Origin of the sequence: Vibrio sp. MA40-2 (genome assembly GCF_047302445.1) — a bacterium.
Taxonomy (GTDB): Bacteria; Pseudomonadota; Gammaproteobacteria; order Enterobacterales; family Vibrionaceae; genus Vibrio.
The window spans coordinates 2,594,693-2,710,035 of the sequence record NZ_CP178628.1; the positions used below are offsets into that span (position 1 = coordinate 2,594,693).

General features: G+C 38.4%; 92 protein-coding genes, 5 tRNA genes and 1 other annotated feature (2 of these 98 running past the window's edge). Of the genes, 44 read left to right on the forward strand and 53 right to left on the reverse strand.

The window, feature by feature from the left end:
* The 18 genes from ACLKML_RS19240 to ACLKML_RS19325 form a co-directional block, all read right to left on the reverse strand.
* A protein-coding gene (locus ACLKML_RS19240; protein ID WP_413284577.1) for a hypothetical protein crosses the window boundary here: on the reverse strand, positions 1 to 2,443 show its 5' portion. The gene continues 65 nt to the left of window position 1, outside the view; only the first 2,443 of its 2,508 coding nucleotides appear in the window; the start codon lies at positions 2,441 to 2,443; its stop codon lies off the left edge, out of view.
* A 111-nt stretch (positions 2,444 to 2,554) separates the two neighbouring features.
* Positions 2,555 to 3,601: an acyltransferase family protein gene (locus tag ACLKML_RS19245; protein WP_413284578.1), complete on the reverse strand. Its 1,047-nt coding sequence runs from the start codon at positions 3,599 to 3,601 to the stop codon at positions 2,555 to 2,557.
* Positions 3,602 to 3,607: 6 nt separating this feature from the next.
* The gene (locus ACLKML_RS19250) at positions 3,608 to 4,636 is read right to left on the reverse strand and encodes an acyltransferase family protein (protein WP_413284579.1); all 1,029 of its coding nucleotides are present in this window, start codon (positions 4,634 to 4,636) and stop codon (positions 3,608 to 3,610) included.
* A 143-nt stretch (positions 4,637 to 4,779) separates the two neighbouring features.
* Positions 4,780 to 6,057: a VpsF family polysaccharide biosynthesis protein gene (locus tag ACLKML_RS19255; RefSeq protein ID WP_413284580.1), complete on the reverse strand. Its 1,278-nt coding sequence runs from the start codon at positions 6,055 to 6,057 to the stop codon at positions 4,780 to 4,782.
* The gene (locus tag ACLKML_RS19260) at positions 6,050 to 7,447 is read right to left on the reverse strand and encodes a lipopolysaccharide biosynthesis protein (protein WP_413284581.1); all 1,398 of its coding nucleotides are present in this window, start codon (positions 7,445 to 7,447) and stop codon (positions 6,050 to 6,052) included. The genes ACLKML_RS19255 and ACLKML_RS19260 overlap by 8 nt, the downstream gene beginning before the upstream one ends.
* Positions 7,448 to 7,544: 97 nt before the next feature.
* The gene (locus tag ACLKML_RS19265; protein WP_413284582.1) at positions 7,545 to 8,735 is read right to left on the reverse strand and encodes a glycosyltransferase family 4 protein; all 1,191 of its coding nucleotides are present in this window, start codon (positions 8,733 to 8,735) and stop codon (positions 7,545 to 7,547) included.
* Between the two features lie 23 nt (positions 8,736 to 8,758).
* Entirely contained in the window at positions 8,759 to 9,856 is a 1,098-nt protein-coding gene (locus ACLKML_RS19270; RefSeq protein WP_413284583.1) for a glycosyltransferase family 4 protein, read from the reverse strand.
* Entirely contained in the window at positions 9,853 to 10,995 is a 1,143-nt protein-coding gene (locus tag ACLKML_RS19275) for a glycosyltransferase (protein WP_413284584.1), read from the reverse strand. Before ACLKML_RS19275 ends, ACLKML_RS19270 begins: the two co-directional genes overlap by 4 nt.
* Positions 10,995 to 11,804, reverse strand: a complete 810-nt coding sequence (locus ACLKML_RS19280; protein WP_413284585.1) for a WecB/TagA/CpsF family glycosyltransferase — start codon at positions 11,802 to 11,804, stop codon at positions 10,995 to 10,997. The genes ACLKML_RS19275 and ACLKML_RS19280 overlap by 1 nt, the downstream gene beginning before the upstream one ends.
* Positions 11,805 to 11,868: 64 nt before the next feature.
* On the reverse strand, positions 11,869 to 14,064 hold the full coding sequence (locus ACLKML_RS19285) for a GumC family protein (RefSeq protein WP_413284586.1): 2,196 nt from the start codon (positions 14,062 to 14,064) through the stop codon (positions 11,869 to 11,871).
* A 61-nt stretch (positions 14,065 to 14,125) separates the two neighbouring features.
* Complete coding sequence (locus ACLKML_RS19290; protein ID WP_413284587.1) at positions 14,126 to 14,689, reverse strand: polysaccharide biosynthesis/export family protein; 564 nt, start codon at positions 14,687 to 14,689, stop codon at positions 14,126 to 14,128.
* A 44-nt stretch (positions 14,690 to 14,733) separates the two neighbouring features.
* On the reverse strand, positions 14,734 to 16,143 hold the full coding sequence (locus tag ACLKML_RS19295) for an undecaprenyl-phosphate glucose phosphotransferase (RefSeq protein WP_413284588.1): 1,410 nt from the start codon (positions 16,141 to 16,143) through the stop codon (positions 14,734 to 14,736).
* A gap of 657 nt (positions 16,144 to 16,800) precedes the next feature.
* Positions 16,801 to 17,250: a low molecular weight protein-tyrosine-phosphatase gene (locus ACLKML_RS19300; protein WP_413284589.1), complete on the reverse strand. Its 450-nt coding sequence runs from the start codon at positions 17,248 to 17,250 to the stop codon at positions 16,801 to 16,803.
* A 228-nt stretch (positions 17,251 to 17,478) separates the two neighbouring features.
* Positions 17,479 to 18,639, reverse strand: coding sequence for an XrtA/PEP-CTERM system-associated ATPase (locus ACLKML_RS19305; protein ID WP_413284590.1), 1,161 nt, complete (start codon positions 18,637 to 18,639; stop codon positions 17,479 to 17,481).
* 2 nt (positions 18,640 to 18,641) lie between these two features.
* Positions 18,642 to 20,114, reverse strand: coding sequence for a TIGR03016 family PEP-CTERM system-associated outer membrane protein (locus ACLKML_RS19310; RefSeq protein WP_413284591.1), 1,473 nt, complete (start codon positions 20,112 to 20,114; stop codon positions 18,642 to 18,644).
* Positions 20,071 to 21,021: an XrtA-associated tyrosine autokinase gene (locus ACLKML_RS19315; protein ID WP_413284592.1), complete on the reverse strand. Its 951-nt coding sequence runs from the start codon at positions 21,019 to 21,021 to the stop codon at positions 20,071 to 20,073. Before ACLKML_RS19315 ends, ACLKML_RS19310 begins: the two co-directional genes overlap by 44 nt.
* Positions 21,021 to 22,631, reverse strand: a complete 1,611-nt coding sequence (locus ACLKML_RS19320; protein ID WP_413284593.1) for an XrtA system polysaccharide chain length determinant — start codon at positions 22,629 to 22,631, stop codon at positions 21,021 to 21,023. Before ACLKML_RS19320 ends, ACLKML_RS19315 begins: the two co-directional genes overlap by 1 nt.
* 18 nt (positions 22,632 to 22,649) lie before the next feature.
* Positions 22,650 to 23,330, reverse strand: coding sequence for an XrtA/PEP-CTERM system exopolysaccharide export protein (locus ACLKML_RS19325; RefSeq protein ID WP_413284594.1), 681 nt, complete (start codon positions 23,328 to 23,330; stop codon positions 22,650 to 22,652).
* Between the two features lie 611 nt (positions 23,331 to 23,941).
* Between ACLKML_RS19325 and ACLKML_RS19330 the strand changes: the two genes are divergently transcribed.
* The 8 genes from ACLKML_RS19330 (at position 23,942) to ACLKML_RS19365 (ending at position 34,447) form a co-directional block, all read left to right on the forward strand.
* Positions 23,942 to 25,363 (forward strand): TIGR03013 family XrtA/PEP-CTERM system glycosyltransferase, encoded by a 1,422-nt coding sequence (locus ACLKML_RS19330; protein ID WP_413284595.1) that lies wholly within the window; start codon positions 23,942 to 23,944, stop codon positions 25,361 to 25,363.
* Positions 25,364 to 25,472: 109 nt separating this feature from the next.
* Positions 25,473 to 26,354 (forward strand): XrtA system polysaccharide deacetylase, encoded by an 882-nt coding sequence (locus ACLKML_RS19335; protein ID WP_413284596.1) that lies wholly within the window; start codon positions 25,473 to 25,475, stop codon positions 26,352 to 26,354.
* Complete coding sequence (locus tag ACLKML_RS19340) at positions 26,320 to 27,363, forward strand: FemAB family XrtA/PEP-CTERM system-associated protein (protein ID WP_413284597.1); 1,044 nt, start codon at positions 26,320 to 26,322, stop codon at positions 27,361 to 27,363. Before ACLKML_RS19335 ends, ACLKML_RS19340 begins: the two co-directional genes overlap by 35 nt.
* 12 nt (positions 27,364 to 27,375) lie before the next feature.
* Positions 27,376 to 28,626: a TIGR03087 family PEP-CTERM/XrtA system glycosyltransferase gene (locus ACLKML_RS19345; protein ID WP_413284598.1), complete on the forward strand. Its 1,251-nt coding sequence runs from the start codon at positions 27,376 to 27,378 to the stop codon at positions 28,624 to 28,626.
* Positions 28,619 to 30,121, forward strand: coding sequence for an exosortase A (gene xrtA / locus ACLKML_RS19350; protein WP_413284599.1), 1,503 nt, complete (start codon positions 28,619 to 28,621; stop codon positions 30,119 to 30,121). The genes ACLKML_RS19345 and xrtA overlap by 8 nt, the downstream gene beginning before the upstream one ends.
* 9 nt (positions 30,122 to 30,130) lie before the next feature.
* Positions 30,131 to 32,011, forward strand: a complete 1,881-nt coding sequence (locus ACLKML_RS19355; RefSeq protein WP_413284600.1) for an XrtA/PEP-CTERM system amidotransferase — start codon at positions 30,131 to 30,133, stop codon at positions 32,009 to 32,011.
* A gap of 6 nt (positions 32,012 to 32,017) precedes the next feature.
* Positions 32,018 to 33,208 carry a glycosyltransferase family 4 protein gene (locus tag ACLKML_RS19360; protein WP_413284601.1) on the forward strand — a complete coding sequence of 397 codons (1,191 nt, stop codon included), beginning with the start codon at positions 32,018 to 32,020 and terminating at the stop codon, positions 33,206 to 33,208.
* Positions 33,209 to 33,316: 108 nt separating this feature from the next.
* The gene (locus tag ACLKML_RS19365) at positions 33,317 to 34,447 is read left to right on the forward strand and encodes a glycosyltransferase family 4 protein (protein ID WP_413284602.1); all 1,131 of its coding nucleotides are present in this window, start codon (positions 33,317 to 33,319) and stop codon (positions 34,445 to 34,447) included.
* Between the two features lie 126 nt (positions 34,448 to 34,573).
* On the opposite strand, the gene ACLKML_RS19370 is transcribed toward ACLKML_RS19365, so the two are convergent.
* Together ACLKML_RS19370 and ACLKML_RS19375 are read right to left on the reverse strand one after the other, a co-directional pair.
* The gene (locus tag ACLKML_RS19370) at positions 34,574 to 35,896 is read right to left on the reverse strand and encodes a putative O-glycosylation ligase, exosortase A system-associated (RefSeq protein WP_413284603.1); all 1,323 of its coding nucleotides are present in this window, start codon (positions 35,894 to 35,896) and stop codon (positions 34,574 to 34,576) included.
* Positions 35,897 to 36,000: 104 nt separating this feature from the next.
* Positions 36,001 to 37,128 carry a glycosyltransferase gene (locus tag ACLKML_RS19375; protein ID WP_413284604.1) on the reverse strand — a complete coding sequence of 376 codons (1,128 nt, stop codon included), beginning with the start codon at positions 37,126 to 37,128 and terminating at the stop codon, positions 36,001 to 36,003.
* Between the two features lie 333 nt (positions 37,129 to 37,461).
* Between ACLKML_RS19375 and ACLKML_RS19380 the strand changes: the two genes are divergently transcribed.
* From ACLKML_RS19380 to ACLKML_RS19390, 3 genes are read left to right on the forward strand one after another with little or no spacing between them, the layout of a single operon-like run.
* A complete protein-coding gene (locus ACLKML_RS19380; RefSeq protein WP_413284605.1) occupies positions 37,462 to 38,379 on the forward strand; it encodes a hypothetical protein in 918 nt (305 codons plus the stop codon).
* Positions 38,380 to 38,433: 54 nt separating this feature from the next.
* The gene (locus tag ACLKML_RS19385) at positions 38,434 to 39,528 is read left to right on the forward strand and encodes a glycosyltransferase family 4 protein (protein WP_413284606.1); all 1,095 of its coding nucleotides are present in this window, start codon (positions 38,434 to 38,436) and stop codon (positions 39,526 to 39,528) included.
* A 20-nt stretch (positions 39,529 to 39,548) separates the two neighbouring features.
* Entirely contained in the window at positions 39,549 to 40,217 is a 669-nt protein-coding gene (locus ACLKML_RS19390; RefSeq protein ID WP_413284607.1) for a sulfotransferase family 2 domain-containing protein, read from the forward strand.
* Positions 40,218 to 40,264: 47 nt separating this feature from the next.
* On the opposite strand, the gene ACLKML_RS19395 is transcribed toward ACLKML_RS19390, so the two are convergent.
* The 7 genes from ACLKML_RS19395 to ACLKML_RS19425 form a co-directional block, all read right to left on the reverse strand.
* Positions 40,265 to 41,752, reverse strand: a complete 1,488-nt coding sequence (locus ACLKML_RS19395; RefSeq protein WP_413284608.1) for an oligosaccharide flippase family protein — start codon at positions 41,750 to 41,752, stop codon at positions 40,265 to 40,267.
* Between the two features lie 107 nt (positions 41,753 to 41,859).
* Positions 41,860 to 42,645: a sulfotransferase family protein gene (locus ACLKML_RS19400; RefSeq protein WP_413284609.1), complete on the reverse strand. Its 786-nt coding sequence runs from the start codon at positions 42,643 to 42,645 to the stop codon at positions 41,860 to 41,862.
* 95 nt (positions 42,646 to 42,740) lie between these two features.
* Positions 42,741 to 43,733 carry a glycosyltransferase gene (locus ACLKML_RS19405; protein ID WP_413284610.1) on the reverse strand — a complete coding sequence of 331 codons (993 nt, stop codon included), beginning with the start codon at positions 43,731 to 43,733 and terminating at the stop codon, positions 42,741 to 42,743.
* A gap of 13 nt (positions 43,734 to 43,746) precedes the next feature.
* Entirely contained in the window at positions 43,747 to 44,697 is a 951-nt protein-coding gene (locus tag ACLKML_RS19410; RefSeq protein WP_413284611.1) for a hypothetical protein, read from the reverse strand.
* Positions 44,697 to 46,457, reverse strand: a complete 1,761-nt coding sequence (locus tag ACLKML_RS19415; protein WP_413284612.1) for an ATP-grasp domain-containing protein — start codon at positions 46,455 to 46,457, stop codon at positions 44,697 to 44,699. Before ACLKML_RS19415 ends, ACLKML_RS19410 begins: the two co-directional genes overlap by 1 nt.
* A gap of 244 nt (positions 46,458 to 46,701) precedes the next feature.
* The gene (locus ACLKML_RS19420) at positions 46,702 to 48,198 is read right to left on the reverse strand and encodes an oligosaccharide flippase family protein (RefSeq protein ID WP_413284613.1); all 1,497 of its coding nucleotides are present in this window, start codon (positions 48,196 to 48,198) and stop codon (positions 46,702 to 46,704) included.
* A gap of 127 nt (positions 48,199 to 48,325) precedes the next feature.
* Entirely contained in the window at positions 48,326 to 49,456 is a 1,131-nt protein-coding gene (locus ACLKML_RS19425; protein WP_413285933.1) for a GNAT family N-acetyltransferase, read from the reverse strand.
* A 207-nt stretch (positions 49,457 to 49,663) separates the two neighbouring features.
* Here ACLKML_RS19425 and prsT point away from each other — a divergent pair, with 207 nt between their 5' ends.
* The 3 genes from prsT (at position 49,664) to ACLKML_RS19440 (ending at position 53,673) form a co-directional block, all read left to right on the forward strand.
* Positions 49,664 to 52,429: an XrtA/PEP-CTERM system TPR-repeat protein PrsT gene (gene prsT / locus ACLKML_RS19430; protein ID WP_413284614.1), complete on the forward strand. Its 2,766-nt coding sequence runs from the start codon at positions 49,664 to 49,666 to the stop codon at positions 52,427 to 52,429.
* A gap of 81 nt (positions 52,430 to 52,510) precedes the next feature.
* Entirely contained in the window at positions 52,511 to 53,272 is a 762-nt protein-coding gene (locus ACLKML_RS19435; protein ID WP_413284615.1) for a S1 family peptidase, read from the forward strand.
* Positions 53,269 to 53,673 carry a VanZ family protein gene (locus ACLKML_RS19440; protein WP_413284616.1) on the forward strand — a complete coding sequence of 135 codons (405 nt, stop codon included), beginning with the start codon at positions 53,269 to 53,271 and terminating at the stop codon, positions 53,671 to 53,673. Before ACLKML_RS19435 ends, ACLKML_RS19440 begins: the two co-directional genes overlap by 4 nt.
* Here the strand turns inward: ACLKML_RS19440 and ACLKML_RS19445 are convergent.
* From ACLKML_RS19445 to ACLKML_RS19455, 3 genes are all read right to left on the reverse strand, one after another.
* The gene (locus ACLKML_RS19445) at positions 53,633 to 54,718 is read right to left on the reverse strand and encodes a hypothetical protein (RefSeq protein ID WP_413284617.1); all 1,086 of its coding nucleotides are present in this window, start codon (positions 54,716 to 54,718) and stop codon (positions 53,633 to 53,635) included. The two genes, ACLKML_RS19440 and ACLKML_RS19445, sit on opposite strands and share 41 nt — an antisense overlap.
* Before the next feature lie 92 nt (positions 54,719 to 54,810).
* Entirely contained in the window at positions 54,811 to 55,695 is an 885-nt protein-coding gene (locus tag ACLKML_RS19450; protein ID WP_413284618.1) for a ThiF family adenylyltransferase, read from the reverse strand.
* A 119-nt stretch (positions 55,696 to 55,814) separates the two neighbouring features.
* Entirely contained in the window at positions 55,815 to 56,726 is a 912-nt protein-coding gene (locus ACLKML_RS19455; RefSeq protein ID WP_413284619.1) for an N-acyl amino acid synthase FeeM domain-containing protein, read from the reverse strand.
* A gap of 701 nt (positions 56,727 to 57,427) precedes the next feature.
* On the opposite strand from ACLKML_RS19455, the gene ACLKML_RS19460 reads away from it, so the two are divergent.
* The 8 genes from ACLKML_RS19460 to ACLKML_RS19495 all read left to right on the forward strand — a co-directional run bounded on the left by ACLKML_RS19460 (position 57,428) and on the right by ACLKML_RS19495 (position 66,849).
* On the forward strand, positions 57,428 to 58,318 hold the full coding sequence (locus tag ACLKML_RS19460) for a PEP-CTERM sorting domain-containing protein (RefSeq protein ID WP_413284620.1): 891 nt from the start codon (positions 57,428 to 57,430) through the stop codon (positions 58,316 to 58,318).
* Between the two features lie 243 nt (positions 58,319 to 58,561).
* Positions 58,562 to 60,604, forward strand: a complete 2,043-nt coding sequence (prsK, locus tag ACLKML_RS19465) for an XrtA/PEP-CTERM system histidine kinase PrsK (protein ID WP_413284621.1) — start codon at positions 58,562 to 58,564, stop codon at positions 60,602 to 60,604.
* A 123-nt stretch (positions 60,605 to 60,727) separates the two neighbouring features.
* Complete coding sequence (prsR, locus tag ACLKML_RS19470) at positions 60,728 to 62,068, forward strand: PEP-CTERM-box response regulator transcription factor (protein WP_413284622.1); 1,341 nt, start codon at positions 60,728 to 60,730, stop codon at positions 62,066 to 62,068.
* Between the two features lie 85 nt (positions 62,069 to 62,153).
* Positions 62,154 to 62,906 carry a hypothetical protein gene (locus tag ACLKML_RS19475; RefSeq protein WP_413284623.1) on the forward strand — a complete coding sequence of 251 codons (753 nt, stop codon included), beginning with the start codon at positions 62,154 to 62,156 and terminating at the stop codon, positions 62,904 to 62,906.
* A 43-nt stretch (positions 62,907 to 62,949) separates the two neighbouring features.
* Positions 62,950 to 63,207, forward strand: a complete 258-nt coding sequence (locus tag ACLKML_RS19480) for a hypothetical protein (RefSeq protein ID WP_413284624.1) — start codon at positions 62,950 to 62,952, stop codon at positions 63,205 to 63,207.
* A 24-nt stretch (positions 63,208 to 63,231) separates the two neighbouring features.
* Positions 63,232 to 64,134, forward strand: a complete 903-nt coding sequence (locus ACLKML_RS19485) for an HprK-related kinase A (RefSeq protein WP_413284625.1) — start codon at positions 63,232 to 63,234, stop codon at positions 64,132 to 64,134.
* Positions 64,127 to 65,224: a nucleotidyltransferase family protein gene (locus ACLKML_RS19490; protein WP_413284626.1), complete on the forward strand. Its 1,098-nt coding sequence runs from the start codon at positions 64,127 to 64,129 to the stop codon at positions 65,222 to 65,224. Before ACLKML_RS19485 ends, ACLKML_RS19490 begins: the two co-directional genes overlap by 8 nt.
* Positions 65,225 to 65,388: 164 nt before the next feature.
* Complete coding sequence (locus ACLKML_RS19495) at positions 65,389 to 66,849, forward strand: chondroitinase-B domain-containing protein (protein ID WP_413284627.1); 1,461 nt, start codon at positions 65,389 to 65,391, stop codon at positions 66,847 to 66,849.
* 93 nt (positions 66,850 to 66,942) lie between these two features.
* Here the strand turns inward: ACLKML_RS19495 and ACLKML_RS19500 are convergent, their stop codons facing one another.
* The 3 genes from ACLKML_RS19500 to ACLKML_RS19510 all read right to left on the reverse strand — a co-directional run bounded on the left by ACLKML_RS19500 (position 66,943) and on the right by ACLKML_RS19510 (position 71,575).
* Entirely contained in the window at positions 66,943 to 68,151 is a 1,209-nt protein-coding gene (locus ACLKML_RS19500; RefSeq protein ID WP_413284628.1) for a hypothetical protein, read from the reverse strand.
* A gap of 14 nt (positions 68,152 to 68,165) precedes the next feature.
* Positions 68,166 to 68,957 (reverse strand): outer membrane lipoprotein-sorting protein, encoded by a 792-nt coding sequence (locus tag ACLKML_RS19505; protein WP_413285934.1) that lies wholly within the window; start codon positions 68,955 to 68,957, stop codon positions 68,166 to 68,168.
* A gap of 284 nt (positions 68,958 to 69,241) precedes the next feature.
* On the reverse strand, positions 69,242 to 71,575 hold the full coding sequence (locus ACLKML_RS19510) for an efflux RND transporter permease subunit (protein ID WP_413284629.1): 2,334 nt from the start codon (positions 71,573 to 71,575) through the stop codon (positions 69,242 to 69,244).
* Between the two features lie 459 nt (positions 71,576 to 72,034).
* Between ACLKML_RS19510 and ACLKML_RS19515 the strand changes: the two genes are divergently transcribed.
* A complete protein-coding gene (locus ACLKML_RS19515) occupies positions 72,035 to 73,777 on the forward strand; it encodes a methyl-accepting chemotaxis protein (RefSeq protein WP_413284630.1) in 1,743 nt (580 codons plus the stop codon).
* Between the two features lie 222 nt (positions 73,778 to 73,999).
* Here the strand turns inward: ACLKML_RS19515 and ACLKML_RS19520 are convergent, their stop codons facing one another.
* Positions 74,000 to 75,673: an EAL domain-containing protein gene (locus tag ACLKML_RS19520; protein WP_413284631.1), complete on the reverse strand. Its 1,674-nt coding sequence runs from the start codon at positions 75,671 to 75,673 to the stop codon at positions 74,000 to 74,002.
* Positions 75,674 to 76,193: 520 nt separating this feature from the next.
* Here ACLKML_RS19520 and ACLKML_RS19525 point away from each other — a divergent pair.
* Positions 76,194 to 76,733 (forward strand): hypothetical protein, encoded by a 540-nt coding sequence (locus ACLKML_RS19525; RefSeq protein ID WP_413284632.1) that lies wholly within the window; start codon positions 76,194 to 76,196, stop codon positions 76,731 to 76,733.
* An 82-nt stretch (positions 76,734 to 76,815) separates the two neighbouring features.
* Here the strand turns inward: ACLKML_RS19525 and ACLKML_RS19530 are convergent.
* The 4 genes from ACLKML_RS19530 to ACLKML_RS19545 form a co-directional block, all read right to left on the reverse strand.
* Positions 76,816 to 76,902: transfer RNA gene (locus ACLKML_RS19530), tRNA-Leu, on the reverse strand.
* Positions 76,903 to 77,446: 544 nt separating this feature from the next.
* Positions 77,447 to 77,522: transfer RNA gene (locus ACLKML_RS19535), tRNA-Gly, on the reverse strand.
* A gap of 33 nt (positions 77,523 to 77,555) precedes the next feature.
* Positions 77,556 to 77,642: transfer RNA gene (locus ACLKML_RS19540), tRNA-Leu, on the reverse strand.
* Positions 77,643 to 77,869: 227 nt separating this feature from the next.
* Positions 77,870 to 79,111, reverse strand: coding sequence for an HDOD domain-containing protein (locus tag ACLKML_RS19545; protein WP_413284633.1), 1,242 nt, complete (start codon positions 79,109 to 79,111; stop codon positions 77,870 to 77,872).
* A gap of 304 nt (positions 79,112 to 79,415) precedes the next feature.
* On the opposite strand from ACLKML_RS19545, the gene ACLKML_RS19550 reads away from it, so the two are divergent.
* Complete coding sequence (locus ACLKML_RS19550) at positions 79,416 to 79,718, forward strand: isoamylase early set domain-containing protein (RefSeq protein ID WP_413284634.1); 303 nt, start codon at positions 79,416 to 79,418, stop codon at positions 79,716 to 79,718.
* A 184-nt stretch (positions 79,719 to 79,902) separates the two neighbouring features.
* On the opposite strand, the gene ACLKML_RS19555 is transcribed toward ACLKML_RS19550, so the two are convergent.
* The 5 genes from ACLKML_RS19555 to uvrY all read right to left on the reverse strand — a co-directional run bounded on the left by ACLKML_RS19555 (position 79,903) and on the right by uvrY (position 83,448).
* Positions 79,903 to 79,978 (reverse strand) — tRNA-Gly (locus ACLKML_RS19555).
* Between the two features lie 22 nt (positions 79,979 to 80,000).
* A tRNA-Cys gene (locus ACLKML_RS19560) sits at positions 80,001 to 80,074 on the reverse strand.
* A gap of 292 nt (positions 80,075 to 80,366) precedes the next feature.
* On the reverse strand, positions 80,367 to 80,924 hold the full coding sequence (gene pgsA / locus ACLKML_RS19565) for a CDP-diacylglycerol--glycerol-3-phosphate 3-phosphatidyltransferase (RefSeq protein ID WP_413284635.1): 558 nt from the start codon (positions 80,922 to 80,924) through the stop codon (positions 80,367 to 80,369).
* Positions 80,925 to 80,971: 47 nt separating this feature from the next.
* A complete protein-coding gene (uvrC, locus tag ACLKML_RS19570) occupies positions 80,972 to 82,804 on the reverse strand; it encodes an excinuclease ABC subunit UvrC (protein WP_413284636.1) in 1,833 nt (610 codons plus the stop codon).
* The gene (gene uvrY, locus ACLKML_RS19575; protein WP_317715217.1) at positions 82,804 to 83,448 is read right to left on the reverse strand and encodes a UvrY/SirA/GacA family response regulator transcription factor; all 645 of its coding nucleotides are present in this window, start codon (positions 83,446 to 83,448) and stop codon (positions 82,804 to 82,806) included. The genes uvrC and uvrY overlap by 1 nt, the downstream gene beginning before the upstream one ends.
* A gap of 303 nt (positions 83,449 to 83,751) precedes the next feature.
* Between uvrY and ACLKML_RS19580 the strand changes: the two genes are divergently transcribed.
* On the forward strand, positions 83,752 to 86,151 hold the full coding sequence (locus ACLKML_RS19580; protein ID WP_413284637.1) for a DNA polymerase II: 2,400 nt from the start codon (positions 83,752 to 83,754) through the stop codon (positions 86,149 to 86,151).
* A gap of 56 nt (positions 86,152 to 86,207) precedes the next feature.
* Here ACLKML_RS19580 and ACLKML_RS19585 read toward each other — a convergent pair whose 3' ends face one another.
* Positions 86,208 to 86,975 (reverse strand): nucleotidyltransferase domain-containing protein, encoded by a 768-nt coding sequence (locus ACLKML_RS19585; RefSeq protein ID WP_413285935.1) that lies wholly within the window; start codon positions 86,973 to 86,975, stop codon positions 86,208 to 86,210.
* 231 nt (positions 86,976 to 87,206) lie between these two features.
* On the opposite strand from ACLKML_RS19585, the gene yeiP reads away from it, so the two are divergent.
* Both yeiP and ACLKML_RS19595 read left to right on the forward strand, forming a co-directional pair.
* Positions 87,207 to 87,776 carry an elongation factor P-like protein YeiP gene (gene yeiP / locus ACLKML_RS19590; protein ID WP_413284638.1) on the forward strand — a complete coding sequence of 190 codons (570 nt, stop codon included), beginning with the start codon at positions 87,207 to 87,209 and terminating at the stop codon, positions 87,774 to 87,776.
* 9 nt (positions 87,777 to 87,785) lie between these two features.
* A complete protein-coding gene (locus tag ACLKML_RS19595; protein ID WP_413284639.1) occupies positions 87,786 to 88,124 on the forward strand; it encodes an HI1450 family dsDNA-mimic protein in 339 nt (112 codons plus the stop codon).
* A 60-nt stretch (positions 88,125 to 88,184) separates the two neighbouring features.
* On the opposite strand, the gene rluB is transcribed toward ACLKML_RS19595, so the two are convergent.
* From rluB to rnm, 5 genes are all read right to left on the reverse strand, one after another.
* Positions 88,185 to 89,075: a 23S rRNA pseudouridine(2605) synthase RluB gene (gene rluB, locus ACLKML_RS19600; protein ID WP_413284640.1), complete on the reverse strand. Its 891-nt coding sequence runs from the start codon at positions 89,073 to 89,075 to the stop codon at positions 88,185 to 88,187.
* Positions 89,076 to 89,513: 438 nt separating this feature from the next.
* Positions 89,514 to 90,473, reverse strand: coding sequence for a transposase (locus ACLKML_RS19605; protein WP_413284641.1), 960 nt, complete (start codon positions 90,471 to 90,473; stop codon positions 89,514 to 89,516).
* A 272-nt stretch (positions 90,474 to 90,745) separates the two neighbouring features.
* Positions 90,746 to 92,653, reverse strand: coding sequence for a methyl-accepting chemotaxis protein (locus tag ACLKML_RS19610; protein WP_413284642.1), 1,908 nt, complete (start codon positions 92,651 to 92,653; stop codon positions 90,746 to 90,748).
* Positions 92,654 to 92,922: 269 nt separating this feature from the next.
* The gene (locus tag ACLKML_RS19615) at positions 92,923 to 93,543 is read right to left on the reverse strand and encodes an L-threonylcarbamoyladenylate synthase (protein ID WP_413284643.1); all 621 of its coding nucleotides are present in this window, start codon (positions 93,541 to 93,543) and stop codon (positions 92,923 to 92,925) included.
* Between the two features lie 12 nt (positions 93,544 to 93,555).
* Positions 93,556 to 94,419, reverse strand: a complete 864-nt coding sequence (gene rnm / locus ACLKML_RS19620; protein ID WP_413284644.1) for an RNase RNM — start codon at positions 94,417 to 94,419, stop codon at positions 93,556 to 93,558.
* A 116-nt stretch (positions 94,420 to 94,535) separates the two neighbouring features.
* Positions 94,536 to 94,636 (forward strand) — a sequence feature (Trp leader region).
* 206 nt (positions 94,637 to 94,842) lie between these two features.
* Here rnm and ACLKML_RS19625 point away from each other — a divergent pair.
* From ACLKML_RS19625 to ACLKML_RS19690, 14 genes are all read left to right on the forward strand, one after another.
* Positions 94,843 to 96,408 carry an anthranilate synthase component 1 gene (locus ACLKML_RS19625; RefSeq protein WP_413284645.1) on the forward strand — a complete coding sequence of 522 codons (1,566 nt, stop codon included), beginning with the start codon at positions 94,843 to 94,845 and terminating at the stop codon, positions 96,406 to 96,408.
* 5 nt (positions 96,409 to 96,413) lie between these two features.
* On the forward strand, positions 96,414 to 97,004 hold the full coding sequence (locus tag ACLKML_RS19630) for an aminodeoxychorismate/anthranilate synthase component II (protein ID WP_413284646.1): 591 nt from the start codon (positions 96,414 to 96,416) through the stop codon (positions 97,002 to 97,004).
* Positions 97,005 to 97,137: 133 nt separating this feature from the next.
* Positions 97,138 to 98,136 (forward strand): anthranilate phosphoribosyltransferase, encoded by a 999-nt coding sequence (gene trpD, locus ACLKML_RS19635; RefSeq protein ID WP_413285936.1) that lies wholly within the window; start codon positions 97,138 to 97,140, stop codon positions 98,134 to 98,136.
* A gap of 2 nt (positions 98,137 to 98,138) precedes the next feature.
* The gene (trpCF, locus tag ACLKML_RS19640) at positions 98,139 to 99,536 is read left to right on the forward strand and encodes a bifunctional indole-3-glycerol-phosphate synthase TrpC/phosphoribosylanthranilate isomerase TrpF (protein ID WP_413284647.1); all 1,398 of its coding nucleotides are present in this window, start codon (positions 98,139 to 98,141) and stop codon (positions 99,534 to 99,536) included.
* An 18-nt stretch (positions 99,537 to 99,554) separates the two neighbouring features.
* Positions 99,555 to 100,745 (forward strand): tryptophan synthase subunit beta, encoded by a 1,191-nt coding sequence (trpB, locus tag ACLKML_RS19645; protein WP_413284648.1) that lies wholly within the window; start codon positions 99,555 to 99,557, stop codon positions 100,743 to 100,745.
* Positions 100,745 to 101,554, forward strand: a complete 810-nt coding sequence (trpA, locus tag ACLKML_RS19650) for a tryptophan synthase subunit alpha (RefSeq protein ID WP_413284649.1) — start codon at positions 100,745 to 100,747, stop codon at positions 101,552 to 101,554. The genes trpB and trpA overlap by 1 nt, the downstream gene beginning before the upstream one ends.
* A gap of 160 nt (positions 101,555 to 101,714) precedes the next feature.
* The gene (locus ACLKML_RS19655) at positions 101,715 to 102,251 is read left to right on the forward strand and encodes a septation protein A (protein ID WP_413284650.1); all 537 of its coding nucleotides are present in this window, start codon (positions 101,715 to 101,717) and stop codon (positions 102,249 to 102,251) included.
* Positions 102,252 to 102,315: 64 nt separating this feature from the next.
* Entirely contained in the window at positions 102,316 to 102,720 is a 405-nt protein-coding gene (yciA, locus tag ACLKML_RS19660; protein WP_413284651.1) for an acyl-CoA thioester hydrolase YciA, read from the forward strand.
* A gap of 153 nt (positions 102,721 to 102,873) precedes the next feature.
* Complete coding sequence (locus ACLKML_RS19665; RefSeq protein WP_413284652.1) at positions 102,874 to 103,170, forward strand: YciI family protein; 297 nt, start codon at positions 102,874 to 102,876, stop codon at positions 103,168 to 103,170.
* Between the two features lie 2 nt (positions 103,171 to 103,172).
* Positions 103,173 to 103,592, forward strand: coding sequence for a GspS/AspS pilotin family protein (locus ACLKML_RS19670; protein ID WP_413284653.1), 420 nt, complete (start codon positions 103,173 to 103,175; stop codon positions 103,590 to 103,592).
* 186 nt (positions 103,593 to 103,778) lie between these two features.
* Positions 103,779 to 104,921 (forward strand): ABC transporter substrate-binding protein, encoded by a 1,143-nt coding sequence (locus ACLKML_RS19675; RefSeq protein ID WP_413284654.1) that lies wholly within the window; start codon positions 103,779 to 103,781, stop codon positions 104,919 to 104,921.
* A gap of 8 nt (positions 104,922 to 104,929) precedes the next feature.
* Positions 104,930 to 106,615, forward strand: a complete 1,686-nt coding sequence (locus ACLKML_RS19680; protein WP_413284655.1) for an ABC transporter permease — start codon at positions 104,930 to 104,932, stop codon at positions 106,613 to 106,615.
* A complete protein-coding gene (locus tag ACLKML_RS19685; RefSeq protein ID WP_413284656.1) occupies positions 106,581 to 107,228 on the forward strand; it encodes an ATP-binding cassette domain-containing protein in 648 nt (215 codons plus the stop codon). The genes ACLKML_RS19680 and ACLKML_RS19685 overlap by 35 nt, the downstream gene beginning before the upstream one ends.
* Positions 107,222 to 107,893 (forward strand): CDP-alcohol phosphatidyltransferase family protein, encoded by a 672-nt coding sequence (locus tag ACLKML_RS19690; protein ID WP_413284657.1) that lies wholly within the window; start codon positions 107,222 to 107,224, stop codon positions 107,891 to 107,893. The genes ACLKML_RS19685 and ACLKML_RS19690 overlap by 7 nt, the downstream gene beginning before the upstream one ends.
* Positions 107,894 to 107,985: 92 nt before the next feature.
* On the opposite strand, the gene ACLKML_RS19695 is transcribed toward ACLKML_RS19690, so the two are convergent.
* The 3 genes from ACLKML_RS19695 to ACLKML_RS19705 form a co-directional block, all read right to left on the reverse strand.
* Complete coding sequence (locus tag ACLKML_RS19695; protein WP_413284658.1) at positions 107,986 to 108,918, reverse strand: class I SAM-dependent methyltransferase; 933 nt, start codon at positions 108,916 to 108,918, stop codon at positions 107,986 to 107,988.
* 3 nt (positions 108,919 to 108,921) lie between these two features.
* Positions 108,922 to 109,602, reverse strand: a complete 681-nt coding sequence (locus tag ACLKML_RS19700) for a TIGR01621 family pseudouridine synthase (RefSeq protein ID WP_413284659.1) — start codon at positions 109,600 to 109,602, stop codon at positions 108,922 to 108,924.
* Between the two features lie 221 nt (positions 109,603 to 109,823).
* The gene (locus ACLKML_RS19705; protein ID WP_413284660.1) at positions 109,824 to 111,158 is read right to left on the reverse strand and encodes a sodium-dependent transporter; all 1,335 of its coding nucleotides are present in this window, start codon (positions 111,156 to 111,158) and stop codon (positions 109,824 to 109,826) included.
* Positions 111,159 to 111,613: 455 nt separating this feature from the next.
* Between ACLKML_RS19705 and cls the strand changes: the two genes are divergently transcribed.
* Both cls and ACLKML_RS19715 read left to right on the forward strand, forming a co-directional pair.
* Positions 111,614 to 113,068 (forward strand): cardiolipin synthase, encoded by a 1,455-nt coding sequence (cls, locus tag ACLKML_RS19710; RefSeq protein WP_413284661.1) that lies wholly within the window; start codon positions 111,614 to 111,616, stop codon positions 113,066 to 113,068.
* 154 nt (positions 113,069 to 113,222) lie between these two features.
* A complete protein-coding gene (locus tag ACLKML_RS19715) occupies positions 113,223 to 114,410 on the forward strand; it encodes a cystathionine beta-lyase (RefSeq protein WP_413284662.1) in 1,188 nt (395 codons plus the stop codon).
* Positions 114,411 to 114,539: 129 nt separating this feature from the next.
* Here the strand turns inward: ACLKML_RS19715 and ACLKML_RS19720 are convergent, their stop codons facing one another.
* Positions 114,540 to 115,343 carry the 3' portion of an HD domain-containing phosphohydrolase gene (locus tag ACLKML_RS19720; protein WP_413284663.1) on the reverse strand. It continues 342 nt past the right edge of the window, so 804 of the gene's 1,146 nt are visible here — the last part of the coding sequence; its start codon lies beyond the right edge, outside the window; the stop codon is at positions 114,540 to 114,542.

Consider the following 115,343-nt stretch of genomic DNA (forward strand, 5'->3'; position numbering starts at 1 on the left):
TCAGAAAGCAATCAACCATTTCTGGATTTATATCAGTAAAACGACGCTCGTTTAAACCGATAAAGAACGCATGTATTTTAATCAAAGTATCTGTATTTAATTGCTGAGTTCGACCATTTACCGCCAACGTATAGCGTCCATCACCATGACACGACAAAGCCAAACTAATATCACCATCTAAAGGTGATTGAGGCAATGATATTTGTTGTTCCTCTAACTGCAAAACAATTTGTTCGAAACCATCATTATCCCACCAAAACAATTCTAATTTTTGTTTATCAGTTGTAGCTGTTTCATCGACATTATCATAATACGCCATCGCAAGAGGCTTAACAGATTTTGTTGTGCTATTTTCTTTAAAATCAGTGCCCTGTAATTTATCAACATTTCGTAAATAGAAACGGAAATCACCGATTCTCATCAGTACCGTCCATTGTTGAGTGGAAAATACTTTGTCCACTTCATTAGGGTTAACTTGCAACGCGTCTTCTAGAGTATCGTCTTTCGACGCTACCACACTACCAAGACAAGATAGTTGATTTAACTGCAACCCCATTTGATTAACAAAATCAAAGCGCAAGTTATCCAGCTGTCGACCAAAAGTGCCAGTAGAATCTTTACACCGTATAAAATCGACACCAATACCTTTCTTCTGCGTAGCGCGTAGCGGTTCAAAACGATTTATATAAACGTAACTATCCGGGTGAATGTAACCGTATAAAGTGTTACTTTTTTTAGGTGGTGTTAAATGAGAAATATTATCTAGTTGCAACTCAATCTGCGCTTTATTATCGGCAATCTGACTATGTAGCGGCACAAAATCGGCTTTGGTTCCCGCGCAATCCAGCTTGAATTTTCCACCTACCTCAACACTCTTTCCATTCCAAGAAGCAAGGTCGATAAAATGCTTGCCTTGGAAATTATCAAATTTAATATCAACATCATAATTGTAACTAGGCTGATCACTTTCGCCGAGATACATTCTGGCTTTCGAATCGATCAAGTGCAATCGTGAATGAAACAGAGTGTCGACTCCTTTGCTCAACAACACTTTAGCATCGAGCTGTTGGATAATACTGCGATTACCCCACGTTAAATTTGCTCGACCAAGTAATTGAATCAACCCTTTATTGCATTTTACTACACGCCCACCTGAAATATGTAGATCACCATTACGCGCAAGTATGGCGGGAAATTCTGGAAATGAATAACGGCCATGACCAACATTCTCGATAGTGACATTGTCTAATAGTACAGAAGAATCTTGCATATACCCTGCGACAGCCATGTTAGAAGGGCTGGTGATTCGAGTATCACGCAGGGTAAACGTTTTGTTTTTACCGCCATTAGTGATAATGGCATCGCCCAAACGAAGAAACTCTTGTTCGTTCTGCCAATAGCTTACATCACAGTCGAAATAACAGTTTTCAACGGTATAATTACCACCAATATCAGTTTGCTGAGTTTCAGCCCACGATGCTTGATGCTCAACTGCGATCAAAGTTCGAATACAGGAACTTTGTGAAATAGTAACGTCAGACCAAATACCCATATAAGCAACATTATAAATATCAGCACAATGACAGTTTCGAATGATAGCTTTGGATTTTACGGCATAATTTGAGCCCATGCCGACAATATCAATAAAGTTAGCCGGTTGATATTTTGCTTTACGATGACCAGATTGAGCACCATAACAATCTTCTGCAATCATCAATTCAGCAAATGCCAACACAATACAGCTATTCAACACATTATAAACTTGTACATTATTAACTTTTATAATGCGAGCACCTGAGAGGCGAACACCACCTATGTGATATTGGTAACTCTCATTCCTTTTTAGGCCAATTTTCCCATCAGGTTCATCACCAATGATAGTAATATCTTGCAATTGAACAAAATCAAGTATGCGAGAGTTCTCATATCCGATAGCAGCGGGGTCGTCACTTCCGGAGCGTTTAGTAATGAACGACCAACACTCTTTACCACTTTTCTGATCGCCAACATTAAACAAATTCCAATCTTTAGTATCTTTTCCTGTCAGCTTATCTTGTGTTAAATAAAATGGAGCATTCATACCCCCACCCACAATACGAAACCAAAGCCCTCTTCTAGCGGGAATGATTACTCGCGCTAAGCCAGAATAAGAATGATCGTTCTCTTCACCAATATTAATACGCACACTTATATTAGGTAGAATTAACGTACCCCCGCCAAAAGACGCCATATAAGCTAAGGTTCGATTAATAATATTGATTGGTGTATTTTTGTATGAATCTAGAGAAAATCCCGCATCTTCAATGGTAAAAACTCGATGACCTTCGACATCGATTTGTTTATCCAAGCTTTGAATAACTTGTGAACAAGCAACAGATTGTGTCAGACTCGTACCGACCAAAGTACCTACCGCAGCCTTAGTAAGAAAATCCCTTCTTTTCATAATGTTATCTCTTTTATAACGGTTACTAGTCCATGTAAAAAAGCAAAATAAGCCACTGTGATATTCAATTAAACCAATTGTCTATGTTACAACGTGTCGCCACCGCCAGACTTAACGACCAATCAAATATTGGCTGTATTTACCAAACACCTTTCTTATACACATCGATATAACGATGCAAGAAATGAAAATACATATTCCTAAGAGGATATAAGCAAACCACGTTTCAACATGACCAAACAATTTCTTATAAACTTGAATCAATATGGGATGTAAAAAATAGATAGAAAAGCTATGCGTCGCCACAATATTTAGCAATTTCACTTCATGATTAAGTAGTACTTGAAATACGACAAGTAACACTGGAATAAAAAACAGTTTCTGGATAAACATCAAATCTAAATCAGAATATACAAACCATTCTTTATGATAAGATCCCAAATCATGTTGGATTGATTGATAAAAAAGAAAAAGTAAGAAAAATAACAACGTAACTGAAAAAACCAGTTTCAACTTGAGATAACTTAGAATTAATTTTTCGTATTGAAAATATAGAATACCGATAAAAAAAACTGGCAGGTAATAAAAAAAAGACTGAAAATTATTAATATTATCAATAGATCTATGTGAAAAAATAGAAATTAAAACAAAAAAAATCAAAATCAAAATTTTATATAGCACATCACAATTAGCATAATACCGCCACAATGGCGACAATAAAAAAACAACTAAAATAAAAGGCATAAACCAATAACCGGTAAGAGCTTTTCCTGTTAATAAGTACTTTAAAAAAGGAACAAAAAAAACATCAAACCATTCATTGCCCGAGGGTAAGAAAAATCCGTCATAGATATTAGGCTGCTTAATAATCCAATATACCGTAGGTAGAAAAGACATAACAATATAAGGAATAGCGATAACATAAAATTTTTGACGTATAAACACTTTATAATTGAAATTCTTCAAAGTGGAAAAACAGAAAAAATATCCAGAGATAAAAACAAAAAGGACTGTACCATCAAAAACTATATTTAAAAATAAAAACTCAAATATATCATCTATTTTAAGATCGGATAAGAATAAGACATGCCCTAAAACGATTAGGAACATCCCTAACGCACGGACATTCTCGAAATAATACTTATAGTCGTCTTTCATTTAATTTTACCCTAAAACATATCTAGAGTGGCGACCAATCAATTTTTTACCGGTGAGTGCTACCGCCCAACAACAACAAAAGACAAGCGTCGTTAAAGATAAAAAATATAAAAATGAGTCATATTCAAGCCCAACAGCCCTTTTATAAATTGCGATGATCAAAGGATGTAATAAATAGATACTAAAGCTAGCTTTGGCAATGTAGTCAAGAATTGCTACCCGATAGTTCATATAACGTTCTAAAACTAAAAACATCAAAACGGCTAGAAAACTACGTTCAATAGAATTGATATTTGCACCTTGATAAGAAAACATAGGTTTATGTAGATTTCCTGGTACATCCAAAAAATACACCTGAATAACCATAAAAATAATAGAAAAAAAGAAACAGATTTTTATAAGAGCACCTTGATGTACTGATATCCAAGATGCATGTATTTGGCAATAACACCCTAATAAAAATACCGGTATAAAATAAAACAGTGCTTGAATTGGATTCATGTTATCTTCTGCTCGCCAAACAAAAAGTGAAATCGAGTATAAGATTAACAAGCATATTGTTTGAGTTTTGGTTTCAGTTCTACAAAAACGAATAAGTAGTGGGCTAATCAAAAACACTAAAAATATAAAAGGAATATACCAATATCCAGTTAAAACTCGACCATACAACAAATACATGAAAAATGGCTTAACGACTTCACTCCATAAACCTGTATTGTTGTCAAAAAAATATTCGCCGTACGGTTGCTTTGTAATGATAGCTAAAATAATAACTGGCAATGAAATTGCTATGTATGGTGAACCAATGTTAACAAGCTTCAATTTCAAAAACCTTAAATAATTAAATTTATCTAACCAAACGCAACCAAAAAGGTAACCACTAATAAATAAAAAGAAGAATGTCCCACCGGATATATAATGTTTAACAAAAATATCTAAAGAAGAATCCGCTTGCCACCCTGAAATCCAATAACAATGAGACAAGACTATTAATAATATAGAAAACGCACGATAATTATTAATACTAAATAGCATGTTAACCTCCAAAAAACCTAGATTCCATTGAACTTACCTACATCTTACGCATTAAAAATTTTATATAGAGCGATCTTAAAAATAAATATAACAACTAGATATTAAAACAAATTACCACCACAAAACAGAACCTTTATAATACACTAATCATAAGAATCGTCATGGATATTAATAGCACCGCTTACAACAAATAAAGTCACCATAAGAAACTGCGAAAGCAATAATGTTTTAACACTCAACCCTACACCTGATGAAAGTATTAAAGCAAATGCAACACATACCCAAATAATATAATTACCAATATATTTTATGAGTAATTTGGATAAATATAAAAGCAACGCAAATAATGGCACTGATGTTATACACCCCCAACTTAAGATAATAGCGATCCAAAAAACCTCCACACCATAAGTAGTACCAAAAAAGACTTGCCTTTCGAATAACTCTTTATCGTAATCACCAAATAATACCGACGAGATTGGAGTATCAAATAAAATTTGTAATGCAACTAACCGTGTTTCAGCACTACCATTATCATCATTGATACGAGCTAATAGATTGTCAAATAGACCAAGATTATAAGCAAATAATATTATGAGAGGCATTGAAAATAGGGATACCAAGAAAAAAATTATATTTCTATGACTAATACCTTGCTTTAGCGTTTTAGTTAACGAAGACACCCCCATGCAACCGACCAGAACTATAGTTACAGCAATGGCTGTTCTACCTCCAAAGGCAGGTAATGACGCCCAAGAGGTAACTAAACATATCTTTTCTAATTTAGTTAAGGCTATTACTCGCGATCGAGCGGTCAAACCTATTACAGTTAGAGCAGCAATCATTGTTGCTGTCAATGGATGTCCATATAATGCTACCGAACGAGAAAAATCCCATTCGCTAATATCCAGCAATTCTCCCTCTAACACTGAAAAATAATTTTTAGGAATAATATGATGAGAGAAAACATACTCATAGATTGAGATCACCCCATTGATGGTAATTATATAAATACAAACCTTATGAAGAAATTTTTTCTGTGACATAGAACAATGAAAATATATAGCTAACATCAGCATAGGACACAACCAAGTAGTAATGATTATAGTCATTGGTTGCTTTAAAATAATGGTGACGTATAAAAAACATAAGATACAAATAACTAACCACCAAAATATGGTTTTCACCAACAAAATATTTTTTATACCAGGAAGCCCTTGCTTAACAAAAACCATAGTAAAACAAAGAAATATAAAATAAAACTGAGGGTGTAATTTATATATAAAACTAGCGTAAGAATCTCCAAATGGATAATTAAATAGCATTAACACATCAGATGACAACGTAATCAACGAAATTACAGAAGCTGCAAAAAAAATAAAGGCCAATCTAGGTAAGTCTTCATCGTATTCACTAAGCATATTTTAGTACATCCCCTTTTTTATAAAACGGATACATAACTAAGATATAGATAGTCGAACCTAACAAAACTAACGAGATAACGCCCAGCCAACCACTTGGTACGAGATCTCGTGACGCTTCGATGCCTAAAGACATGGTTAAAACAGACAAACCGGTTATAAAAAATGATTTAAACGGAAAAATTAAACCCCTAAAGCCAACTAGATATACGAGCATTGCCAACATTACCGCACCGGAAGCAATAACCATAGAAATGACTCCACCAACAAAGCCAAATGCACCAACCATCCACCAAGAGCTGAAAGCGACAACAACGGCCAAAGTTAAATCAACTAAAATTAATGGCTTGGTTCTCGCAACCACCAAAAAATAATGATTACAATAATGATAAATGACCGCAAAAAGACCACCGGATAATAGAGCCCAAGGAAAAGTCAACAGAGCGGATGCCTGAAAATTTTCAGAAATTGCTAAAGGTAAAAATTCATCTTTAATCATATAAACGCCTACTAATGCAGGCAACATTACCGCTATCAAAAGTGAAAAATTATCGCCTAGCTGTTGCATTGCCGCTTTTTCGCCTTCGTCTCTCATTTTTTTCATCGCTAATGGTAAAGCAGCTGGAGAAACGAGCATTGACGCTAAATTGGCCGCTCGTTGACCTAAACCAAAACCGACGGCAAATTCACCAACAGCGGCTAGCCCCAAGTTCCATTCCACAACGAATCTAGAAATGTTCAATGCATTCCAAGAGAAAATACCAGCAACCAATAATGGAACACCATAAGAGAAAGCCTTGTGTATAACACTTTTGGATATCATCTTAAAAACAAGGTTGGACGTAGCGCAAAAATAAGCGATAGATAAACATTCACCAATAATAAAACCTACGATAAGATAAATTATGTCATCGCCAAAATTTTCTAATAAAATCAAACTAATCAACAAGCCAACACAAGGACCAGACAGCGAGCAAATATTAAAACCAATAGCTTTTCCTTTTATTGAGAACATAACGGAAAAATATTGATTCAAACTTCTCAAAGCCATATAAAAGGCAACGAAGCTATAAAATGCCCAACTGAACTCTGAACCAAACCAAAACCATAAAGTGAAAAATGAGAGGACTATTTGTATAGCGGTTAACAAAACAAGAAATAAATCAGAGTCACACCAACTTTCTTCTGATTCACCATAATAACGAATAGTATAATGAGCCCACCAACCAAATACGATTTTTTGTGCTAACTCTTGAAATACAGCAAATAATGTAATTAAGCCTATCGTTTCAGCCGAGCAGTAATACGTCCAAGCAATAATAGAAGCAAATTGCGCTAAAGGTGCAAACAGCTGAGCAGGCAGGAATTGTAATGAGCGTTTAATTAACATAAGTAATCTATCTAACCATCATATTTCAATTGAATTGCTGCTTGAATTTGTTTGGTGATACAAATAACAAACGAAAAGAATACACAATATCTCGATATCATACTAAACCCAGATGCATTTCAAATAACCGGTTCATTTGCTTACTGGCTTTAAAAGGCGATATCTTAGCGTTAACGCTTTCAGGTGTGATTGAGCCTTTTTGAATCTTTTCCCAGACGCTTAATATCTCATCGGCCATTAGGTCTGCTGCATCATCTTGATTGACAGAGAGCATAGTGCCGCACTGCCCATCTTCAAATGTGTTGGCCATTTGATCTAACTTTAACGAAACGACAGGACGACCACTGCATACCGCTTCCATCACATAAACTGGCCATCCTTCAAACGTTGAAGTGACTAAACCGACATGCATTTGTGGCCAAAGTTGTGATATTTCTGCCGACTGTTTATAGCCATGCAAAATAACTTTGTCTTTTACTTTCTGGTATTCAGGGAATTGATTAGTATCAGATACACCGACATAGTGAAACTCAACTTTACCATCCAGTTTCTTAGACAGTATGCCGACGATATCAAACATCATGTCTGGACGTTTAAAAATATCTAAACGTCCTGCGAAGGCCAATTTAAGTATTCCATCTGAACAATCATAAGGGGTCGGTTTAAATAACGTGTCATCAACGCTAACCGTCATATAATTGATATCTTGCGCTTTTCGAGGGTAATCTTTTTTGAGCCTTTCTGTTTGCGCTGAGCTAACAGAAATAACTTTATTAGCAGAAAGAATGGCGCGTTTCTCATTAAACTTATTAATAAACCATAGTTTACTAATAAGGGAGTCGAAATTACTGCCCTTGGGAATATCACCATGAGTAAGTAACACATGATCGAAACCCAATAATTTACATATCCAAGAAAATTCATACCGTTGAATTTCAACTGTCGACTTTTGTTCTTTATACAGGCTTTTTAATTTCTTTCGATACTTTAATAGCGCCATAAAATAGTTAAAGGTTAAAGATTGAAATACGTTACTGGCGACTTTATTAATCTCTTGACGCTGCGTATGCATAACAGGTAGAAATTGGTATTCACGCCCAGTCGAACTTTTTAATGCCACTAATTTCCCCAATTCAAGCGTGTTACTTTCATCTACGCCAACAAAAATTAGGTCAATATTTTGCGGTGCTAATTTAATTACATGACGTATATGAGTCTCTATCCCACCTACTTTTGTTCCTGTAGGATCAAAAGGATGTATGGATATTAATCTATGTATTCCATTCATGGTCATTCTTTCCCTAACTTTCTTTAGATTGCATTCAAAAATACTTGTTCCGTCTGCTTCGCTGCTTTAGTCCAACTAAACTGAGATTCGTTTTGAGTGGCTTTATTGGATAAGTCTTCAAACTGTTCTGGATTACTGATTACATTTGCTATCGAGTCAGCAAGCGCTTCTGCATCGCCTAATGGAAAAAACTGAGCGCCTTGCCCTGCCACTTCTCTTAGTACCGCAATATCGGTAGCAATAACTGGTACACCATATTTCTGCGCTTCCAATACTGGTAATCCGAATCCTTCGTAAAACGACGGAAAGGCCAAAAATTTAGCTTTAGAGTATTTTTCGACTAATTGTTGTTCTGATAAATAACCCACAGTAAAAGGCCCTTCTTTCAGACCATATTGATTAGCAAACGTGGTTAAATATCCGACAGGATCTCTTCCCGTATGAATTATCTTTACTGGTGTACCTCGATATTCCAGTAGCTTCATCGCTCTAATGAGAACTTCCGCCCCTTTATTCGGTGATACACTTGCGACGAATAAACCGTAGTCTTCTCTTTCCCGATGCACAAATTCACCATTCAAACAGGCGGCTTCTTTCACGACCGTCGTTTTATGTCGAAATTTTTCATGGTATTTAATCAGGTCATTTTGAGTATTATTAGATACACAAATGGTTTTTTTTGCTCTCTTTAAGGTCGATGGAAAAAACATTCTCCACCAAAGACGATGATGAAATTTGTATGACGAAGGAGAAACATCAAAATACAAGTCGTGAACCACATTAACTAACGGAGGCATTCCGGGTCCATCGATACCAGCTAAAGGATTTGGATTAAACTCCAAATCCACCTTATATTGGCGAGCATACTTCCTTACTCGGCTAAACTGGGACAAGATATTCTTCGGGGTAGACTCAATATACGGCAAGGTAACCACCGTCAGTCCTTTTCCTTTTAACATATCTGGTAACTTATTTTCATCCCAACAAGTTAGCATTACATAAGTAAATTGCTCACTATCCAGGAGTTTATTCAACAGATAAAATAGATAATTGGAAATACCAGAAATTTTGTTGCCTGGTTCCAAAAGATGATTGACTAAAATAACCGGCTTTTTATTCACGATTTATGTCCTTTTAATCGTTGCAAAACAACATGCTGGTCTTTTTCCGCTTCTTGATTCCAAGACATCACGTTTGCACAAGATTGTTCTGCTGCAGTAGCAAGCCAAGTTGGATCGCTAAACTGAGTAATAATTTGCTCGACTGCGTGGTCAACCTTATCTAAATCAATCAGCAATCCACTGCTGCCTAGCACTTCACGGTAAACTTCGATATCAGATGCTACTACGGCAATCCCGCCATATTGAACTTCTAATAAAGGTAACCCTAACCCCTCATCATGTGATGTAGAAAGAAAGAATGAACATTGAGCGATAAGATCTTTTACTGTGTCACTGCTTGCGTAACCATGGCAGACGATACCTTGTGTCGATTGAAGCAGATCGGCATCTTCTCCCCACCCTATACGACCAACAATATGTAACTCTATATTGTCGCCTAATTTTTGTCGCAAGGCATTGAATAAGCGGACTGCCCCTGAATAGTTTTTACGAGGTTCCACGGTACCAATCATTAGTATTTTCAGTTTGTTTAACTCAAACTCTTCATAGCGTGAGTGGTTATTTTCGACCGCAAAAACATTTCTCACTTTGGGTCGATAAGTAATGATTTCAGCATCTTTTTTACAAAATGGTATCAATTCGTTTTTGGTTTTTATCGAATTAACAAAAAAAGTGTCTAAATGTCGAACGGCAAAAGCAAGCGACGGCCTCATGTAATACTTTGCTCTAAAATTCAGCTCTTCAGTGCGAGTTAACAAAAACAGATCGTGAATATAGGGAATAACTCTCTTACCAGTTAATAACGACAATAAAATACTAGGTGGAAAGCCCGGAGTAATCACAATGGCTTTCGTATGACGCAATGCCCCAATGACCATTCCAAACCACTGCTGGATTATCATCAACCCGATATTTCCACCTCGGACATGTTGAATTTTACTGTTGTCGTTTGGTTGAGCCGAACCCTCTTTACTGGCAATACTGTCTTCACTAGTAAACTTATCAGCAGACTGCCTCTCTAATGACAGAGCTTCAGCAGAAAACAATTCTTCTGTGATACGTTCTAATCCAGTGGTATGGCGTCCCAAATGAGTGCAATCAATAATTAAATCAGGATGTCTATCGTTGTGAAAATCCATTAACTTAAGCCCCTTTTGTGCTGTTTCATTTCCTTTAATGCAACGCCTAAGAACACCCAAGAGTTAACAAGATATCGTTTAGCAAGACGTTTAGGCTCGCTAGATAAACGCCAAAACCATTCCATTTTAATATTTTGTACCCATAGCGGTGCACGTTTTTTTACACCAGCAAAAAAATCCAGCCCTGCACCAAAACCAAAACCAAGCATGTTCGGAAGCTCATTTCGATAGGTATACATCCATTTTTCTGATTTAGGAGCACCAACACCAAAAAACAGATGCGTAGTATCTAATGCGTTAATCTGTTGTATAAGTTGTTGGTTATACGACGGATCGTTTTCGAAACCAAAATCGGGGACAACCACACGCTGCTCAGCGTTTGAAAAGCCATTATTGTTAAGCCAATTAGACAAAAACTCAGCAGTTTGAGTAGAAGAACAGACAAAAAATGGACTATGGACATCAACGGTAAGTCTATCCATTATCGCTGGGAATAAATCAGCGCCAGTAATACGTCCTGGAATATCCACATCACAATATCTGAGCAGTTTCACTACGGGGAAGCCATCGGCGGTAAGTAACCATGCATTTTGACATAACTCTTTAAACTGCGGGTCTTTTGTCATAGTAACAACATGGTCGACATTCGGCGTGACCAATAGCTGCAATTCTCTAGGCGATTGCTGCTGAGTTAAAGTCCGTTGGTCTTCACGAGTACTAAGCACTTGTTCATTAACAATGATATCCACTATGTTATCTACATTTTCCGTACAGAATTCTAACCCTAGAATGCGTCTACTTTTTTTCATATCCAACTTCTAATTGTTATTTTCTAAAAAGATAAAGTAGACGAATCCACTTCAATTAAGTGCGCTAGTTAGCAGCGTCGCCGTACTGACTGTATTCGCCATAACCATAATCAGACAGAGCGATTTTTGCGTTAACCTGATTAATCACTACCCCGTCAATTTTTATATGGTGAGCAAGCAATTTCGATATCGCGCTTCGAACAACTTGTTGCTTAGTTGAATTTGCTTTAGTAACTAACAACACTGATTTCGTTAACTGACTAACAATTAAAGAATCACTCACGGGCAAAGTTGGAGGCGTATCAATGACAATTCGGTCAAACTTGCTTTCCAATGTCGTTAATAATTGGGCAAACGCTTTCGAGCTTAGTAGCTCTTGTGGATTTGGAGTTACCATACCCGCAGGCAAAATCGTTAAGCCAGATTGCTCATCAGACAGGAGACAATCATCTAAATGTGAGCCCATCAATAGATGATTGGTAAGCCCCTGTTGGTACTTTTTATAACCAAAACGCGAAGCAATGGAAGGTTTACGTAAATCACAATCAATTAATAGTACTTTTTCTACTTTAGCAAAGGACATTGCTAAGTTAATAGACAAAGTTGTTTTACCTTCTTCTGCTACAGATGAAGTAATCGCAATTTTCTTATTTTCAGAGTCCATCAAGCTAAGCATAAGCGAAGTACGTATAGAACGGATTGACTCAATAAACACGCCATACTTCGAATCAAAAAAGAGACTGTTATCGAGTGGCTTTTTCCTAAATTTTTTGCTTTTAATTTTTGGTAATCCACCTAAAGGCATCAAGCCAAAATTATCCTCAAAGTTCTTCATCGACTCAATGGTATTTTTCATCGCGTCAACAATAAAGACCATTACTACCGCAAAGCCAAGACTTACGACAATAGCCAAAGCAACAATGAGTTTTTTCTTCGGTGCACTAGGGAATTGAGGAATAAGCGCTTGATCGGTAAAACGTGCATTGGCCGATTGGAAATCACTGGTGGCCGTGGTTTCTTTTTGTCTATTTAAGAATACATTCAATACGTTTCTGTTCGTTTCCACCTCTCTTTTCAAGGCTTCGTATTGACTCTTTTTCAAAGTAATCTGTTGAAACTCACCTTTTCGACTATTAATTTCGGAAGAAATTAACGCTTCTTGTTTACGAACGGCTTGCAGCTCTTTGCCTATACCGTTGATAAGTTTCTTAATGATACTACTCGATTGAGCCTGTACAGATTTTAACTTAGCAATAGCTTCTTGCATTTTGTCATGCTTAGGACCGTAGCGTTTAGCAAGTTGTTGAACGTCATTAGTGGCTTCAATTTCAGCTTGGCGAATAGAAATTACTTGAGGATGAGATGAAATACTCGGGATAGAGGAGATAGCCGAAATATCCGTAGCATTAGTTGTTCGAAGAGCCGTATAAGCAGATTCAACTTCAATACGTCGGTCACGTACTTCAGATAAGCGCGTAGTTAGGTTAGACAACTCTTGACTAGCCAGTGCGTCGATTCCGCTATCATCAATAAGTTTTTCTTCAACTAAAAAGTCTGATAACGCTTTTTCCGAACTTGCCAGTTCAGACTTCAACGCAGTTAAACGCTCAGTGATCCACCCCGAGGCGTATTGAGTGGCGGATAAACGTGCTTCCAAATTAATATCTATATAAGCGTAACCAACCGCATTAGCAATTTGCGCCGCAAGTTTTGGGTCTTCGGAGGTAAAGCTAATTTTAACTAACTGGGTTTTACGTAAAGGAGATATCGATAATTTACTTTTAAACGTACCTAAGACTGATTGTCTAACTGCCTCTTCACTCGGTGCTTTCACTGCTTTTTTGTTGAGCAGTGAAGCAATCAGTGGCAACGCCTTGATATCATCTAATATTGACTTATCATTTCGAAGTGTTGCATTAAACTCCGGAATTTCATCGAGTTTTAGTGACTTAATCACTTTTTCGGCAATGCTATTAGATTTTAATATTTCAAACTGAGTAAGGTAATATTCGGCTTGAGTGCTATCAATTCCCACCACGTCTTCAATAGAAACAACTTGTTTTTGTTTTGCTTCGATCAGCAATGTCGCGGTGGCAGTATATTTAGGCGTAAGAGACAATGCCACCAACACAGCAAGGCCAGTCACTAGCGTTGTAAACAATAGAATATAAAACCAACTATTTTTCAATAATTTAAAATAATGCGACAAGTCTACTAATTCTTCAGTTGACCGTTTTTTTTCTTCTAATATCTGTTGCATGAAAAACCTAAATAAGTAATTAAATTAAAGTAGTAACCCACGGGACCTGCACTAAGTCGAATCACCAAAACGAACTAACCACATAAATTGTGTCACCAGGATTAACTGTTTCGGTGACAGAAACGGTTTCACGCTCTTTTAATAGTCTCTTAATTTGATCATCACTTAGCCCTTTTACTTCTTCATTTTTTGTTAAATAAATACCTTTGGTTTTGCGATATTTGGCCATAAACCCACCGGCTAATGTAATGGCTTTTTCAACAGTAAGCTCAGGTTGATATTCATACGCTCCGGGTTTGTTCACCACACCATTAACATAAACATTGCGATATTTGATAATGCTAACATTCACTTTAGGGTCAACTAAATAATCACCCAATAATCCGTCGGTAATCATCTGCTGAACTTGCTTTAATGTCTTACCTCTGGTGCTGAGAATACCTAAATATGGAAAATCAAAACTCTGGCTACTGTCGATAATAAGCTCTTCAAAGGTCAAATCTTCCTCACCATAAACTGAAATACGAATCGTATCCCCTGCTGATAATACGTAGCCTGTATTGGCATACACAGCAGAAGTACAAAGAAAAAAAAGTATGATCAGTTTATAAATCTGTTTGTGCATTTTTCACCCAATATGTAATACAACAAGATATAACAACAAAATGTTTAGTAAGCGGTCTTGCTTACAAAACCTTTAAAAGCCGTAAGGAAAATAATTTTGATATCAAGCCACAAAGACCAATTTCGAATGTAGATCAAGTCATGCTCGATACGTTTTTCCATTTTATCTAATGTATCGGTTTCACCACGATAACCATTTATTTGCGCCCAACCAGTAATACCCGGTTTAACGTGATGACGTAACATATACTTGTCAACTAAGCCTCGATATTCTTCGTTATGTGCAACAGCATGAGGTCTCGGTCCGACGATCGACATTTGGCCCGTCAGCACATTAAAAAACTGTGGTAATTCATCAAGAGAAGTTCTGCGAATAAAGCGACCAAAAGGGGTAACGCGAGGGTCATTTTGAGTGGCTTGTTTCACCACCGCACCATTTTCCATGGTACTCATTGAGCGGAACTTCCAAACAGAGATAGAACGACCATCCAATCCGTAGCGCTGCTGTTTGAATAAAATAGGCCCTTTAGAAGAGAGTTTTACACCAATTGCAACCGCAATCAGTACTGGGCTAATTAAGCAAATAATAATTGAGGAAATCAGTAAATCTTGTATCCGTTTCATAAAACGGCTTGACCCATAAAAAGGCGTATCATGAACACTAAGCGTAGCTAGTGAGCCAACGTTACCCCATTTAGCTTGCATCAAATCATATACAAAGAAATCAGGTACTATATGAACTTTTGCCGCGCTATCACTAAAATGATGCAGTATTTGTTTGATTCGTTTAGAGGCTTCTAGTGGTAAAGTAACATACACATTTTTGATACTGCTCGACTTAGCCAATTGTAAAGCGTCATCAATCGAGCCTTTGTACATGACGGGCATATCTTCAGGGTCAAGATTTAGACGCTCTAATGGTCGATCATCGTAGATACCAATCAGTTTTAAGTCTAAATCTGTATTTTCTTGTATTTCTTCTGCAAGTTGTAACCCTGATGCGGTGGCACCAATAATGACTGTTTTCTGTTTATAGTCATTGTTTCTGTTATAAAACTTAACCACCTGTTTATTTAACCAACGCCAAGCGACTAGCGTAATAGGTGTGAAAGAGAACCACGCCCCCATTACGACTCGAGAATATACATCGGTAGATTTAAAAATAAAGGCAGTAAATAGAAGGGCAGTAGCGCAAAGAAACCAAGAAATAAAAATAAGCACAAGGGTTTCGCGCAGTGGGCATGGGTGGACGGAACGATAGACACCCGTCAGCTCTGCAATGACGGTAAACAAAGCGACAGCAGTGAGAGCGACAAGCAAATAACTGTGGTCAACTTCTCCAATATAAATAATAGAAGAAACACACAGAATCGATATAATTAAAGCAATATCAAAGATACGGTAGGCAGAAGACGCTTCTTCTCCGTAGTTTCGAATCCGTTCGACATACAACATAATTAATCCCTAGTAAAACTCTCGTTTAAGTACGCTACCGCCCTTAGGTTTTTAGCTCCTAATGCGCTAACAACTACACATCTCAATTCTATAATCAGAAACTTTATTGCTTCTTATATAACTAATTTCGATTCTTAGCCGAAAGTTTGTGTTTAATTTCCGTATATAAACTACAAAACCATTGTGTGATGTATCTCTCATAAACTCAACAGAATAGTATGATTATTGACCTTATGTTTCAAAGATGAGACTTAAATGTTAACAACCACAACTATTGCGCAACAAACAACGTAACAATTACCACTAAATAACGGTAAAACATGAAAAATGACTAAAGCTATTCAATAGATTAAATTTTCACTTTAATACTTAGCATTTGTATAAGAACTATTTTTTCATTCATGTATTAAAATTACATGGCAGGTAGATATAACTTGATGTGTATGGCTAGAAGAATAAATGGACTGAGCAACAATAAATACTTTATATATGATGCTGACAATTAAGAAAAAAGAGGAACGGATACAAACAACAACAGTAAACCAGAAAGGTTACTGCTGTACTATAAAGGATTACTTTTTGTGGTAACACTAGTAACGAATTAGTTGGTAAAATTAATCAATGAATAATGGATGTGAGTGATACAACAAGGTTACGTTAAAATAACGCTAACTTTTTTGCCCACTCTTCAGCGGCTTTATTTATGGTAGAAAACACGTACCTAAATACATGCTTACCTTGTCGATAAGGGTCGTCAATACAATTTACATCTATCCACTGACCAAATAAGAAGGTTTTGTGTGTTGCAGCAGGAAACTTGTCAATAATTTCATCCATCTGATCTTGTTCCATCACCAGAATAATATTGTATTTATCCACTAGTTCATCAGTCAATTGGTTGGCTTTATGCTGACTGATATCAACGTCGTTTTCTTCAGCGGTCTTAATCGCTACCGCATTAGCTGGTTTTCCTTGCAAACGGCTAACTTTAGTTGCTAAGCCTGCCGACTCAATAATTGAACCCGGTAATAACTGCTTTAATTTTGATTCCGCATAGGGGGAGCGACATATATTTCCGGTACAAATAACTAACACACTCTTACGCACGAAACTCACCTAAAATAATTAAATAAAAACAGTAAATGAAACATATAAATGGCAAGGCCTTTCATATCATAGCTTAAGTTACATTGAACCTAAGCGTAACTTGGACCGAACATAATATCTGGTTTTTATTCGATTTTTAAGGTTTGTTTGAGCTAAATGGTTAAAAGAAAACCATTTAGCCGCCGCTAGTATGTTTTTCAACCAAACTGTGCCGATATGAGATAAAAATCAGTCTGATTGTTGATCTTTAGTTAATTGCTTAAACCAGTGCCTATTAGCTAATTCACTATCGGCAAATTTATTTTCCGGTAATTTACTTTCGGCTAAGCGTTTATCAAATGGATCGTCAGTGGAATTTGATAGTATTTTCCGCTTCTCTCGAATCAGTTTATCGAGATGTTTTATAGTCAACGTTTTTCTATACACTACATCATCTAAAATACGGGTCACATCAAATAGGATTTTATGCTGCTTAGAGACATCATAACCACTATCCGCGCCATCTATTGACAATGATAACGCGTTGCGTCTGCTAGTATGTTTACGCACTTGTTTTGCGGATGGTGCTTGAAGGCTTCCGGATAATTCTCCTCCCATCTCTTTGATCATACTTTCTACATGACCAACATTAATCTCGGTAATATTTTCCATAAAAGCAAACAGGAAAAGTCTATCCATAAATAGATTAATTTTACGCGGTATACCTTGAGTATAATTGGTTATAGGCTCGAATATCACATCCGGTAGTCCAGGTTTATTCGCCCACCCTACTTGTTTCAGTCTATGCAATATATAGTCGCGAGTTTCTTCTTTTGAGAAGGCTTTAAGATGACAAGAGGCAATAATTCTTTGCCTAAACTGTTCCATTTGCGGTAATTCAATAATCGGTTTTAATTCTTCTTGTCCTAGCAGAAAGCTTTGGATCAACGGTTTATCATCCACCTGAAAATTCGACAACATTCTTAACTCTTCAATCGTATCCGAAGAGAGGTTTTGCGCTTCATCAATAATCAGCAATGCACGCTTATTCTTGAGATGCAAATTGCCCAAAAAATGTTCAAGCCTGATAAGAATATCAGCCTTAGTGAGTCCTTCTACTTGTATACCAAATTCGGCTGCGACCATTTTCACTAACTCTTCTGGTGACAGACTACTGGTAGCAATTTGAGCAGCAACAATAGAGTCATTCAGTGAAGCTAACAAGCTGCGTCCAATCGTTGTTTTTCCGGTACCGATAGGTCCCGTAATAACAATAAAACCTTCACCCAATTCTAAGCCGTAGCGCAAATAAGAAATCGCCTTACCATGATGAGGGCTAGCATAAAAAAAATTCGGATCGGGACTCAGCTTAAAGGGTTTTCCTGACAACTCAAAATAAGACTCATACATAATTAAAAGTTCTTCCTTACACTTAAATCAATTTTATTTTCTTTGTAACCATCGTCTTCTGAAGACGATTTATTCTGGTGGGTAAGTGTAACGTCCATAGAAAAATCTCGGGCAAATTGGCGTGATAATCCAAGATCCAAAATTCGATAATAATCTTTCTGTGGATTAGACACATCTTGATCAAATTGATAGTAGTCATAGCTAAAACTTGATGACAATGACATTTTTCGAGTCAAGTTATGCGACAGCTCAATACGGCTGCCATATGTTATGGTGTCTGAGTTGAGTGATGACTCATTGATTGGCGATGTTTTGCCACCACTAATCTGAACAGAAAACGTACTACGACGCAGGTTCAACGTAGTCGTCCATGCCAATTGGCGATCTAGTGTTAACTCTTCTATTGATTCACCTTCAACAAAAATATCACGGTCGTAATTGGTCACTTCTTCTGTATAGCTAATTTCATTAGTTAACCGACGGCTACGATGACTTAAGTTAAATTCATAAGCATCACCATAAAAACGATTGGTATATTCAAAGTTGAAAGATGTACGCGACGTCGGGTTTAAATGCACGGCACCTTGCCAATAGTCGTCACTATCGTCATCCAGAGCAAAGTCTCGACTAAATTCTAAATAAGAGTCGTCATGAATGTAGTAGCGCAAACCGATGCCCCAGCTTGAAAACTCTGTCGTTTCATCGCTTGCTTCGCTAGAATACTTCTCATAATACGAACGTAGAAATGGGCTAAGCCCTTTACCTCGTTGTATACCCAACTCTTGATCTAAAGTTTGCAAACTCGAACGATTAGAACTCTCTTGTCCCACATTTCTAGTTCCAGAATAATTTAATTGCCAAAAATAGTCTTTAATTCGCTCACCTTCGGAAAAATCTATCACAGCACTGTACGTATTGTAATCGCCTTCACCATCATCGTAAGCATACATGCCTCCAGCGATTCGGCTATAAAGATCCACCACACCCGTCGGATTACTCTGATAAGAAACACCAGTATCAAAAGACTTAGTCTCTACTGTGTCGCCCGTATAAATATCCTCACTAGCGTTTTGCAAAATAGAACGAGCAATGTTATCTATCGACGCAAAAGCATCCACAGCAAAGCCTGAATCAAAGAGGCCTTTATCAGCGGTAAATGTGAGCTGATTATACAATTCGTTTTCATTCGAATCATGTGAATAAGCCAACTGATTGGCTTGATACGCCAACAATAAGTTGCCGTCATTACCGTCAATATTAAGATCAATTCCTGCGGTAAGTGTCAATATTTCACTGCTTTGTTGACCAGAGCTAGAAAGGTCAACATTATCAGTAAAGGTCACACCGCCTTGCACAAAAGGGGAAATCAGCACATCCGCAGCCGCTAGATTGCCACTCACCAATGTTGATATCATTCCAACAAGAAAAACACTAGGCTTTCTTGTCTTTCGCGCCATATCCGTAGCCGTATCCATAGCCATATCCATAATCCGCTTTCTTCAAAGTTTTATTGATAATGAACCCTATTGACATCTCACTATTCAACAATGACACTGCCTGTTTAACGTCTGCTACTTTGGTTTTATTTTGCTCGACAACCACTGCAGCTTGCCCAACTAAACTCGATAAAGTCACGGTTTCCACCACACCTAAAATCGGTGGGCAATCCAACACGATCATTCGGTCAGGGTAGCGAGTAGCCAACTCTTGAGTTAAGGCAGCCATCCTATCACTTGATAAAAGTTCATTGCTTAAATCATGATATTCTCCTGCTGGCATAATCCTAAGACCAGGAATTGATGTTTGATAAATGATTTTAGAAACATCGTCAACATTACCGAGAAGATAATCGGTAAGCCCTGGTTTGTCTCCAAATTCAAGTATTTGAGCAACACTTGGACTTAGAACATCAGCATCGACAAGCAACACTGTTTTATCTTTTTCAGAGGCAATACTCATCGCTAGATTTATCGCAACAAATGTTTTGCCTTCATTCATATTGGCGCTAGTAACCATGACTAAATTGCCATTAGCCAGATATTCTGAGCTTCCACCAAACGCACTATTAAGAAGCTTGCGCTTAATGGTTCGAAACTCATCTTTCATCAATCTTTCATTGATATCGTTCCCTTGCGATATCACGCCTAATCTAGTCAAATGAGCCCGATCAATATAAAGCTTTTCTTTTTCGTCGTCTGGCTCAGAGCTAAATGGAGTCGCTTCGGTTGATAACGGCTGGCCAGCTTTAATCGAGTTGGTGTGATTGGTCATCTCGGACTGTTGTTGACCTAAATCCGACGCTTCATCAGCAAAACGTGACACATTATCTTTCTGTTTTGGGGCGTCTTTAAGCTTCCCCATCGCTTTTTCAATTGTGCTCACTAGAAATTCACCTCACGAATCAAAACACTAAACCATTCTTTTAGAAGGTCGCTCCCTTGTATTACAACGGTCACGGCTTGCATTAATCGTTCATGCGCTACAGGAAAAGAACTAATAGCAACAAACGCCATAAATAACATTAGCAGTGAACCACTGAATAGATAGAACCACCTTGTTCGGCTTTTTGCTTTATCAGCAAGACCAGATACTTTACTGGCGGACACCACACCCAATACCGGATATTCCAATATTTGATGTAATTGACTGGTCGACGAAATCACAGGAGTAATCTGACTTAAACCAAAGGCAACCGCAACACCACTGCCTAAACCAAAAATAAGCACCACAGTTAAAAATAGCACTCTTGGTGGGCCCGATGGTTTTAATGGAACTCTTGGCGCATCAATAATACGAAATTTAATCTCGTCAGATGAATCACCGACACTCTGAGAAATTTGCGCGCTCTCTTTACGTGACAAGAGCTGCTCGTATTTTTCTTTGGTAATATTATAATTACGTGTTAATGCCGTTAGTTTTGCTTCGACATCTGGTACGGTGTCTAACCTATGTTGCAACTCAGCAATTTTATCTGCGTAACGTTTTTCACGGACAGTAAGTGAAGCAACCTCGTTATCTAGCTGGTTGACAGTTGACTTCAGATCTTGATAAACCGCATTATTAACTAAAATTTCTTTCACTGAATAAGAGGCTAGATCTTTATTTCTCAACTCTTCCAGTACCTTTAACTGTCTACGAGTTTCGATCACATCCGGATGATTATCGGTATACCGAAATACCAAATCATCTAAACGAGTTTGTAACGTGTCTATTCGTTCGTCGTGCTTAGTACGCACACGAGACAACTGATCAGTTGCCCTAGACTCCTCTCTATATAATTGACTTCTAACCGATTCAAGCCTGGTTTTAGCTTCGCTTAAAGCAAGCTGAGTATCTTCGAGTGCCGTCTGATTTTGTTCTAATTGCGAATAATATCCCGTGCCACTTCCCGGCATAAAGCCTCGATATTCGCGTTTAAAATCAGCTAATTTTACTTCTGCATCTACAAGCCTTGTCTCATATTCAGCTATCTGGCTACCAATAATTTCATTGGCTTGATCGGTATCAATCCTCTGCTCACTGAGGGTGTTTTCAACAAAAACATTCAATGCCGATTGCACTACATCCTTTGCATATTCAGGATTATTCCCAATGTAGCTTAATGTATATAAATTTTCTCTTCCCGCAGAACGAATTTTTATGTTCGATTCTAAATCATCAATAATCGCTTCATATTCCTGACTGGTAGACGCTCGAATATCTGCATCAATATCTCGAGCAATAATTTCAAGATTAGAACGACTCAACAACGTCTTCGCCATCAACTGCAGCTCTCTAGTAGGATCAGTCTGTATTGCTAAACCACGCAACAAAGGTTGAAGAATCGACCTTGTATCAGCATATACCCTAGCTTCTGACGTATATTGCGGCGGAAGCATAGTAACGAGAGTCCAACCAACGGGGCATAATAGCCAGCCAATAATGACAACATACCGGCGCTTTAACCATATACCTCGAACCAACTGAAGGACATCATCTAACATTTCCTGCATATTTTTTAACTTCCTATTCTAAAACCATGCTTCTGGAATAATAATTATATCGCCAGGTAAAATATCTACATTTGCTTCAATTTCACCAAATGTTAATAGGTCGTCCATCCTCAATGCGAATTTTTTGTGCCTGCCGTCTATCACTCGAATTAAACTAGCATCGTTACCATCGGCATATTCAGTCAGTCCGCCAACTTGAATCATAACGTCTAACAAGGTCATATCTTCAGTGTAGCTAATTGCTTGTGGTTGTGACGCTTCGCCAATAACGCGTATTTGTTCACTAAATGGGCCAATAAATTCATTAACTATTACCGAAACTATTGGGTCTCGAATATATTCATTCAAATGAGATTCAAGCTCTCGTGCCAGCTCTGTTGGTGTTTTACCTGATACCTCTATGTCATCAACCAACGATGTAGATATCATACCATCAGGACGTACGGTATAAACGCTGGAAATTTCGGGGTTGCCCCAAACAAAAACATTCAGCTCGTCTCCCGGACCAATCAAATAATGATAGTCATCAATATTATCAGTCAAAGACGCTCGAACCGTTGCTGACGGTAATTCTGACGAAGGCGTAGATGAACAAGCCACAATGAACAGCAAACTGAATATTGCCGCTGCCCTCGAAAACCACCCCAATAAACTGCTAACCCGCAACATAGTATTCTCCAATATATGATTTATATTCATCCATGTTTACCATTTTATACCAACACTTAATCTATACTTTAGTCGAAATAATTGATCTCTCAACACAAACCATCACTTGTTGTATAATACTATCGTGATATTACATAATTTGTATATTATTTTTTACGATACAGGCGATTAGTTTAATTCCTTGTCACCCGACTCAAGTTTATATTACCTCTGCATTTAAAAATTACTCTAGACAAACGTTTAATAAAAGACTTAACTATAGAAGTACGTTAATATATGCATTTGATTTTATGTTAATGCAGATTATAGTTGTATTAGTAAAGCTGGACAGGGATAGCTGGTTTCTAGAAATAGTTAGCAAACGATAATAATATTTGGTTTTTAAGGCGTGGTTAGTTTGTTGAAATGCACGTGCAGTACTATTTATCGCTAGACTATTTTGTCGAAAATGCAAAGTTAAATTTAATGTTATCGCGAGACAGTCTACTCTTATCCTATTTAAATAACGGATTAGGTGACAGACAAGTTAAGTGAAATTTAACTTACACCCCATTCCGAATTAACTTATTGATACCATTAATCATTTTTATAAAAATTGGTACCTATCAATGGTACTCCATACAGTGTAGAGAATTGTGTCTATGGCCGAATCACATTTTCGTGAACTAAAAACCGGTTCCGTTATTATTATTTTAACAGATTTAATTGTATTAATTGCAACATTTCTTATTAATGCGACAGTATTAATAAATTATTTTGACTCATTAGTGACTACTAATTCCTTCACTACGAATAATGTTAACCATACATTTTTCGTTCAGTTACTTGTTGTTATCCCTACCGTGTTATTAACCGTATTTGCTGTGGGGCTTTATAACGAGAAGTTACGTGAAACATTCAACGGCATCATTGTAAGAATTTTTGTTAGTATTACTTCCGCCTACTTAATAACAACCATCATTATTAAAGTTACTGTTATTAAAGAGTTACCTGGCTATTTTAACGAAGCTTACTTCATCAGCATATTTTTTCTGTTCGTTTTAAGTCGGTTCATTATTAGTAAAACACAATTTAAACAAATTGGTTCGCGACGCGTTTTAGTTTTAGGTGCTGGTAAACGTGCAACTATAATCGAAAAAAGTATGCGTAGAAAAACAGATCGAGTTGGCATCGAGTTTGTTGGTTTTGTAGCAATGCAAGGTGACTGTATTGAGGATGGTTTAAAACGTGAAACTATTATTGAACTCGATGATTCACTTGAAATCTTTGCAGCAAAAAATCAGGTAGCAGAAATTGTTATCGCGTCTGATGAACGACGAAATGTGCTACCAAACCAAAAACTGTTTAAATGTAAGCAATTAGGGATAAGAGTTACCGATATTATTGATTTCGTCGAAAAGGAAACGGGGCAAGTAGCAGTTAATCATATTTACCCATCGTGGATGATATACAGTAGACGCACAACGACTAACACCGCTCAGCTTATATTTGAATGGGCATTTAACTGCGCTTTAGCTTTGTTTATATTCGTCCTAACCTTCCCCTTAATGATCATTACCATTATCGCGATTAAATTCGAAGAAGGCTTGAAAGCACCCGTTATTTATAGTCAGAAAAGAACCGGCTTAAATGGCAAACTGTTTGATATCTATAAATTTAGAAGTATGAGGACAGACGCCGAACAAAATGGTGCTCAATGGGCAGTAAAACAAGATCCTCGGACGACTAAAGTTGGTAACTTTATTCGTAAATACCGAGTCGACGAACTCCCGCAACTTTACAATGTAATTAAAGGTGATATGGGATTTGTAGGGCCGAGACCTGAACGACCTCAGTTTTCTGATGATTTTGAAACCTCTATTCCTTATTACAATCATCGCCTAAATGTAAAGCCAGGATTAACAGGTTGGGCACAATTGAAATATCCATATGGTAGTAGTCAAGAAGATGCTTTAGAAAAACTAAAATATGATCTGTATTACATTAAAAATCGAGCATTTTTGTTTGATTTACTGATTCTACTCAGAACAGCGGAAATCATTTTGTTTGGTAAAGGCCGATAACCAATATAGCTAGGAGTAAACCAGGGCCTAGCTATGGCGTAGCTAAAAGCGACAAACGTAAATATAACCACCACTATAACAACAAAAGAATATTAGAAGGTTAACATTCATGAAACATTCAAGCAGTAGTGTCATGACTGTCGATGTAGAAGACTACTTTCAAGTTTCGGCTTTTAGTAATAATGTCAATTTCTCTGACTGGGGCACAACGTATCCTTTGCGGGTAGAAAAAAGTACTCATCGAATACTCGACATATTCTCGCAACACGATGTCAAAGCGACCTTTTTTGTGCTCGGTTGGGTTGCAGAAGCTTGCCCACAACTTGTCAGGCATATTGTTGACCAAGGCCATGAATTGGCGAGTCATGGTTACGCTCACCAAAGAGCAAATCAGCAAACGGCCGACGTATTTAAACAAGACGTCTACCGCAGCAAAGCATTTTTAGAAGATACTTCTGGCCAACAAGTACTCGGTTACCGAGCACCGAGCTTTTCTATTGACCCAAGTAATGAATGGGCATTTCAAGTTCTCAAAGAGCTTGGTTTTATATACAGCAGCAGCACTTACCCTGTAAAGCACGATTTATATGGCGCGCCAGATTGGCCTCGCCACAAATACCTACGCCCAGAAGGCATTGTTGAAATACCCATCCCTACCACCAACAGTTTCGGTAAAAGCATTCCGATTGGCGGAGGCGGTTTTTTCCGTTTATATCCGTATGCTTTGAGTAAGTATCTTATTAATAAGTTTTTGACTGAAACCAATAAGCCATACAGTTTTTACTTTCATCCTTGGGAAATCGATCATGATCAACCCAAGATGAAAAACGCGCCGCTTAAATCAAAAGTGCGGCACTATTTGAATCTTCATCGAATGGAAAACCGTTTGAACTCACTTCTGAGTGATTTCAATTGGGACACGATGAGTAATGTTTACCAACTAAATGGACAATTAGATGATAGCAGATCTGAAGATCAGGAAAATAACTGATCAAGACTTTGCCAACTGGGATAAGTACGTTGATAACCATGCTCAAGGGAGTTTCTTCCATCTAACTGGTTGGATTGAAATTGCTCGCTCAGTATTTGGTCATAAACATCACTACCTTACCGCTGAGCGTAATAATGAAATTGTTGGTGTATTGCCACTCATTGAGCAAAAGAGCTTTATATTTGGTCACGCTTTAGTTTCAACACCATTTTGTGTTTACGGTGGTGTAATTGCTGAAGATGATGAGATCCGCATGGCATTAGAACAACAAGCCTATCAACTAGGCTGTTCGCTCAAAGTTGATTACGTGGAGCTGCGAGATAAAGAGCAACAGCCAATAGAAGGCCCTTGGTTAGCACATTGCCACCACTCTACTTTTTCTTGCGCGATAGAAGAGACACCAGAACAAATTTTAACCTCAGTAAAACGTAAACAACGCGCAGTGATACGTCATTCATTAAAAAATGATTTAGCATGGAGTAATAGTGATGATCCCGAACTCTGTTACGACATTTATGCTGAAAGTGTGCGTAATTTGGGCACACCCGTATTTAGTAAAAAACTCTTTACTTCCTTAAAAAGTGTATTTTCTGACCGATGCGAAACTCTAATTATCCGAGACGACACCGGCCAAGCGGTTTCCAGTGTGTTGAGTTTTTACTACAAAGAAACAGTACTGCCCTATTACGGTGGTGGAAACAGACAGGCCCGAGATTTAAAAAGTAACGATTACATGTATTATCAACTAATGTGTATCGCGCGAGAAAAAGGCTGCACTCGCTTTGACTTCGGTCGCAGCAAAGATGATTCCGGTTCTTACAAATACAAAAAACATTGGGGCATGCAAGAAGACAAGCTGCATTACCGTATTGCATTAGTGCAAAGTAAAGAACGACCAAATCTATCGCCTAATAACCCTAAGTATAAATTGTTTATTAATTTATGGCAGAAGATGCCACTGCAATTGAGCCGACTCGTTGGCCCTATGCTGTCTAAATACTTAGGGTAGTAAGCGGATATTATGAAAAAAAAATTACTCTATTTATGTCATCGCATTCCATATCCGCCAAATAAAGGCGATAAAATTGCGGCATACCATATTTTAAAGTTCCTAAACAAACACTATGACGTTTATCTTGGGTGCTTTATTGACGACCCATTCGACAATCAATATCAAGACGACGTTAGAGCGATGTGTAAAGAAGCACATTTTGTCCAAGCGCCACCTTTGCAAGCAAAATTAAAAAGCCTAAGTGCATTTGTTACTGGTAAACCACTGACGATACCGCACTACCATAGCCCTAACATGCATAAATGGGTAAAACGTACTATGGCTGATAATGGGATTGAAAAAATCTTTATGTTTTCAGCATGTGTCGCTCAATTTGCCTTAACGGAATCAAACCGTCATGCCCATAAGGTCATGCATTTTGTCGATATCGACTCTGACAAATGGGGACAATATGCACAAAAAAGCACAGGATTGGTCCGCTGGGTTTATGCCAGAGAGCAAAGAAAACTCGCAGACTACGAAAAGTATGTTACCAATAAAACCGACGTGAGTTGCTTTGTTTCGGACAGTGAATGTGCCATGTTTCGTGACATGCTTGCTGCAGATCAACAGCATAAAGTTTGTACACTAAGTAATGGAATCGACAGCGAATACTTCTCCCCTAGTGCCGAGCAAGAAGCTGCCAATGAAAGTGACCAAGTGACACAAAAGAAGCACGAAAGTTATCCAATTGAGCAAGACAATTACGTAGTATTTACTGGCGCTATGGGTTATCGACCTAATGTAGAAGCGGTAGTTTGGTTTGTTAATGAAGTATGGCCACTCGTTATAAAGCAAGTGCCTGACGGCAAATTCTACATTGTTGGATCATCCCCATCCAAACAAGTATTAAATTTACAACAAGAGCAAGGCGTGATTGTTACCGGCCGAGTTGAAGATATTCGACCTTATATAAGTAATGCAAAAGGTGCGGTAGCGCCAATGCAAACTGCCCGAGGCATACAAAATAAAATTCTCGAAGCGATGTCAATGGAGCGTTCTATTCTAACCACAGAATTAGGCATGGAAGGTATCGAAGATTATCCCAAGGCAGGGGTAACGCTGGCCAGTGAACCGCAACTAACCGCTCAATGGGTTATCGATAAATTACAACAAGATACCCAACCGAAACCAAGCTCGCGACTCTGGTTAAAACAAAATTTCAGCTGGGACGCAAGACTCGCTCCGCTACTTAATTATTTGGAATATGCGCGTGATTAGTATACTGATGAAACGTTTAACCTTACCTTTATTGGTTTGGGGTTGGGTATATTACGATTCAATCATCGGAATGGTCACGGTTTGGAGCCAGTCGAAAACCTACGAACATGGCTTTTTAATTATTCCTATCAGTCTTTGGTTGGTTTGGAGCGAAAAAGAAAAATTTCAACAGTTTCGTTTATCGACGGCTTGGCTCCCCAGTATTAGTTTAATTTTTCCCGCATTACTTTGGTTAATTGGTGACGTTGCAGGCATAGCTTTCTTTGAACATGTTGCCGTGATAGTCAGTTTACAACTGATTTTATGGAGTTTATTAGGCAACCAGTTAGCCAAAGCCTATTTCTTCCCCATTTTGTACTTACTCTTTTGCATTCCGTTTGGTGAAGAATTAGTGCCCTATTTACAATCCTTCACCGCAGACATCTCAGTTATAGCAGTACAATGGACAGGTATTCCTATCTATCGAGAAGGTCTATTTTTAACCATTCCAAACGGACAATTCGAAGTAGCAGAAGCCTGCTCAGGGATCCGTTTTCTTATTTCTAGTATCGCGCTAGGCAGCTTATTCGCTTATTTATTTTTCTCAACTTGGTGGAAAGGCGGGTTATTTATTCTGTTTTCTTGCTTATTTCCGATCATTGCCAACGGAATTAGAGCCTACGGGATCATTATTATTGGCCATCTTAGTGATATGACTCTAGCTACCGGTGCCGATCATTTAATATACGGTTGGGTGTTCTTTAGCCTTATCATTGTGCTGATGTTCTTTACCGCTTTACGATTTGCAGACAAACCTTCGTCTTTACCTAAAGCTAGTTCATCCGAACAAACCTCAACTAAAGAGACATCATCGAACCAATCGCGTAATAGCCAAACCTCGGCAGCAACCAAAAAACCAGAAGCTTCTCGGCTGGTTTTCGTGGTGACTATTTTACTGGTGGCGATACTCATTACTGCCTCACAGTGGAGTAAATGGATCACAACAAGTGAAACATTAGTGCGTGCACCTAATGCTATACCTGAACAGACATCTGTTATTGATTCATCGGATTGGGGTATCACCTATCCGAAAGCTCAATTAAAAAACCATGCCAGTGTACAAAAAACTCAAACAGAATACTTTGTCGCACAGTACGCTTTAAATCAATTAGATGGCGAGTTGATTAGTTATGAAAATCAGTTATTTGATAAAACTCATTGGTCACTAAATTCCTCTAGCGACGTGCAGCTAGTCGATAACGAAAACAACATCCAAGTTAAATATATTGAGACAGTGAATCATCTAGGCCAACCCATGAACATTATCTATTGGCACTGCATTAACAATTATTGCTCCAATAGCAAAATTAAACTCAAGCTTTATAAAGCCTATCAGCTGATCACAGGCAATGGCGGCTATTCAGAAATACACGCTATTGCTAGTAAAAAACTGTCTCAAAACGAACTATTGGTGCTGGCACAAAATTGGCTAGCCAATGACGCTAAAAAGAAATAGGAATCAACTATGTGCGGTATATCAGGGATTTTTAATATACATAAAGCGCCGCCAATAAACAGTGGCATATTACAAGCAATAAATAGAGTTCAATCGCATCGTGGCCCCGATGATGAAGGCTATTATATTGATGACAATGTCGGCCTTGCTCATCGTCGTTTATCTATTATCGATCTTTCAGGTGGACACCAACCTGTATTTAACGAAGACAATTCCGTCTGCGTTGTCTTTAACGGTGAGATCTACAATTTCGAATCATTGGTCACTGAACTCAGTCAATTAGGACACATTTTTTCTACTCACTCGGATACTGAAGTTATTGTTCATGCATGGGAACAATGGGGAACAGACTGTCTAGAACGATTTAGAGGCATGTTTACCTTTGCGCTCTGGGATATCAACAAAAGACAACTTTTCATTGCTCGAGATCGATTAGGTAAAAAGCCGCTTTACTATACAAAAACAGCGAACGGACAACTGGTGTTTGGCTCAGAGTTAAAAGTAATACAAGCTCACCCAGACGTTGACACGACCTTGCGAACCGAAATGGCCGAAGAGTTTTTAATGTACGGTTATATCCCTGATCCTTACACCGCTTTCAAAAACGTCTTTAAGCTTAACCCGGGGCACTATTTACTAATGTCTCCAGAAAGTCCTATTGAGCAAAAGCCATACTGGGATCTTGCTGCACCAGAAAGCGGCCTATCTTGGCAAGATACTCAAGATTCATTAATCGAGCAGCTACAAGAAGCCGTACGTTTACGCATGTTAGCCGATGTTCCACTTGGAGCTTTTCTATCTGGTGGCGTGGATTCAAGTGCAATCGTTGCATTAATGTCTAGCCAACAACAAGACCCGGTTAACACTTGCGCAATTGGATTCAATGAAGCTGCGTTTGATGAAACCGAATACGCTAATCAGATAGCAAGTCGATACAAAACCAATCATGTGTCGCAGATAGTTTCCGCTGACGAACATAGCCTTATTGATCAGCTAATCGATATTTATGATGAACCTTTTGCCGACAGTTCTGCCTTGCCAACCTACCAAGTATGTAAACTCGCCAGGCAATCAGTAAAAGTAGCGCTTTCCGGTGACGGTGGCGATGAAATCTTTGCTGGATATCGTCGCCATCGATTGCAAATGAATGAAAGTAGATTACGTGAGCGTATTCCCTACTCTATTCGTAAACCCTTGTTCGGAACGCTTGGAAATCTTTACCCAAAAGCAGATTGGGCGCCACGGTATCTTAGAGCAAAAACTACGTTTCAATCATTGGCTATGAACACGGTAGAAGCCTATGGCAATACTATGTCTAGATTGCGTCTCGAGCAAAGGAATGCCTTATTCAAGCCAGAATATTTACAGCAGCTTGACGGGTATACTGGTTTAGAGATCATCAAGAAGCAAGCCACTAATGCGCCAACTGATGACCCTTTGAAGCTGATTCAATACCTAGATATTAAAACATGGCTTCCTGGCGATATACTAACCAAAGTTGATCGTGCAAGCATGGCAAACTCATTAGAAGTCCGTGCGCCATTATTGGATCACAACTTTATGCAATGGGCATTCTCTATTCAAAATCAAGATAATATACGCGGTAATCAAGGTAAGTTTGCCTTTAAAAAAGCGCTAGAACCTTATGTTAATAGCGACATTTTATACCGACCTAAAATGGGCTTTAGTATTCCAATATCACAATGGTTTAGAGGGCCTTTACAAGACAAACTAAGAAGTAATGTGCTGTCAGAGAAAATGTTCGACAGCGGCTATTTTGATGCCAAAAATTTAACCCATATGGTTAACGAACACACCAATGGAAGAAGTGATCATGGCGATGCTCTATGGTGCTTATTAATGTTTTCTCAATTCTTGAATCGGCAATAATTAACCATGAAATTACTAACAATAACCACACTTTTTCCGTATGAAAACAACCCTAAACATGGAATTTTTGTCGAGACACGTTTACGTCATCTGCGAACACAGTACCCAAATGTAGAAATTAAGGTTATTGCTCCGATCCCTTACTTTCCGTTTTCACATAAAATGTTTGGCCACTATGCTGAGTTTAATAAAGCGCCGATGGTTGAAGAAAGGCATGGTATGCACGTCTATCATCCGCGCTATCTAGTGGTACCCAAAATTGGCATGACAATAACGCCTATTACCTTAGAAAAAGCCATTTATCAGCAAGCGAAAAAGCTACTGGAAGAAGGTTATGACTTTGATTTAATTGATGGTCACTATTTTTATCCCGATGGTATTGCCATTGCTAATGTGGCAAAAAGGCTTAATAAACCTTTTACTGTCACTGCTCGCGGAACAGATATTAACCTTATCCCTCAATTTGATAAGCCAAAAAGGCAAATACAACAAGTACTGCAAGACAGTAATCATAATATTGCTGTGTGTGAAGCTCTTAGACAAGAAATGATAAAATTAGGCGCAGAGCCAGCTACAGTCACAACCTTACGCAATGGTGTCGACCTTGAGCTGTTTTCATTTTCAGATGAAACACAACAACACCAGTTAAGAGAACAACTTAATTTGCCCACTGATAACTCTATTATTATTTCAGTAGGACATTTAATTGAACGTAAAGGACACAATCTAGTTATCGAAGCGCTTAGCCACTTACCTAAACTGACCTTATTAATTGCGGGCGATGGTCCTGAGCAGAAAAGTTTGCAGCAATTAGTACAAAAACTCAATTTAGGCTCAAGAGTGACTTTTTTAGGCAGCATTAGCCAATCACAACTCGCTGAATATTATGGCGCTTGTGATTTAATGGTTTTAGCCTCTAGTCGTGAAGGATGGGCTAATGTGTTGCTGGAAGCGATGGCATGTGGCACCCCTGTTGTAGCAACAAACATATGGGGAACGCCAGAAGTGGTTAAAACAGAAAGCGCAGGCGTATTAGTTGAGCGCAATCCAATCGATATCGCCCAAAAAATACAACTCGTACTGGATAAAAAACTGACACGACTCGATACCAGAAAATACGCTGAAACATTTTCTTGGCAAGAAACCATCGACAATAAAAAGCAGCTAATTGACTCTATTATTGCTGAACATTATTAGGCCTATTCTCAAAACAAGCCAACTATTAATAGACAGCTGATTCAATGTACTGATTAAGCTAACGTTACTAACTTATCATTATTTAACTATAAGATGTCAGGAATAAAAATGAAAATTTTGTACCACCACCGCATTGCATCCAAAGACGGACAATATGTACATGTCGAAGAAATTATTAAAGCTATGCGAGCTCTTGGGCACGAAGTTATAATTGTTGCACCAGAGGTTGCCGAAAAAGGAGACTTTGGTAGTGACGGTGGCTGGGTATCGAAAATACGTTCAAGCGTGCCAAGGTTCGTCTCTGAGTTACTAGAGTTTGCTTATGCTTTTTATGTATTTTTTAAATTATGCTTGGCCATTATAAAACATCGTCCAGATGCCATTTATGAACGATGTAATCTCTTTTTACCTTCGGGGATATGGGCTAAAAAGCTGTTTAGCCTAAAACTTATCCTAGAAGTAAATTCTCCGTTATATGATGAACGCAAAAAATATGGTGGGATCACTTTAGATTGGCTAGCAAAATGGACCGAGATTTATACATGGCGCAATGCCGATCATGTGTTGCCAGTCACTAAAGTGTTATCTAACTACGTCATTGCAGCGGGTGTCCCCTCTTCTCGAATCACCGTGTTACATAATGGCATCGACCGCAGCCGATTCTTTCCATCAACAGACAACAATCGCGATCAGAGATTTCGTGATAAATTAACCATAGGATTCGTTGGTTTTTGTCGTGAATGGCACAAACTTGATCAAGTAATGACACTCATCGCCAACGAGAATAATCCAAATTTGATGTTCTTAATCGTCGGTGACGGCCCTGTTGCCGAACAACTTCAGCAACATGCAGTTAACCTTGGTATTGAGGATAACTTCCATATCACTGGTCTGGTGGAACGAACTGATATGCCGCATTGGTTAGATCAAATCGATATTGCTATTCAATCTGCGGTTACGCCTTGGTGTTCACCACTAAAATTGATCGAATATTTAGCCAAGGGCAAAGCGATTGTTGCACCAGACACCGATAATATTAAAGAGTTACTCACCCATAATCACAATGCGTTATTGTTTGATAACCAAAACCAAAGTGACATGATTGATTCAATCCGAACCATTGTAAATGACGCGCAATTACGTAAAAATTTACAACACAACGCTCATCAGACGATCACCGATCTGCAATTAACCTGGTTACAAAACGTTGAGGTGATTACCGAACTAATGGCTGATTAATCAAAATCAGCCAAATAAGTAATATCGTCAATCACTAAGCACATATTTATTCGTTTAAAAAGCAGCTCGATGTAAGAGCTGCTTTTCTCAGTAAACTACAAATCTTAATTAGTGAACGACAAAACTTTATAGGCTTTCAGCCGTTTGCTTTGAACTAGATTCATCTGGCAAAGAAAGCTGGGCAGACAAACAAAAAATAAGTCCAAGAAGCGCATAAAGTATTTCTACGTAAGCCAATGATAAAGCCGCCCCAGCGACACAAAATGACAGTAAAGACAAACGTAAATTTTTGGTCAAATTGGCTTGCCAACAGCTCATCATATTATTTTTCTTATAAAATTTTTCGATCAAGTACAACCTAATAAAAGCTTGAATTAGAATAGCAATAAACAACATCAAACCGACAAAACCATGATCACCCAATACTTGAAAATAGATACTGTGCGCAGCCCAACCCTTTTCACCAGGATCTGGCGTCTCCACAAAGTTAAGTTTATCAATATCTAATGCCAGCTCCCGCCATACAAAACCAAACTGAGGCGCTTTAAAGCCACCGCCGACTAATGGTCTATCCATCGCCATTAAAGTATGTATTTTCCAAGAGTTCAAACGAGTAGCAAAAGAACTATCTTCAAGGGCACTTTCTACACTCTCCATCGTATTCATTCTATCAAACCATCGATCGGGAAGAACCGATAATGCAATAGCAACGACAATAGAGAAAAGAACCAAACTTTTGAGCTTACTTTGACTCTTTAACCAAAAATATCCTCCCACAACCGATAATCCAATAAAGCCACCACGAGAGAAAGTACCAAGAATTGCCAAGGTACATAACAACAGCATTGCAATCAGGCCAAGCTTAATTAGCTGTTGTTTAGTTTCACTGATTAAATAAATGATCATCGGTAAGGTCATACAAAGCGCTAACGCCATGTGATTATTGTCTGACAATATATGCCCCGCGGGTCCTTTAATATGGTGTCCACCAGCCGATGCTGCAAACTTTAGCGCTTCCACAAAACCAAGAAAGCCGATAGAAAGAAGTAACATCCAGATATAAAATTCAAATTGATGTTTCTTTCTAATGATCAAACAAGTAAAAACAAATAGTAGGATAACTTTAAAAAAGTTCTCCCACGAGATCCAAACAATCTCAGGCATTGCAATAGTGGTAAAACTGGTAATAGTGGTATGTATAAAAAAAAGACAAACTAAAAAAAACAAAGAATTGGCTTGGAACTGTGGTTTATTTTTCATAACCAGATAGCCAATTATAGTACATGCGGCAAACACCGTATTATAACTAATAGATTCAGCTATTCCATATAACCAATACACTGGAACAAACAATCCAGACCAAAACCAAAGAGATAGACTGATAAAGGGACGCTTCAAGGCCAGTGGTAATAAAATACAAAAAATACCAAGAAAAAACAGATCACGCATAACTAATCCTTCTTATTACTGTTGTTATCCGCTTTCACTGCCATCACAGCAAGATAAACAATAAAAACCAAACAACCAGCAAATAATATTGTTTCCATAATCCCTCAGTTTTTCCGTAAATAAATACTTGTATATTGATCCATCATAATCTGTTGATTAAATTCAGACACGATGCGCTTTCTGGCATCCACTGCCATCTTATCTCTCAACTCTGTATTTGAATACAACTCAATCAAGCCGAGACAGAATCCACTGTCATCATTTGATTCAACCGCTAAACCGGTTTTTCCTTGGATCACTACTTCCCCTATTCCACCTACTAAGGTAACTAGGTGCGGTATCGACATAGACATAGATTCAAGTAGTGTCATCGGTATCCCTTCTGCAATTGAACTCATCGCGAATACATCAAAGAGCTTATAGTAATCATGAACATTATTTCTAGCGCCTTCAAAATGCACGTTTTCAGTAATCACGTTACTATTAGATACATAGTTTTCTAGCATCTCTCTATCAGGACCATCGCCGACAATCACAAGCACACTATCACGATTAAAATCGGCAGATTGCCGACATGCTAATTCATAAGATTTCAGCAGTAACATTTGGTTTTTTATACCGTGTAACCGGGCCACATGACCAATTACAAATTTATCTTTAAAAGGATTCTCTCTCTGTTCTACTTCAACACAACTCCGATCAAAATAATGGGTATCTATGCCATTTTTAATCAAACGTAATTTATTTTTCGGAATTTTTACGTCAGTAGACAGCCAATCATCCAAATCACCTGAAACCGAGATTATGCGATGAATAGCATGGCTACAAAAGCGTCGAATAAATTGATATTTTTTTACCGAACCATTCGGATCATATGTATCACGGCCATGTTCAGCATGAACCCGTAACTTAACTCTGGCCAAAAGAGCTACCCACTGATACTCGATTGTGGCTAAATTATAGCTGTGTAACACATCTGGTTTAATCTGGTTTAACAATCGATAAAGTTTGAAATATATTGAAGGATCATTGCCTGACTTTTTATTCAAAGAATGGTATTCAACCGACTGTGGAAGTTCGGTAATAAAAGCACCAACGTTAGTCAACGAAATGATAGTGTGACGAAATTTGTCACTAGGAAGGTTATTAATACAATTTAATACAACTCTTTCTAATCCACCGACGTCAAAACAATAAACCAAGTGGCAAACATGTATTTTATCATTGTGCATTATAAAAATTTCTTTTATATAAATATCTTATAATTTATACATAATTAATGATTAATGTCTAGCGTTCCAACACTCTATATTATAAACTTTTTAGCAAGTTTTTTGTCACAAATAATATTTATCGTAACCATATGGAAATACTAATAAATGCAAGATTTTATTCTCACTATTTTTTGTAGCTAGTTACTCAAGAAAATACACCTTTCAAATGGTGCTGAGATATAACACTCGATACCGCTTGTTTTGCTTTACAACTATTTTATCAAATTAAAGGTAAACACATAGGTTGATTACCCTATCGTCAAAATAAGCCAAATTTATCAAGGAATGATCATGTTGAGAAAATTACTAGAAAAAATAGAAAGATTTAGATTCGAGAGAATCATAACCCAGATAGTAAAAACCGAACCAATTACATACATTTATAATGACAAAGTAAAAATTGTATCAATGGTAGGACACAATTCTTTATTCATGTATTTATTGGCAATAAAAACCTTTATGAGTAATTTTGGATACGGATCTATTGTTGCGATTAACGATGGCTCATTAACTAATGACGACCTCGATATTTTACATGAGCACATTGCCAATTTAACTATTGTGAATGCAAATGATTTCGACACTCATGGATGCCCTAGCTATATATCCTGGAAACGATTGTTTTGTGTGGCTAGTTTAGTAAAAGATAGCTACGTGATTCAACTTGATTCAGATATCGTAGTAAATGGCCCACTTTCTGAAATTTCCGATAAAGTAGAACAAAATAGTGGATTCGTTATAGGGAGTGGTAAGTGGAGCGAACCTGTTAGTACTTATTTTTTACATTCTATCGTAAAACAGTGGAATAATGACCATGTCCAACCTAGTGCAGAACAACATTATAAGGACTTGGCTTTTTTCCAACCGAATCTAAAATATCTAAGAGGTTGTGCAGGATTTGCTGGCTACCCAAAAAATTCTTTTACCATCGAGCAAATCACACAGCTATCCCATGAAATTGAACAAAAAATTGGCCGAAAGAAATGGCAAGGTTGGGGAAGCGAGCAAACGGCAACGTTATGCTTAATATCTCAATCTAATAATGCTTCCATACTCCCTTGGCCAAAATATCATAACTACGGATTTCCGATAACAAATGAGCCAGTGAACTCCACCACACTCAGCCACTTTATAGGATCAAATCGATTTAAAGGATCAACTTACCGTAAATTAGCAAAGGCATTTATACACGCTAATAGTAAAAAATAGAGTATATCCAAATCGTTATGCAACAGGTAAAAGATGGACAACTAGGAGTAAATTATGGATAAAAAATCCATATTGATTTTTTCAGATGAATACCCTCCTGCAGGCGGTGGTTCGGGCGTTATTGCAAAACGACTGGTAGATGATGTTCGCTCTCTTGGCCACAACGTTACCTTATTAACCGGCGACGAATGTCCAGATGAACCGGACATAACACATGTTAGGGTGCATAGAACCACGCTAATTTGGGTATTCAGTTATTATAAGATAATCACAAAACTCAATTTACAATCTTACGACTTGATCATTATTAATGATCAGGTTTCTGCCTATATTGCAGGGCGATTTTTCGACCAATCAACACTAAAAAAATGCAAAGTATTGATTCATGGTCGTGACTCAAACTTCTTTTTTAATAGAAAAAGTTTAAAACATAACATATTTCAATATGAAAAATACTACGCCAAATTATTAGTCCAAAGCCAGAAAATAATCGCAGTTAGCCGATATACATTAAATGAATATTTACTGCACATCCCTGAAAAATACAAAAACCTAATCAATGAAAAATTGAGCTGGCATTATGCCGGTATTAACTGTGATGAAGTGTGTGGTGGAGTCGACCCGTTTACTGAATTGTATGCAACAACAAAGGACAACACTGTTTTATTGTCAGTTGGACGAATCGTTCCAAGTAAAGGCTATATGCAGATGTTATTACTCCTATCAGAATTAATTGGTAAGCAACCAAACTATAAATGGGTAATTGTTGGTGATGGCGAATATAGAAGCGAGCTTGAACAAAAAGCAATAGAGTTAAATATATCTGAGCATATAATTTATACGGGTAAAGTAGCTAGAACCTCCTTAGAGCATATTTATAAATATGCCGATTGCTTTTGGTTATTGTCTATCGAAGCTTTTGGTTTAGTCTATTTAGAAGCGGCATCTTTTAACTTACCCTCTATTGCCGTGCCATTTGGTGGAGCAACCGAAGCTGTTGTAGTGGGAGAAAATGGTTATCATTATGATGAAAATAGCGATTTATTAGCTCTTTTACAGCAATGTGAACAATTGCGAGAAAAAAGAAAGCCTGAAGAATTTTCTAAACAGTTCAGCACCCTTCGTTTTGCTACCTACCTCTGTCATTAATTTTTAACAAGAGATGAACAATGTCGAATATTAAACAAAAATACTGGAAATTGAACAAAATAATTCGCAGAAAGACCGATCCATTTCCTCATATTAATTACGTAAAAAGAAGAAAATTTCTGTTTATCCATATACCAAAAACTGCTGGAACGAGCATTCTAGATGCTTTGTCTATTGATTTTAGACAGCACTACGATTATCGAGTATATAAAGCGGCCAATCCGAAAGCATTTAATAAGGCATTCAAATTCTGTTTTGTAAGAAACCCTTATCAACGAGTAATTTCCACCTACAATTACTTAAAACAAACAGACGGTGAAGAGGTAGATATTTACCTTAAGAATTTAATCGAACAAGAATGTCCAACTTTTGAAAGTTTCGTCAACTATTTTATTAATCATAACAAAGTATCATTACACCCTTTATTTCGCCCTCAATATAGCTTTATTTATGATATCGACGGTAGTTGCAAAGTCGATTTTATTGGTAGATTTGAAAACATCGCTGATGATTTCAAAACAATATGCCAGAAAATAAATGTGGAATTTAATTTACCGAACAAAAATCGCTCAAAAAACAAACTAACCATATCCCCATTAAATCAAGAATTGGCTGACATCATATACTCTTGTTATCAGCAAGATTTTATACTGTTCAACTATGATAAAGATTCATGGAAACAGGCATAAAAACCACGGCGACACTATTCCATTCTGTCTTCATTTAAATCAATGTGTTAGCTTAAGTTAAGCTTTGATTTAACTCGTATAAAAAATGGAAGACAGAACGATTTATAAATAAAGTCAATTTCATTAACTTTATTCTTCAGCACAAAAATTAGGGAAAGTAGCCCTATGGCATAAAAACAAGCACCAATGATAATTGAAGCAATTAACACAACAACTTCATTAAAATAGCTCATTAACAATGGCTGAATTAAATCTAATAACACTAACATAATCGTCGACGAAACTGCTGGGATAAAAAATAAAGCGCCCAGTCTAATTAACTTAATCGGAATAATTCTCTGCAATGTTAATGTCATCAATATTGCCATAAGATAAGGAATTAATATTCGACAGGTCACTAAATCATCCAACGAACCATTCGCGACGATATACATAATGACCAAAAAAAGTAACGATGTCGCTGTTTCATAATAAAATTGTAATTGAACTTTACCAGTTAACGTAAAAACATCAGTCAAAACTTTAACAATCATGCCTGCAAACGTCATTGCTAAAAAATAGTCAAACATCGAAATAGCTTCAATCCATTGAGAGCCAAAAATTATTGGAACTAACAACTCTGAAAGGTATATTCCGCCAAAGACTATTGGTAGATAAATACAACTTAATATAAGTAATGCTTTATTAACCTTATCCACCAATACTGGCTTATCATAGATGTACTCTGACAAACCTGAATACAAAACACTTTTCAGTGGAATGATCACAAATTGTAAGGCCGTTGACGCTGATTCCATGGAAAAATTATATAAACCTAACTCTCCAACAGAAAAATTTCGACTAACGATTACTTTATCAAAAGCGGCTTTAATATAACTAACGATCCCTTTTAACAACACCCATTTTGAAAAATTCCATTGCTCTTCTACGTTCTTTTTGACCAATTTTAAACGATGTTTAACCACAAACTGGCTTCCAAATGAATAGACAAAGCTGTACAAGATTTCAGCGATAATTACCGCCCAATATGATTGATATACTAATATTATTGCGATAGAGACTAAAGTAGAGGCAAACTTGGACGAGACTTCCAATAAGGCTATTTTTGAATAATCTAATTGCTTTATTTTGATGTTTATCGCCGGATTTAAAAAACTTTTAAATACCACCGATAAACACATAACTTTCAATGCAAGCCCTATTTCAGGAATTCTCATGAAATTTGCAGCTTGATCACTCAACAAAAAGATCAATAACGCCATTAACATTCGCGAAAAAAAGTTTATCGTCCAAGCGGCATTGATATCATCGGCACCAATTGTTTTTTTTCTAAGTAGATAATTACTGCTGCCCATACCCGCTATCGCGCTAAAAAAACCTTGGACAACAAAACAGCCTGCGAGTATACCGAAGTCATGCTTATCTAAATTCCTAGCAAGAATTATAACGGTAAACATTGACAAAACACGCGAAGACCATGATATAGCGAGCAACCAAAAAGAGGCCTTCATTACTTTTTTTACTTTGTCAGTCATTACTACACCGTACCAAACCGAAGCATTGCATTCTTACTCAAAGAAAATATTGTTAATTTTCTGATCATTATTCTTATTACCATTGCACTTTTAGTGAAGTATTTTTATTAACCGGCATCGCTAACAGTACTATCGAACGAAAGCATGTTACATTTTGCGGTCATTTCATCGCGTACTTGTCGGTATTTGTCATCACATCGCTTAAGAAGCGCTTCTGGCAATTCAATGTTGCTATATGACTCTTTACTTGCTCTTACTTTTCCTTGATTAATATAAGAAGACGAATCACCATGTTTTTTTGAACCGGTAAGTTCGAATTTTTTATATTCAGGAGACAAAGGCTGCTGTAAGCCTAACCAAGTCGATAACGACTCTAAGGTATCTTCTGTTTTGGAGATTAACGCTTCTGCATCCAAATAATAACAACGGCTAAACTCATCAAATTGATTTAACATCGCGCCTATATGCCCTACCCTCTCAAAGTAATAGTTTGCTGCACCTTGTACTGTGGCAAACTCATGCTCAGGTTCAACTTTTCGATACAAATTGCAGGTACTCTGTATAGTTCTTGCTGGATTTCTCAACATGAAAATAAACTTACAGTTGGGCTTATCCATTATGGTTTTCGTTAATTTATGTTCACTATGCAACAATTTGTCAAAATAAAAGCGAGTTGGCTTTGAGTCGTCATGCTGTTGTTTATAAATTAACTGCTGTCGAATAAGGCTCTTCCAACTGTAATAACCAATATGCATTTCATAATAACCAGAGATCTCATCTGAACTGCCAAGCAAATGCCCAAATAAGCTTGTATTCGCCCTCATATGACTAATTAAAAAGATATGTTCCTTGGGGAAAATTATTTTCGGGCTTTTGATAAGTTGATGAATCATATGTTCATACCTAAATGTCGATTAGTTGGCTTGAGATACAAAATTGCAACGTCGCCATTATTCGATATCGCGACGTTTATCAGTTAGTTTACGATTTATTTTTTAAACGACATAATGGTTAAATACATTGAAAACGCAAACCATTGAGGGGTAAATTTCAACCCTAATGCTTGCCTTGCAAAATACGCTGCACGTTTAATGTCCTGACGTTCATAAAATCCTTGAGCCAATCTTTTTAATATATACATATTACCTGTGGCACAATACTTAACCATTTGCTCATTTTTTGATAAGGCTATACCTTTTTCATACACCCGTAACTGATAGATCAACTTTTCGGAAAAACTCACTAATGTTGACATATTGTCTTTTTTACTCACATCAGGAATATGGTGCTTAGATATTACCGCGGGGTTGTATAGGATATTATCAGCCGCATCAATAGTTCTATTGTAGATATCACGGTCGCATTCATAACGAATGTTTTCATCCATTCCACCAATCAATTGATACAACTCTTTTCTGACAATACTGCAGTTTAAGTGTGCAAACCCTTGACTAGAGAGCAAAAATGCCAAGTCCACTTGGTAACTACCTGCACTATCGCATGTTTGGTCAGTTAACTTATATTGCAAATCCTCGATCCAAACATTATTGGTTTGTTTGCTACCATCAGCAAAATAGGCGTCCTGATTAGTATAATAAGCATCAACTTGGCTCTCAGCGCTGCTTATAGAATCGTAGGCCTTTTGTAGATGCATATCGTCTATCCAAAAATCGTCATCATCGAGAAAACAAACATATTGGCCTTTTGCTTGATGAACCCCATAGTTCATAGAGTAACTTTGACCATGACCGTTTGGGCGATGAACTAGACGACAAAATGTAACGTTATCCGCCGCTGCTGTTTCTATCGCTTGGTAACGTCCTAAAAACTCTTCTGTCGAACCATCGTTGACAATAATCACTTCAAGTCGATCAAATTTTTGCGATAAAACCGAATCTAAAGCCAATTTAAATAGTTCAGGTCGATTTCTAGTCGGAATAACGACGGAAAAAAACGGTTCCACATGCGTATTAAGTTCCATTGAATGGCCTTCCTTATTTTTGTTTTGGCAATAGTGAAGTACTATTTTTTAGAGTAAAAAACCACGAGAGATACAAAGCGATTTGACGTTTAAACGCTGTCAAATCAGCTTGAGTACTTACGTATGGAGTCAGTCCAGGTTGAGCACTAGGCGAATGAAATGACAGAATAAATTCTTTTTGACCAATCGCCATTTGTGATTCAGTAACTTGTTTCATTTGCTTGAATGTAAAGCCTTCTGGCGAGAGTCTATAACGGCGAATCCTTAAAAATTTACCGATTAAACTTGCCAGCTTATTTTCGCCAATACGAGTGAACAATTCAGGGTTCCGGTTAAGATAATTGGTCAATGGCGACAATAAAGACAAAACTGACCCTGTATGTGGGAAATACTGAATATCATTTTGTGTAAAACAACGATTAGTAAAGCAACTAAAATTAGGTCCCTGTTGATGGCTAAAGTCCACATAAGCACTAATACTTAGATCAACCGAATAACCTAACTGCTTGAGAATTTTGGCCGTATTGTCTCCAATACCGTATCGACCAGCTAAGTAAGTTGTTGGTCTTACGCCAGTAATGGTTTCGATTGTCTCGGTTAAATATTTTAACTTTTGGTATTCCAATTCCTGGTCTAAATTACATGGATAAGAATAGCGACTGTCTATTTTATTTTGTTCATTTTCGAATGGTGGATTGACCCAAGGGTGAAGATGGGTAGCGAACTCAATGTTATCCCCTTCTTGTTGTCGATAATAATCGATAACTTTCTGGCCTCCCGCACTGGTAACAAACGCGTAATCCATTGCTAACGTTACTTTTCCACCATGTCCAATAATCTGATCAACAACCGCGATGAGCCCATCATGGTGGGTCACTTGATGGTTTGAACGATAAAACCCACCATCCCAATCAAACTCTTCTTCAGCATGAATAACGACAGATAACTTAACTGCGGAGGTCATCAATTTGTTCCCTTTGAAAGTGCCAATAAATTTAACATTGAATTTTCGATTTGCTGATAACAATCAAGCACCGTGTCTAAATCGCCCCCATAAGGATCGTCAATTTCAGCTGATATTGAAAATGAATTATCAACAAAGTCAGCAGCACAAAATGCGTGATTGACTCGATAATAAGAGGCGAGCTTATCTCTATTTTTATCATCAAAGTAAATAATGATATCCGAATCATTAATGTCTAATTGCGTTAACCACTTTGAACGATGTGAAGACAACTCAAGGTTGAGATTTTTGGCTGCTTCGACTGCTTTTTCAGGACTGCTACGCTGTTCTTGCAAGTGAAAGCCGAAGGAATCAACACTTAGCTGACTAGCTGATTGATCGACCAACAAACGAAAACTCTGTTCCGCTAAAGGACTGCGCATAATATTTCCATAACAAACAAATAAGATTTTTCTGTTTTGATTAACTGCGAATAGTTTTGCTAACTTGCGTCGAGCAATAAGCCTGCGTACCCGTAAAAACAGACCACTCTTTCTCGCAATAGACCAGCCAAGTGCTTTAACTATCGCGGTGACTTCAGCAACAAATGGCCGCATATCGGAAAGCGCAAAACTGTCGATCGTTTCTCTAGGCCCTAAAAAACGCAATATATTCAGCATACGCAGTATCATGTGTTTAAACGCGGTGATTGTTGATTCTTTGTGTCGCTTTAATTCAAATTCACGTTTTATCTCATAAATATCAGAGGTTAATACTCGTGCATAAACGTCATTTGAATAGCTGAGGATAGGAACTTTGGGTTTGTGTTTATGACATAAATAATTGGCGTATAAACTTGGGAAGTCAATTCCAGCAAATATAGCTAACGGTAATGACCCCCAAAATCTTGCGTTTACTTCCACTAATATCCATTCATTGGTCTGCTGATTTCGGCGGTATTCAAACATGGCGACACCAGTAAGGCTGGTTTTTTCGCATACGGCTTTTGTCGCGTTTAGCAATTGCTCATCTAGTGGGGTACTTTTTCGATAGGAGCTGCCTCCACCTTCTTCAGGCTCAGCCACACGCACATGGGCGAACGCTGCTTGCACTTGTCCATCTACAGATAAAACCGACAATCCTTCACCTTTACCGGTAAAAAAGGCTTCGATTAAATAAGGTTGATTGCTGGCAACATGTTTTTGATACGCAACGTAATCCGCTTCAGATTTAACAATAACGACTTTTTGTCTTTGGTGTAATTTTGTCTGTTCAAATGACTGCAAAGGCTTAACAACAAATTTATCGCCGAATTGTTGTTGTAATGTGGAATAACTTGTATTGGAAAGCTCAACAATTTGGCCTTTAGCGACAGGAACATCACACGCTAATGCTACTTGTTTGGTTTCCCATTTGTCGAACAACACATCTAACGCTTCCTGATTAGCGATAGCCAACTGGACGTTCGGTGACATGCGATTTTTCGCACTCCATAAAGGATAAATCGCGCGTTCATCGCATGGGATAACGAGATCAATATTATAGCGCTCTATTAGCGCAATAACGTTATCGAGCCACTCGCTAGGGCTGCAAGATTGGTAATTGTAATATTGTGCCGACTGGATATATTTACTTTTCAGCGCAGGACTTAATTGATCATAACAGACAACATGTACTATGTAGCCTGCTTTGCCTAACGATCGTACTACAGATAAAAAACTGCGAGTATCTTCACCTAATACCAATACAGACGGCTGTTGCTTTTTATTTTTCTTCGCCATGGTTACTCACTTAACCTAAAAATCTAACATCCATTTCTAACACTTATTTTTTTATTGAACTGGCGCGACTAGATTGTACTACTGTAAATTATCAATCGGCATTAATCATCTATTTAGACTAGCATAAAACCAGTAAAAGCCTACATTCAGTTCAACACAAAACGGTATTTCAACACTATGTTTCTTATCACTATCTTTCCCAACAAAATGTTGTCTTACAATAACGTTCATGTTCGGTAGTTAGTCATATTGCCTTAGTTATTTTTTGATAAAACATAAACAGGCTCTTAGTCACAATCTGATATAAATAACGACTACCTGGTAGTTTATTTCTTGTCACAAAAATAAGACTAAACATTGTGGGTATAAAAACACTAGCACCACAAATAATCAAAATAGACAAATTAACCCATTCAGAAAAAACCAACTTATCACCAACATGTTCGAGCACCAAAAGCATACATAAACTTGGGACTACTGGAATAAAACAGGCAAAAAACAGTCTTAAACAGTTAATATTCAAAATCGCCTTGTAAACCACAAATAACAAAGGGATAAATAGCCCGATTAAGCTTACTCTGGCTAATGTATAGTCTTCAACATAATGTTCCACGCCACTTTGCTTAAGAGCCAAAAAGCTAAATAAAACTGCTGCGATCATCACGATGTCAATAACCACTAGATATTTCACTTTATTCAAACTTATTAACACGGTTTGCAATGCGATATTTAAAGGCATTGATAACATTAGCAAACTAAGCAGGCCCATTACGGGTGCTGCCGACATCCACTGTTCACCCATTACTACCGCCACAATTTGATCTTGCAATACATAGATACCAAATGCTGAGGGCATAACCAAGAGATACGCAACGGTTAAATATTTCAGCAGTTTATCGTTCAATTCGTCTCTATTGTGAGAAATCTTTGCAATTCCTGCATAAAGAGAGGCTGTCGCAGGTGATATTAGTTCAGAAAATGGCAACCAAGCAAACTCTTGACTGACTCGATAAATACCAACCGATTCACTCGGTAGAAAACGACCGATTAATAATACATCGAGTCGAGAGCGGATATATCCTGTTGCAGTCGATATCATCACCCATTGTGAAAACGACCACTGAGTGCGCCATAACTTGGACGACCATTTAGGTCGATAAGGGTGTATCCAGTAAGAACCAACAACTAACATTAATTCACTAATTATACTTCCTAAAATCAATGCCCAGTAATTTTGCCACCATAGAGCTAAACCAATGGTAATAGGAAAAACGATAAGTTTGCTCACCACCGATAGACGAGCAAGTGGTTTATAATTCAGCTCTCGCTCATAATAAACTAAGCCAATATTTTTAAAGGCACTGATTATTGGAAGAACACTGCAAAGTAACAATACGTGTTTTAAAACGGGCTCGTAAGTTAACTCTGCAATCACATGCGAAAAAGAAGCAATTAAAATAGAACAAGTGAGTTTTAGAATAATATTTAACGACCAAGCACTATTGAGTAATTCTTCACTACAATCTTTTGCTTTTATTGCGTATTTTTCTGCGCCGGAATCAGAAAACATCACGAACAATGCAATAATTATACTGGCTAGTGCTGCAATACCAAAATCTTCTGGTTGCAATAATCTAATCAGAATAATAGAACTGATAACACCAATTGACCGGTTTAACCACTTAGACAATAAATTCCAAATGTAACCAATCGCCATTTTGTTTTCTAATTTTTCACTCATTAAACCATGGTACTCGTTGCATTTAGGCCTGTAGCCGTGGTGTTTAAAAAGGTAGCCGTTATATTACATTCAGTAGCCATTATGATTAGAAAAACACTAACCAATACAGTTAGAAAGTTAGCCACAATCACTTAGAATAGTACGCATGTTTCTTTTCAATTAACGTCTGCTTTATTTTCCGAATATGGTTTTCAACCGACAGTAATGGCCGAGGATGCTCAAATTGATATACCGCTAAATTACCTTGTACATCAGAAAAAGTGGCTTTATATCGCGCTGCCCCTCCCATAAAATCATAAATATCCACGCCTTCTGCTATGGCTTTTTCTATCAGTAAATAATGCGCAACTAATCCCGGTTTATACTGAGGTTCACTGTGTTTATAATTCATCGCTCCAAGATAAAAATAAACCCTATTATTGTAGCGAAAATTATAAACAATACCGATAGTCTCATCTCCAGCTCGAACATGGTTTATTTCAATAGTAGAAGTTAAGAGTCCATTCTGTATTAATTTCCTGTGAAACTTCATGAACTTAGAATTAAAAAAACCACTTCCTTGCTTACCACTCCCCCAGCGAGCTTTATGATACGGCTCTGCTATGGACAATAAATTTATCGCTTCTGAAAAAGTGGTTGCTCTTTCTACAATTATATCGCCAATTTCACTATATTTTCGCAAACTGCGGGTAATTTGATAACGAGAGCTTCGGGAAATAGATTTTAGCAATGCGTCTTTACTTTGCTTGAGCGGTTCAAGTTGTAAAAAATAATTGGTTGTTTCCCATGTTGTTCGATCTATTAAGCCAAGTTGTTTGGTAAAACTAAACTCTTTAGTCCCACATGCACCGACAATTAAGGCATCGGTTTTATTCATCCAATAAGCACAACTAGAAAGCATCGCTGTGCGAATTTCCGATGCATATTCATTAGCAATTAAAAAATCGTTATCTTCGATCCAAATTTGATCTTCTTGTGCAACGCCTGTTCGGTGTAAATAGTGTTTACGCCTAAAAGGGTTGGCTTTAAATAGAAAAGGCTGAGTAACTAAAATCCCAAGCCCAACCGTTTTACCATTAAGACGGGCTTCTACAACGGTAAAATCTTCAACAAAAGTGTCTAACCATGTTCCAATCCACAGCCAACTCAAAAAGAAACTCACTTGAGTCTCTTGTTCTAGCTCTATCCACGCTTTTTCTAACCATTCGCGATTAGGGTTTTCAAACCACTCACATTGAATATTCTCACGTCTTCGCACTGTCAAAATACGTCCTTATAAATCTGGCATGTTATGTGAAACAACTTTTCTATTAACGATATAGAGTAGTTAATTAAAAATATAGCCTTTTAAGCGTAATAGATATGAGAACTAAGAAAAAAAACCGCAATAACTACTTATATGCAGCAAATTTTAAGTCTATTATAAATAAGCTCACCCAATTGTTAGGCAAGTACAAGGAACATTATGTCTTATCAAGCGTACAAGGTTTTAAAAAAAATCGCATTCTTTAGTCTAGTCTCTACAGCCGTAATTACTAGTGGTACTACTTATGCCAATAAATATATAGAAAGTGCTGAAAAATATCTGCAAGATAATGATATAAATTCAGCGATCATTGAATTAAAAAATGCTATCCAATCGACACCTAAAGAAGCTCAACCAAGAATAATGTTAGGTGAAGTATATTTAAATCGTGGTAATTTCCTTAGTGCGGAAAAAGAATTATCTCGAGCGATACAGCTTGGTGCTCAACTAGACACTGTCTTACCTGCATTAGTTAGAACTATTTCAGGCCAAGGTCGCAATGATGAAGCAATTACATTGATTGATGACGCAATCATTAATGATAACAAGGTACAAACAGAATTATTATCACTTAAAGCGCTTTCACAGCTAAATATTGGTGATATATCTGGCGCAGAAGAAACGGTCAAATTAGTGAAAGAGGCGGGTGATACTCGCTTATACTCCCAGTTAGCTCAAGCTAGATTAAGTGCTGCTAAAAACGATATCGACACGGCCATGGTGTCAGTTGAAAATATTTTAGCTCAAACAAAAGACAACAGTGATGTTTGGTTATTCAAAGGTCATTTAGATAGTGCAAAACAGCAATATGATGATGCGGTTACAAGTTATACAACCGCCTATGAATTAACACCTGATGCGTTTCAATATACTATTTATATCGCCCGATCATTAGTCTTTGCAAAACAATTTGATAGCGCCGAAAAATATGTAGATAACATATTAAATCAAGCACCAAATCATACGATTAGTAATGAACTTAAAGCTGCTATCGAATACGACCGACAAGATTATGTTAAAGCGAAAGAATACGCGGATAGAGCCTTGCAAAACGGATCACAACAAATATCTACCTCTCTCATTGCAGGAGTCTCGGCTTATCAGTTAAAACTATTTGAACAAGCGTACAGCCGACTTTCACAAATAGAGTCTCAATTACCAGAGAATCACTTCGCCAGAAGATTATATATCGCCACAGAACTTCATTTGGGATATATAGATGAAGCGATTAAATCAATGAATGATTTTAAGGTTGAGTCTGAAAATGATAGCCAGTTTTTATCCACCGCTAGTTTACAGTTATCTAAATTAGGTCGAGACGAAGAAGCGTTAAAACTGGTTCAGAAAGCATCTGAACATTCAGGCAATTCAACCGATGAACTTATGCTTGGATTAATTAAGTTATCGGGAGATGATGAAAGTGGCTTTGACAATATTCAAGCTGCAATTACTCAACAGCCTAATACAGAAAAAACCAGAGTAGGCCTAGCTTACTATTACTTGAAGTTTGATCGCGATGAAGAAGCAAAGGCTATTGCGGAAGAATTACTGGCTGAAGATCCAAAAAATATAGATGCTTTATTACTTAAAGCACAGATATCTAAAGCAGAAGATAATCGTGAACAATCGGAAGCTATTTTTAAATCCGTACTTGAATCTGAGCCCAATAATGTACGAGCGTTAATTTACTATTCGCAACTATTAGCTGAGCAACAAGAGTTTGATAAAGCCTACCAAATGGCCTATCAAGCAAAACGACAAGACGCGACTAATACTACGGCAAATCAAATTTTACTGATAACGGGTAAACAACTGGATCGTATTTCAGAATTACTCGAATTAATCGAGACGCAATTAGCCGACGATCCGTCGAATGTTACTTTGTTACATCAAAAAGCTCGTGCATTAACATTAAACAATCAAGCTTCGAATGCGGTTAATTTATTAGAAAGTATTCCAAATGCAGATAAAGACTCCAAAACTTGGCAGTTAATCGGTGATGTTTACTATACACAGAAAAAATGGACAGATGCAGAACGCGCATATGAACAATGGCTTGCTCTCACTCCAGCAAATTCACAAGCCTATGTTAGAAACATCAACATTAAGGAAATGACTAGAAAGTATCTTGCGGGTGTCAATATAGCGGATAAAGCAGCAACCACTTTCCCTAATGACCCTCGATTTCCTATGATGAAAGCAGGTTTATTGTTAAAAGCAGGCCAGCCAGAAAATAGTCAACTGGTGTTGAATAGTGTCGATAAACAAGCACAAGAAACGCCTCTAGGACTAAAACTACAAGGGTTGATTTATATAGCACAGAACAACTTGCCCGCAGCAATTGAAGTCCATAAATTAAGATATAACAAACAGCCAGGATTACAGACGGCCAATGAGCTCGCCTCTATATACGTTTTGAACGATCAACGCCAAGAGGCGGTAGACTTTTTAGAAGATGTGATCGCCAAAGAACCTGAAAAAGCAAGAGCCCTAGAGATTAAGCTCGCGGATCTACAAATCAGGTCAAACCCGCAAGCCGCAATTGATAAGTACCAAACCATTATTGTTAGAGAGCCAAACAACTTTGTTGCCGCCAATAATCTAGCGTGGTTATATATTGATAGTGGTGAGTTTGAAAAAGGAAACACGTTTGCTGAGCAAGCGTATAAACTGGCGAGTAAAAGTCCGTTAGTCTCAGATACGTATGGTTACAGTCTATTGAAAACAGGTAAAACTAGCGAGGCTGTTAAGGTTTTGAAATCGGCATACGAACAGCTACCTGACAATGCCGAAATAGCCTTACACTATGCAGAAAGCCTAATCGAAAATAAACAAACCGAAACCGCTAAAACGGTATTAGCTGGCATCAATACTGAAGAACCAAACTTCGTTTCTCTAAAACAGTCTTTAGAGAGTAGATTATAGAAACTCAACCGCTTTACCGTCATACTTCTATGCCTTATAAAGAAGTATGACGGGTAAATAAGCCAAATAAATCGATATCAAATGACGACATTATTGCGACTGTTATACTGCTTTGTATTGTTATTTTCTAGCATCAATACTGCTTTAGCTGGGTTACCCGAAACCATTGCGTCAATTAAACCCTCTATCGTTGCCGTTGGCACATACAGCAGGCTAGCATCACCCAATTCGCGCTTTTTAGGCACAGGCTTCGCCATCTCTACTGGTCAATATGTTGCGACTAACGCGCATGTTGTTCCTGAACAATTAGATTTGAAAAAAAAACAAAAATTAGTCGTGTTTGTTGGCCAAGGCCGTAGCCCTGAAATTCGTTCCGCGGAAGTTGTGGCTATTAACAAAGAACAAGATATTGCGATATTACAGATTAGTGGTAAAGCCCTTAACTCGATGCGCTTATCGAGTAAATCGGTACAAGAAGGCCAAGATATTAGCTTCACTGGTTACCCGATAGGCTCAGTATTAGGACTATACCCAGTAACACATCGCGGTATTATTTCTAGTATTACTCCAATTGCTATTCCCGCTCGCTCATCTAAAGAGCTGTCAATAAAACAGTTAAAAAGACTTAAAAACAACCCGTATTTAGTTTATCAACTCGATGCCACCGCCTATCCAGGTAATAGTGGTAGTCCAGTGTATTACCCTGAAACGGGAGAGGTAATTGCGATAATTAATAAAGTATTAGTCAAATCAAGTAAAGAATCGTTACTATCAGATCCGAGTGCTATCACGTATGCCATTCCGATTAGTTACTTAAGTGAAATGTTGGATAATTTGAAATGACGGGTAATTTTGTTAAATTTTTCAAAGTGGCTTTACTAACAAGTTGTACGGTACTCATTGGCTACTTATCTCTGGTTGATGATTCAGTGGACGATCCGCCGCCTGTCCCTGATCTCAACAGTTATGGTATTGAACATTTGGATAAACTGGCCCATTTCGCTGCTTACGGGATACTAATTTGTAGTGCACTATGGCTATTTTCATCCAAAAAAGGCGCAATATTATCTTGTCTAGCCATTGCTGTTTACAGCTTATTACTTGAACTCGCCCAAACACTCGTTCCACTAAGAGAGCCTTCGATTAATGATTTTTTGGCTAACATTACAGGAATAGTGTTTGGCGTTCTCTTAATGCGAACCACTAATCGTCTAATAAAAAACTCTCAACTGGACGACGTCTAGAGTATGCGGCAGGTGGTGTTGAATAACCAATGCGGAAAATAATAATTACTTGTTCACTATCGGAATCTAAGCCGATAAGTTGATTGAGTTTATTTATTTCAGTGGCTAAAAATTTTTTTTGCTGTTCATCGAACCCTTCTCCGGCTACTTCATTCATCCGGTAAATAAATAACGGTAGCGCACCAAACGGCTGACAGTACAAGTTTTGATTAGCATTGATTGCCAACCATAGCCGATGCAGAGCGGTCCCTTTAGATAGAGTATCAGCGTTTCGTGGCATAATTAGTGCTCCAACACGAGCTGCGTTTTGCAATGGCATTTTAGCGCCTCTAAAGGCCATAAAATAATGCATGCCGAATTTGTTCAGTAGTTTGACAAACGACCAAGATTTCAATAATGGCAGGGCCCAACAAAATATTCGCTCTAATCCTAACGTGTCGACTGCTAAACCATCGTTTTTCACATCACTCTGTTTACCAAAGCGTAGCTTAGAATAAAAATCGTTATGCAACTCTTGATGGGTATAACGTAGACGGTCGGTATCAGTAATAATATCGGTTAACTGATTTTTTTGTTCGCCAGTAAACCAATGAATATAACCATCCGAACATGACTGTTTTACACTTGTTTCTAAGTTATCAATAATGGCTGGTGAGATAACTTGATCACGATAGTAAAAACCTCGGTGAGTACCACGTTGAAATATCGCACTGGCTAGAGGATCAACTTGGATATCTAGGCTAGGTTGAAATGAAAGGCAAGCAACCTTGTAGTCTGGTTGAGTAGCAGAACATTTCCTGATGCAGGTCTGGTAGCCTTTTGTCGCCGCTGTGAGACGAATGTTTTCTATCACACCACCACAACCTAATAAACTTGCATAGCAGTTAACATCAAAAAACATGCCCAAAAATCGTTTATCGAGATATAAATCAATACCATCATCCGTAAATTTAAATTTCCACGGTTCACTGTTATCAGGAGAAGATGCCCGAATACCAGCATAAACAAACTCAAGTAATACATCACGATCAATCATAGTTGCCACTTAAACCACCTTATAATCTGATCACTAAAAAGACCGTGTGAATCAACTTGAACTTGTCCAAATCGATTCAACGCAAGCCATTATATTAATAATTAACTCTGATCTAATAAGTGACGCTGACTAGCAAATTTCTTCGCTGCTAATATTCTCTTAATGCGTTGTAATGGGCCTCTATTACCCCAACGTAATTTGCCTTTTCTATATACACAACGGTACGGGTCAAACTGAGCATAATGTGGTGCTGCCATCGGTGGTCGTTTGTTCAGTAGTAAAATAAGAACTTCGGCAGTCAACATGCCTGTTGCAATATTACAAGCGCAAGACAACGACGGCCCTGCATGATCAGAAGAATCAACCTTGCCAGTATCCATATATTTCCAGTGCGTTCCCCAAGGGACAACACCAACCGTAAAGGCAATAAGCTGATCGAATAAATCCATATCATCGTTAATATCGAAATACTCTTCAAAGGTCATTCCATCTGGCATAAATACGTTCAGTGTACCGGAAAAACCTAGTGGTGCAGAAAACACCACCGGTTTACCATGCTTTCGTGCTGTTCTATACAATAAAAGACGAGCAGGCATAGCAAAGAAATCCACCGCGTCGACAATAACATCAGCATTACGAACAAACTCATCAATATTTTCAGGCTGAATGCCTTTATCGAAGACTGTAATATCAACACCAGGATGAATATCACGAGATAACTCAGCCATCACTTCTACTTTAGACTGATCCACTGTTTTAGATGTCGCACCTATCTGGCGATTAATGTTTTTAATACTAAATTCATCAAAATCAGCAAGATTGAAAGCACCGATTCCCATCCTAACTAAATCGATTAATTCTCTTCCACCTAATCCACCGCATCCAGCGACGGCAACTCGAGCATTTTTCAATATTTCTTGTTCTTGTTCATTAACCAGTCCGAGGTTACGAGTAACCGCCAACTTATAATATTCATCATTATCCATAATTTTACTTTTCCTTTCTTATATCCTCGGAATACCAGTTGATTATATTATTGCCTCAAAACCACTGTGTTATTGTATGAAAACTAATGCTTTAAAACCAACAGCTTAAAAACCAATATTTAAAACGGGAATGACATCCCCACTTTATTATATTCAGATCGGAGTACATCTAATTCCTGTCCTTCTAATGTTTCAATAAATTTGGTCTTTTTGTTAGCAAAATATTCAATATTCTCTTCAGACAAAGGTTTACCTTCTCCTTTTTGGCGGTTATATGTTTCGCCAAAAAAGAAACGAAATAAATCTGCATCAAACTCACGACCACCGTAAAATTCTTCCGCTTTTTTCTTCGCTTGACTAATATCTAATCTGTGTCCTTGGACACGATGCTTATAAGCTGCTGAATATGGTGTTAGTTCACCAATTGGTTCAAACAGACAAACTCTCCTATAGAATCGAATATGCCTTTCTGTTACAGAACAACATATATCTGTCACACCTTTCATTGCAGCAAATTGAAATAACAGCTTAAACATATGCAGAAAAATTTTATGTTTGGTGTATTTCGGATCAACCGCAAAAGCGACCACTTCAGCAACTTTACGCCCTTCTTTACGCATTTTATCAATAGCTTCGCCGCAAAATTCTTCCATCGGCAACCCCATAGGTCCATCCATAACAAGCGTAACCGTACCGACACAGATCCCTTTTCCGGTGTATTTTTCTGGTTTCTGGTCGGCTAATTCTTCATGAAAATTGGCAATAAATACTCGTGTATCTGGTAACAAATGATATTTGGTAAAACGAAGCCCTAAATTATCATTCTGTTGTAACCCTGTTTCTACATAGTTTTCCCATACCAATGAAAACGCTTTTTCCAATTCTTGTTTTTCAACCGCGATCTTATAGGTCACAGCACGCACCTCAGGTTTATCTTTTGTACTGTCTTTAGAAATACGCACATCTTTACGTCTTTCCACAGGTACATTCCTTCCATTTAACTCCGGTGCTTTAGTATGAGTATTAATCACACAATACTCCTTATTTGTTAATAACATCATTTAAAGTAATTAGATTCAGTATATAACAATAAACTAAAGCAGGAGAATGAATTAACTAAAAAAAACAAATATTTTACTCAAATTAAAAAAATAGAAAACATTAATTTATAGAATCAAATATTATCGCCTCATTACATAATTGTTTTCGACATTCATTACGCCTTAAATTCAATCAATAAATCTACAAGTTATATACTTAAGAAGTCATTGCCTATTACCTAGAAGCTACTATCCATAAAACATCGAAGCATATAACCTTATTCAGTGTCCGGATAATAAATAAAATCTTTAGTTGTCATGTCAAATAACAGTCAAGTCAATGTAAAGCGAATAATTGTAAATATTAATATTTTCTGAATATGTCAGAAATTTTTACACTACAAGTAGCATGCTGAAATAGAGACATTACTCAGTTATAACATCATGTAAATTAGGAATATATGCTAGTTGGCCATAACTAAATGTTAATTTTAGTTTTTAACTATTATTTAGATAAGGTGAAAAGGTGACAGTTATTTTTACACTTACTAAAAAGTGAAAATGTCTTTAACGCCTGAATGAAACTAAGTGGTTGATATTAATAAACAATAAAAAAATAATATTATTGGCACCGAAATTGCTTTATCTAAAGGGATAGTGACATCAAATCAAAAAAACTGAGGATGGCTTTTATGAACAAGCAAATAATTAAAACATTAGCACTAAGTGGAGCGTTGCTACTAAGTAGTCAAGCTAACGCAGCTTATGTTAGCTTAGATGATCTTTCAACTTGGGGTATTAACTCTTCAGGTGGTGGTACTACTAGTGGTGTTATTCTAGCAGTCGACTATATTAACTTCGATGGCTATAGCTATACCGATTCTGATGCAAGCTTAACTAGCTTCACAGATTATGGTTATCTCTATGTAGGTAGTTACTATTATCAAGGCACTAATGCTTACGCTCAATTCAGTAGCATTCCTGAATCTACAGCATTCTTTTTACAGGACCTCAATAATACAATTACAGCCGAATTTACAGACTGGACCGGTTATTACACTAGCTATGATACTAACGAAGACGAAGTAAACTTTGCGTTCGATGCTGGAAAAGAGATCAACTGGTATTCTAACGATGACTTAATTTTAACGGCTGAAATTGTTAATGGTACTGGTGACTTAAACTTAAGTGGCGATTTAAATGGTCAGATCAATATCCAATTTGAAATTACCTCAGCAACAGAAGACTACTTCTTTGTTGACGTAAATGAAGATGGCGTATTTACCGACGATGAAGAACTTTCTTATCTACTAAGCCTGTATCCTGACGATGAACCATATTATTTCGGCTATTCAAGCTCAACTAACCAAATTGTTGATGAAACTAACGCTACTTTGGACGCTTTATTAGCCGATCTAGGTGTAACTTATGATGAACTCACTGCAGATAGAGGGGACTTCATTACACAGAATACTGGCTCTTATACTATGGCAACTATCCCAGAGCCTGGAATGTTGAGCCTAATGGGTCTAGCTTTCCTTGGTATGGCTGGTTTCCAACGTCGCCGTAAGCAACAAGGTTAAGTTTTCACACTGCAATATTTCTGATACTGCAATTCAGATAGTGTGACTAGAACCTAATAAAGACTAAAAGCTTTAAACCTCTCAAACCTCTGCCTTTACTCTGGCAGAGGTTTTTTATTTGCCAAGCATTTTTGTTAGCAACCAGCTATTAAAAAAAAACAATTTAGGTAAACTATTATTCAGCTAGAAGTTATTGATTACCTAAAAGTAATGGTACCTGTTAAAAATTAAAAGGATTGAACGTTGGATATACTGTTTGGTGTTGCAGGTTATACATTAACCTCGCTGGGATTTCTCTTTCTATTCTTATTATTACTCACGACCAAGCAGCATAGTCTCCAACGCCGTATTCTATTGTCCTCTTTTTCTCTCGGTTCTTTGTGGGCACTAAGTTCTGCCTTACAAATCCAGTATCAGTATTCCTTAATACAACATCTAGCTTCAGAAACGGTGCGTAATCTCAGTTGGTTTCTACTACTTGCCAGTGCGCTAACCGATAAAAAACGGTTATCAGCACTGCTCATCTCTGACCCTATCGTTAGAGCAATTAGCCTATTTTTCAGCCTAATATTACTATTTGAACTTGCTTACCCTTGGTTGCTATGGCTCGACTACCGCCATATTTTAATGCTCCACCTTACCCAATCAGTTATTGGCCTGTGGTTAATTGAACAGCTGTATCGTAGAACCGAAAGACACCATCGCTGGGCAATAAAACCTCTCTGCTTAGGTTTAGGTATGACCTATGCGTATGACTTTTCACTGTATGCGAATGCGCTATTAACCAATAATATTGATACCGGATTCTGGTATGGTAGAGGATGGGTCACATTACTTACTTTACCTTTTATTCTCCTTACTACTCGTCGTGTAAAACATTGGTCAACTCGTGTCTATGTCTCACGAGATGTTGTCTATCAGGGCACTTTACTTCTGGTCGCTGGCGCCTATTTATTGGTGATGGCAATGGCAGGATATTACATCCGCTATGCAGGTGGTAGCTGGGGCAGTGCCGCACAGAACATCTTTTTTGCACTAAGTGGTCTACTATTAGCCAGTTTATTTTTATCAGAAGTATTACGACGAAAGCTCAAAGTGTTTATCACTAAACATTTTTACGCCAATAAATATGAATATCGAGAGGAATGGATGCGTTTTGCTTCGGTTTTAGAAGAAAACATCGATTCTCCTTATCAAATTGCTCTTAATGCCATGATCCGCCCTTTTGACTGCGAATATGGCATGCTAGCCACAGTACAAAGCGGCAAACTGAAAAAACAAGCGTGTTATAACCTAAACATTGATTATAAGCCGAATGAGCAGATTTTACGTGACTTAGCAAAAGAAGCCATTGGCCAACGGTGGATCATCGATATAAATGAACTGAAACAAGATAACAGCAAAATCCCTGTTAAGTTTGACGCTCAACAGTTGTCTGAACTCAATTGTTTCAGCTATATTGTTCCCATTATTAGCCAAACCGGTATCGACAGTGCCTGTTTCATTTCAAAACCAACCTCTACACATTCGTTAAATTGGGAAGATCGCGATCTAATGTGGGCAATAAGTAAACAGTTATCGGTTTACCTTAATCTATATAATACCAACCAAACACTAGCAGAGAATCAGCAATTCGATACCTTTAATCGTATGTCTGCCTTTTTAGCTCATGATCTAAAAAACGTACTGGCTCAACTGCAATTGCTGTCAAAAAATGCTACTCGTCATCGACATAATCCGGAATTTATCGATGATGCATTTGAAACCATTGATTCGTCTGTTGCACGGCTGACGAAAGTAGTGAATCATTTGAAGAAAAAAAATATCGACGTTAACTTCAATGAAACCTTTAATCTCAACCATTTAGTTGAACAAGTTTGTACAGAAAGGTCCGTTTCAAACCCTATCCCTTCTTTTATTAGTCATGCTAGTAGCGATATATCAATTACCAGCGATAAAGAGAGGTTTGGCAGTACTATCGCACATATAATTCAGAACGCTCAAGAAGCAACCCCCAATCAAGGTTGGGTGCGCGTTTCTACATCCATTAGCAATAACTTCTATACTATTTGTATTGAAGATAACGGCCAAGGTATGAGTGATGAATTTGTAGAGCATCGGCTTTTTAAACCTTTTGACACCACAAAAGGCAACTCTGGTATGGGCATTGGTGCTTACGATGCGAAAAAAATGATTGAACAATTAGGTGGCTATGTCGAAGTACAAACGTCTCCAGGTAAGGGGGCTAAATTTTCACTTCATATACCAAATAAGTCTCATAATTGAATAATTTGCTTATAAAATGCATCAAATCCTCCCAACAGCAGCATATGCAATTAATATTATGTTGTGTGATTACATCCAACTCAGCTAATATTCAGATTGGGATATATAGGAATAAAAAATCAAATGGAAACACTACTTGTTATAGAAGATGATCTTGGTATTCAGAAACAACTTAAGTGGACATTTTCCGATTATAATTTCGTAGCGGCGACAGACCGCGTATCAGCAATCGCTGCGCTTCGTCGCCACGAACCGAGAGTAATAACGCTCGATTTAGGCCTACCTCCAGATGAAGATAATGCCAGTGAAGGACTCGCCACACTGCAAGAAATTTTAACACTTGCACCAAAATCTAAAGTAATTGTAATAACCGGAAATGATGAAAAAGAAAACGCACTAAAAGCAATAAGCATGGGTGCACACGATTTTTACCAAAAACCTATCGATGACGAAATACTATCGGTTATTATTAACCGAGCTTTTTTTATTGCTAACATTGAACAAGAGAACGAGAACCTTAAACGCTACTCTCTTGATAATAATGGCTTTATTGGTAATAGTGCAGAAATACAGCAAGTATGTCGTTTAGTGGATCGTATTGCACCAACAGAAGTTACCACCTTATTACTTGGCGAAAGTGGAACAGGCAAAGAAGTTATCGCCCGCTCTATTCATAACTTAAGTTTACGTGAAAAAAGTGCTTTCGTAGCCATAAACTGCGCTTCTATCCCAGAAAACTTGTTAGAAAGTGAACTATTTGGTTATGAAAAAGGCGCATTTACCGGAGCTCACAAAACCACCAAAGGTAAGGTTGAATGTGCCGAGGGCGGTACTCTGTTTTTAGATGAAATTGGTGATATGCCCTATTCACTTCAAGCCAAAATATTGCGTTTTTTACAAGAAAAAGTCGTAACGCGAGTTGGAGGAAGAGAAGATATTCCTGTCGATGTGAGAATTATTTGCGCTACGCACCAAAACTTACAACAAATGGTTGAAAGTAAAGAGTTTCGAGAAGATCTTTTCTATCGCATCAGTGAGATTTCGATTAATATTCCTCCTCTGAGGGAGCGTGGCGAAGATATAATATTGCTTGCTCGATCCATTTTGCAAAGCTGTAACCAGCAACTTGGGAAAAAAATTAATGGCTTAAGCGATGATGCTGTTCATGCACTACTGCAACATAACTGGCCTGGAAACGTCCGAGAGTTACAAAATAAAATAAAAACTGCCGTCATAATGTCAGACGGTAAACAAATCAACACTCAAGATCTGAACCTTACTATTGATGAAGACAAAGAATCTATCGGCCTAAACTTGAAAAAAGTTAGAGAAACAGCAGAAAAACAAGCAATTAGCAGCGCTTATTCTATCTCCAATGGAAACATGTCAAATACAGCCAGTTTACTTGGTATTACACGCCCGACACTTTATGCATTGATGGAAAAATATGCATTGCAGAAATAGGTTATCTGGCCGATAATATATGTTGAGTGAATGTTAATTGAGTGTTTTGAATACATACAAGTTTGGTATGTAGCTGGAGATAAAAATGGAAGATAATAATATATCTGAAACCACCAGTGAAAATAGAGAGAATGATCCGCAATCATCTCGATTTTCACGCCGTCGGTTTTTACAATCAGGGGTGGCGGCATCTCCTCTACTTCTATCAGTTAAAAGCCCGATGGCATGGGGCTGTGGAACGTCAACTAATGGCAGTATAACCACTTATGTTTCGGGTAATGCATCGGCAATTGGTAGTTGCACAACAGCCGATTGCCAACCACCTGATCAGTGGAAAAAAATATTCAAAGCTTACGAACACGATGCATTATATGCAATAAGAAAAGCATTAGAATATAGCAATATTTATCATTCTAGTTCTTTCAGTTCTCTGTTTTTGGCCAATAGTTTTAATTGGCAAAACTGCAGTAATTCCAATTGGAAATATAAGTTAGTTAAAAATAAATGTAGTAGCAACACGTTTTATGGCTCGCTTGCAGGCAACGAGCATACAAAACTAATTGTTAGGGTACAAAATAAATATAATAGAAATCAGCGTTATGAAGCAGACATTTGTAATGACGATTTCCACAAAAATGTGACCTGTGGGTATTTGAATAGTGTATTAACGCCAGACGTAATTCGTTCTGATTACTACCCGACCGATATTAAAAATGCGGTAACACAATCTATTAATATGATCGCTACAACATTGGGTAATAACCGAAGTAGTAATGTACCTTATTCTACCCCACTTAAAAATTTAACCTCTAATCTGGCCCTAATGTGGCACCGATAGTGAGTAATGAACCAAAAAAATTTTAACTACAGCCGTGATTACAATGTCAAATAAACTCACTCTGCATCCATCATTTACCATTGAAGAATGCACGTTTGTTGATAAAAATCTCGCTGTAGTTTATAGCCCGGTGAAATCTGAAACTATGCTATGCGACCAATCGGTTATTCAGTTTTTATCCCAACTAGAATCTGACCCAAATTCTAGTTCGTCTACATTAGAATTTATCGACACCTACCCACAACATGCAGAAGATATGATCGATAAACTACTGACGATGAACATCATTCAATCTTTATAATTAAGTGACTAAAACGTGGTAAGCGTGAGCAAAACATACACTCTACAAGTTGGGCCTTTTCGTTTTTCAATCAAAACTGATATAAAAGCGGTACAAACGTATTTGCAACATCACTACCAACATAATCTTTTTAGTGCAGACAGTACCCATTTTATCGATTATCACGTCGCTATTGAACACGGTCCTTTGTATCGCCGAAAATACAAACCTCAAGCACTATTTACCTTTAATCAATCAGCCCCATTTAAACCTTTGCCTTTAGATCAAGCCCATGCAATGCTTGAGTGGGGAATGAATTGGGTTATTTCCAGTCAAGCAAACAACTACTACATTATTCATGCAGCAACATTAGAGAAAGAGGGTAAAGGCATCATTATTTCCGCTCCGTCAGGTTCAGGAAAAAGTACCTTGTGTGCTTATTTAGTCTCTCAAGGTTGGCGGTTACTATCTGATGAGCTTGCTTTACTATCACCAGACACATTAGATATGGTTGGATTAGCAAGACCTATAAACTTAAAAAACAAATCCATTCAGCTAATGAAACCTTATTTTAGTACGTCAGATTTTAGTGCCACCGCCATTGATACCCACAAAGGCAGTATAAGTTTGATTAAACCCCCTCTATCTAGTTGTGAACAAGCAGCAATACCTGTAAAGCCTGAACATATCATTTTCGTTAAATTCAACGAAACAGAGAAATGCTACGTTGAGCCAGTTGAAAAATGCCTAGCTCTGACAGAAATAGTCCGTAATAGTTTTAATTTTGGTCTTCTGAATAAACTAGGCTTTGATTGTGCTCGCCGTTTAGTGAGTCAATCTGAAGTTCATTATATCGAATATAACGACTTTCAGGCCTGTGAACACGAATTGCTCAACATCATCAATAATAAGTGCAGCGACACTAATGAAGAGAGTAGTCATGACTAAACTTATCGATGTGTTATCAAAGCCAGATATTTTATTATCACTGACACCGGTAATGCAGTCGGATATTATCGCCGAAGCTCGATATTTTAATATGTTAGCGCAATTAAAAGCCGCCTGTGAACACTGTCAGATTTGGGCTGATTTGCCCGATAAATTACGCCAACACATGCATGCAGCAAATTACACGTTTGTAAATCAACAAAAACACCTTCATTACGAAATGTCTGTCTTAGCCAGTATTCTAAGCGAGTTAAACGTTAACTGGGTCTATTTAAAAGGCTCGGCTTATCAACTCGCCGGGTTTCGTGAGTTTCAAGGTCGGATCATGGCAGATATTGATATCCTCGTCGCTGAAACAGCATTAAATTCTGTTGAGAATGCTCTCAAATCAAATGGCTGGGTGCATACCACACTGAATGATTATGATGACAAGTACTACCGAGAAAAATCGCAAGAGATTCCACCGTTAAAGCATGTTGAAAGACAAACCGAGATCGACCTGCATTTTAATATCTTGCCTAATACGCTAAAAAAGTCCCCGGATCCAACCGAGCTATTAAATCAGACCATTGACTTAGATAAAGGTCAGACCGGAGCGCAAATTTTAAACCCGCAAGCCATGGTTATTCATAGCGCTGTGCATCTTTTTCATGAAGGTGAATTTAACAAAGGTTTGCGTGATTTATACGACCTATTTTTGCTATTTTCTAAATTCGGTCAACAAGCGGAATTCTGGTCACAGTTACTACAATTGCAGAAAAAATTAGGCAATGGTGATTCGGTATTCTATGCTCTTAGATATTGTCAAAAACTCTTTAATTTGACGATCCCACTCGATGTTCAAGCATTTTATAACCACTACCGCCCTAATCCTATCAGCCTAATAGTGTCGGATTTTGCCTTTAAACAGGTCTTTAGCCACCATTTTCCTCCGCATAGACGAGCGGCTCATTCTGTCGTAGAGTTTATACTGTATATACGTGGTCACTTAAAACGCATGCCTTTACATATGTTAATCCCACACCTTTTAGTTAAATCAATACGAAGTATATTTAATAAAGAGGAAAAAGAATCTGATTTAGTTTTTTAAACTGTTACTCGTTAATTTTTACAATGCTATGCTGTTTATTATTAAACAATTTTCAGTTAAGCAATGCTTTAAAGAAACTATAGTTTAAAGAAACAATAGTATTACTAAACAGGCAGTATCTAGATTGTCGTTATTAGCCAATAAATTGCTACGGAAGGTGATTAGTGAATGTTTGTAAAAAAGTACTAACCAAGTATTTGGTTTTATCAGGTATCGTATTTAATCTTGGTTTAGGATTCGCTGGCTATTACGCAACACAAGCAATTGTAGAAAAAGGATCTCTGCCTGGCTTCCTATTACTTGCTGCGCAAAAATTAGACAAACCGATAGTCCAACCTATTGCCACCACGCTACGCTCTATTAGCGAAAGGCTATATACTCCAATTGTTTATAACCAAGCCTTTAATGCGCAAGACTGGCCTACTGTCGGACCAAATTTTAATCTTAAATCTCCATTGCTTTATTCCACATCTCGCCTTGTTGTATCCGATTCTAAACAACTCGGCCAAGCAATTAAAAACGCCGTTCCAGGTACCTCAATCATTATTAATGATGGCGACTATAAACTTAACGGAAAACGTATCAACATAAGTAAAAAAACACCAACACGCACTCGACCAATTGTGCTGATGGCAAAAAACCCTGGTCAAGTAACCATTGCAATGAATTCCCCTGAAGGTTTATTTATTAATCAGCCCTATTGGTCCATTTCAGGCTTACGCTTTGTCGGCAGCTGTCAAGGCAACTGTGAACATGCTATGCATATAGTGGGTAATGCGCATAGTATCCATATTTCGCACAACGAATTTGTGAATTACAATGCTGCAATCAAAGTAAACGGCACAAACAATAAATATCCTGATTCAGGCCTAATTAGCCACAATCACTTTTATGCCAACGCTCCAAGAAAAACCTCAAGCTCGGTCACACCAATCAATATTGACCATGCCAACAATTGGATTATTTCACATAACATAATTAGGGATTTTATAAAAACAGGTGGCAACAAAGTAAGTTATGGCGCCTTTATTAAAGGAGGAGCGAGCGGAGGGTATTTCGAAAACAACCTTGTTATTTGTAATTCATCACAAACCTTATACCCAGGCTCTTCTGTCGGTTTATCCGTCGGCGGAGGTGGCATGAAGTCGAGAAGGAATAATGCGCCATACGAGGCACAAAATGTCACTATACGTAATAATTTAATTATTCATTGCAGTGATGTTGGCATTTATGTCAATCGAGGTAAAAACACCACCGTCAACAATAACACCTTATATAATACTATGGGGCTTGATCTACGTTTCCCACAAACAAGTGCTAACGTGATCAATAATCTACTGGGTGGTAAACTGAGACTTAGAGATAATGCAACGGCGACTTTTGAGAAAGGTAATCTAATATTAGCTAGAGGGTTTATCCGAAATGATGAACCATTGACAGCTATGTTTACTTCTCCAGAAACAGGCGATTTCTCTATTAAGGCCGACTATGCCGATCTCATTAAACGAGCGGTAAACTTCCCGAACAGCGATAAACCAAGCCTAACTGATTTCTGTGGTCAAGAAATCATCAATAGTGAACGCTTCATCGGCGCATCTAATTTAGGTACAAATTGCTTCCCCTGAATAAGAGATTAACAAAAATAATACCGACGAGTTTAATTATGAGTAAACAAAGTATATTCAATTCAATATACCGCTCTAAAGACTAGTGTAGGCTTAAAAATAATACTCAAGTCCAAACTCGACAAAATCATCCTCTATAACAGAATACAAAGGATCAGCTACTGTATGACTATCAAAGCTCCACGCTTCAACAACCAAACGGAAATGATTGGTAAGTCGACTTGACGCTTCGAGCTTAAACATTTGCACATCGGGATTATCTAGATCTTGTGTAACACCAACCAATAACTCGGTACTATCTTCGTTATTAAAACCCAACCTAACACCAGCAAAAATATCGCGTTGTCCTATTGCGACAGAACCTTCACCTCGTGTGTCGTATAGAAATTCAGATATCAGGCCCAAATCTATCGCGGTATCAAAGACACCAACCCATGTATATTCAAACCCTGAAACAACCGCAGTATAATTATTGCTGGTATCACGATAGATTGCCTCTAACTTCCACAACCAATCGCCAATAAATCCTTGAACATCGACACCTAGATGCACCATTTGAGCATAATATGGAATCAGTTCTCCACTGTGATAGAGGAGATCAGGATCTCGATTGGTACCATTAAAATAGCTTAAACCTAGGTCCCAATCGCCAAGCATTTGTGAATAACGAATCGCATAATCAATGTGGCCTTGTTCTTGATCCGATTGATAACTCACTTTGTCAGTGTTTATTTCTAAAGCCGCTCTTAATCGACCCTCTTCACCAGCGAAAGTACGTTCACGAAAATAAGGTAAAATGAATAAATCCGTAATACCCCAATCTTTGAGTAGAGTAAACTGCATCATTGGTTGGCCGAGTTTATCCTCCCCATCAACGTCTTCCACTGCATCGGTTTGGTTAATAACATCGACTAAATGGGCAGATTCGGTAACCCCCCAGAATACTTTACTAATACCAATTTTGTATTCGTAATCATCCCAGGCAGTAATAAATTGCAGTTCGCGGATGTCTGCATGAGTACGCTCTTTATCCATATGATCGTAGCGATAGAATGGCATAAAAGTAAATCCGGAAACACCATCTTCAAGTTGCCAGTACCATTCTGGTTGAATAACAAGCGATGGCTGTTTGTTATCTTGGCCTAACACCCCGTCATTAAAAAACTGCCTATATTCTAAATTAACTTGGCCACTTAGCTGATAGTCTGATACCGACGTTGCATAAACTGGCAACGATAATAATCCAATACTCGCTGAAATAATGCCATTGTAAAGGCCACATAGTAATTTACGTTTCGTCATTATTAACCCAATAATTACTTAATTCGTTTAAGAGCATTTTGATTGAACTCTTTGTCATCTAGACCGTTTTGAAAAGTAATTTCACTGGTATTCAAAATAGTACTTTTTCCTGATTGATGATTGACCATCTCAAGCTTCAACGCTCTCCAATATTTATCTAAATACAATTTATAATCAGATAAAGTAAGCGTTTTTAACAGCGATTTTTTCCTATCAAAATACTCGACTTTAAGTGGTCTATAATGCTCTTTATCTAACCATACAATTTGTTTAGTGTAACCTGATTTGCTATCAATGGGCGTTTGTTCCACCACAAAAGAATCCATGCCTTGAACTTGTTCGTCTTTCAAATAATTATAGTTATATTTTGCAATTTCAAACGAACTCAAATCTTCGTAAGCAAACTCACTGCCCATAAATGGACCAGATTTATTTCTAGTAGATATTCGCTTCACTCTTTTCAATGCAGGTAAATATAGCCACTGATCGTCTGAGCCTTCTACATGTGAATGTGTTAGAAATGCTGTGCCTTTTACATCTCTAGGCTGGTCAAAAATAGTTAACCCTTTATCACCATCATTATCGACTTCTAGAGATTTCATTCTCATTAAGCGATCACTGGTATCACCATGAGCATTTTTCAAAAGCATTTCCACTGAGGCAGTACTGTCTTGCCACCCCTTATCTCGTTGTTTTCTTTCTTTTGCTATTTCTAGGCCTTTATTCACATCAGCATACACAAACGGCGATGTCGCAAGTAATGCACTTACCACAACACCAGATATCACTGTATTTTTTAAACGCATAATCGAATGCGAAACGAAGCACAATCCCATAATATTCTCCTTGTTAGTAAAAAATGTCCGCACTAATCGGTTTTCAAAACGAATCGACTGACGACGAGTATGTCATTTATAAACACTATGTAACTATAGACACCGTGTAACTATAGACACCATGTAACTATAGGCACCGTGTAACTATAGGCACCGTGTAACTATAAACATCCTGTAACTATAACCAGCATATAATCTTTTAAGATGACATGACCTGCTAGTGTTATCGATTAACTACGAGTACTCACGAGTGATTACTTTTTTCTTGCTTTATCAAACTGCATCAGCAAGCAAGGAAGTAATAGAAAATCCACGATCAATGCAAGCAATATCACAATGCTACTCAACTGACCCATATCTGAATTTAACCTGAAGGTAGAATTTGCCAACACTAAGAACCCCGCAATCAAAACAACCGTTGTGATCCAAAGGGCACGACCAACAGTATGAAACGCATAACGAACAGCCTCTTCTGCTGAACTGCCCGCTTTTCTTGCTAATTGATATTTAGTCAAAAAATGTACACCATCATCAACCACAATACCTAACGTTAATGAGGCAACTACCGACAGCCCCAAATTAACTTCTCCTGAAATTAGAGCCCATATTGCGAAACCGATAATTGCAGGGACCATATTAGGAATAATACTTAACATACCCAACTTAAATGACCGTAGTGCAAATATTAACAAACCAGAAATAAATATAAGGCTAACAGGCAATGAAATTAACATACTGCGCATATTGGTTTCACCTATATGTGCAAACATTAATGATGGACTAGAAGCTTTTATTGTATAGTCAGTTTTATCAAACCAATCATAAATACGATTCTCAAGCGAGATCATTTCTATACTACCCAAATTATCTGTGGTCACTTGAAGTTTAAGCGATGACTTATCTAAACTAATTTGATTATTTAAATCCAAGCCATAAGGTAGCGACATTTCATACATCAACAAATACTGAGCTGCTAATTCACGGTTTTCTGGCAATTGATAATAGGCTTGATCATCGGCATACATATTTTTATTTAAACGTTTAAAAATATCGGTCATTGAAGATACATGATTGACTTCTGGTTGAACTCGTAACCAATTGGTAAAATCATCTACTGTTTCTAAAAACTCACTTGCCACAATCCCTTGCGGAACATTCGTATCAATGGCAATACTAATAGTGCCCATGCCGCTAATTTTTTCTTGCATAAAATCAACTGCGGTTCTAAATTCGCTTCTCTGATCAAAATATTTAACCGAGTCATCGCTGACGTTATTTAGTGGTATTAATGCTACCGCCGCGACAATAACAATAGTAGAGAACACTAATAATTTACTTTTATAAAACACCACAAAGTCAGCTAAATGATCCATCAATTTACTATTAGAATTAGTGCTACTTGTTTGGAACGAAATGGGTAATAGTGCTAATAAAGCAGGAAGTAATATTAGTGACAAACTACAGGCAATCATTACTCCTAGTGCTGCTAAGCTACCAAAATCTCGCAAAACAGGAGAATCTGACATATTCATCATAAAGAAACCCACTGCTGTCGTCACCGAGGTAATAAGCACTGGCATAGCATTGGCTTTGACACTTAATAGAATGGCTTCTACCTTAACTATGGATTTTTGCATGTGATATTTCATTGTTGCAACGATATGCACACAATCGGCTACGGCCAATGTCAGTATTAAGGTAGGAATATTAACGGTTGCGATATTTAACTGCATTCCCAACCAACCGGAAATACCTAGAGTCGAAATAACGGAAACAATAACAATAACCAAAGTAGCCAAAACGCTGGTCATTGACTTAAGCATTAAGGATAAAAATACCACGACCACTAAAAGCATTATCGGGACTAAAGTAACAATATCTTTCTCGGCAGATGACATAAATGCATAATTCATCGCCACGACACCGGTTTTATAAAAAGCGATGTCTGAGTGCTTTTCCTGTTGAACGTCAATAAAATTAGACACAAAATTATACACTTCAACGACTTCTGCTGTCTTATCTATTTCGGGTAACTGTACCGTGATATTTATTACTGACACATCGCCTTTGCGAGAAATCATCGACCTTTTTGTTACTGGCTCATTTAAGGCTATTTGCTTTACTTTTTCTATCTGCTCTCTTGTAAAGTCAAAGTCTTCTGGAATAAGGTCTTGAACTAGAAGATCATCTTCAAAAGCTTCGGTATGCTGATAATTAGACAAGGAATCAACTCGACTAGAATACGGTGTTTGCCAGGCGCTATCGGTTAACTCTTGAATTAATTTAAGGGTGCTTTCAGTAAAAATATCACCGTTTTTAGGACTAATAACAATTGCTAAACTATCTGTCTTGGCAAATCGTGCTTGGATTTCTTCAAAAGCGAGAAATTGAGGATTATTGTCATCAAAGAAAATATTATAATCGCCTCTAAAATAGAGATTTTTCCCACCTACTACCGCCGACACAATTAAAATTAAACAACTGAAGAATGCCCACCAAGGCATACGCACTGGCCATTCAAGCCAACGTAATAAGTTACTTTTGTTCAAAGAATGCGTTTTTTCTCTATTTGTAGTCCTATCTTCCATCAAAAAGTCCATTTAAACGTTTGCATCATTATAGCCTATTGTTTTATGGTTTTTCCGGTTGGCAGGCTTTTATTTATAACAATTTGGAGCAAAATATACTCTTATAACTCTTTGTATACTGTCAGTTATTATAAAAGTATCGGATTCAAAACCAAACCAAATCAATGAATTTTCAAAATAATCATCTAGTTCTGTTGGCAATGTCAAAACTATGAGCTATAAAATTAAAACTTATATCCTTATATAACAATGAATAAAATGATCTGTTATTATCATTTTTCGCAAAATGTAGATTCAGTAAAAAACAGCCAAGCAAGTGTAAGTTTTTACTTGAAGATAAGTTTTTAACTAACGATGAATTTTGTACTAAGCATCAAACTATAAACCGAGTATTAAGGTCTAAAAATAGCGTTTTTAAATAGATTTTGTGCCTATGAATACGACAACACAGACAATATTATGAATAAATATCCTTTTAAAGCCAAAATAGTTACATTGCTCATTATTGTAATTTCGATCACTGTGCTAACTTCATTTCTAAGTGCCAATTACTATATTAGTCGCTACATTGCTCGCTCAGATACACATAATATACAAGCACAGCTCAACCTAGTGAAAGACAAGCTGGTTGGCGATATTCAAAATGACGTGATCTTGGCAAAAAATTCGACTGTTAACATTACAGAAATAAACAGTACGCTAACCACGACCGATTTTAATAATATCATTAAACTAACTTACGGATTAATTTTCGATAAAACAGGTAGCATTGATGACCCTGCTTTAATTGAGCAATATAAATCACTCATTCCAATGGGCGAACCTAAGACCATAATCAGTGATATTTACTTCGCAGACGATACGCCATTTTTATCTATCGCTATATCAAGAGGACCAGATAGTGGCGACTTATTTGTCATTGACCTGACTCGCATTCAACAATTATTAAGTTCATCTGCTGTAGAAGGAAGTTATGTCGAGCTAGCTGATTCAGCTGGAAATATACTTTTTTCAAACAAAGTCCCCGGCGATCTTATTCCTGTCGCCAATAATTTTGATGTTGGTGGTAAAGAATGGCAACTGACCGGTTATATTGATAGAGGCTTTATTAAAGCCAATACTGACTCTCTAAGTAGCGCAATTACTATTGCTTTACTAATAGCCGCTGCGATTATTATTCCTTTGAGTATTGTGGCATTAAACATTGCCTTTAAACCGATTGTTTCATTAAGGCAAGTCGTTACCGACTTGGCCAGTGGCAATGGCGATTTAACTCATCGATTAAAAGTAGAAACCAAAGATGATCTAGGCAAAATAGCCGCGGGAATAAACGAGTTTATAGAAAAACTTCAATCTATGATGATTGATGTTTCTTCATCTAGCTTAAAAATCAGACAAGAAATTGCTCAACTTCAAGGACAAGCTGGCTCCAACCAAGGGCTATTAAACGATCATAGCGCCGAAATGGAAATGGCTGTTACATCGATCAATGAAATGAGTTCGACCGCCGATGCGGTAGCAGAGAGTGCTGCTGCTGCCGCTAAACAGACTCAAGCAACCAACGAAGAGGCTGAGCAATCAAAAATAATTGTTGAAGAAGCAGTGAACAGCGTTACCGCATTAGTTGACGAGGTTGAACATACATCTGAAACCATTATTTCAATGAATGATCATACGTCTCAAATTAGCCAAGTGCTTAACGTTATTGGAGATATAGCCGAACAAACGAATCTATTAGCCCTTAACGCAGCGATAGAAGCAGCAAGAGCAGGGGAACACGGCCGAGGCTTTGCCGTGGTTGCGGACGAAGTTCGTGCCCTCGCAGCCAGGACCAGAGTTAGCACGACCGAAATAAACGAGATGCTCGACAAGTTAAATAAAGGTTCACAGGCGGTAGTGACTAGCATGAACTCCACCAAACAGAGCTGTCAACAAACGGCAGAAACTACGTCTAAAGTGATGACCTCACTAGATTTAATGACTGAGTCCGTAATTGAAATAAACGACTTAGCTGCACAAATTGCCACCTCGGCAGAAGAGCAAAGTTCGGTAACCGAAGAAATTAATCGCAATATGATCGCCATTCAAGGAATGATAGAAACACTTAATGCTAATGGTGCGGATACTAAAACCAGTACGGATCAATTAGATAATTCAAACCAGCAACTGGTTAAAATTGTTGATCAGTTTAAATTGCAATAAGACTTAATTAATAATCTGGTGAAGTAAAGGTTATCGGCTAAAATGGATAGGGAAAGTTAGTCTATTTGAGCTAATAAGACAAGTTCAGTCAATGAGGCAGAACATAACTGCCCATTAATTGTTTACGCTTGCTACTATGAGGGTGAATATATCGCCCTCATGGTCAATGTATTCAAGCCAATGTATAACTGAATGTATTTAGAGGAATGTATTCAAAACATGTTACCCAAAATCAAGTAAATTCCAGCGAGTATCTAACATAAGTGTATCAGACACCTTCATTGGCCTGGAAAACAGAAAGCCTTGGAAAGAATTCACACCCAGCTTTTTTAGCTGACATAACATTTCTTCAGTTTCTATCCCTTCGATGGTCACCGACACGCCACGTTCTTGATTCATTTCATTTAGAAACTTCAAATACGCAAATGGTTCAGTCGCTTTAGTCGCTTCAAGTGCTAGTTCTCGGTCTATTTTCAACTGGTTAAATGGCAATCGAAAAAAGCCGGTCAAAGAGCTGTGTCCTGAACCGAAATCATCCATAGACAAATTAAAACCCAACGCTTTAAGCTGCCGAATTTGCCCCATTGCTTGGTATTTATCTTCAAGTAATACTGATTCCGTTAATTCTAAGTTCAATAAGCTTGCAGGAACGGCACATTCCATTGCAATTTCAGCGGCACGTTGTGGGAAATTACCCCCTAAGAGCTGTAAAACAGAAACGTTGACGTTTATTTTAATGTCCGCGTTCCATTTTTCATTGTAAACAGCGAGGAATTGACATGCTTTAAGTAATACGTGTTCACCCAAAAGGTCAATCAAACCCTTTCGCTCAGCGACAGGAACAAATTCCGTGGGATATATTTCCCCTATTTCGCACTCTTCCCAACGAGCTAAAGCCTCAAAACTCAGCACACGATAAGTTTGGGCACACACAATAGGCTGTAGGCGAATGGTGATTTCATCATTCTCTATCGCGCTTTTTATTTTGCTTTCTATGTAAAAGAACCGTGCGACCTTTTTTTGAATCTCGTGATTACTTATTGCCCAATGCGCAGGCTCATGTCTTTGTGCATATTCACATGTTTGAGCCGCCCAACTAATCACTTCTTCAGCTGATTTACTTTTGTCTACGCATGGATAAGCGCCTACAAACACATCTCCAGCAAAAAACTGACCATCAGCTCTCGACATTTGCCTAAAATCCGTGACGAACTGCTGACACATCTCAGCCAATTCAGTTTCAGAAATCGCGCTGTGTATGAGTACAGAGAAGGTATCTAAAGAGTTTCGATAATATTCACACTTATAGCTTTCAAACGCCTTTAAACAGGCTATGACTCGCTTTAGTATCTTGCTAATAAACTCTTCGCCGTATTGATTAATATACGATTTAATTTTTTCAAGATGTATATGAACCAAAATACAGTTACAACCTGACTGAGATAAATCCTGCTTAAGTTTATCGCTATTGGGTAAGCCTGACGCTTTATCAAAATAAGCGAGTTGTTTGATGTAAGATTCCAATGATTTTTGTTCGGATATATCGCGATGGTTACCCACCATAAAACGACCAGATTGATCTTCTTTCATCACCCCTGTCGCTTCTATCCAGCAATAATCGCCATTTTTTTTCCGCACTCGATACTGAGTTTTGACTCGTTCGTCCGATCCTGACCCATCAATATGTTCGTCAACTTGTGTGGCAAATATTTCCTGATCCAAAGGGTGTATTAATGCTAACCAATCAGCCAGATTAGGATCATTCAAATCAAGTTCAAATTGCTGGTAAAATGTATGATTATAGAAGGACACTTTTCCATCCACATCCATAATCCAAAGGCCTTCTACTGCCGAATCAAACATGCTGATAAAGCGACTGCTGTTTTGCTGAGGCATGGTGAGCTATAAATCCAATTGTTAATAACTTATAATTAGCGTATTACAGTTTCATTTCACTACTATTACAAGTTATTTGTTATTTAAATAGACCCGCTATATTAACAGCTATAGTTCTGTTCAACGTAATCAAACGCAATTATTATTGATTTTATCAATCCTCTATTATCGATTCTTAAGGTTAAGACAATATAGATCTGCTGTTTTTTCGCACTAACATAAAGCGAATCAAAAGTTGAATTTCATTCAATAGCAAACAATTTTAATTAACATAGTTAACGATATAACCTACTGTCTTTGAAGATTTTTTCAATCACTTAAGCTCAGTTTTCGCTTTCTCAGCTAGAATAGTTACACATCCTGTTATAGACTAAAATGAACCATTCTCTTACCACATCACTTAGGCTGTATGAAAGTTCTCAAGTATCTCATTTACCTTTTTATCGCAATCATACTCGTTGGTCTGGTTGTTTTACTCTTGCAACCCGAACGCTCCCAAACATTAAGGCTAGAATCTATTTTGAATCTAATAGACGACCGAGCTCAACCGTCCCTTGAAAAATTAACTGATAAGTTAATAGCAAAACAACCGTCTAAACTGGTTGATGCCCCCTACTACATAAAAACACTACCTAAAAAACCTGCAGAAATCGACAGCAACGGTAACGGTATAAGAGACGATTTGGAAGTGTATATTGGTCATAGATTTCCTGAGGATCCAGTTAAGCGCGCTACCTATATTCAAATGTTTAACATCATTGATACGATTGCGAAAGAACGAGGTAGAGGTCGAATTTCAAAGCAGTATTCCATTTATTTAGAAGAAAAAAATGCAATTAAGTGTTGGATGAATAATGGCTTCGATAATGCGCAGCTCGATGACTTTAAAAAGATGATTTTGAATAATAGTTACCGCATTGATAGTTACAACGCAACTCTGCAAGTAAGAGAGAACTTAGATATAGATATTATTAACTCAATGAAGGTATCTGAAACGCCATGTAATTTAATGATACAAGAAAACCAACTATTACTTCAAGAATGGCAGCCAAGCCACTAAGGTTAACCAGAAATAAAGTCGTGAGAAATTAACTATGAGAAGGTAAAAAGCCTCTGCAAAAGTGCAGAGGCTTTTTTAAAGATGGTGCCCCGGGCCGGACTTGAACCGGCACAGCGCGAACGCCGAGGGATTTTAAATCCCTTGTGTCTACCAATTCCACCACCAGGGCACGCAATTCTTTATTGCGATGCGGACTACTGAAAAGTAAGACACCATCTAAGTACTGGTATAACCAATACTGCAAAACTTGGGTTTACAGAGTTTCTCTCTGAGAACGGTGAGTACTTTAACTGATTTTCAGAAAGCGTCAACAAAAAATGTTACCCAATTAGTTCAACCGATTAAAAAGCGAGCCATACAGTATGCTACGCATACGATTTGTGTAATGGTTGAACATACAGATTGAAGAGTACACGTGTCGACGTCACTATTTTTTACTAAAAATAAGACCAATCTCAGCTAATAATTGATCAAATTAAATGTTTTCCATGCAACAAGTATAAATAGGCCTGAAGAGGTTAAGCAATTCACAGACTCGAATTGATTTTCATTACACAATGAATACAGGCAGAATAATTTCTTTACAAACAACGTTAGCGGCAAAATAACGCCATCCGAACAAGAATATCATCGCTGACACAACTGTTACTATGATTCAAAAGCAAAAAAGCCCTAGCATTTCTGCTAGGGCTTTTACTTCTACTTAAAGAAACTGGAGCGACACACGAGGTTCGAACTCGTGACCTCAACCTTGGCAAGGTTGCGCTCTACCAACTGAGCTAGTGTCGCGTTGCTGCACTTTACAAGTACAGACTTTATAGATGGTGCCCCGGGCCGGACTTGAACCGGCACAGCGCGAACGCCGAGGGATTTTAAATCCCTTGTGTCTACCAATTCCACCACCAGGGCACGCAATTCTTTATTGCTGTGCTACTAACTGATTTTAGTTAGACACCATCAAGATACTGATTAATCAATATCGCAAATCTGTTTTTCTAGAGCATTTATGTTTCGCTTCAGAACAGGGCTGTACTTTACTGGATTCAGAAAATGAGTCAACCAAAAATTATGAACTTTTTAACTGTATGGTCACTTTTTAATCTTAAGGTTGAATAATTCAGCATTTTATCTAAAAACTACATAGAAAGCGTTAACTTACCAGGGCTACTATTTTTTATACTACGTAACGATTTGGCATCCAACTGTACGTTAGCAAACCAATATGGTGTATGTTTCTCAATAAAAACTGAACTTTTTTCTAACATATCATAAATAGCAAAAGATCGCCCTTGACCTAAAGCAACCCCATGCAGGCTGCGCTCTAAAATTGGTTTGTCCGATGCATCTTCTAATAATGCGCTACGTAAATGAGCTACTTTGGGGTCCCATTCAATATGTTCAACAATTTTGTTTGTTAACAACCGGTCCATTTTATAAATAACATTCGGCAAGATAGATAATGTCGGTTTTATCTCAGAACAAGCAAAATATGATTCCATATCATCACTCTCACGGCACTCTTTCATCACCGACACTAACGCGTCTTCAAATATCTGAGAAAAATAATTGCAAATAGCAATTTGTGATAAAGAGCGTATGACCCCAAGCAATACCCCTTCATCCGGCTCTTTATATCCTGCAGCGACCAATCTCATACGTGTAACATTTGCTGTAACAATCAATTGTTGCCACAATTTTGGTGCGATTAGTTTAGTATTGCTATCCGCCCACCTTAGCAATGGCTTAGCCATTAGCACAGGGAATAGTCTACGACAGTTTTCTATTCCTATAATACCAATAGCCATTTGCGGATCATTGACATGCTTTGGGACCTTGCCTAATAACTCACAAAACTTACCATTGCCAACCAGATCTAGAATATTAGACTTTAACGATGGACTCAGCGTTGTCAACGTGCCTAATTTAGAAAAATTCAGCGTTGGAGAATAGGCAAATGATGAAAAATGATCAAACGCCGGAAAAGCCCATAGTAATTTACTAACGTCCATATCGCTTAAGCGTTCGATCATTAGCTGTTCAGTTTTAATAGAAACACGAGTAACCACTTTGTCTAATATAAGTTGTCGCTCTTCTATTTTTTCCCTACGCTGAATAACTTTGAGTTTTTCACATTGAAGAAGCACACGTTGATTTTCTGTTATGCGTTCTTTTTCTTCAAAGATCACTGGATCGCAATATTCACCTTGTGAACTAAAAACGGTATCAATCTCCGACTGCTCCATTAGATATTTCATGCTAACAAGCCACTTAGCATGCCTTATCAGCGTCTGCTCGGTGACTTTTCTTGCGGCGTTCTCCGCATGCTTGTCATACCTTTTATTACTAAATAGTGTTTCTGTTAAATGTTTTGTAGACAATGCAACCTTCCAAAAATAGGATAATGAGTTAAAAATTGGTAATGAGAAGTCTTTCACAATTACAGCACAAAATTAAAGTTATTGGTAATGTTGTCAGCAGTTTCATTGTGATTAAATTCTGTCTAACCGAATATTAAATATATCTTTAGTTACCAACTAGTTAATAAGTTCACGTTTCCTTTATACTAATTTACCTTTTTCTATTCCCTTACATAATTAGTGGATGATAGGTCGAAAACGCTTGAACTACATCACAAAATCGTCTACAAATTAGTCATTCGGTACCGCACTTATAGGATAAACAATGTTAAAGAAGCGTTTTTTTAAAACCAAAGATGAAGTCGAAGTGACTTTCGAATGGCCACAGGGCGAAGAAACCAGTGTTTCTATTGCTGGTGACTTTAATGATTGGCAAGCAACCCCATTAAAACTTAATAAGAAAAATAAAGTGTATGCACTTAGGCTTCGCTTGCCTAAAGGCCAAACTTTTCAGTTCCGCTACCTAATTAACGGCGAAATTTGGGAAAACGACCAAGCAGCAGATGATTACGTAAGAAACAGCTTTGGTTCGGATAATAGCCTTATTTCAACCATAGAAGCGGCTTAAGGCTCCATCAACAATGCTAGTTTGTTGAAAATAGAATAGTTAAAACTTGCCTCTTGTTCATAAGTTACTTGATTCAAGAGGCATTATTTCTGGTGTTGCTTGCAATCTGATGCCGCTTAAATAGTACTGAGATAAAATAGCAAAAAGCCCTAACATTTCTGTTAGGGCTTTTTGCTATTTTATTTGGAGCGACACACGAGGTTCGAACTCGTGACCTCAACCTTGGCAAGGTTGCGCTCTACCAACTGAGCTAGTGTCGCATATCATTTTCTATAGCGAAAATGGAGGCGCGTCCCGGAATCGAACCGAGGTCCACGGATTTGCAATCCGCTGCATAGCCACTCTGCCAACGCGCCGTATTCTTTTCGGTTAACTAACTGTTTAAGCTTAGGTCAGTTCCCCTTGAGTACGGGACGCATTTTACGGATTCATCGAGTTGAGTCAACACTAATTTTCGTTTTTTAGATCGTTTGACTACTTTGCGATCAATTATGCTTTAATTGCTTATTTTAAAAGCATAATTGGTTATAAATTAGAAAGACTATCTGAGAAAAATAAAAGTAATATAAATTTCTTAAGTAAAAAAAAGCGAGCCTATGCTCGCTTTCTTCTTTAGTTTTATTCGCTCTATTGGTTGGTTTTATTGGCTTATTGATTCTCTTTATCTAAAAGATCATCTTTCGCGGCGGCTAAATATTGGAACATAGACCAATAAGTCAAGAACATAGCCACATACAGTGCTGCATAACCCAACCATATCATCCAATCATCATAACGCCATATCAATAACCATAGGGCCGTCATTTGCGTCATGGTTTTTACTTTACCTATCCAAGACACGGCGACATTCGCTCGTTTGCCAATCTCTGCCATCCATTCTCTTAATGCAGAAATAATAATTTCACGAGATATCATCGTTAAAGCAGGTATCGTAATCCAGATACTGCCATAATACTCAGTAATCAAGATCAAGGCTGTCGCAACCATGACTTTGTCTGCTACTGGATCGAGAAAAGCACCGAACCTAGAGGTTTGTCCTAGCTTACGAGCTAACATACCATCAAAATAGTCGGTAATAGCAGCAAACCAAAATACCATCGCGGCGGCAAAAGAAGCCCAAGTATAAGGAAGATAGAAAATAACAACTAACACTGGAATAAGTACTAGTCGTAATAAAGTAAGAATATTTGGTATGGTAAAACGCATGTTTAGTCAGCTCTTATAGATTGCTTACTTATGGTGCGCGAAAATGCTTATTCTTTCAATGATTGATGTATCTTTTCTGCTAAAGAAGTACTAATTCCTGGTATTTTGCCTATATCTTCAACACTTGCTCGCTTTAATTCCTGTAAGCCACCCATATACTTGAGTAAAGCTTGCCTTCTTTTGGGCCCAACACCCTCTATTCCTTCTAGCGGACTCGTTCTACGAGTTTTGGCTCTTTTCGCTCGATGACCAGCGATTGCATGGTTATGACTCTCATCTCGTATATGTTGAATAAGATGAAGCGCAGGCGCATCACTCGCCATATTAAACTCACGCCCTTCTATCGTAATCATCGTTTCTAACCCTGGCTTTCTTGTCACACCTTTAGCGATACCAATTAAACGTGGACGTTTAGGCCAATCTTGCCAGTGAGAGGAAATTATTTCATGAGCACGATTAAGTTGTCCTTTACCACCATCAATGAAAATAATGTCAGGTATTTTATCGACATCAAGTTGCTTGCTATAGCGTCTGCCCAGTACTTGTCCCATCGCTGCATAATCATCACCTCCAGTAATTCCAGTGATGTTATAACGTCGATATTCGTGTTTTACCGGCCCTTCATGATTAAATACAACACAAGAGGCGACGGTACTTTCGCCCATGGTATGACTAATATCAAAGCACTCCATACGCCGAATAGAGTCTATACCCAATTCATCTTGCAGGGCTGTAACCCGCTGCTTTATGGTCATCTTATGATTTATTTTACTGGTAATTGCGGTAAGCGCATTGGTATTCGCTAGCTTTAAATACTGACGACGAGCACCATTGGGCTTTTGATCAAAAAGTACTTTTCTACCTGCTAAGCTAGAAAGAGCTTCTCGCAAAGGTTCACTATCTGCAAGTAATCCTTGATTTAAAATAATTCGGCTGGGAATCGTTCGAGCCTCATTATGCCCAATATAGTATTGACTCAGAAAACTATAAAACACCTCTTCACGCTCAGTGTTGTTAGGAATTTTAGGGAAATGACTGCGACTGCCTAAAATTTTACCTTGCCGCACCATCAAAATGTGTATGCAAGCAAGACCATTTTCTTGAGCAAATCCCAATATATCAAGATCATCCATGCTGTCTTCTGATACGAACTGCTGCTCTTGTATGCGTCTAATTGCTTGAATTTGGTCACGCCATTTTGCGGCGTCTTCAAAACGAAGAGCAGTACTCGCTTGTTCCATTTTGTCAACAAGTACAGAGATAACCTGATTATCTTTGCCTTGCAAAAGCAACCGAACCAGAGAGACTAACTCTGCGTATTGTTCATCATTAATAATACTCGCAACACAAGGCGCGGCACACCGACCGATTTGATACATCAAACAAGGCCTTGTACGGTTTGCATACACGGTATCTTCACATTGCCTAATCGGAAATATTTTTTGAATGAGGTGTAAGGTCTCTCTAACCGCAGAGGATTCTGGATATGGCCCAAAATACTCGCCTTTGCGCTTTTTGGCTCCTCTATGTGAGGAAATTCTTGGGTGTTTGTGGGCACTAATAAAAATATAAGGGTAGGATTTGTCGTCACGTAACAAGACATTATATTTTGGCAGATACTGCTTAATATAATTGTGTTCAAGAATCAGTGCTTCCGTTTCAGTGTGAGTCACTGTAACGTCAATTTTAGCAATATGACTGACTAAAGCTCGAGTTTTTTCACCATCAACGTTTTTACGAAAATAACTGGTTAATCGCTTTTTGAGGTCTTTAGCTTTGCCAACATAAATAATGTCAGACGCGGTGTTATACATTCTGTATACACCGGGCTGACTGGTTACTGTCTTTAAAAAAGAGCCAGAATCAAAACAACTAGGCACTACAACGACTCGGTATCTAACATTCCATGACGAATGGCTAAATGCGTTAACTCAACGTCACCATTTATATCTAGTTTATTGAATAAGCGATAGCGATAGCTATTTACCGTTTTAGGACTAAGATTCAATTGTTCTGAAATATCAGTGACTCTCTGCCCTTTAGTGATCATCAACATAATCTGCAACTCTCGCTCAGAAAGATCTTTAAAAGGATTTTCAGAAGCAGAAGAAAATTGACTTAATGCCATTTGTTGGGCTATTTCAGGTGAGATGTATCTCTGACCACTGTTTACCATACGAATCGCATTCACCATCTCATCGGGTGCCGCGCCTTTAGTTAGATAACCAGACGCTCCTGCCTGCATCACTTTGGTCGGAAAAGGATTTTCAGTATGCACTGTTAACACAATAATCTTCATATCTGGATTAAAGCGTATTATTTTTTTTGTCGCTTCTAAACCACCAATACCTGGCATGTTCATATCCATAAGGATGACATCAGCATGATGACTACGACACCATTTTACAGACTCTTCACCGCTTTCAGCTTCCCCTGCTACGTTCATACCACGGACGTCTTCTATAATACGTCTTATCCCTGTGCGAACCAGCTCGTGATCATCTACAAGGAAAACATTTATCAAACTTGTATCTCCACACAACTAACATTTACAATTCAGTGCTCAACCTGAGTACCGAACGCTATACGATAATGATATTAACCTATATTGCATAATAATACTTATATTACGTAATATTACTTATTTTCCATATAGGCCTAGCGCAAACTTTCGATTATTTATTAGTAAGATTGCTCAGCAATTCACTAAAATTTCGTTTATTTTTTAGTTCTAAACGCGCAACGCAGGTAACATTACTCTACCAACTGGTTATTTGCCAACTTTAATTGCGACTATCCAACTATATTGAGCAAACAGGGTCATAACTTGAATCTAGATAAAGGCTTTATCCTCACACGCCATGCTCGCGACATCAATGGTTCGACACAAATTGAACTCTGGTTGAATACCGATAGCGGGCCGACCCAAATAAAGATTCAAGGAGAAAAAGTCTTATTTTTCATTAAGCAAGACGATTTGGTCAACGTAGAATCGCTATGTGATACTCTAAATTTTCATGTTGAATTTAAATCGTTACCTCTGCTCGACTTCAAACAGAATCCAATCGTGGCTTGCTACTGTCCAACACAACATATTTCAACTCAACTGATCACACAGATTAAAACAAAAGGCATTGATACGATCGAAGCTGATATTCGTTTAACAGAACGATATCTTATGGAGCGGTTCATACGCGGTAGTGTTGAATTTACTGGTGTTTTTCGTAATCGATCTGCGCCGTCTAAACAGAATGACAATCAAAATCACCATAGTTATGTTGAAGTAACCCAAGCTAAGTGCCGTAAAGGAGATTTTCAGCCTAAACTTAGTTACGTTTCGCTTGATATAGAATGTTCCCAAAAAGGGGAGCTTTATTCTGTAGGCCTAGCTTCTACTTTGGATAACAGAGTTATCATGATTGGTTCACCAGAGCCTTGCTCTACGCCGGTTCAATGGGTTGAAAATGAAAAACAATTGTTAATTGCACTCATTGAATGGTTTTCACGGTACGACCCTGATCTTATTCTCGGTTGGATGGTTATCGACTTTGATTTCAAATTGCTAGTAAGACGAGCAGAAGTGCATGGACTCAAGCTAAGCATAGGTCGAGCAAATCAAAACGCGTATTTTAGGGTATCTAGCAAAACTCAACAGGGTTTCATTTCTATTCCCGGACGCGTTGTACTTGACGGTATTGATACACTTAAAAGCGCGACCTACTCTTTTCGCTCATGGTCATTAGAATCGGTATCCCAGCAACTTCTTTCTGAAGGTAAAGCGATCCATAACGTTCATGATCGTATGGCTGAAATAAACCATATGTTTAAACACGACAAACCAGCATTGGCTAAGTACAATTTACAAGATTGTGTATTGGTGAATCGAATATTTGAGCATACCCAACTAATTGATTTTGTTGTAGAACGTTCACGATTAACCGGAGTTGAATTGGATCGAATGGGCGGTTCTGTCGCCGCGTTTACTAATTTATACCTACCACAGCTACATCGTGCTGGTTACGTTGCTCCCAACCTACATACAGATAATTGGCAACCGAGCCCGGGTGGTTATGTTATGGATTCTTTACCCGGCCTATACGACTCAGTATTAGTACTCGACTATAAGAGTCTTTACCCTTCAATTATTCGCTCGTTTTTGATCGACCCATTAGGACTCATTGAGGGCCTAAAAATCGAAATTGGAGCCAAAGAGAACCAAGCAGTTGAAGGTTATGTGGGTGGGCAATTCCACCGAACTCAACATTTTTTACCCAAGATGATTAACGATTTATGGACGGCAAGAGATAGCGCGAAACGAAACAACAATAAAGCGTTCTCTCAAGCAATAAAAATCATAATGAATTCATTCTATGGTGTTTTAGGATCATCTGGATGCCGCTTTTTTGATGTTCGATTGGCTTCTTCAATCACAATGCGCGGTCATGAAATAATGAAAAAAACAAAACAATTAGTAGAAGAAAAAGGTTATTGCGTTATATATGGCGATACCGATTCAACTTTTGTTTCCCTACAACAAGCTTTACCCCATTCTGAGGCGAACGAAATCGGCAAAGAGTTAGTGGCCTACATTAATAGCTGGTGGACGACGCATCTACAAGATCATTACGGACTCACATCCTGCTTAGAAATCGAGTATGAAACCCATTATCGAAAATTTCTTATGCCAACCATTCGAGGCTCGGAAACTGGTTCAAAGAAAAGATACGCAGGATTAATTGGTGAAGACACGAATGAACAAATTATTTTTAAAGGATTAGAAAGTGCGCGCACCGACTGGACAACACTTTCCCAAGAATTTCAGCTAGAGCTATATAAATTGGTTTTTCATGGTGCTGACCCATGTGAATATATCCGTCAATACGTTGAAGCAACCATGAATGGCGATTTTGACCATAAGCTGATCTACCAAAAAAGACTGCGACGCAAGCTCAGCGATTATCAAAAAAATATCCCACCACAGGTAAAAGCGGCAAGACTAGCTGATGAAATTAATACCAAACTTGGACGCCCACTTCAGTACCAAAATAGAGGCCGTATCGAATATATCATCACTCTAAATGGACCAGAACCTGCCGAGTATCGTAGAAGTACCATCGATTATCAGCACTACATCGATAAACAATTGCAGCCAGTTGCAGATGCAATTCTACCGTTCATTGGGCTCAATTTTGCTAGTATTAATGCCCCACAATTAGGCTTGTTCTAGCTGCCTATTTATTCTCGTTTTAAGTGAGTCATCAGGCTACAATGGGAATAATCTGTTTAACCAATCCTAAATTCGGTTTTCTGATAAGCACTAATAAGCCATGAACCATATTCATCTAACAAAGCGACGACTGAACGTTTAGGAATGTAGCGGCCTGAAAGCAAAATGGTTAATCTTTCGATCTCTTGCTGCTTATCAGGATAATAAGAGAGAAATACCTCACCACACCGAATCGGGTCATCAAACCAACGTTTATCTTTGTGCATAATCAGGCTATAACTGGCTCTCATCAGCTTTTTGGCAATCACAATCTGATGTTGAATTTGTTCATCTTTACGTGTTGCTGCCGCTATTTTTTTTCGATAATTAACGACCCATTGTTCTACATTCATATTCCAGAATTTAGCAATCTCCCAGCTTGGTTCAAACTCACCATATCGTGTTGACAAATCATCACCCGACACACAAACACAACAATGCTTGAGCATAAAACCCCAAGTAATAATATTTTCTATCTGCAAAATTTCATTCACAAGTGGAAATTGAAAGTTCAGTTCGGTAACAAATGGAAATGCTTTTCTAAAACGCCATTTAATTGTACTTAGTAAGGTTTGAAAACGAGCATCTGGCGTATGCCGAATTGCGACAACTAAATCCATATTGGAACGATGTTTTATTGCACTTTTTCTAGCAACACTTCCGTATAAGTAAATGCTATGTAGATTGTTACCTAACCCACTCTCTAGTGCTTGCACTAACTCTTTAATGACCCGTTGGTAATCAACTTGAAAAGGAACAGAAGGGTCTATAACCGGCAATGACAAAGTAATACTCACTATGTAAGACAAATAAAACGCTATCATGTTAATAACGCCTATATGTATATGCAATTAAGCGGGTGAAGGCAATTAAGCATGAAAGTTGGAAAAATTAGAACCAAATCTAATATTAACTTCAATTATGCCTTGTTATAATTGGATTTCAATCTAGAGGTTGTATTCTATCCTTAATACCCCAATTTATTGGTTAACTTATTCATTTAAAGGTAAAACACAATGCCAAAGGCAAGTGATATCAAAAAAGGCTTTGCCGTAAGCCTCAACGGAAAAATTCTACTGGTTAAAGATTTCGACATTACGACTCCTGGTGGACGCGGCGGCGCTAAAATCTATAAGTTTCGTTTTAAAGATCTTGCTACGGGAGGAAAAGTAGAAGAAGCCTTTAAGAGTGATGAACTATTAGATACCGTCGAAATGACAAAGCGTAATGTTATGTTTTCTTATGTTGACGGTGATGAATATATCTTTATGGATAACGAAGATTACTCACAATACACCTTCAATCATGATGATATTAAGGATGAATTACTGTTCATCAATGAACAAACCCAAGGCATTCAAGTTGTATTGATCGACGAAAAACCAGCTGGTATTGAACTACCTGCTGCGGTTGAAATGATAATTGAAGAAACCGATCCATCCATTAAAGGGGCGTCTGCCTCTGCACGCTCTAAGCCTGCAAAATTTGCTACGGGCTTAACCATTCAAGTACCAGAATATATTAGCAGTGGTGACAAAGTAAAAATTAATACGTCTGAAACAAAATATATGAGTCGTGCCGATTAAGGATTTAAAATGACAGACAACAGTGAAAACGACGAGCTAATGTCATACGATGACGTAATTGATACGGCTTATGACATTTTTTTAGAAATGGCGCCAGATAACCTAGAACCAGCTGACGTGCTGCTATTTACTGCTCAATTTGAAGACAGAGGAGCCGCAGAGTTAGTTGAGACTGGCGATGATTGGTCTGCAGAAGTCGGCTTCGAGGTAGACAAACAGGTTTATGCTGAAGTAAAAATTGGTTTAGTTAATGAAGAATCAGATGTACTAGACGATGTTTTTGCCAGAATGCTCGTTAGCCGCTCAGCAGAACACAAATTTTGTCATATATTTTGGAAAAGAGACTAGATTCTAATTACTATTGACGAAATAAAAAGAACGGCTCTAAAAGCCGTTCTTTATTAAACTCTATTTTCTTGCTTTGCGATTGCGGTTTCCGCGACCTTTAGGCGTACTCACTCTCTCTTCGTGACGTTTTACTGCTCGACGAATTTTTTGATGGCGTGAACGCTCTCTTTTACGTGAATCTTTATCTGGGTCAATCATGGTGTTTTTTTCTGGTTTAAGATCAACAAGTTCACGCAGATAGTTAACTTCTTTTAACTCTAATTCCATCCAACCACCACGTGGTAATGTCTTCTCTAAGAAAATATCACCGTAGCGAACACGTTTTAGACGGCTCACCGTAGTATCTTGTGATTCCCATAAACGTCGTACTTCACGATTACGACCTTCATTAATGACCACATAAAAGGTATGATTCATACCTTCACCGCCAGAGTATACAACGTCTTCGAATCTAGCCATGCCATCTTCAAGTTTGACGCCTTTTACTACGTTACGTACTTTTTGTTCATTAATTTCACCAAAAACACGAACAAGATATTCACGCTCTACTTGACGACTTGGGTGCATCAGGCGATTAGCCAGTTCACCATCAGTAGTAAACAGCAATAGACCCGATGTATTAGCATCTAGACGACCAACAGAGATCCAACGTGCGCCACGAATTTTTGGTAAGCGGTCAAACACTGTCCTGCGCCCTTCTGGATCAGAACGGGTACACAATTCACCTTCAGGTTTGTAGTATGCTAACACTCGACATACCGTATCATCTTCTTCTTTGATAGAAACGACATGCCCATCTACACGGATAGTTGCATTTTCATCTTCTAGGCGCTCGCCCAGTTTTGCCACTTGTCCATTGACGCTTACGCGACCTGATTTTATCAATGTTTCTAGCTCACGCCTTGAACCATGACCTGCCCTAGCAAGGACTTTTTGTAATTTTTCGCTCATTAAAATATCCGTCGTTGTCGTCTTCACAGACGTCAATAATTGTATAAAGTAAAATTTTCCGTAACTCCATTCACAAGAGCGAATGCAATATTTTTTACGGCCAGAGATTATACATTAATTATTGTTCAAGTTGATAGCTCTTTATTTAAACCTCTTCTCTACTAGGACACACACTACTAACAACCAATCTTAGGACACACACTAAAACAAACATGTCATATAAAAAATCACGAACCTTGGACATTCATGAAATAATTACTACGATCAAACCGAGGATAAGCACAGTCGCGAAAACTGCTTTTCCCATATCATGTCATAATGAAAATGAATAAATCGGTGAAGAAGCGAAAAATCCCAGTTAATTAAACAAGAATTAGGAACAAAATTGACCAGTTTTATACTGGCATGAAGAAGTGAGATGCTATTTGTACTAAGGCGTTACTCTAGTTTATATACATGGATCTTTTTTCTATCAAATACAGCCTTTGCTCGAATAAGGCTGCTCGCAGAGCCTATGGCTGTTGAGCGTTTTTGTTCCAGTCGAGTGCAAGCATGCAACCAGTTTTTCTGGTTAAAACTCAACCTTTGTAAAATAGATGGTAACGTCTTATCCATTGATGCTTTTTTCTCTCGGAATTGCCTCGCTGTCCAGTCAACTAATTCGAGGTAATCGATGAGCCGGAAAGGCAGACCACTCATCATTTTGTTGTTAGTATTGCCAATAAAAGGATGCAAACACGGTGCGGTATACCGGTTCTTACTCAATGCCTCTAACCGACATTTGATGGAAGTGTATTCCGATGTTTCAACTGTTTTTGCTAAGCCAGAACGAATTGGATTTAAGTCGACATACGCCATTGCAACTGCGAGGGCTTTTTCATCCAGCAAAGCTTGGCTTTTGAACCGACTTTCCCAAAAGTGACCGGTGCATTGGTCTTCTTGATTCGCTTTACAGGCGATATGGTAGTTGAGCTCTTTCATGAACCAACTTAAGGACCATAATCGTTCACGCCATACTTCAATTATTTGGTTACATTTTTTCTGCTCCGCTTGGCAGGTTAACTGGTCTTTCAACCAACGTTGAATTAACACGGGCACTTTATGTTGATGCTGCCATCGTTGAACAATGTCTCCTTGAGACAACGCTTTCGCTTTGTTTTGATTAATATGCGCGACTAAATGATAGTGATTATGCATCACGGCATAAGCACAAATATCAACGCAATAAGTATAAGTCAGCGCTTGTATTTTATGCTCAACCCATTCTCGCCGATGCTCATAGTTGATATTGGAGACGGTATCAAAACCGCATAAGAAGCTGTGCCTAACACACCGAGAGACGCAATGGTAATAAGGCGTAGCTTCCAAAGAAATGAGTTGTTTTCGTGCTGTGGTCATGGTGGTCCTTATGTGTTTTGTACCACAATAACAAGCTGAGTATTTAAGGGAAATTGAGCGTGTATAAATTGAACAAGTGTGACAGAAACTCAGTCGCTTTCTCATACTATTTGGTGTGTGTCCTTGTAAGTGCTTGTGAGCTATCAGTGTGTGTCCTTTAAACAAAACGCCTAGTGACTTTCACTAGGCGTTTTTACTCACAACAAGTATTGCACTATTTCTTTAATAGAAGCGATATCTACCGATACCACTCAGCGTAATTACACTCCAATTTATACTTTAAATTTTTTCACTAAGCCATCCAGTGTTAATGCCATTGATTTTAATGACTCACTTGATTGCTCCATGCTAGCAGCCGAAAGTGCACTACGATCACTACTATCACTGATATTGACCACATGAACGTTGATCTCATTAATTACCGCTGACTGCTCTTCGGTTGCCGTAGCTATTTGGGTATTCAAGTCAGAAATATGTTGAATATTTCCCACTATTTCTTGTAATGCTTCACTCGTTTTAATCGCAGCAGAAACACCTAATTCAGCATGCTGTTTACCTTCATGAACCGATAGGACAGCAGCTTTAGATCCATCCTGAAGTTCTGTGATCATTTTATGAATCTCGTCTGTAGATTCGCTGGTTCTTTGTGCTAAATTTCTCACTTCGTCTGCTACGACCGCAAAACCTCGACCTTGTTCTCCTGCACGAGCTGCCTCAATCGCCGCATTCAATGCCAATAAATTAGTCTGTTCAGAAATGCCTCTAATCACGTCTAACACACTGGAAATAGATTCTGTTTTTTGCGCAAGAGATTCGATATTAGACGAAACATCTTCCATATTTTCAGCCATTTGAGTGATAGTTGAATTAGAATCAGTAACAACACCTTGCGCATTCAAAGTCATCTCTGTCGCTTCATTGGTAGAGTGTGCGGCAACACCAGCATTACTGGCTATTTCTGCAATAGTACTACCCATTTCATTTATCGCCACAGAGACCTGATGAGCTTCATCACGTTGGTTGTCAGAAGACACTCTCGACCCTTCAGAATCTCGATGTACTTCTTCCGATGCACCTTTTACTTCTAATGCGGTAGTCGAAACATCTCTCACGACGTTTCTTATTTTCAATACAAAAATATTGAACCCTTTGGCTAAACGAGCAATTTCTTCCGAACCATTCTCATCAATTTTACTAGTAAGATCACCCTCGCCTTCACCAAGTTCTTCAAACGCTACAGCCATTTTATTTAATGGTTTCACCAAACTATTAGCTAACATGATACTTACAGCGATAAAAACTAATGAAATAACAATAAAAGTCATAATCATATAGTCTCGTGATCTATCTAGACCGGCATATAACTCATTGGTTGGCACTTCAGCAATAACATACCAATCTAATGTCGGAATATAACTAGAAGCTATTAAAGCGTTATTCATGGCTTCAAAAGCAAAATCTTTTTTATTTATTAAACTAGTAGAATCGATTCCTGGATATATATCCGACAGCATTTTATTTTCATTAAAATTTTGATTTTTATGTACTTTTACTTTTCCTGAACTATCTACTAAGTAAACAAAGCCTGTTTGTTCAATTTGAAAACTGTTTAAATACGTGACCATCTCTTTGAAAGATTTTGATACGCCAGCAGCACCTTGACCACTTAACTGTTGGTAATTAACAAAGATATCAACATCGCCTTCACTACCGTAATACACACTGGCAGACTCCGCTTTTCCACTATCTTTAAATTGAAAAAACCACGAATCTCTTTCCGGCAATAGCGTTCTTAGAAAACCATCTTGATTCCAATACTTAGCCGTTTCCCTATGTACAAAAGAGGCGTTAGTAAAGCTATTATCATTGGCTAAATTCTCTAAATATTTAATTAGATTTTGTTCACCAGATGTACTTTGCCCTTTTTCAAACCAATCCAATATCATTACGTTATTAGCAATTGATTTAGCGACAACTTCCATACGCAAAATTTCGCTGTCTACCGCATTTCTTACCCGTAGGACTAGGTTTGGTAAATCCGATTGTTCTAAACGGGTTACTAATAGCTCTTTAGTCTTTGCTTGCCCAACAAACGCCACTACGCTAGTTGAAACAACAACCGCAAATAACATTGCAATTATTAGTTTATTTTTAATTGATAATGTGGAAAAAAATTTCATTCTATTATCCTGTAAATTCAATAGGGACTCTATTTATTTCTTGAACTCTTATTCTTAATGTATCGAGTAGTTTGAGCATGTAATAAAGATAGTAAATATATTTATTGTTAGCTAATAAATAGTATATCGGCAGCATATAAGTAAAGTTTAAAAATCAAAACTATCTATTTTATTGGCCAAAGCATCTCGAATTGCAACCAACAAAAAACGCCCCACAATGAAGGCGTTTTCATTTTTCAGCAGATAGTGTTTATCTATAAAAGAAAGAATTACTCAAAAGGGGTCGGATCACCGGCACCTAATCTGATTACCGTTGGCGTATCGTCACTAAAATCAATAACTGTTGTTGGTTGTTCACCTAAATACCCACCATTTAAGATAAGGTCGACCATATTCTCTAATTTATCGCGAATTTCATCAGGATCAGATTCAGCAACATCGTTTTTAGGTAAGATCAAACTAGTGGACATTAAAGGTTCACCCAGCGCTTCAAGTAAATCAAGGGCGATTTTATTGTCTGGTACTCGAATACCGATGGTTTTTCTTTTTGCATTCATCAACCGGCGAGGTACTTCTTTAGTCCCTTTAAAAATAAAGGTGTACGCTCCTGGGGTATTGTTTTTCAGTAGACGAAATGCGGTATTATCTACTCGTGCGTAAATAGACAATTCAGAAAGGTCTCTACAAAGCAGAGTAAAATTGTGTTTATCATCTAATTTACGTATACGACAAATCGTGTCTAACGCCTTTTTATTCTCTAATTGGCAGCCTAATGCATAGCCTGAATCTGTTGGATAAACAACGACGCCACCATTACGAATAATAGCAACGGCTTGATTAATCAATCTTGCTTGCGGGTTTTCCGGATGCACATAAAAAAATTGACTCATAATAATTCCTCACTACCGAATACTATCGGTACTTAAAGTGGGAGCTAACCCCCAGTCTTGCCAAATAGGTTCTACACCAGCAGGCAACCATAAGTTGCGTCCTAGCTCTGTCCATGGTGATGGATAATGAAAGTCCGAGCCTTGAGAGGCTAATAGATTGTATTGTATAGCATAATCTGCCAAGTTTCGTCTTTCTTGTTGACTCTGTTGCGGGAGTGCAACTTCAATGCCTATTCCACCTGCGTCGCTAAAGGCCGAAATAAGTCGTTTTACCCATTTGGCTGTTAATTGATACCGACCTGGATGCGCTAAAACAGCTTTCCCTCCCGCCGCATGTATCGCGCTTACCGCTTGAGCAATGGAACACCAATTTGGCGGCACATAACCAGGTTTATCTCTGGTTAAATATTTTTTAAACACCTGTTGCATCGTTTTAGCATAACCATTGTCGACGAGCCATTTAGCAAAATGAGATCGAGTTATCGGTGCGCCATCAGCTATCACCTGTACCTCTTCAAGTATCGACGCTTTAGTTACTTTAGCTAACCGTTGTGCTATGAGTTCTGAGCGAGCAATTCGGCGCTGTTTTTGCGCTTCGATGAGTGCAAGCAATTCGGCATTATTCGCATCTATGTTTAATCCAACAATATGAATGTCTTTATTTTGCCATACCGTTGACAGCTCAATGCCACTGATTAATTTTATATCAAGTTCATTGGTTTGAATATACTCATTAGCTGTTAAATATCCCGCCATTGTATCGTGGTCAGTTATAGCTAACACATTGATATTAAAATCAATCGCCCTATCTACTAATTGCTTCGCGGACAAACGTCCATCTGATGCTGTAGTGTGGCAGTGAAGATCTATTTTCATTTATTACTTGACTTTTTCTCTCAGTACTAGCTTACTAGTACATAATTTCAAACAGGAGTAAGTTACCTATGTTACAAGAATCTATCAAAAAACCTAGCGATAAAAGCAAACTAGCGCTTTGTTGGTGGCGTATTGAATCAGAAACTAGGTGGGTTAACGAAACTGTTTAATGAACAGAATTGAATTAAAAACCCGCTTTTTCAGCGGGTTTTTTTATGTTTTTAATATTTTTAATATTTTTATACCAATTGATATTTTTTACCGATAAGAAGCAACAAGCGTTTCATTTGAACGATTTTTCAACAATCAGGTGCAATCAAAGTAATCTGATTTCATTAAAGATTGGGGTTAGTAAACCTTTATGAGAGTATAACCATAGACGCTTTGGTTTAAAGTATGCAGTATTATTTAGAGGATGTCTTAATGAATAAGGCGATTGAAATTAAAAAGAAAGGCCAATTAGAGATCATCTCACAGACGGTCCCCTATAGCGAAGATCCAACTCGAATTTTTCAGGTTTTGTGTGCAGATAAAACCAATAGCTTACTGCTTGAATCCGCGGACGTTGATTCTAAAGAAGATTTAAAAAGTATGTTGTTAATTGACGCTGCAGTCAGAATCGTATGTAACGGGCATACCGTAGAAATGCAGCCATTGACAGAAAATGGTCACCACGCAATTAAGCGTATTCAATCACAATTGTCCCACAACATCATCAATGAGTATCAAAACGGCAATCTGGTTTTAATTTTTCCTCAGCCCGATACTGAAATCGATGAAGATAGCAGACTAAGAGAAGCGTCTTCTTTTGATGCGTTGAGAATAATTCGTCACAGCTTTGATATTGAAAATAAAAATAAATTTGCACTTTTTATCGGGGGATTATTTTCCTACGATTTAGTGGCAAACTTTGAACCATTAGGTAAAGCAGACACCACAACAAACTGCCCAGATTACGTATTTTACCTAGCTGAAACACTGATGATTATCGATCATCAGCAGAAAACATGCTCGGTTCAAGGCTCCGTATTTGATGCCACACAGCAAACCACTCAGCAGGTTACTCAGCGTTTACAAGAAATAGTCAGTCACAGTACCGACCCAGCACCACTACGCGATACCGTAAAATTAAAAAACTGCCAAGCGACACCAAGTGTTACGGACCAAGATTTTTGCCAAATTGTTCGCGACTTAAAACAATTTGTCGTTAAAGGTGACGTTTTTCAAGTGGTTCCATCGCGCCGATTCTCTTTGCCTTGCCCTTCACCACTCAACGCCTATAAAGGCTTGAAAAAAAGTAACCCAAGCCCGTATATGTTTTATATGCATGATGAGTTGTTTACTCTATTCGGTGCCTCGCCAGAAAGTGCGCTCAAATACAGCACGACAACCAATCAAGTTGAGATTTATCCAATTGCAGGTACTCGTCAACGCGGTAAGAATCCAGACGGTTCGATTAATCTCGATTTAGATGGTCGTATTGAATTAGAGCTCCGCAGTGATATGAAGGAAAACGCCGAACATATGATGCTGGTTGATCTAGCACGAAACGATGTAGCTAGAATCAGCACAGCAGGCACGCGCCACGTAGCGGATTTGCTCAAAGTTGACAGATATAGCCACGTAATGCACCTCGTCTCCCGCGTCGTCGGCCAACTTAGAACCGATTTAGATGCACTGCACGCTTATCAAGCTAGTATGAATATGGGCACGTTAACCGGTGCGCCTAAGATCCGAGCCATGCAATTAATACGCGATGTTGAAAAAACTCGACGAGGCAGTTATGGCGGTGCGGTCGGCTATTTAACCGGCGAAGGTGATTTAGATACTTGTATCGTAATTCGTTCTGCTTATGTAGAAAATGGCATCGCTCAAGTACAAGCTGGAGCAGGTGTGGTTTACGATTCAGATCCGCAAGCCGAAACAGATGAAACGCGTGGCAAAGCTCAAGCCGTGATTTCCGCCATTCAACATGCGCATCAGGAGTAAGGCCCATGGCAAATTTAGTATTTATCGATAATTTTGATTCCTTTACTTATAACTTAGTCGATCAGTTTCGTTCGTTAGGGCACGCTGTCACCATCTACCGCAACAATATAGCGGCAACAAAAATTGAAGTGGCGATTAACCAATTAGACAATCCTGTAATCATTTTGTCTCCAGGACCGGGAACGCCTTCTGAAGCGGGCTGTATGCCTGAATTATTACAGCGAGTAAAAGGTGAAGTGCCAATTATTGGTATTTGTTTAGGTCATCAAGCCATTGTAGAAGCCTATGGTGGCACGGTGGAAGGTGCCGGTGAAATCATTCATGGCAAGGTTTCCATGATGGAACATCAAAACCATACCGTTTATCAAGGATTGCCATCACCTCTAGCCATTGCACGTTATCATTCGCTCGTTGCAACCGCAGTACCGGAAAGTTTAACGATTACTGCAGAGGTCGATGGATTAGTCATGTCGGTAGTCAATGAGCAAGATAAAGTTTGTGGTTATCAATTTCATCCTGAATCGATTATGACGACTAATGGTGCCACTCTGCTAGCCAATACAATTGAATGGGCATTGAGTGGTAAACAAAGCTAAGCTGTCTATTAAACTGAAGCCATAATAAAACTGAAGCCATAATAAAAAAGTACACTGACTCAGTAGGTAGACGTTCGCTTAAATAGATTTAAATACAGAATTTGGACAGAAAACTATGCAAAACAATCAAACCGTGCAAAACATTATAAATAAACTCTATGATCAAGTTTCGCTAACTCAACCAGAGAGCCAACAATTATTCGATACCATTATTAAAGGCGACATGGATCCAATATTGTTAGCTGCAGTACTCACTGCTCTAAAAATAAAAGGCGAAACACCTGATGAAATAGCGGGAGCAGCAACAGCGTTACTTGCTAACGCCAACCCTTTTCCTCGTTTAGATTACGATTTTGCCGACATTGTAGGAACTGGCGGAGATGGCTCTAACACCATCAATATTTCAACCACTGCCGCATTCGTAGCAGCCGGTTGTGGTGTTAAAGTCGCTAAACACGGCAACCGTGGTGTGTCTAGTAAGTCCGGCTCATCCGATTTGCTCGACTCGTTCGGTATTAATTTAGCCATGAGTGCAGAAGATACCGCCAAAGCAATCGACGATTTAGGCGTAGCATTTCTATTTGCGCCACAGTATCACGGTGGTGTTCGCCATGCGATGCCGGTAAGACAAGCAATGAAAACTCGCACCATTTTTAATATTTTAGGGCCGTTGATTAACCCTGCGAGACCCAATATTCAATTGATGGGTGTGTATGATGCATCATTAGTCAGACCAATCGCAGAAACGCTCGCAAAAATGGGCTTAGAACGTGCCGCAGTCGTTCATGGAAGTGGACTAGATGAAGTCGCGATACATGGAGAAACCATGGTGGCGGAAATCAAGCAAGGCAATATTAGCGAATACACTCTTTCTCCTGCAGATTTTGGCGTAAATTCACACCCATTAGATGCAATTAAGGGTGGAGAGCCTACTGAAAATCGTGCCATTATTACCGATATTTTGACCGGTAAAGGAACGGAAGCTCAAATCTCAGCTGTTGCTGTCAATGTCGCTTTATTACTCCGTTTGTTTGGCCAAGAAGACTTAAAAGCCAATACCAAACAGGCCATCGAAGTGATGAATTCAGGAAAAGCGTATCAACTTGTTACTCAACTGGCGCAAAGAGGCTAATCATGTCAGAACACATCACTAAGCAAAACCGCGACATGGCGGAAGTGTTAGCAAAAATAGTGAAAGATAAACGTATTTGGCTAGAAAAGAGAAAGCAATCTCAACCATTAGAGAGCTTTAAAGATCAACTAGAACCAACTGATCGTAGCTTTTATGATGCACTATCGAATCCAAAAAGTGCGTTTATCCTCGAATGTAAAAAAGCGTCACCTTCAAAAGGATTGATTAGAGACGATTTCGATCTAGACTACATCGCTTCTGTATATGGTAATCACGCCAGTGCTATCTCTGTACTGACTGACGAAAAGTATTTTCAAGGTAATTTCGATTTTCTGCCTCAAGTAAGAGATCAAGTCAGTCAGCCTATATTGTGCAAAGATTTTATGATAGACACTTACCAAGTCTACCTTGCTCGTTACTATAAAGCCGATGCCATCTTATTAATGCTGTCCGTGTTAACTGATGAAGAATATATCCAACTGGCTGACGTCGCGCACTCACTTGGGCTTGGTATCCTCACCGAAACCAGTAACGAACAAGAAGTTGCTCGTGCTATCGCTTTGAAAGCCAAAGTTGTCGGCATTAACAATCGCAACCTTCGTGACTTATCAACCGATCTGTCTAGAACAAAACAACTGGCACCTTTGCTCCCTAAAGGAACCACTATCATCTCCGAGTCTGGCATCTACACTAACCAGCAAGTGAGAGATCTAAGGCCATATGCTTCTGGTTTTTTAATTGGCAGCTCTCTTATGGCAGAAGAAAACTTAGAGCTTGCGGTACGAAAAGTCGTGATTGGCGACAACAAAGTTTGCGGATTAACTCGCGCTGATGATGCTGCCCTTGCTTATCAATCTGGCGCAGTGTACGGCGGATTAATATTTGCTGAAAAATCCAAGCGTAAAGTCGATAGTCAAACAGCCCAACAAATCATGACGGGCGCACCGCTAAACTATGTTGGTGTATTTCAGAATCAGGCACTAGAACACGTTGCCGACATAGCAAATAATTTAAAATTGCATGCGGTTCAGTTACATGGCAATGAAGATCAACGCTATATATCTGAGTTAAAGCAAAAATTATCCAATGACTGCGTTATTTGGAAAGCGTATGGTGTAACCGATTCGATACCACAACTCATTCAAAACGATGTATCGCGCCACTTACTTGATAGTAAAGTAGGCGACCAATCTGGTGGTACAGGACAACGTTTTGACTGGTCACTGCTTAACACAACCAGTAACATCATGCTAGCAGGCGGCCTTTCTCCACAAAACATTAAACAAGCCGCTGCTCTTGGTTGCCTTGGACTGGACTTAAATTCTGGAGTCGAATCATCACCAGGAATAAAAGATCCAACCTTACTAAAACAAGCGTTTGCAGAAATTAAAGATTTTTAAGAATTTAAGGGAATTATCATGGCTAAATTAGATGCCTACTTTGGTGAATTCGGTGGACAATACGTACCACAGATACTCGTACCAGCATTGGACCAATTAGAAGACGAATTCATCAAAGCACAACAAGATCCTGAATTTCAGGCTGAATTTATGACGTTACTGCAAGAGTATGCGGGGCGTCCAACCGCGCTGACATTAACTCGTAACTTAACTAAAGGGACGAAAAGTAAGCTATATCTTAAACGTGAAGATTTACTGCACGGTGGCGCACACAAAACCAACCAAGTGCTCGGACAAGCTTTATTAGCCAAGCGCATGGGTAAGAAAGAAGTCATCGCAGAAACAGGAGCTGGTCAACATGGTGTAGCAACTGCATTAGCCTGTGCACTGCTCGACTTAAAATGTCGTGTTTACATGGGTGCTAAAGACGTAGAACGTCAAAGCCCTAACGTCTTCCGAATGAAATTAATGGGCGCAGAAGTGATTCCGGTTCATTCTGGTTCATCAACACTCAAAGATGCTTGTAATGAAGCGCTACGCGACTGGTCTGCCACCTATGAAGAGGCACACTATTTACTCGGTACCGCTGCAGGACCTCACCCTTTCCCAACCATTGTTCGAGAATTCCAACACATGATTGGTGAAGAAACCAAAAATCAGATTCTTGCTCGTGAAGGTCGTCTGCCAGATGCAGTTATTGCCTGCGTGGGTGGCGGCTCAAATGCTATTGGTATGTTTGCCGACTTCATCGAAGAAACCAACGTAAAACTGATTGGCGTAGAACCCGCCGGTAAAGGTATTGACACTCCACAACATGGCGCGCCACTGAAACACGGTAAAACCGGCATCTATTTCGGTATGAAATCGCCACTAATGCAAAATGTGGATGGCCAAGTAGAAGAATCGTATTCTGTTTCAGCAGGGTTAGATTTCCCATCGGTAGGGCCACAGCATGCACATCTACACTCAATTGGCCGTGCAGAATACGATTCGGTTACCGATGATGAAGCATTAGATGCCTTCCAAGAACTCGCCCGTAGTGAAGGTATTATTCCTGCTCTAGAATCGGCTCATGCTCTTGCACATGCTTTGAAGATGGTACGAGACAATCCAGATAAAGAACAACTTCTAGTGGTGAATCTCTCGGGTCGTGGTGATAAGGACATATTCACCGTTCACGATATTTTAAACTCAAAAGGAGCGTTATAATGGATCGCTATCAAACTCTTTTTCAACGGTTAGCAGACAATAACCAAGGCGCCTTCGTTCCATTTGTTACCGTAGGTGATCCAAATCCTGAACTGTCGTTAAAAATAATGGAAACCTTAGTTGAATCGGGAGCTGATGCTCTAGAGTTAGGCATTCCCTTTTCTGACCCTCTGGCAGACGGCCCAACGATTCAGGCCGCTAACATGCGAGCACTTGAGTCTAATACAACACCAAGTATATGCTTTGAGTTAATAGGAAAAATTCGAGAAAAACACCCTCAACTTCCGATTGGTTTATTAATGTATGCCAACTTAGTGTTCGCACGTGGCATTGACCGTTTTTATCAAGACTGCGCCGAAGTAGGAATCGATTCGGTCCTTATCGCGGACGTACCAACCAATGAAAGTGCCGAGTTTATCAGGGCGGCGAAAAAACATGCCATCAACCCTATTTTCATTGCGCCTCCAACAGCCAGTGATGAAACATTAAAGTCGGTTGCAGAACTAGGTGGTGGCTACACTTACCTGTTATCACGTTCAGGCGTAACGGGAACGGAAACCAAAGCCAACATGCCAGTTAGCCATTTAATGCAACGTCTTAATCAATACGACGCACCACCTGCTTTACTCGGCTTTGGTATCTCTCAACCAGAACAAGTAAAAGAAGCCATTAGCGCTGGTGCCGCTGGTGCTATCTCTGGTTCAGCAGTGGTTAAAATCATCGAGAACAATCTTGATGACTCGCAAAAAATGCTCGCTGAATTAGCTGATTTTGTTAAACCAATGAAAGCCGCAACACTAGCAAGCTAAACGTTGTATGTGCAAATAGTCTGCGTTTAAATTTGAAATCTTCGACAAACAATGGCCGCTCAAAGCGGTCATTTTTGTATCCAGATTTAACTCAGCTATTTAGCATTGCCGTTAAATTGGGTAGACTGTGGGCTATCTTAATAGGACACAATAGTATTTTATGAAACAAATTATTGATTTTATTCCATTAATTATATTTTTCGCACTCTATAAGATGTATGACATCTATGTAGCAACGGGCGCACTGATCGTTGCTACCGCCATACAAATCTTACTGACTTATTTTATTTATAAAAAAGTTGAGAAAATGCAATTAGTCACATTTGTTATTGTGGCGGTTTTTGGTGGTATGACGCTGTTTTTCCATGATGACAATTTTATTAAATGGAAAGTAACCATTGTTTATGCATTATTCGCACTAGGTTTGCTCATTACGCACTTAATCGGTAAACCAGTAATCAAAGGGATGCTAGGAAAAGAAATCACCTTACCAAACACGGTTTGGAATAAAATCAACTGGGCTTGGGTAGGCTTTTTTACCGTCTGCGCACTGGTCAATATTTATGTCGCGTTCAGCTTACCATTAGATGTTTGGGTTAACTTTAAAGTGTTTGGTTTACTCGCGGCTACATTTGGCTTTACCTTACTCACTGGACTTTATATTTATAAACACCTTCCAAAAGAAGAATCAAAATAACTTTGTTCCTGATATAAGCTCTATTAACAAACCTTGTGTCAGGAATGTTTTTCGGAAACAGTAAATGAGCAATAACTTAAATACTGCCCCTAAAGGGCAAATGCTACTTCGTACACTGGCTATGCCGGCTGATACCAATGCCAACGGCGACATTTTTGGTGGCTGGATAATGTCTCAACTCGATCTTGCCGGTGCGATCTTAGCAAAAGAAATTTCATGCGGAAGAGTAGTTACCGTTTCAGTATCCAGTATTACTTTTAAACAACCGGTTAGAGTTGGTGACGTAGTATGTTGCCATGGAGAATGCACCAAAATTGGACGCACATCGATGTCGGTTAATTTAGAAGTATGGGTAAAACCGGTAAGTGTAGACGGTGTTGGTGAACGTTACCAAGTATGCGAAGCTACATTTAATTATGTCGCCATCGATAGTAATGGCAAGCCAAGGCCAATAAAAACCAATCGTTAATTCAATCTACAATATGAACTAACTGACCGCTAAACTGACCAATAGTTAACGTGCGCAGTAATAACATCTAAGCATAGATTCACATTGTTTAGATTTGCTTGGACATTTGGATAACGTATTCAGTTAACTCGTTGAAAAAGGAAACAATTCACCATGTGGTATGTCATATTTTCTCAAGATGTTAAAGACTCTTTAGCAGCAAGACTATCGGTACGAGAAAAACACCTCGCGCGATTGCAAGCACTTCGTGATGAAGGCCGATTACTAACCGCAGGGCCAATGCCAGCCATTGACACGGAAAACCCGGCTGAAGCTGGCTTTACTGGCTCAACGGTTATCGCTGAATTCAATTCGTTAAGCGAAGCGAAACAATGGGCGGATGCTGATCCCTATATCGAAGCGGGTGTCTATCAACAAGTTATTGTGAAGCCCTTTAAAAAAGTATTCTAACCATGAAAAAAACGATTGCAAAACTTACCCTTAGCACTTTACTCATGATCATTATTGCGGGCTGTTCATCTAATGGTGATAAAGAACGCCAAATTGAAGCCATTGCCTCACACAGAGCCACTATTATTGCTAACAGTTTACCTATAGAACATGGGCCACTGACCATTATGCAGGCCAAAGCGAACGGCCATATTGTCGAATTAATGATGCTATACAATGACGATGGCACTATTTCACCGCAACAGTTGATGGAAAGTAGTGTTAACTATTACTGCACCAACACCGATGTGCAAGGCAACTTACAACATGGTGTTGTTTACAATCTAAAAATACGTAGTCCGCGAGGTCAATTGTTAATCGACCAAGTTGTTTCGTTAGAAACCTGCGAATTACTTAATAAAAACAACGCCGAAAACAAGTAAATTAACTTGATTACTCAACTTTTAAATGGGCATTTTACGATGCCCATTTTTTATTTCATTTTTTTTACCGTATCGTGAACGAAAAACAGTAAAGTTCTGGTCTATGTAGCTAGAATATAAAAAGAGATAAGTTCCCTACTACCTTTTTCTCATTAAGTTTTCCGTTAAGTTATAAAAAGGGCTCCAATGAACAATATAGGATTATTTTTAGCCGCGACACTTGCATGTACTAGCAGTTACGCGCAAACATCTTGGCAAGAAGTTGAAAAGACAGCCAAAGGTCAAGACGTCTATTTTCATGCTTGGGGTGGAAGCCCTGAAATTAATGCTTATTTAAAATGGACTGCAAAACAACTAAAAAGCCGTTATGGCATCAACTTTAATCACGTTAAAGTCACGGATATTTCCAAAACCACTTCATTATTACTTGCTGAAAAAACAGCAAATAAAAACGATAATGGCAGTGTTGATATGGTTTGGATCAATGGTGAAAACTTCAAATCAATGAAAAACAACAATTTGCTGTATGGTCCATTTACTCAATCGTTACCTAACTGGGAATTTGTTGATAAATCACTGCCTATCGATAATGACTTCTCCGAACCAACCAATGGCTTAGAAGCGCCTTGGGGTGTAGGCCAACTAGTGTTTATACATGACACTAAAACACTAAATAACCCGCCACAATCGTTCGCTGAGTTACTGAGTTATAGTCAGGCCTACCCAAACCGAATAAGCTACCCTAAACCACCAGAATTTCATGGAACCAGCTTCCTTAAAGCGCTGCTGATTGAATTAACCAATGGCGATCCAACGCTTTACTTACCAGTAAACGATGCTGACTTTGAGTTGATCACCAAACCATTATGGCAATATCTCGATCAATTACACCAAAACGCTTGGCGGGACGGACAACAATTTCCTGCTGGCTCCTCTGAAAGCATTCAGTTATTAGATGATAGACAGATTGATCTTGCTATCACCTTTAACCCTAACTCGGTATTTTCGGCTCAGCATAACGGCACGCTTGCCGAAACCACCACCGCATATGCAATGAACAATGGCGCTTTGTCTAATATTCATTTCTTAGCTATTCCATGGAACGCAAGTGCTAAAGAAGCCGCACTCGTAGCCATCAATTTTTTACTCAGTCCAGAAGCACAATCACGCAAGGGCGATCTGAATATATGGGGGGATCCTTCGGTCTTATCGAACCAATATCTAACTGGTAGTGCTAAGAAAACCCAATTATTCAAGTCGATTGCTGAACCTCATCCGAGTTGGCAGGCCGCACTTGAAGCAGCATGGCTTAAACGGTACGGAAACTAATCACTGTTATGTTACGTCCCTTATATGTGTTTGTTATTCTCACTTGCATTGCCCCTACTATACCTGGTGTATTAGGGGTAGTTTTATCTGCATTAAGTTACATTCCCCCTCTTGGGCTTAGCCAATTTTCGCTTCAAGGATTTGTGGATGTATTTGCTTGGAGTGGTGTCACCAAATCCATTTCATTAACGATTTTCACGTCGCTCGTAAGCAGTTATCTTGCCTGCTTTCTCACATTTTGTATTCTACAAACCACATGGAATAGTCGTTACTGGAAATGGGTTGGCAAAAGCTTATCACCACTATTAGCTGTGCCACACATCGCCTTCGCGATCGGTTTTGCTTTTCTGTTTTCTCCAACAGGGTTATTTGCTCGTATTTTCTCCCCTATTCTAGATTCAGACTATTTTTCTATATTAGTTAACGACCAATATGGCATTGGTTTAACCATCGCTTTAGCCTTCAAAGAGCTGCCTTTTTTACTGTTGATGAGCATTCCTATTACTCAGCAGTTAAAGCTTGAACAATCGTACAAAGTTGCAACCAGTCTTGGCTATTCTCAAGCGCAGTTTTGGTGGAAATGTGTACTGCCACAATGGCTATCCAAAATCCGTTTTCCTTTATTATCCATCATCGCTTATAGCGTATCGGTTGTGGATATGAGCTTAATTTTAGGTCCAACAAATCCTCCTACTTTCGCAGTATTAGTTTGGCAGTGGTTTTCTGAACCAGACCTAACTCTATTTCCCCGAGCAGCGGCAGGCGCAGTAATACTGTTTGTTATTTGTAGCTTGTTAGTATTAATGACCAAATTAATTGAACAATTAATTGTGCACAAAAAACGCACTTGGCAAATATCCGGTCGCTACGGTGTAACGTTACATGGCGTGAAGTTTTTTATTGGTTTGTTAATTATTAACCTTTGTTTGCTGCCAATTACACTTCTTTGGTCTGTTGCACAACGCTGGCGTTTCCCAGATTTACTGCCTTCTACATTTAGTCTTCGTTTTTGGCAACAGGAGTGGGACAGTATTATCCCGACCATTAGCACCAGTTTAATTATCGCTACCATTTCAGCTTTTTCCGCCTTGATATTAGCTTTAATTGCCCATGAATATAAAATCAAACATTCGTTGCGTATACCCAATCTGGTTATTGCTATCCCAATGTTGGTGCCTCAGCTCTCCTTGCTGTTTGGTCTCCAAGTTACCACTTTATATCTCAATTCATCATTGACTTTATTTTGGGTTATTTGGTCACATGTATTTTTTGCTTTTCCCTACGTCTACTTAGCACTCGACGGTCCTTGGCGCAGTTACAATCAAGGCTACACTGATACAGCATTAAGCCTTGGCAAAACCCCCTTGCATGTTTGGTTTAAAATAAAAATGCCGATTTTATTCCCTGCTATCACGTTTGCTTGGGCTGTAGGTGCAAGTGTTAGTCTTGCTCAGTACCTACCAACGCTGATGTTAGGAGCAGGTAGAGTCGTAACCATAACAACCGAAGCGGTTGCACTTAGCAGTGGCTATGATAGACGAGTAACTGCTATTTATGCGTTGTGGCAAGCTCTACTCCCACTCCTCTTTTTTACTTTTGCTTTTGTCATTAATCGCCTACAAAAAAAGCCGATGACACCAATTAGGAAACTTACAATTAATGAGCCTTTGTCTAAAAAAACTCACCATTTATAACAATAAGAAAGTGGCGCTGTTTAATCCTCTTTGCTTAGAAGTTAAGCCAGGACAAGTACTCAGCTTGATGGGCCCAAGTGGCTGTGGAAAATCCACTCTATTAAGCGTAATAGCGGGTCATCTAGGCGATGATTTCTCTTTTGAAGGCGAGTTTACTTTAAATAATATCGCCATAAGCGAATTGCCGGCCCATCGTCGAGAAGTTGGTATTCTTTTTCAAGACGATCTGCTTTTTCCTCATTTATCTGTTTGGGAGAATTTAGCGTTTGCTTTACCTAATAGCGTAAAACCGGAACAAAGACATGCTGAAGCTCTGATGGCACTAGAAAAAGTACAGTTATCTGCTCTTGCTGACTCCATGCCGGAACAAATTTCAGGCGGGCAACGCGCCAGAATAAGCCTAGTTCGCATGTTACTTGCTAAGCCGAAATTAGTGCTGCTCGATGAACCGTTCAGCAAACTGGATAAAACGCTACGTGAACAATTTAGAGACTGGGTATTTCAACAGTTATCCGACGCGCAAGTCCCTGCTTTAATGGTGACCCATGATGACTCTGATATTCCTTTTAACAGTGAACGATTAGGTTGGCCATGGAGTGATAAAGCATGCTAGATAGATTCAGTATTAAAATAATCAAAAAGCCGTTAGAACGATCCGCTGTGGTACTAAATAAGTTCAATATAACCGCTAATCAAACGACTCTATTTGGCTTTTTTCTAGGCTGCTTAGCATTACCTAGCCTAGCGTTTCAGCAATATGACTTAGCTCTGTTATTTATCGTGCTTAATCGCATCTGCGATGGCTTAGATGGTTCACTTGCTCGGATACAAGGTATTTCCGATTCAGGTGGTTTTTTAGATATTAGTTTGGACTTTCTGTTTTATTCATTGATTCCATTTGGATTCATATTGGCTGATCCGCAACAAAATGCCTTAGCTGGCGCATTGCTTATCTTCTCTTTTATAGGGACAGGCTCTAGCTTTTTAGCCTTTGCAGTGATGGCGGGTAAACGAGATATTGAAAGTCCAGTTTATAAAAACAAATCCTTGTACTACATGACCGGTTTAACTGAAGGTACCGAAACCATTGCCTGTTTTGTTTTATTCTGCTTGTTCCCTGACCATTTCTCGACTATTGCCTATCTATATAGCGCCTTGTGTTGGATAACCACAACAAACAGAATATGGGCCGGTTTTACCACTTTAAAAGATCATGAACAGCGTGAGTCTCAGCAGCAGACACACTCAGTGGAACAAGATAAGTTGAATCAAAACTAGCGAAGAAACCACAACAGTCATTCCAATTGAATGCGACACGGTCGTTAAAAACAAGATAAAGACACGGTCGCATTTTTGGCTAGCCTCATCCCTTATTTAAATACCAACGCTTTCAGGCTCGACTTTTCATCTACGTCGGCAAACTCAGGTGGATTATCTAGTCTTGTTTGAAACTGAAACTGAGGCGCTTCTTGTTGCATACTTTCAATTAAAAACTCCGGCGTCACAGACGGTGAATTAACACACGCTAACACTTCACCTTCGCTGTTAAGCAATTCAGGCAGTTTTCGCAGAATCCTTTTATAATCTTTACTCAGAGCAAAGCTACCTTTCTGAAAAGAAGGGGGATCAATCACAATTAAATCATAAGGGCCATTTTTTCTTATTTTCCCCCAAGATTTAAAAATATCATAACCTAAAAAGCTCACTTTACTTACATCATGTCCATTTAAGCGATGGTTTTCTCTGCCTTTACTTAATGACGCTTTCGCCATATCAACATTAACCACACTTTCTGCGCCGCCTTCAATTGCCGCCACCGAAAATCCACAGGTATAAGCAAATAAATTTAAAACTCGCTTGCCTTGTGCTCGCTGTTGTACCCATTGTCGTCCATATCTCATATCAAGAAATAGACCTGAATTTTGGTTTCTACCTAAATCCATTTTGAATTTAAGGCCATTTTCAAGCACAACCGGATGAACGTCCAACTCACCAACAATAACTTCCGCTGGAGCACCATCCTGATAACGATGCTGTAAGACAATAGTGCGGCCATTTTTTTCTTGCCAGCTCTGATGATTAGAGATTTGAACCAACCCACTCCTTAGTGCTTGCAAAAAAGCAGCAGAGTCCTGTTTAAACAAACCAACAATTAGTTGGCCCGACACCCAATCACAAGTGAGTTGTTCAAGACCTGGCCACATTTGTCCTCGGCCATGAAACAAGCGACGAATCTCATCTGGTGCGTGAGCTATTTCATCTAATAAATGTGCAAAAAATACCGTTAAACTATCTGTTTTCATATTCTACTTTACTCTTGGCCAAGGTAGCTCCCAAGGGCGTTCGCATTGACGTAACGCCTGTTTCAATTCTTCTGTCTGCCATTTTATGCCCAGATCTGGGTGAGCCGTTATACGATAGTTCTCGCCCGCATACTCAAAACAAATCGCAAAGGCATGTAAATAACCCCTATCGCTGCTTGATGATAAATTATAAATGGGATCTCCAACAATACCCGAGCCAATAGACTTCAGCGCCACTCTGATCTGATGGGTTTTCCCAGTGTACGGTTTGCATAAAAAAACTCGCTCCCCTGCATCGCCAGCAAAAGAGAAAAACTGTGTAATAGCGGGGTTATCTTGGCTAGCCATCAACTTCCAACTCGCTCGGCGAGATCGTTGCATATCACCACGGATGACACCTTGTTTTTTCTTCGGTTTTTTACTACCAATGGCAAGATAGTATTTTTCAATTAAACGGTGAGCAAACGCCTCGGACAAATCTCGTGCTGCATGTTTGTTTCTGGCTAAAAGTAAAATACCAGAAGTCATTTTATCTAAACGGTGAACCAGATATAACTGGCTGTCATGGGTAACTTTAGCCACCTCTTGCAACAGCATGGTATCGCCGTCATCTTTATGTACACTGACATTAGGATGCTTGTTAATTACAACAAAATCGTCTTCTAAGCGAAGAATATCAAACATAGCGACACTCCTTACAACAATACGGTTCTATAACGTATTGGCTTTTTCTTTAGGTCAATTAATACAACCAAACTGGCGCACTCTAGCGGTATAAACGAATAAGGCTCTGCAATAAACAGAGCCTATTAAAATGTAATAAGTTAAATGTAATAAGTTAAATGTAATAAGTTAACGATATAACCCGCCGAGAAGCGAACATTCAATCGCTTCTCATAAAACAACTAGGCGAAAAATACTAATAACATAAAGACAGGACACACGACACGCACATACCAAGGCCATATTTTCCAGAATAACCCTTGCTCAACTTCTGGGTTGCCTTGCTTTATTTCTTGCAATACTTGGTCACGCTTCCATATCCATCCAACTAATAATGCCCAACACAAACCTAAAATTGGTTGGCCATAAACAGTAGAAATCTCTATCACCAAGCCAAACATGCTAGCAAAATTAAACACAATTATAGCGGAGAAAGCCGTTATTAAACCACCGATCCATAAAACAGCAAATGCTCTGGTTTGTTTAAGCTCTTCAATTGCACTAGAAACGGGCACCTCTAACAGGGAAATTGAAGAAGTGAGCGCTGCTATCATCATGAGCAAGAAAAACACTAAACTAACCAACAGACCAACCGAACCCATGGTATCAAACAGTGCTGGCAGTACAGTAAATACTAGTGTGTCGGAACTCAGTAGTTCTCCAGCAGAAGAAAATATTTCTACGCCATGTTCTTTTGCTACAAACATCGCAGGTAATATAAGCAAGCCGGCACCAACCGCTACACCTGTATCAATCGCAGCAACTTGCGCGGCAGTTTTAGGAATATTGACGTTTTTAGGCAAATACGAGCCGTAAACCATGATTGAACCAACGCCTAATGACAACGAGAAAAAGGCTTGCCCCATCGCACTCACCAGTAGTTGTGGAGAAAAATGTGACAAATCAGGAACAAAATACATTTTAAGGCCTTCCGAAGCGCCTTTTTGAGTAAGAATATAAATGATGAGTACAGCAAACAGTCCGAAAAGTAATGGCATCAATCTTGTCGACCAACGCTCAATACCATCGGCCACACCATTTTTAACCACATACATAGTTAAGGCCATAAAAATGACCATTAACAATAAATTTCTGCTAGAACCAAAGCCATTAACCCAGTCAGAAGCTGCCGATAAACCAACTAAATCAAAAGCACTACCAACAAACCCGCCAACTAACCAACCAGCAACAATTGAATAGAACGCCAAAATAAGAGACGCGCAGATCATAGCGGTAAGCCCTAGTAAAGAGGCGCCAAGTTTTCCTTTCGGCCAAATCGCTTTTACAGAACCAATCGGATTAGACTGTCCATATCGACCGATAGTCAGTTCTGCAACCAGCATTGGAAAAGCTAAAACACAGACCATAATAAGATAGACAATCAAAAAGACTGCGCCGCCATTACTTGCTGCTTGAGTGGGAAATCCCCAAATATTACCTAGGCCAACAGCAGAACCTGCCGCGGCCATAATAAAGCCAAATTTTGAAGAAAACTGAGCTCTCGAATTCGTTGCCATTTTGTATACCAAATAGTTTTTGTGAACTGTAAAAGCACGCTCTAAAACCGTAAATAATTCTGAACAGCTACCGTTTTAACTTTTCAACGTACTAAGCGCGGCAAGTAAACCAGTTTGCGCGTAAGATTGGAAGTCTTGTTGGTTTAAATTTTATCATTAATATTAAAAATTATTGATGAATGTCGTGGTTTTAATCATTATTTCATTTAACCGCCATTTACAATCCAAACCCTTTGGTTATATATGTACGCGATTTATAAAAATATAATTCTTATTATAACTCGGTCGTGTATCCTGCCCGCATCGCTATAATTCTGTGTACATCTCATATTTCTGCTTAAATATTTACTGCTTCCAATAAATTGTAAGTATGCTACACAATGTTAGGCAAGGCTTATATTGACTCTAAATTAGTCTTATAACACGATTAAATAAAATCGATTCGCAGAGGAAAAATGGAAAAATTCTACCATATAATGACACTTGCAAGCATCGCTATCTATTGGATTGTCATTGCAGGTGTAACAATAAGGGTGGTACTAAAACGCCGTGCAGTTAGTGTGTCTCTCGCGTGGTTAATGATCATTTACATCATTCCAGTTTTAGGCGTGCTCTTCTATTTCCTGATCGGGGAACTCAATCTAGGACGAAAACGTGCCGAACGGGCACAAAAAATGTTTACACCTTATCGTGAATGGTTTCATCAATTACACGATTGCAAAGCGCATTTACCTCAACTGATGAGCCCTCAGATTACTAAAATTGATGCGCTTTGTGGTAACCGGATGAATTTGCCTGCCTTATGTGGCAATACATTAACCCTTAAATCGTCAACCAACGAAATACTACGTTCAGTTGTTAGCGATATCGACCAATCTACTAGCCATATTCGTGCGGTGTTTTATATTTGGCACCCTGATGGACTAGTTAATTCGATAAGCTATGCCTTAATTAGAGCAGCCAAAAGAGGTGTAGACGTAAAGATTTTACTCGACTCTGCAGGCAGTTATCGTTTTTTCCGTAGCCATTGGATCAAGATGATGCGTAAAGAAGGCATCGACGTTATTCAAGCTCTAGAAGTTAATCCATTACGCTTTTTTTTAAGACGATTGGATTTAAGGCAACATCGCAAAATTATCGTGGTTGATGACCAAGTCGCTTATACCGGCTCCATGAATATGGTTGATCCTGCTTTTTTTAAAAAGAGTTCAGGGGTTGGTCAATGGATTGATGTCATGGTCCGAATTACCGGGCCAACGGTAAATGTTCTTTCCGCCATTCATGCTTGGGATTGGGAAGTGGAAACGGGCGATAGAATTATGCCTTCGTTCCCTGAGTGTATCATTGCCAATGATAAAAAGGCTTTACCTATTCAAGTGGTTCCTTCTGGTCCGGGTATGCCAGAAAACCTTATTCAACAAGTTCTCACGCTAGCAATAAACCAAGCGACCAAATCCATTTGTATCACCACGCCTTATTTCGTACCGAGTGACGAGTTATTTGAAGAGTTGCGTATGACGGCTCAACGTGGTGTCAACGTAGAGCTAATTATCCCCAAAAATAATGACTCCCTAATGGTTAAATGGGCATCACGAGCCTATTATGATGAATTACTTGATGCTGGGGTGAAAATATACGAATTTGATGGTGGGCTTCTGCATACTAAATCGGTGGTCGTAGACGATTTATATTGTTTAGTTGGAACGGTTAATATTGATATGCGCAGTTTATGGCTGAATTTTGAATTAACGCTAGCAGTCGATAGTCCCGATTTCACCTTAGAAATGATCGAATTACTTAATCAATACAAACAAGATTCTCAACAAATCAATATACACCAGTGGCGTAAGCGCAGTATGCGCTCGCGATTTTTTGAGCGAGTTTTTTATCTTTTTAGTCCATTATTATAATTTTCAATCCGTCATTTAATTTTTAGGTGCTCAATCCTAAGCCAGCGAGCACATTGATGAAACAGGCCATCAACACCGCTGCAACTTCTAGTGGAATTGGTATATCATGGTTTAAATTAATCAACTTATAATGAAATTGATACAAGGAAGATCGATGTCCAAACATAAACAAACCAAGCTTGTTACCGCTGGCCGAGATAAGAAATGGACCAATGGCGTAGTTAACCCACCAGTTCAACGAGCTTCAACTGTAGTGTTTAATACCGTAGCAGAAAAGAACCAAGCGACAAAAGAACGCAACAACAAAACTTTATTTTATGGTCGCCGAGGAACCAATACTCATTTTGCGTTCCAAGAAGCAATGAACCAAATTGAAGGCGGTGCAGGTTGTGCTCTGTATCCTTGTGGGACTGCAGCAATTGCAAATACCATTCTCTCCTTTGTTGAAACCGGTGATCACATTTTAATGGTCGATACTTGCTATGAACCGACTCGCGAATTTTGTGATGTCATCATGAAGAAAATGGGTATCGAAACAACATACTATGACCCAATGATAGGCAGTGGAATAAAACAACTTATCCAAGACAACACTAAAGTACTCTTCCTTGAATCTCCCGGCTCTATTACCATGGAAGTTCAAGATATTCCAACCCTTACCGAAATAGCGAAACAATCCGATATTATTACTATCCTAGATAATACTTGGGCTGCAGGTGTCAATTTTTCACCTTTTGATTTCGGTATCGACATATCGGTACAAGCTGGTACCAAATATATTGTTGGGCATTCAGACGTTATGCTAGGAACAGCGGTAGCCAATGAAAAATGCTGGCCTCAATTACAACATCAAAGCTACTTAATGGGCCAATGTATTTCGCCAGACGATGCCTATTTAGGTTTACGAGGATTGAGAACACTTGATGTTAGATTACGCCAACATGAAGAAAACAGCATAAAAGTCGCTAAATGGTTAGCAGATCATCCGCTAGTCGACCATGTTCGTCACCCTGCTTTAGAAACCTGCCCCGGCCACCAATTCTATGAAAGAGATTTTAGTGGTTGTAACGGCTTATTCTCGTTTGTGCTGAAAAGCTCTAAACCAGCGGCCACCACTGCTTTACTTGATAGTATGCAGCATTTTAGTATGGGCTACTCTTGGGGTGGATTTGAAAGTTTAATCTTGGCTAACGAACCAAGCTCATTTAATAGCCTTAGAACCGTTGCCAACCCTAAGTTTACAGGTACATTAATTCGACTGCATATCGGACTTGAAAACGTTGATGAATTAATTGCTGATTTAGAACAAGGTCTAACCGTTTATCAACACGCTATCTGTTAATCGGCGACCATCTACCTATCAAGCACTTATGAAAAATTACGTGTTTGATAGGTTAGGTTTGTTACAAACACTTTAGCCTGCCGAGAGAGTAAAGCCATGAAGCACTTAGACACCTAAGTATCTAAGTATCTAAGTACTAGGATCAGATTCCGGGAAAGTACGAATAATATCAGCTAAGTACTGTTGATGATTACGCAATGCGTTGACACAATTCTTATCTAGTTTGCCCCCCCAAACCATTTTCTCCAATTCAAGCAATGCGGATGTTACCGAACACGCTTGCTTATATGGCCTATGACTGGTTAGAGCATCAAATATATTAGCAACCGTGACAATACGCGCTGAAATAGGCACTTCGTCACCGACTAAGCCATTTGGGTAACCTGAACCATCGAGGAACTCCTGGTGGCAAGCAGTAATCTCTTTTAAGATTTCAATACAACGGTGGGAAGGGTAACCTAAATTTTCAATAATTTGATCAATAACGATTACCCCATCTGTCACGTAATTTTGTATTTGCTGACGTTCCAAGCCAGCCAAAAAATCGGGGCTTAATAGGATATCTGACGATAATGTCGATTTTCCGATATCGTGCACACGAGAAAATAGATGTACGTTTTCAATCAATTCATCATCAAGGTCGTATATGTCGGCAACTTCTTTAGCAATCAACAACGCATAAGTACTAACACGTTCCATGTGCTCCTTGGATTCATTTTTGTACCCTGGAGACAATTCTTTCGTCAACTCTGCAGAGCACAAAATTGCATCCAACAATGAGTGTTCGGTATTTACAGCATGACAAATCAAATCACTGAAGTGAGCTAGCTGTTGCTGAACTTTGCCTGAAAACGCCGCCTTTTGGTGAGAATCATAAAACACGAAACCGACAAAATTATCCCCTTTATACAAAGGAACCGTATAAGACGAGTT

Bases quoted from the DNA above. Each gene is read 5' to 3' on its own strand.
- ACLKML_RS19250 (WP_413284579.1), bottom strand. From the start codon at position 4,636: ATGCTATTTAGTATTAATAATTATCGTGCGTTTTCTATATTATTAATA.
- ACLKML_RS19400 (WP_413284609.1), bottom strand. From the start codon at position 42,645: ATGATTCATCAACTTATCAAAAGCCCGAAAATAATTTTCCCCAAGGAA.
- ACLKML_RS19280 (WP_413284585.1), bottom strand. From the start codon at position 11,804: ATGAAAAAAAGTAGACGCATTCTAGGGTTAGAATTCTGTACGGAAAAT.
- ACLKML_RS19385 (WP_413284606.1), top strand. From the start codon at position 38,434: ATGGATAAAAAATCCATATTGATTTTTTCAGATGAATACCCTCCTGCA.
- prsR (WP_413284622.1), top strand. From the start codon at position 60,728: ATGGAAACACTACTTGTTATAGAAGATGATCTTGGTATTCAGAAACAA.
- ACLKML_RS19685 (WP_413284656.1), top strand. From the start codon at position 106,581: ATGAGCCTTTGTCTAAAAAAACTCACCATTTATAACAATAAGAAAGTG.
- ACLKML_RS19330 (WP_413284595.1), top strand. From the start codon at position 23,942: ATGGCCGAATCACATTTTCGTGAACTAAAAACCGGTTCCGTTATTATT.
- ACLKML_RS19500 (WP_413284628.1), bottom strand. From the start codon at position 68,151: ATGACGAAACGTAAATTACTATGTGGCCTTTACAATGGCATTATTTCA.
- ACLKML_RS19290 (WP_413284587.1), bottom strand. From the start codon at position 14,689: ATGCACAAACAGATTTATAAACTGATCATACTTTTTTTTCTTTGTACT.
- ACLKML_RS19405 (WP_413284610.1), bottom strand. From the start codon at position 43,733: ATGGAACTTAATACGCATGTGGAACCGTTTTTTTCCGTCGTTATTCCG.
- ACLKML_RS19310 (WP_413284591.1), bottom strand. From the start codon at position 20,114: ATGGATACGGCTACGGATATGGCGCGAAAGACAAGAAAGCCTAGTGTT.
- trpA (WP_413284649.1), top strand. From the start codon at position 100,745: ATGGATCGCTATCAAACTCTTTTTCAACGGTTAGCAGACAATAACCAA.
- ACLKML_RS19355 (WP_413284600.1), top strand. From the start codon at position 30,131: ATGTGCGGTATATCAGGGATTTTTAATATACATAAAGCGCCGCCAATA.
- ACLKML_RS19515 (WP_413284630.1), top strand. From the start codon at position 72,035: ATGAATAAATATCCTTTTAAAGCCAAAATAGTTACATTGCTCATTATT.
- ACLKML_RS19715 (WP_413284662.1), top strand. From the start codon at position 113,223: ATGTCCAAACATAAACAAACCAAGCTTGTTACCGCTGGCCGAGATAAG.
- ACLKML_RS19345 (WP_413284598.1), top strand. From the start codon at position 27,376: ATGAAAAAAAAATTACTCTATTTATGTCATCGCATTCCATATCCGCCA.
- ACLKML_RS19450 (WP_413284618.1), bottom strand. From the start codon at position 55,695: ATGGATAATGATGAATATTATAAGTTGGCGGTTACTCGTAACCTCGGA.
- rluB (WP_413284640.1), bottom strand. From the start codon at position 89,075: ATGAGCGAAAAATTACAAAAAGTCCTTGCTAGGGCAGGTCATGGTTCA.
- ACLKML_RS19480 (WP_413284624.1), top strand. From the start codon at position 62,950: ATGTCAAATAAACTCACTCTGCATCCATCATTTACCATTGAAGAATGC.
- ACLKML_RS19410 (WP_413284611.1), bottom strand. From the start codon at position 44,697: ATGACCTCCGCAGTTAAGTTATCTGTCGTTATTCATGCTGAAGAAGAG.
- ACLKML_RS19475 (WP_413284623.1), top strand. From the start codon at position 62,154: ATGGAAGATAATAATATATCTGAAACCACCAGTGAAAATAGAGAGAAT.
- ACLKML_RS19610 (WP_413284642.1), bottom strand. From the start codon at position 92,653: ATGAAATTTTTTTCCACATTATCAATTAAAAATAAACTAATAATTGCA.
- ACLKML_RS19395 (WP_413284608.1), bottom strand. From the start codon at position 41,752: ATGACTGACAAAGTAAAAAAAGTAATGAAGGCCTCTTTTTGGTTGCTC.
- ACLKML_RS19415 (WP_413284612.1), bottom strand. From the start codon at position 46,457: ATGGCGAAGAAAAATAAAAAGCAACAGCCGTCTGTATTGGTATTAGGT.
- ACLKML_RS19550 (WP_413284634.1), top strand. From the start codon at position 79,416: ATGTTAAAGAAGCGTTTTTTTAAAACCAAAGATGAAGTCGAAGTGACT.
- ACLKML_RS19490 (WP_413284626.1), top strand. From the start codon at position 64,127: ATGACTAAACTTATCGATGTGTTATCAAAGCCAGATATTTTATTATCA.
- ACLKML_RS19675 (WP_413284654.1), top strand. From the start codon at position 103,779: ATGAACAATATAGGATTATTTTTAGCCGCGACACTTGCATGTACTAGC.
- ACLKML_RS19440 (WP_413284616.1), top strand. From the start codon at position 53,269: ATGACGGGTAATTTTGTTAAATTTTTCAAAGTGGCTTTACTAACAAGT.
- ACLKML_RS19360 (WP_413284601.1), top strand. From the start codon at position 32,018: ATGAAATTACTAACAATAACCACACTTTTTCCGTATGAAAACAACCCT.
- ACLKML_RS19630 (WP_413284646.1), top strand. From the start codon at position 96,414: ATGGCAAATTTAGTATTTATCGATAATTTTGATTCCTTTACTTATAAC.
- ACLKML_RS19390 (WP_413284607.1), top strand. From the start codon at position 39,549: ATGTCGAATATTAAACAAAAATACTGGAAATTGAACAAAATAATTCGC.
- ACLKML_RS19655 (WP_413284650.1), top strand. From the start codon at position 101,715: ATGAAACAAATTATTGATTTTATTCCATTAATTATATTTTTCGCACTC.
- ACLKML_RS19370 (WP_413284603.1), bottom strand. From the start codon at position 35,896: ATGCGTGATCTGTTTTTTCTTGGTATTTTTTGTATTTTATTACCACTG.
- ACLKML_RS19665 (WP_413284652.1), top strand. From the start codon at position 102,874: ATGTGGTATGTCATATTTTCTCAAGATGTTAAAGACTCTTTAGCAGCA.
- ACLKML_RS19460 (WP_413284620.1), top strand. From the start codon at position 57,428: ATGAACAAGCAAATAATTAAAACATTAGCACTAAGTGGAGCGTTGCTA.
- ACLKML_RS19595 (WP_413284639.1), top strand. From the start codon at position 87,786: ATGACAGACAACAGTGAAAACGACGAGCTAATGTCATACGATGACGTA.
- pgsA (WP_413284635.1), bottom strand. From the start codon at position 80,924: ATGCGTTTTACCATACCAAATATTCTTACTTTATTACGACTAGTACTT.
- ACLKML_RS19510 (WP_413284629.1), bottom strand. From the start codon at position 71,575: ATGGAAGATAGGACTACAAATAGAGAAAAAACGCATTCTTTGAACAAA.
- ACLKML_RS19700 (WP_413284659.1), bottom strand. From the start codon at position 109,602: ATGTTTGATATTCTTCGCTTAGAAGACGATTTTGTTGTAATTAACAAG.
- ACLKML_RS19285 (WP_413284586.1), bottom strand. From the start codon at position 14,064: ATGCAACAGATATTAGAAGAAAAAAAACGGTCAACTGAAGAATTAGTA.
- ACLKML_RS19375 (WP_413284604.1), bottom strand. From the start codon at position 37,128: ATGCACAATGATAAAATACATGTTTGCCACTTGGTTTATTGTTTTGAC.
- ACLKML_RS19505 (WP_413285934.1), bottom strand. From the start codon at position 68,957: ATGCGTTTAAAAAATACAGTGATATCTGGTGTTGTGGTAAGTGCATTA.
- ACLKML_RS19680 (WP_413284655.1), top strand. From the start codon at position 104,930: ATGTTACGTCCCTTATATGTGTTTGTTATTCTCACTTGCATTGCCCCT.
- ACLKML_RS19615 (WP_413284643.1), bottom strand. From the start codon at position 93,543: ATGAGTCAATTTTTTTATGTGCATCCGGAAAACCCGCAAGCAAGATTG.
- ACLKML_RS19690 (WP_413284657.1), top strand. From the start codon at position 107,222: ATGCTAGATAGATTCAGTATTAAAATAATCAAAAAGCCGTTAGAACGA.
- ACLKML_RS19335 (WP_413284596.1), top strand. From the start codon at position 25,473: ATGAAACATTCAAGCAGTAGTGTCATGACTGTCGATGTAGAAGACTAC.
- trpCF (WP_413284647.1), top strand. From the start codon at position 98,139: ATGTCAGAACACATCACTAAGCAAAACCGCGACATGGCGGAAGTGTTA.
- ACLKML_RS19255 (WP_413284580.1), bottom strand. From the start codon at position 6,057: ATGCTTAGTGAATACGATGAAGACTTACCTAGATTGGCCTTTATTTTT.
- ACLKML_RS19305 (WP_413284590.1), bottom strand. From the start codon at position 18,639: ATGTATGAGTCTTATTTTGAGTTGTCAGGAAAACCCTTTAAGCTGAGT.
- ACLKML_RS19435 (WP_413284615.1), top strand. From the start codon at position 52,511: ATGACGACATTATTGCGACTGTTATACTGCTTTGTATTGTTATTTTCT.
- cls (WP_413284661.1), top strand. From the start codon at position 111,614: ATGGAAAAATTCTACCATATAATGACACTTGCAAGCATCGCTATCTAT.
- ACLKML_RS19325 (WP_413284594.1), bottom strand. From the start codon at position 23,330: ATGAATATAAATCATATATTGGAGAATACTATGTTGCGGGTTAGCAGT.
- trpB (WP_413284648.1), top strand. From the start codon at position 99,555: ATGGCTAAATTAGATGCCTACTTTGGTGAATTCGGTGGACAATACGTA.
- ACLKML_RS19670 (WP_413284653.1), top strand. From the start codon at position 103,173: ATGAAAAAAACGATTGCAAAACTTACCCTTAGCACTTTACTCATGATC.
- ACLKML_RS19520 (WP_413284631.1), bottom strand. From the start codon at position 75,673: ATGCCTCAGCAAAACAGCAGTCGCTTTATCAGCATGTTTGATTCGGCA.
- ACLKML_RS19605 (WP_413284641.1), bottom strand. From the start codon at position 90,473: ATGACCACAGCACGAAAACAACTCATTTCTTTGGAAGCTACGCCTTAT.
- ACLKML_RS19365 (WP_413284602.1), top strand. From the start codon at position 33,317: ATGAAAATTTTGTACCACCACCGCATTGCATCCAAAGACGGACAATAT.
- ACLKML_RS19260 (WP_413284581.1), bottom strand. From the start codon at position 7,447: ATGTTAATTAAACGCTCATTACAATTCCTGCCTGCTCAGCTGTTTGCA.
- yciA (WP_413284651.1), top strand. From the start codon at position 102,316: ATGAGCAATAACTTAAATACTGCCCCTAAAGGGCAAATGCTACTTCGT.
- ACLKML_RS19295 (WP_413284588.1), bottom strand. From the start codon at position 16,143: ATGTTGTATGTCGAACGGATTCGAAACTACGGAGAAGAAGCGTCTTCT.
- ACLKML_RS19695 (WP_413284658.1), bottom strand. From the start codon at position 108,918: ATGAAAACAGATAGTTTAACGGTATTTTTTGCACATTTATTAGATGAA.
- ACLKML_RS19420 (WP_413284613.1), bottom strand. From the start codon at position 48,198: ATGAGTGAAAAATTAGAAAACAAAATGGCGATTGGTTACATTTGGAAT.
- ACLKML_RS19245 (WP_413284578.1), bottom strand. From the start codon at position 3,601: ATGAAAGACGACTATAAGTATTATTTCGAGAATGTCCGTGCGTTAGGG.
- rnm (WP_413284644.1), bottom strand. From the start codon at position 94,419: ATGAAAATAGATCTTCACTGCCACACTACAGCATCAGATGGACGTTTG.
- ACLKML_RS19340 (WP_413284597.1), top strand. From the start codon at position 26,320: ATGATAGCAGATCTGAAGATCAGGAAAATAACTGATCAAGACTTTGCC.
- yeiP (WP_413284638.1), top strand. From the start codon at position 87,207: ATGCCAAAGGCAAGTGATATCAAAAAAGGCTTTGCCGTAAGCCTCAAC.
- ACLKML_RS19275 (WP_413284584.1), bottom strand. From the start codon at position 10,995: ATGGATTTTCACAACGATAGACATCCTGATTTAATTATTGATTGCACT.
- ACLKML_RS19625 (WP_413284645.1), top strand. From the start codon at position 94,843: ATGAATAAGGCGATTGAAATTAAAAAGAAAGGCCAATTAGAGATCATC.
- ACLKML_RS19705 (WP_413284660.1), bottom strand. From the start codon at position 111,158: ATGGCAACGAATTCGAGAGCTCAGTTTTCTTCAAAATTTGGCTTTATT.
- ACLKML_RS19320 (WP_413284593.1), bottom strand. From the start codon at position 22,631: ATGCAGGAAATGTTAGATGATGTCCTTCAGTTGGTTCGAGGTATATGG.
- prsT (WP_413284614.1), top strand. From the start codon at position 49,664: ATGTCTTATCAAGCGTACAAGGTTTTAAAAAAAATCGCATTCTTTAGT.
- ACLKML_RS19265 (WP_413284582.1), bottom strand. From the start codon at position 8,735: ATGAATGGAATACATAGATTAATATCCATACATCCTTTTGATCCTACA.
- ACLKML_RS19380 (WP_413284605.1), top strand. From the start codon at position 37,462: ATGTTGAGAAAATTACTAGAAAAAATAGAAAGATTTAGATTCGAGAGA.